General features: G+C 63.0%; 94 protein-coding genes and 3 tRNA genes (1 of these 97 only partly in view). 49 read left to right on the top strand and 48 right to left on the bottom strand.

Annotated elements, in window-relative coordinates:
• From F3H96_RS30570 to F3H96_RS30565, 3 genes are all read left to right on the top strand, one after another.
• Positions 1-354, top strand: a 354-nt coding sequence (locus F3H96_RS30570) for a hypothetical protein (protein ID WP_188131411.1), incomplete at its 5' end; no start/stop codon positions are given.
• A gap of 292 nt (positions 355-646) precedes the next feature.
• A complete protein-coding gene (locus F3H96_RS15605; protein ID WP_149802613.1) occupies positions 647-838 on the top strand; it encodes a hypothetical protein in 192 nt (63 codons plus the stop codon).
• A 201-nt stretch (positions 839-1,039) separates the two neighbouring features.
• Positions 1,040-1,198, top strand: a complete 159-nt coding sequence (locus F3H96_RS30565; RefSeq protein ID WP_188131410.1) for a hypothetical protein — start codon at positions 1,040-1,042, stop codon at positions 1,196-1,198.
• A gap of 347 nt (positions 1,199-1,545) precedes the next feature.
• Here F3H96_RS30565 and F3H96_RS30560 read toward each other — a convergent pair whose 3' ends face one another.
• Positions 1,546-1,704 carry a hypothetical protein gene (locus tag F3H96_RS30560; protein WP_188131409.1) on the bottom strand — a complete coding sequence of 53 codons (159 nt, stop codon included), beginning with the start codon at positions 1,702-1,704 and terminating at the stop codon, positions 1,546-1,548.
• Positions 1,705-2,149: 445 nt separating this feature from the next.
• Complete coding sequence (locus tag F3H96_RS15595) at positions 2,150-2,380, bottom strand: hypothetical protein (protein ID WP_348530063.1); 231 nt, start codon at positions 2,378-2,380, stop codon at positions 2,150-2,152.
• 201 nt (positions 2,381-2,581) lie between these two features.
• Here F3H96_RS15595 and F3H96_RS15590 point away from each other — a divergent pair, with 201 nt between their 5' ends.
• Positions 2,582-2,863 (top strand): hypothetical protein, encoded by a 282-nt coding sequence (locus F3H96_RS15590; protein ID WP_149802612.1) that lies wholly within the window; start codon positions 2,582-2,584, stop codon positions 2,861-2,863.
• Between the two features lie 201 nt (positions 2,864-3,064).
• Here F3H96_RS15590 and F3H96_RS15585 read toward each other — a convergent pair whose 3' ends face one another.
• The 3 genes from F3H96_RS15585 to F3H96_RS30555 form a co-directional block, all read right to left on the bottom strand.
• Complete coding sequence (locus tag F3H96_RS15585; protein WP_149802611.1) at positions 3,065-3,427, bottom strand: hypothetical protein; 363 nt, start codon at positions 3,425-3,427, stop codon at positions 3,065-3,067.
• Between the two features lie 905 nt (positions 3,428-4,332).
• A tRNA-Leu gene (locus tag F3H96_RS15575) sits at positions 4,333-4,418 on the bottom strand.
• A gap of 238 nt (positions 4,419-4,656) precedes the next feature.
• Positions 4,657-4,806, bottom strand: coding sequence for a hypothetical protein (locus tag F3H96_RS30555; RefSeq protein WP_188131408.1), 150 nt, complete (start codon positions 4,804-4,806; stop codon positions 4,657-4,659).
• A 375-nt stretch (positions 4,807-5,181) separates the two neighbouring features.
• Here F3H96_RS30555 and F3H96_RS15570 point away from each other — a divergent pair, with 375 nt between their 5' ends.
• On the top strand, positions 5,182-5,406 hold the full coding sequence (locus tag F3H96_RS15570) for a hypothetical protein (protein ID WP_188131407.1): 225 nt from the start codon (positions 5,182-5,184) through the stop codon (positions 5,404-5,406).
• A gap of 199 nt (positions 5,407-5,605) precedes the next feature.
• Here the strand turns inward: F3H96_RS15570 and F3H96_RS15565 are convergent, their stop codons facing one another.
• Together F3H96_RS15565 and F3H96_RS15560 are read right to left on the bottom strand one after the other, a co-directional pair.
• Complete coding sequence (locus tag F3H96_RS15565) at positions 5,606-6,271, bottom strand: outer membrane protein (RefSeq protein WP_149802610.1); 666 nt, start codon at positions 6,269-6,271, stop codon at positions 5,606-5,608.
• A 91-nt stretch (positions 6,272-6,362) separates the two neighbouring features.
• On the bottom strand, positions 6,363-6,575 hold the full coding sequence (locus F3H96_RS15560) for a hypothetical protein (RefSeq protein WP_149802609.1): 213 nt from the start codon (positions 6,573-6,575) through the stop codon (positions 6,363-6,365).
• Positions 6,576-6,732: 157 nt separating this feature from the next.
• On the opposite strand from F3H96_RS15560, the gene ade reads away from it, so the two are divergent.
• A complete protein-coding gene (gene ade / locus F3H96_RS15555; RefSeq protein WP_149802608.1) occupies positions 6,733-8,544 on the top strand; it encodes an adenine deaminase in 1,812 nt (603 codons plus the stop codon).
• A gap of 20 nt (positions 8,545-8,564) precedes the next feature.
• Here the strand turns inward: ade and F3H96_RS15550 are convergent, their stop codons facing one another.
• Together F3H96_RS15550 and F3H96_RS15545 are read right to left on the bottom strand one after the other, a co-directional pair.
• The gene (locus F3H96_RS15550) at positions 8,565-9,728 is read right to left on the bottom strand and encodes an alpha/beta hydrolase (RefSeq protein WP_149802607.1); all 1,164 of its coding nucleotides are present in this window, start codon (positions 9,726-9,728) and stop codon (positions 8,565-8,567) included.
• A 107-nt stretch (positions 9,729-9,835) separates the two neighbouring features.
• Positions 9,836-10,870 (bottom strand): alpha/beta hydrolase, encoded by a 1,035-nt coding sequence (locus F3H96_RS15545; RefSeq protein WP_244620024.1) that lies wholly within the window; start codon positions 10,868-10,870, stop codon positions 9,836-9,838.
• 271 nt (positions 10,871-11,141) lie between these two features.
• Between F3H96_RS15545 and ilvA the strand changes: the two genes are divergently transcribed.
• Together ilvA and F3H96_RS15535 are read left to right on the top strand one after the other, a co-directional pair.
• On the top strand, positions 11,142-12,398 hold the full coding sequence (gene ilvA, locus F3H96_RS15540) for a threonine ammonia-lyase IlvA (RefSeq protein WP_149802605.1): 1,257 nt from the start codon (positions 11,142-11,144) through the stop codon (positions 12,396-12,398).
• Positions 12,395-12,952 (top strand): DUF1697 domain-containing protein, encoded by a 558-nt coding sequence (locus F3H96_RS15535; protein ID WP_149802604.1) that lies wholly within the window; start codon positions 12,395-12,397, stop codon positions 12,950-12,952. Before ilvA ends, F3H96_RS15535 begins: the two co-directional genes overlap by 4 nt.
• A gap of 52 nt (positions 12,953-13,004) precedes the next feature.
• Here the strand turns inward: F3H96_RS15535 and F3H96_RS15530 are convergent, their stop codons facing one another.
• Complete coding sequence (locus F3H96_RS15530) at positions 13,005-13,292, bottom strand: DUF2218 domain-containing protein (RefSeq protein ID WP_149802603.1); 288 nt, start codon at positions 13,290-13,292, stop codon at positions 13,005-13,007.
• Positions 13,293-13,415: 123 nt separating this feature from the next.
• On the bottom strand, positions 13,416-13,856 hold the full coding sequence (gene gloA, locus F3H96_RS15525) for a lactoylglutathione lyase (RefSeq protein WP_149802602.1): 441 nt from the start codon (positions 13,854-13,856) through the stop codon (positions 13,416-13,418).
• Positions 13,857-14,166: 310 nt separating this feature from the next.
• On the opposite strand from gloA, the gene F3H96_RS15520 reads away from it, so the two are divergent.
• From F3H96_RS15520 to F3H96_RS15505, 4 genes are all read left to right on the top strand, one after another.
• A complete protein-coding gene (locus F3H96_RS15520) occupies positions 14,167-14,709 on the top strand; it encodes a cold-shock protein (protein WP_188131405.1) in 543 nt (180 codons plus the stop codon).
• 108 nt (positions 14,710-14,817) lie between these two features.
• Positions 14,818-15,312, top strand: a complete 495-nt coding sequence (locus tag F3H96_RS15515; RefSeq protein ID WP_149802600.1) for a DUF192 domain-containing protein — start codon at positions 14,818-14,820, stop codon at positions 15,310-15,312.
• A gap of 16 nt (positions 15,313-15,328) precedes the next feature.
• Entirely contained in the window at positions 15,329-16,096 is a 768-nt protein-coding gene (locus tag F3H96_RS15510; RefSeq protein ID WP_149802599.1) for an alpha/beta hydrolase, read from the top strand.
• A 23-nt stretch (positions 16,097-16,119) separates the two neighbouring features.
• Positions 16,120-16,620 carry a GNAT family N-acetyltransferase gene (locus F3H96_RS15505; protein WP_149802598.1) on the top strand — a complete coding sequence of 167 codons (501 nt, stop codon included), beginning with the start codon at positions 16,120-16,122 and terminating at the stop codon, positions 16,618-16,620.
• Between the two features lie 115 nt (positions 16,621-16,735).
• On the opposite strand, the gene F3H96_RS15500 is transcribed toward F3H96_RS15505, so the two are convergent.
• Positions 16,736-17,344 (bottom strand): hypothetical protein, encoded by a 609-nt coding sequence (locus F3H96_RS15500; RefSeq protein ID WP_149802597.1) that lies wholly within the window; start codon positions 17,342-17,344, stop codon positions 16,736-16,738.
• Between the two features lie 121 nt (positions 17,345-17,465).
• Here F3H96_RS15500 and cysE point away from each other — a divergent pair, with 121 nt between their 5' ends.
• On the top strand, positions 17,466-18,314 hold the full coding sequence (gene cysE, locus F3H96_RS15495) for a serine O-acetyltransferase (protein ID WP_149802596.1): 849 nt from the start codon (positions 17,466-17,468) through the stop codon (positions 18,312-18,314).
• Between the two features lie 146 nt (positions 18,315-18,460).
• The gene (locus F3H96_RS15490) at positions 18,461-18,664 is read left to right on the top strand and encodes a DUF3126 family protein (protein WP_149802595.1); all 204 of its coding nucleotides are present in this window, start codon (positions 18,461-18,463) and stop codon (positions 18,662-18,664) included.
• A 162-nt stretch (positions 18,665-18,826) separates the two neighbouring features.
• On the opposite strand, the gene F3H96_RS15485 is transcribed toward F3H96_RS15490, so the two are convergent.
• Together F3H96_RS15485 and F3H96_RS15480 are read right to left on the bottom strand one after the other, a co-directional pair.
• Complete coding sequence (locus F3H96_RS15485) at positions 18,827-19,093, bottom strand: ABC transporter substrate binding protein (protein WP_149802594.1); 267 nt, start codon at positions 19,091-19,093, stop codon at positions 18,827-18,829.
• Positions 19,094-19,155: 62 nt separating this feature from the next.
• Positions 19,156-19,743, bottom strand: a complete 588-nt coding sequence (locus F3H96_RS15480) for a hypothetical protein (protein ID WP_149802593.1) — start codon at positions 19,741-19,743, stop codon at positions 19,156-19,158.
• Positions 19,744-20,084: 341 nt separating this feature from the next.
• Here F3H96_RS15480 and F3H96_RS15475 point away from each other — a divergent pair, with 341 nt between their 5' ends.
• The 4 genes from F3H96_RS15475 to hupB all read left to right on the top strand — a co-directional run bounded on the left by F3H96_RS15475 (position 20,085) and on the right by hupB (position 25,441).
• Positions 20,085-20,714, top strand: coding sequence for an ATP-dependent Clp protease proteolytic subunit (locus tag F3H96_RS15475; RefSeq protein ID WP_149802592.1), 630 nt, complete (start codon positions 20,085-20,087; stop codon positions 20,712-20,714).
• A 296-nt stretch (positions 20,715-21,010) separates the two neighbouring features.
• On the top strand, positions 21,011-22,285 hold the full coding sequence (clpX, locus tag F3H96_RS15470) for an ATP-dependent Clp protease ATP-binding subunit ClpX (RefSeq protein ID WP_149802591.1): 1,275 nt from the start codon (positions 21,011-21,013) through the stop codon (positions 22,283-22,285).
• 275 nt (positions 22,286-22,560) lie between these two features.
• On the top strand, positions 22,561-24,972 hold the full coding sequence (gene lon, locus F3H96_RS15465) for an endopeptidase La (protein ID WP_149802590.1): 2,412 nt from the start codon (positions 22,561-22,563) through the stop codon (positions 24,970-24,972).
• 196 nt (positions 24,973-25,168) lie between these two features.
• The gene (gene hupB / locus F3H96_RS15460; protein ID WP_027166452.1) at positions 25,169-25,441 is read left to right on the top strand and encodes a DNA-binding protein HupB; all 273 of its coding nucleotides are present in this window, start codon (positions 25,169-25,171) and stop codon (positions 25,439-25,441) included.
• A 72-nt stretch (positions 25,442-25,513) separates the two neighbouring features.
• Here the strand turns inward: hupB and F3H96_RS15455 are convergent, their stop codons facing one another.
• Positions 25,514-26,536 carry an aldo/keto reductase gene (locus F3H96_RS15455; protein ID WP_149802589.1) on the bottom strand — a complete coding sequence of 341 codons (1,023 nt, stop codon included), beginning with the start codon at positions 26,534-26,536 and terminating at the stop codon, positions 25,514-25,516.
• 185 nt (positions 26,537-26,721) lie between these two features.
• Here F3H96_RS15455 and hxlB point away from each other — a divergent pair, with 185 nt between their 5' ends.
• The 3 genes from hxlB to F3H96_RS15440 all read left to right on the top strand — a co-directional run bounded on the left by hxlB (position 26,722) and on the right by F3H96_RS15440 (position 28,471).
• Entirely contained in the window at positions 26,722-27,282 is a 561-nt protein-coding gene (gene hxlB, locus F3H96_RS15450) for a 6-phospho-3-hexuloisomerase (RefSeq protein WP_149802588.1), read from the top strand.
• Positions 27,283-27,285: 3 nt separating this feature from the next.
• The gene (locus tag F3H96_RS15445) at positions 27,286-28,032 is read left to right on the top strand and encodes a creatininase family protein (RefSeq protein ID WP_149802587.1); all 747 of its coding nucleotides are present in this window, start codon (positions 27,286-27,288) and stop codon (positions 28,030-28,032) included.
• Positions 28,033-28,108: 76 nt separating this feature from the next.
• Entirely contained in the window at positions 28,109-28,471 is a 363-nt protein-coding gene (locus F3H96_RS15440; RefSeq protein ID WP_149802586.1) for a hypothetical protein, read from the top strand.
• 48 nt (positions 28,472-28,519) lie between these two features.
• Here F3H96_RS15440 and F3H96_RS15435 read toward each other — a convergent pair whose 3' ends face one another.
• From F3H96_RS15435 to F3H96_RS15425, 3 genes are all read right to left on the bottom strand, one after another.
• Positions 28,520-29,437 carry a carbohydrate ABC transporter permease gene (locus tag F3H96_RS15435; protein WP_149802585.1) on the bottom strand — a complete coding sequence of 306 codons (918 nt, stop codon included), beginning with the start codon at positions 29,435-29,437 and terminating at the stop codon, positions 28,520-28,522.
• An 8-nt stretch (positions 29,438-29,445) separates the two neighbouring features.
• Positions 29,446-30,567: a sugar ABC transporter permease gene (locus F3H96_RS15430; RefSeq protein WP_149802584.1), complete on the bottom strand. Its 1,122-nt coding sequence runs from the start codon at positions 30,565-30,567 to the stop codon at positions 29,446-29,448.
• Between the two features lie 95 nt (positions 30,568-30,662).
• Positions 30,663-32,339, bottom strand: a complete 1,677-nt coding sequence (locus tag F3H96_RS15425) for a sugar ABC transporter substrate-binding protein (protein WP_149802583.1) — start codon at positions 32,337-32,339, stop codon at positions 30,663-30,665.
• 277 nt (positions 32,340-32,616) lie between these two features.
• Here F3H96_RS15425 and ugpC point away from each other — a divergent pair, with 277 nt between their 5' ends.
• The 5 genes from ugpC to F3H96_RS15400 all read left to right on the top strand — a co-directional run bounded on the left by ugpC (position 32,617) and on the right by F3H96_RS15400 (position 36,278).
• Positions 32,617-33,672 (top strand): sn-glycerol-3-phosphate ABC transporter ATP-binding protein UgpC, encoded by a 1,056-nt coding sequence (ugpC, locus tag F3H96_RS15420; RefSeq protein WP_149802582.1) that lies wholly within the window; start codon positions 32,617-32,619, stop codon positions 33,670-33,672.
• 27 nt (positions 33,673-33,699) lie between these two features.
• Positions 33,700-34,152, top strand: coding sequence for an RbsD/FucU family protein (locus F3H96_RS15415; protein WP_149802581.1), 453 nt, complete (start codon positions 33,700-33,702; stop codon positions 34,150-34,152).
• Between the two features lie 3 nt (positions 34,153-34,155).
• The gene (gene rbsK, locus F3H96_RS15410; RefSeq protein ID WP_149802580.1) at positions 34,156-35,085 is read left to right on the top strand and encodes a ribokinase; all 930 of its coding nucleotides are present in this window, start codon (positions 34,156-34,158) and stop codon (positions 35,083-35,085) included.
• 136 nt (positions 35,086-35,221) lie between these two features.
• Positions 35,222-35,320, top strand: a complete 99-nt coding sequence (locus F3H96_RS30885) for a putative RiPP precursor (protein ID WP_210248156.1) — start codon at positions 35,222-35,224, stop codon at positions 35,318-35,320.
• Positions 35,321-35,798: 478 nt separating this feature from the next.
• Positions 35,799-36,278, top strand: a complete 480-nt coding sequence (locus F3H96_RS15400) for a cytochrome C (protein WP_149802578.1) — start codon at positions 35,799-35,801, stop codon at positions 36,276-36,278.
• 384 nt (positions 36,279-36,662) lie between these two features.
• Here F3H96_RS15400 and F3H96_RS15395 read toward each other — a convergent pair.
• Positions 36,663-36,739 (bottom strand) — tRNA-Asp (locus F3H96_RS15395).
• A 217-nt stretch (positions 36,740-36,956) separates the two neighbouring features.
• Between F3H96_RS15395 and F3H96_RS15390 the strand changes: the two genes are divergently transcribed.
• Positions 36,957-37,032, top strand: a tRNA-Val gene (locus F3H96_RS15390).
• A 140-nt stretch (positions 37,033-37,172) separates the two neighbouring features.
• Here the strand turns inward: F3H96_RS15390 and F3H96_RS15385 are convergent.
• From F3H96_RS15385 to F3H96_RS15345, 9 genes are all read right to left on the bottom strand, one after another.
• A complete protein-coding gene (locus F3H96_RS15385) occupies positions 37,173-37,685 on the bottom strand; it encodes a hypothetical protein (RefSeq protein ID WP_244620021.1) in 513 nt (170 codons plus the stop codon).
• 195 nt (positions 37,686-37,880) lie between these two features.
• Positions 37,881-38,636 (bottom strand): ABC transporter permease, encoded by a 756-nt coding sequence (locus tag F3H96_RS15380; RefSeq protein ID WP_149802576.1) that lies wholly within the window; start codon positions 38,634-38,636, stop codon positions 37,881-37,883.
• Positions 38,633-39,406 carry an ABC transporter ATP-binding protein gene (locus F3H96_RS15375; RefSeq protein ID WP_149802575.1) on the bottom strand — a complete coding sequence of 258 codons (774 nt, stop codon included), beginning with the start codon at positions 39,404-39,406 and terminating at the stop codon, positions 38,633-38,635. Before F3H96_RS15375 ends, F3H96_RS15380 begins: the two co-directional genes overlap by 4 nt.
• Positions 39,407-39,506: 100 nt before the next feature.
• Positions 39,507-40,559, bottom strand: coding sequence for an ABC transporter substrate-binding protein (locus F3H96_RS15370; RefSeq protein ID WP_188131404.1), 1,053 nt, complete (start codon positions 40,557-40,559; stop codon positions 39,507-39,509).
• Between the two features lie 66 nt (positions 40,560-40,625).
• A complete protein-coding gene (locus F3H96_RS15365) occupies positions 40,626-41,060 on the bottom strand; it encodes a VOC family protein (protein ID WP_188131403.1) in 435 nt (144 codons plus the stop codon).
• Positions 41,061-41,062: 2 nt separating this feature from the next.
• Positions 41,063-41,797 (bottom strand): FadR/GntR family transcriptional regulator, encoded by a 735-nt coding sequence (locus F3H96_RS15360; RefSeq protein WP_149802573.1) that lies wholly within the window; start codon positions 41,795-41,797, stop codon positions 41,063-41,065.
• The gene (locus tag F3H96_RS15355) at positions 41,794-43,143 is read right to left on the bottom strand and encodes an FAD-binding oxidoreductase (RefSeq protein WP_244620020.1); all 1,350 of its coding nucleotides are present in this window, start codon (positions 43,141-43,143) and stop codon (positions 41,794-41,796) included. The genes F3H96_RS15360 and F3H96_RS15355 overlap by 4 nt, the downstream gene beginning before the upstream one ends.
• Positions 43,144-43,364: 221 nt before the next feature.
• Positions 43,365-44,645, bottom strand: coding sequence for a M23 family metallopeptidase (locus F3H96_RS15350; RefSeq protein ID WP_149802571.1), 1,281 nt, complete (start codon positions 44,643-44,645; stop codon positions 43,365-43,367).
• A 138-nt stretch (positions 44,646-44,783) separates the two neighbouring features.
• A complete protein-coding gene (locus F3H96_RS15345; RefSeq protein ID WP_149802570.1) occupies positions 44,784-45,251 on the bottom strand; it encodes a peroxiredoxin in 468 nt (155 codons plus the stop codon).
• A 95-nt stretch (positions 45,252-45,346) separates the two neighbouring features.
• Here F3H96_RS15345 and F3H96_RS15340 point away from each other — a divergent pair, with 95 nt between their 5' ends.
• Entirely contained in the window at positions 45,347-48,748 is a 3,402-nt protein-coding gene (locus F3H96_RS15340) for a DUF3971 domain-containing protein (protein WP_149802569.1), read from the top strand.
• Positions 48,749-48,812: 64 nt separating this feature from the next.
• Here F3H96_RS15340 and tyrS read toward each other — a convergent pair whose 3' ends face one another.
• On the bottom strand, positions 48,813-50,066 hold the full coding sequence (tyrS, locus tag F3H96_RS15335) for a tyrosine--tRNA ligase (RefSeq protein WP_149802568.1): 1,254 nt from the start codon (positions 50,064-50,066) through the stop codon (positions 48,813-48,815).
• Positions 50,067-50,352: 286 nt separating this feature from the next.
• Between tyrS and F3H96_RS15330 the strand changes: the two genes are divergently transcribed.
• Positions 50,353-51,996 carry a glycosyltransferase family 39 protein gene (locus F3H96_RS15330; RefSeq protein ID WP_149802567.1) on the top strand — a complete coding sequence of 548 codons (1,644 nt, stop codon included), beginning with the start codon at positions 50,353-50,355 and terminating at the stop codon, positions 51,994-51,996.
• 161 nt (positions 51,997-52,157) lie between these two features.
• Positions 52,158-53,036 carry a phosphatase PAP2 family protein gene (locus F3H96_RS15325; protein ID WP_188131402.1) on the top strand — a complete coding sequence of 293 codons (879 nt, stop codon included), beginning with the start codon at positions 52,158-52,160 and terminating at the stop codon, positions 53,034-53,036.
• Between the two features lie 141 nt (positions 53,037-53,177).
• Here F3H96_RS15325 and F3H96_RS15320 read toward each other — a convergent pair whose 3' ends face one another.
• Positions 53,178-53,852, bottom strand: a complete 675-nt coding sequence (locus F3H96_RS15320) for an alpha/beta hydrolase (protein ID WP_149802566.1) — start codon at positions 53,850-53,852, stop codon at positions 53,178-53,180.
• Between the two features lie 271 nt (positions 53,853-54,123).
• Here F3H96_RS15320 and F3H96_RS15315 point away from each other — a divergent pair, with 271 nt between their 5' ends.
• The 7 genes from F3H96_RS15315 (at position 54,124) to sufA (ending at position 61,352) form a co-directional block, all read left to right on the top strand.
• Entirely contained in the window at positions 54,124-55,284 is a 1,161-nt protein-coding gene (locus tag F3H96_RS15315; protein ID WP_149802565.1) for a cysteine desulfurase family protein, read from the top strand.
• A 237-nt stretch (positions 55,285-55,521) separates the two neighbouring features.
• On the top strand, positions 55,522-57,039 hold the full coding sequence (gene sufB, locus F3H96_RS15310; RefSeq protein ID WP_149802564.1) for a Fe-S cluster assembly protein SufB: 1,518 nt from the start codon (positions 55,522-55,524) through the stop codon (positions 57,037-57,039).
• Positions 57,040-57,066: 27 nt separating this feature from the next.
• Entirely contained in the window at positions 57,067-57,822 is a 756-nt protein-coding gene (gene sufC, locus F3H96_RS15305) for a Fe-S cluster assembly ATPase SufC (protein WP_149802563.1), read from the top strand.
• A gap of 25 nt (positions 57,823-57,847) precedes the next feature.
• Positions 57,848-59,119: a Fe-S cluster assembly protein SufD gene (gene sufD, locus F3H96_RS15300; protein WP_149802562.1), complete on the top strand. Its 1,272-nt coding sequence runs from the start codon at positions 57,848-57,850 to the stop codon at positions 59,117-59,119.
• 110 nt (positions 59,120-59,229) lie between these two features.
• Positions 59,230-60,471, top strand: a complete 1,242-nt coding sequence (locus tag F3H96_RS15295; protein ID WP_149802561.1) for a cysteine desulfurase — start codon at positions 59,230-59,232, stop codon at positions 60,469-60,471.
• Positions 60,472-60,476: 5 nt separating this feature from the next.
• Entirely contained in the window at positions 60,477-60,884 is a 408-nt protein-coding gene (locus F3H96_RS15290) for an SUF system Fe-S cluster assembly protein (protein WP_149802560.1), read from the top strand.
• A gap of 87 nt (positions 60,885-60,971) precedes the next feature.
• The gene (gene sufA, locus F3H96_RS15285) at positions 60,972-61,352 is read left to right on the top strand and encodes a Fe-S cluster assembly scaffold SufA (RefSeq protein ID WP_149802559.1); all 381 of its coding nucleotides are present in this window, start codon (positions 60,972-60,974) and stop codon (positions 61,350-61,352) included.
• A 19-nt stretch (positions 61,353-61,371) separates the two neighbouring features.
• Here the strand turns inward: sufA and F3H96_RS15280 are convergent, their stop codons facing one another.
• Positions 61,372-61,830, bottom strand: coding sequence for a RidA family protein (locus F3H96_RS15280; RefSeq protein WP_149802558.1), 459 nt, complete (start codon positions 61,828-61,830; stop codon positions 61,372-61,374).
• Between the two features lie 218 nt (positions 61,831-62,048).
• Positions 62,049-62,546: a GFA family protein gene (locus F3H96_RS15275; protein ID WP_149802557.1), complete on the bottom strand. Its 498-nt coding sequence runs from the start codon at positions 62,544-62,546 to the stop codon at positions 62,049-62,051.
• Positions 62,547-62,636: 90 nt separating this feature from the next.
• On the opposite strand from F3H96_RS15275, the gene F3H96_RS15270 reads away from it, so the two are divergent.
• On the top strand, positions 62,637-62,960 hold the full coding sequence (locus F3H96_RS15270; RefSeq protein WP_149802556.1) for a TfoX/Sxy family protein: 324 nt from the start codon (positions 62,637-62,639) through the stop codon (positions 62,958-62,960).
• A gap of 3 nt (positions 62,961-62,963) precedes the next feature.
• Here the strand turns inward: F3H96_RS15270 and F3H96_RS15265 are convergent, their stop codons facing one another.
• On the bottom strand, positions 62,964-63,881 hold the full coding sequence (locus F3H96_RS15265; protein ID WP_149802555.1) for a pseudouridine-5'-phosphate glycosidase: 918 nt from the start codon (positions 63,879-63,881) through the stop codon (positions 62,964-62,966).
• A gap of 39 nt (positions 63,882-63,920) precedes the next feature.
• Positions 63,921-64,859 carry a carbohydrate kinase family protein gene (locus F3H96_RS15260; RefSeq protein WP_149802554.1) on the bottom strand — a complete coding sequence of 313 codons (939 nt, stop codon included), beginning with the start codon at positions 64,857-64,859 and terminating at the stop codon, positions 63,921-63,923.
• A gap of 384 nt (positions 64,860-65,243) precedes the next feature.
• Between F3H96_RS15260 and recA the strand changes: the two genes are divergently transcribed.
• Positions 65,244-66,341 (top strand): recombinase RecA, encoded by a 1,098-nt coding sequence (gene recA, locus F3H96_RS15255; RefSeq protein ID WP_112098561.1) that lies wholly within the window; start codon positions 65,244-65,246, stop codon positions 66,339-66,341.
• Between the two features lie 339 nt (positions 66,342-66,680).
• On the top strand, positions 66,681-69,350 hold the full coding sequence (alaS, locus tag F3H96_RS15250; RefSeq protein ID WP_149802553.1) for an alanine--tRNA ligase: 2,670 nt from the start codon (positions 66,681-66,683) through the stop codon (positions 69,348-69,350).
• A 248-nt stretch (positions 69,351-69,598) separates the two neighbouring features.
• Here alaS and F3H96_RS15240 read toward each other — a convergent pair whose 3' ends face one another.
• Positions 69,599-70,225, bottom strand: a complete 627-nt coding sequence (locus tag F3H96_RS15240; protein ID WP_149802552.1) for a glutathione S-transferase family protein — start codon at positions 70,223-70,225, stop codon at positions 69,599-69,601.
• Positions 70,226-70,311: 86 nt separating this feature from the next.
• Positions 70,312-71,523 (bottom strand): NADP-dependent isocitrate dehydrogenase, encoded by a 1,212-nt coding sequence (locus tag F3H96_RS15235; protein ID WP_149802551.1) that lies wholly within the window; start codon positions 71,521-71,523, stop codon positions 70,312-70,314.
• A 206-nt stretch (positions 71,524-71,729) separates the two neighbouring features.
• On the opposite strand from F3H96_RS15235, the gene F3H96_RS15230 reads away from it, so the two are divergent.
• The 3 genes from F3H96_RS15230 (at position 71,730) to murI (ending at position 74,194) form a co-directional block, all read left to right on the top strand.
• Complete coding sequence (locus tag F3H96_RS15230; RefSeq protein WP_149802550.1) at positions 71,730-72,578, top strand: RNA methyltransferase; 849 nt, start codon at positions 71,730-71,732, stop codon at positions 72,576-72,578.
• An 81-nt stretch (positions 72,579-72,659) separates the two neighbouring features.
• A complete protein-coding gene (locus F3H96_RS15225; RefSeq protein WP_188131400.1) occupies positions 72,660-73,259 on the top strand; it encodes a hypothetical protein in 600 nt (199 codons plus the stop codon).
• Between the two features lie 119 nt (positions 73,260-73,378).
• Positions 73,379-74,194 (top strand): glutamate racemase, encoded by an 816-nt coding sequence (murI, locus tag F3H96_RS15220; protein WP_149802548.1) that lies wholly within the window; start codon positions 73,379-73,381, stop codon positions 74,192-74,194.
• 85 nt (positions 74,195-74,279) lie between these two features.
• Here murI and F3H96_RS15215 read toward each other — a convergent pair whose 3' ends face one another.
• Positions 74,280-75,674, bottom strand: coding sequence for an RNB domain-containing ribonuclease (locus F3H96_RS15215; RefSeq protein WP_149802547.1), 1,395 nt, complete (start codon positions 75,672-75,674; stop codon positions 74,280-74,282).
• 100 nt (positions 75,675-75,774) lie between these two features.
• On the opposite strand from F3H96_RS15215, the gene F3H96_RS15210 reads away from it, so the two are divergent.
• Positions 75,775-75,957, top strand: a complete 183-nt coding sequence (locus F3H96_RS15210; RefSeq protein ID WP_149802627.1) for a DUF3008 family protein — start codon at positions 75,775-75,777, stop codon at positions 75,955-75,957.
• A gap of 68 nt (positions 75,958-76,025) precedes the next feature.
• Here the strand turns inward: F3H96_RS15210 and F3H96_RS15205 are convergent, their stop codons facing one another.
• The gene (locus F3H96_RS15205; protein WP_149802546.1) at positions 76,026-76,229 is read right to left on the bottom strand and encodes a hypothetical protein; all 204 of its coding nucleotides are present in this window, start codon (positions 76,227-76,229) and stop codon (positions 76,026-76,028) included.
• 372 nt (positions 76,230-76,601) lie between these two features.
• Here F3H96_RS15205 and rpsD point away from each other — a divergent pair, with 372 nt between their 5' ends.
• The 4 genes from rpsD to F3H96_RS15185 all read left to right on the top strand — a co-directional run bounded on the left by rpsD (position 76,602) and on the right by F3H96_RS15185 (position 79,524).
• Positions 76,602-77,219, top strand: coding sequence for a 30S ribosomal protein S4 (rpsD, locus tag F3H96_RS15200; protein ID WP_149802545.1), 618 nt, complete (start codon positions 76,602-76,604; stop codon positions 77,217-77,219).
• Between the two features lie 110 nt (positions 77,220-77,329).
• Positions 77,330-78,232, top strand: coding sequence for a tRNA 2-thiocytidine(32) synthetase TtcA (ttcA, locus tag F3H96_RS15195; protein WP_149802544.1), 903 nt, complete (start codon positions 77,330-77,332; stop codon positions 78,230-78,232).
• The gene (locus F3H96_RS15190) at positions 78,222-79,049 is read left to right on the top strand and encodes an inositol monophosphatase family protein (RefSeq protein WP_149802543.1); all 828 of its coding nucleotides are present in this window, start codon (positions 78,222-78,224) and stop codon (positions 79,047-79,049) included. The genes ttcA and F3H96_RS15190 overlap by 11 nt, the downstream gene beginning before the upstream one ends.
• A gap of 67 nt (positions 79,050-79,116) precedes the next feature.
• Positions 79,117-79,524, top strand: coding sequence for a TonB C-terminal domain-containing protein (locus F3H96_RS15185; protein ID WP_149802542.1), 408 nt, complete (start codon positions 79,117-79,119; stop codon positions 79,522-79,524).
• A 21-nt stretch (positions 79,525-79,545) separates the two neighbouring features.
• On the opposite strand, the gene F3H96_RS15180 is transcribed toward F3H96_RS15185, so the two are convergent.
• The 6 genes from F3H96_RS15180 to F3H96_RS15155 all read right to left on the bottom strand — a co-directional run bounded on the left by F3H96_RS15180 (position 79,546) and on the right by F3H96_RS15155 (position 86,101).
• A complete protein-coding gene (locus F3H96_RS15180; RefSeq protein ID WP_149802541.1) occupies positions 79,546-80,790 on the bottom strand; it encodes a multidrug effflux MFS transporter in 1,245 nt (414 codons plus the stop codon).
• A 158-nt stretch (positions 80,791-80,948) separates the two neighbouring features.
• On the bottom strand, positions 80,949-81,284 hold the full coding sequence (gene grxD / locus F3H96_RS15175) for a Grx4 family monothiol glutaredoxin (RefSeq protein WP_059185116.1): 336 nt from the start codon (positions 81,282-81,284) through the stop codon (positions 80,949-80,951).
• 170 nt (positions 81,285-81,454) lie between these two features.
• Positions 81,455-81,688 (bottom strand): BolA family transcriptional regulator, encoded by a 234-nt coding sequence (locus F3H96_RS15170; protein ID WP_040995401.1) that lies wholly within the window; start codon positions 81,686-81,688, stop codon positions 81,455-81,457.
• A gap of 101 nt (positions 81,689-81,789) precedes the next feature.
• Entirely contained in the window at positions 81,790-82,314 is a 525-nt protein-coding gene (locus F3H96_RS15165; RefSeq protein ID WP_149802540.1) for a hypothetical protein, read from the bottom strand.
• Positions 82,311-84,542, bottom strand: coding sequence for a phosphoribosylformylglycinamidine synthase subunit PurL (gene purL / locus F3H96_RS15160; RefSeq protein ID WP_149802539.1), 2,232 nt, complete (start codon positions 84,540-84,542; stop codon positions 82,311-82,313). Before purL ends, F3H96_RS15165 begins: the two co-directional genes overlap by 4 nt.
• A gap of 149 nt (positions 84,543-84,691) precedes the next feature.
• Positions 84,692-86,101, bottom strand: a complete 1,410-nt coding sequence (locus tag F3H96_RS15155; protein ID WP_149802538.1) for a PLP-dependent aminotransferase family protein — start codon at positions 86,099-86,101, stop codon at positions 84,692-84,694.
• Positions 86,102-86,192: 91 nt separating this feature from the next.
• On the opposite strand from F3H96_RS15155, the gene F3H96_RS15150 reads away from it, so the two are divergent.
• Entirely contained in the window at positions 86,193-86,441 is a 249-nt protein-coding gene (locus F3H96_RS15150) for a DUF1127 domain-containing protein (RefSeq protein WP_149802626.1), read from the top strand.
• Here the strand turns inward: F3H96_RS15150 and F3H96_RS15145 are convergent, their stop codons facing one another.
• The 4 genes from F3H96_RS15145 to purS form a co-directional block, all read right to left on the bottom strand.
• Positions 86,442-87,071, bottom strand: a complete 630-nt coding sequence (locus F3H96_RS15145) for a Pr6Pr family membrane protein (protein WP_149802537.1) — start codon at positions 87,069-87,071, stop codon at positions 86,442-86,444. It lies immediately after the preceding gene.
• A gap of 1 nt (position 87,072) precedes the next feature.
• Complete coding sequence (locus F3H96_RS15140; RefSeq protein WP_149802536.1) at positions 87,073-87,483, bottom strand: hypothetical protein; 411 nt, start codon at positions 87,481-87,483, stop codon at positions 87,073-87,075.
• A gap of 141 nt (positions 87,484-87,624) precedes the next feature.
• Positions 87,625-88,293: a phosphoribosylformylglycinamidine synthase subunit PurQ gene (gene purQ / locus F3H96_RS15135; protein ID WP_149802535.1), complete on the bottom strand. Its 669-nt coding sequence runs from the start codon at positions 88,291-88,293 to the stop codon at positions 87,625-87,627.
• 2 nt (positions 88,294-88,295) lie between these two features.
• Positions 88,296-88,503, bottom strand: partial view of a phosphoribosylformylglycinamidine synthase subunit PurS gene (gene purS / locus F3H96_RS15130; protein WP_126082493.1) — the 3' portion only. 32 nt of this gene lie beyond the right edge of the window; the window shows 208 of its 240 coding nt (coding positions 33-240); its start codon lies off the right edge, out of view — the gene reads right to left on this strand; it ends in the stop codon at positions 88,296-88,298.

Here is an 88,503-nt window from a genome sequence, read left to right as displayed (position 1 = left end):
TCCACTCCGGTGGCGGCCAAGTCCTACGGTCCGACTGATGGCAAAGAGATTTTTCCTGGCGTTCGCCTCGTCGAACGGGGGACACGAGACTCCCGTATCAAAGGGTACAACAAAATCGTCATGGAAGACGTCGTTTATCAGCCGAAGGGAACTAGCCCGCTGGGGGATGTGATGGCCGACGACATGGTCTGCACGGTCACTGAAGGCGAGCTGGAAGTTACGGCCGGCGATATGAAGTTCACGGCCAAGGAAGGCGACGTTTGGAGCTGCGGCAAGGGCAGTACGAAAGAGGCTGCTACGAACAACGGAACAGTGGTCGCAGTGATGCGCGTCATTAACCTGAAGGTCGCATAAGTCGCATGGCGGGGCTGGCGCTTGCCCAGGCCAAAAGCGACGCTAGACACCCTGTCCCTGATATACGGGAGCGGCCCGGCAAGCCAGCTCAGGCAAAGCGCCCGCCGGGCCGACCGGTGTAGCTGGGACCAGAGCAGCACCGGCTGGCTGAATTTGTATCAACACGCGCGAAGCCGAGACTTATGCAATATCGCAGCGTTCTCCTAAGCGAGGCGCGGCATGCTGGCACGGACTCCCCTCACCGAAGTCGAGATCGAGGGCGTCGGCACCTATAGGCTGCCGAACCAGTGGCATGGCAACTCAATGCATGGCGCTGGCGAGGGAACATGCCACGCATCGTGCGGAGCAAGGCAAAGGCTTGCGCCAGAGCGCGGTAGAGGCCAGCAGGAAACGCGCGCTGGTGGCTAAGGCACTGGCGATGGCAAAGGAGATCGGCGACAAGGTGCGCGTCGAGGAGATCACGCCGAAGGTGAAGAAGCCTTAGCTAGGTTAGGAGGAGGTGACCAAATGAGCCGACATGTCTTTGCCGTGCTAACCAATCCTGTCGAGGGACGCGAGGCCGAGTTCAACGCCTGGTACGATGATCGCCACGTGCATGACATATTAAAAGCTACCAGGGTTGGTTTCGGCCCAGCGCTTCCGGCTGAGCCCCGAACAAAGCACGGCGACGCCCTACCGATATCTGGTGATCTACGAGATCGAGACGAACGATCTGGCGGAGACCATTCGTGAGCTGAAGGCCAAGGATGGTACTGGCGAGATTCCGGCCACAGCGGCGCTGGCCAGTGGCGTGCTGGCGAGCTTCTTCGAACCTATCGGACCGTTGGTGGTGGCGCGCCGCTGATCGCTAGCATCCCCGACGCGCAGCGTCATTTCTTCCGCAGCCTAACCCCGGCGCCACCGCGGGCGGCGAGATCTGACCGGGATCGGGGCGAGGGCGCTTTTGGCGGTCTTCAACCTGTGGTTGCTCGTCTGGCATAATCGCATGGCCCGGGTATTTCTACCGGTTGCATGGGCGCCTGCCGAATTTGTCGGCTCCCGTTTACTACACGGAGAAGGTGCACTGGCGTAAGATTTTCGACGACGATCCGCGTTTCGCATTCTTCTCGACAAGCTGAAATCGAAGGCTTTCGTGGCCGGGCGGATGCCGTGGCTGGCCTTTCCGCCCGTGCTCTGGCTAGCGCTTGTGGCTTAACCAGCGATCACCATCCCCAGGCCGACGCCAAGGCCGATGGCGATGCCCAGGAAGAGCTTGCCGGCCATGTCGATGGCCCGAAGCGCGGACAGGTGCCAAAGGTCTGTGCGTGGCTCTCTGAGGGCAGCAGCGATGTCGTCGAAGATCGCCTCCATTCCCAGATTCTAGATCGAAACCGCGAATCTGTGAATCCCCCATCCTCTGGTGCGAAGACACCAGTTCTTAGCAACTGCTGAAAGAAGGACCGCCGGGCGAGGAACCCCAATCCTCAAGCCCGGCGAAGTTACTTCCTGATCCCCATCAGGAGTCCGGTGGAGGAGTACCGGCAATCTCTTAGATGCAAGGCGGATGCCAGCATTTTAGTCCCGAGGTGGGACAGCGAGTGCTCTATGTGTGCCGCCGCCGACCGTTCAGCTATCCATTTCCAGCAGCTATTTCCAGCAGCTCATGCGCCGGCTGCTCATGCCACATGACTTGCCGCAGGTCGCGCCGGTCAACCGTCTGGCCGCACACCGGGCACCTGTGGAAATGGTCGCTCGTCGTCGGGCTGTTTCCCACGCAGACGGCCGATGATCGGCGGTCCTAGATCAGAAAGCTTGGTCATGTCGCCTTGTCCACCAGCGGTCTCTTCCGCGTCGGCGGCGCATAGGCGGTCATCAACCGTAACGTGTCCATGTTCACGGTAACGGGGACTCCGAGGTTCACTGTCACCAGCTCGCCGTCGACATGAGTGACGTTGCCAATAAGCTCCACCGGCTGGCCTTTCTTCACCTTGGAAGTCCGGTCGATGATCGAATGCGGGAAGCCGTAAGACGGGATCGAGACGCTCACGCGGTCCTCGGTAACGCCGCACGGTCGCGGTGATGGCGACCTCAACGCCTGTCTTGATACTGCCCTTCGCCATTTCCATGACTCTGGGGCGGTTCGGTTGGTAGTCAAGCCGTAGCTAATATATGCGCAAGGCGCTGGAACCGAGTTCGGTGGGTCCTCGTTTTTTCGGAAGGAGGACCTAACCACGGAGGAATCGTCAAAATGAACATCAAGATGCTTACAATGGGCGCAATTGCGTTTGCGATGATGACAGGCTCAGCACTCACCGGTGGCAACACATCCGCACTCGACGATCCGGCAAAGATGTCGCCGTTTTTCACCGATGCCGGCATGAAAACGATGAAGTCCGAGGCTGACTTCAAGGCGGCCTGGACGGCCATGAAACCCGATGAACAGAAGGCTGTATTGAAGGACTGCGGCGACGCCACACTCAACAAGTCGCACGCAGACTTCTGCGCAATGGCGAAGAAGATGGGCGGCTGAACCTAGGCCGAAGGCGGACTCGATGCCCGCCTCGACCTGCGGCCGGCGCCGATTCGGTGGAATGTCTGCCTTGATATGCGCCGGCCAAAGCGATGCGAATCTTAACCGGGCTGGCCGGTGCAACTTCGGAGGGGGTCCTTACACCACACCGGCCAATGCGCGCTTCCTGTGGTCCGCGTCCTTCTGGCTTAAATCCGCACTCTATTCGTTTCGGCTGGCCTGCCCCCGGTCTGACTCTGGCAGGATATTGTCGCCCACTAGACGGTCAGCGGGCGATAGTTCTGGCGGAGTGAAATGGCCGGTAGCGCCGATCTCACCCAGCCAATCCTCATAGCCAGTGTTCATTTTTGCAGTGAGTTGATCCGGCTGATCGATCCCGGATTCAAACAGACTCATGAGCCGCCGGCCGAAATGTTCCTTTGCAGCATGGCCGTCGGGGATTCCTGCCTCGCTACAATAGTCATTGAGAACCTTTGTGAGCATTGCAAGTTGCTGTGGATCCGCAGAGCCATCGTAAAACATCGCTTTTTCCTCGTGGGGCGAAAGCGTGATCGACTCTTCCAAGCGCCAACGCCCGTTCAGTTGGTCAGCGACATCCCTTCTGTACGCTTTAGTAGCGGATTAGCGAGTCAAATCGGGCGTGGAGAGCGGGAGTTGGAATATATCTTTCAACCGACGGAACGTTTGTACCTGCCCCGGTGTTATCACCATGATCCCCGCATAGGGATCATAAAGGGCCTTGTCCCCTCTTGGCCCGTTTGAGTCCGCTGTCTCTCGGAAGTGTCCAGCTGCGAAACCTTTGCGCTTTTGGAGCCGTCGACAGCGGACCCGACGCATTTTCAGTGATCGCCAGCATCGCGTTGCGTCATTTCTTCCTGAGCCTCACCCCGGCGCCGCCGCCATTCTCGGGAATGAACTCGACGCCGGCCGCTTCGAGGGCTGACTGTCTGGGGCACCGTGCCAGGTAGACCCCCGGCGAGAGCCCGTCGCCCGCTGCCGGCTTGATGGGCTCTCATTTACCTCAGAAAAAACCCGTCGACCTGGCTTGCCGACCGAGTACCGATGAGGAATATAATCCTCCCGGTGCGGCGACCCACTTGTGTCGCTCTGAACGGCGGAAAAGTTTTCCGCTGCACTGGCCCGCTGCCTCAAGGTGGCGGGCTTTGTCCTGTGGCAGAAAAGTCACGCAACTGGAATAGCGAGCGGATTCAACCGATGCGCGCTTATTCTCCAGCTAAACGAGGCGTACCGTCTTTGCCGTCGAGGGGCAAAACGGGGGCCACTGGAGCGCTCGCTGCGGCAAACGTAGCGGGCGCTTCCCATTAGCGCGATGGCGATCCCCACGCTTCAACATCGGCTTCCTCCCGGGGCTTTCTCGTGTCTCGGCTACCCCTACGGCTACCCACGTCAACTTTTACTAGGGTAGCCACAACGCAAGGTAAGAGGCAAATTATCTAGCGATTTCAATGTGGTGCGGACGACGGGAATCGAACCCGTACGATCAGAGATCGAGGGATTTTAAGTCCCTTGCGTCTACCAATTCCGCCACGTCCGCGCGCCGCGATTACAAGCATTTAGGTCGAAATAGGTCCAGCCGTGTCAGCGGGTTTGGCACCAAATTCGCACAGAAAGGCTGGTTTTGCTCTTCCGCCTGTCGTGATCGCAGCTTCAATCGCCGCCGCTATCGTTTGAAGAGATAGGCGTGCCTGTGTGACCACGAGTGTGGCATGGCTCAGACGGCGGCCAATTGCAACATCAGTCCGGCGCGACGATCCGTGCAGCCCTGTGCCTGGTTAATTCCAAGTGACCCTGACCAGGCCCTGGAAGTTCTCGACCTGGTCAACTGTCTTCATCAGCGCAATTCTATATGCGCCCTTGTTGGCCAAACCGTCCCAGACAAAGAATACGGCCACTGCGGCAACGATCAGAAGGATCGGTCGCATTGGAACCTCCCTCAAAGTCCCCATACCGCGAGGCTATTATGATCCTGTCGAGCCTGTAATACAAGCTATCGCTAATATATTGTTCGACGCAGCCCAACTGGGCGACATCCCAGGCTGCCAGGGACCTCTTCATCGGCGCACCCGTCTCGAAGGTCCCACGTCCTTGGCGCAAGGACGTACGGGAAGCGTCTGTCGTGTATCCGTCGGTCAGATCCGACCGTGGGTACGGACTTAATATTAGCAATATTTAAAATGCCAGTTTCTCCAAACCGATCTCGTTAGCGCTTTTCTGCAAGCATCGGACCGGCTTTGATGGTGGAATCCATGCGAGGGCCAGGCTGGATCAGGGGGTTGCGGGAGGCGGAGACGCGGCAGTTGCGCCGCGATATCGATCGGCTCGAACTCGATCTGATCAAGGCCGCCAATTCGAAGGCCAAATGGGACCTGCACGAGATTGCGCACACGCTGCGCTGGCAAAAAGCACGGCTTCAGCGGCTGGAGGAGTGCCTCGCGGCGATGCCGGAGGGAAAGACGGCTTTGACCGATCCTGACCGAGAGGGTGGCGGGCGTATCCGCCATGTCCGGCCCAGGCAGGGATAGGGCGGGTTGGAAAGGGGCGCGAAATTACGGCTCCTCACGGTAACGCTAGGGTTCGTCGCGTGGCGGATCGATCCGCCGAGGCCGGCGTCTATCAGGCCCCTACCCATTCCCCGCCCCCTGCGGGCGCCGGCCGCCTGATTTCCAAGTGATGATAGTGCGGCACGAGAGTGGCGCCGCGGCAATCACAACGGGCCAACCCTCAGAATTTATAGCTGAAATTCACGCCGAGCGTCTGCAGTTTCACGTCCTGGTCGCGGTCGGTGAAGGTGTCTGGAGCATCGAAATGCTCCTTGCCGAAATCGTAATAGCGATACTGCGCGCCGACGACGACATTGTTGGTCACCGCGTAATCGACGCCGGCGCCGAGCGTCCAGCCGGTACTGGTGCGGGTTCGGGCAAAGGCCGCGCCCGCCGCCTGCGAGGTCTCGATGCCGGCGAAAGCGACGCCGCCGATGCCATAGAGCAGCAAACGATCCATGGCGTAGCCGGCCCTGGCATTGACGGATCCGAACCACTTGATGTCGGTGCCGAAAGTGTTCGCCGGGCCGGCGTCGGCGGTACCGTCGATCGAGGCATAGTTGAGATCGGCCTCAGCGCCGAGCACAGCCTGGTCGAACTGCCAAAGGCCGGCCACGTGGCCGCCGACGAAACCGCCATCGACGTCGGGCTTGACCGAAAACGGACCGCCGTCGTTGCCGGTGATGTCGGACCGGCCCCAACCGTAGCCGGCCTGCATGCCGGCATAATAGCCGGTCCAGTCGAATCCAGGCGCGGTCATTGGCAGGGCGCTGCCCATGTCCGCTGCCCAGGCAGACCCGGACAGCAGGGCGAGAAAGCCGGCACTGGCAAGCGCCAAACGACGCATCGGGCACTCCGAAATCGCGGTTCCGAAAGTCTCCTTGGCGCAACCTAGCCTTATTCGAAATAAAACGAAATTGTATTCCTGCAACAGTGGTTTACGTTGATGGATTGCGGACATGATCTTCCAGATCGCGCTGTTTCTCCTCCGGCGAGGCCAGCCGGCCGAAAGCGTCGTCTGCAAGGAACGAGCCGGCGATGAAGATGGCGATTGGCGAGGCCCATGCCCAGAACGAATGCAAAGTGAAGAAGGCCAGGCCGGCGCAACATGCCGACAGCGCGAAAATTGCGAACCGGATCGTTTGCGCCATCTCTTCCGCGCCCCGAACGGCGGCCTGAACCTCAAGTCTAGTGCATGTCGCCCAAAAGCGTGGAGTCGAGAATCGGTCCTGCCTTAAAAACAATCCAGTCTTGCCAACTGGTCAAAACCGCGCCCGCTTGGCACAGTCGGGCAAACAGGAGTTCTTCATGGCGAGCCACACCAGTCCGACGAAACCCAGGCCCTGGACGCAAGTGGCGACCCATCTGGTCGACGTGGCGATGGGACGAAAGCCAGCCGATCTGGTTATCCGCAACGGGCGCTGGGTGAATGTCCATTCGGGCGAGATCATCCCGGGCACCGACATCGCGATCGCCGCCGGCCGCTTTGCCTATTGCGGGCCGAATGCCGGCCACGCCATCGGCCGGGGAACGAAGGTTGTCGATGCCGGCGGGCGCTATCTGGTGCCCGGCCTCTGCGACGCGCACATGCATGTCGAGAGCGGCATGGTGACGGTGACGGAGTTCTGCCGCGCGGTGATCCCGCACGGCACGACCTCGATGTTCATCGATCCGCACGAGATCGCCAATGTGCTCGGCCTGCCGGGCGTGCGCCTGATGCATGACGAAGCGGTCGCGATGCCGATCAACGTGCATGTGCAGATGCCGTCCTGCGTGCCGTCGGCGCCGGGGCTTGAGCATGCCGGCGCCGAGTTGACGGTGGCCGACGTGACCGAGGCGATGACCTGGGAAAACATCATCGGGCTTGGCGAGGTGATGAATTTTCCGGGCGTCGCCGCCAACAATCCGGTGATGTCGGGCGAAATCGCCGAGACGGTCAAGGCCGGCAAGACGGTCGGCGGGCATTATGCGTCGCCCGATCTCGGCCTGCCGTTCCACGGCTACGTCGCGGGCGGTGCGGAGGACGACCATGAAGGCACGCGCGCCGAGGACGCGATCGCGCGCGTGCGCCAGGGCATGAAGGCGATGCTGAGGCTGGGTTCCGCCTGGTACGACGTCGCGGCGCAGATCAAGGCGGTGACCGAGGGCGGTATCGACCCGCGCAATTTCATTCTGTGCACCGACGACAGCCATTCCGGCACGCTTGTGCATGAAGGCCACATGGACCGAGTGGTGCGGCATGCCATCAGCCAGGGCCTGAAGCCGGTGACGGCGATCCAGATGGCGACGCTGAACACGGCCCAGCATTTCAGGCTGGAGCGCGAGATTGGCTCGATCGCGCCGGGACGGCTGGCTGATCTGCTGATCGTTTCCGATCTCGCCCAGATGGCCATAGACGAGGTCTATGGCCGCGGCGTGAGGCTGGCGAAGTCCGGCAAGCTCGAGATTGACATCGCACCCTATGACTATCCGCAATCCGCGAAGAACACCGTCAAACTCGGCAAGAAGCTCGCGGCCAGGGACTTCGACATTGCGGCGCCGCAGGGCGCCAACGAGGTGCGGGCGCGGGTGATCGGCGTGATCGAGAACCAGGCGCCGACGCGGGCGCTGGAGGCCGATCTGCAGGTCGAGGACGGGCTGGTCGCCATGGATCGCCGCAACGACATCTGCCAGATCGCCCTGGTGGAGCGGCATCGCGGCACGGGCGGCGTCACCAACGCTTTCGTCTCCGGCTTCGGCTATATGAAAGACTGCGCGATGGCCTCGAGCGTGGCGCATGACGCGCACCACATCATCGTCGTCGGCACCAACAAGCAAGACATGGCCTTGGCCGTCAACCGGCTGGGCGAGGTGGGCGGCGGCGTCGTGCTCTATTCCAAGGGCAAGGAACTGGCGCTGGTCGAGATGCCGATCGCCGGCCTGATGTCCGACGAACGCGCCGAGATCGTGGCAGCGAAAGCCGAGCAACTGACGGAGGCGATGCGCAAGGTCGGCTGCTCGCTCAACAACGCCTATATGCAGCATTCGCTGCTGGCGTTGGTGGTCATTCCGGAGCTCAGAATCTCAGACGTCGGCCTGGTCGACGTGACGACATTCCGGAAGGTCGATCTTTTCATCTGAACCAGGGCGGCGGGTGCCGGCTACCCACCCGTGGCGACCGTCAGCACCTTGAACGGCGTCGTGATGATGACCTCGGCGACCGAACCCACCGCCTTGCCGAGGCCCTGGCCGATGTTGTTCAACTGCGCCGGGTCGGGCTCATCGGATGCCAGGCCGGCAGGGGTGCGCAGGCGGTTGCCGAGCAACTGCACCAGGATCGGATTGTCCGCGAACTTGGCATGGTTCAGGCTGTCGCCGCCCTTGGCCTGGCTGAGGTCGACCACGGCGACTCCGTAGCTCGCAAGGTCGGCCGCGTTGCCGTAGTCGCCGACGCGTGGCTTGTCGCCTGAGATCAGCGACGAAAGCTTGAGGGCCCGATCATCGGCGGAAAGCAGGACGGCAAATGGCTTGTCGGGCTTGCCGTAGCGGATCATCTGCTTCTTGAAGATATCGACGTCGATGTCTGGCGAAGCCAGGATGACATAGCCGATCTTGCCCCCGAGATCGCGGTCGCCGGTGATGGCGAGCTGGCGCAACGCCTCCATCGTCAGCCAGGTTCCCATCGAATGGGCGACGATGTCGATGCTCTTGACCCGGGTCTTGGCGAGCATGCGCAGGGTCGCTTCGAGGTCGTCGCGCGCGGCGGTCGAGCTGTCCTTGTCGTAGATATAACCGGTCGTCTTGCCACGCGACGCCCACGAGAACAGCACCGGCGTGCCCGGATATTTGGTGTCGTGCGCGATCTGCGTCAGCCGGTAGACGCCGTCATCGAAGCCGTTGTTGAAGCCGTGCACGAAGACCAGGGCGCGGTCGCCGCGCATGGAAATGTCGGCGCCGACCGCCTTGGCGAATTGCGAAGCGTCCTTGTAATGAACGACATCGGTCGCGGTGAACTGCTTGGCCGGGTTGCTGTCGGCGGAACCCTTGGCGCGCTCGATGGCGCCGACCTGATGCACCTTGGGAACGGTGACGTCGACACGGGCGTAGCTGGTGGTCAGCGAACGATCGCCGTCGAACACCTGTCGCGGGTCCTTGGTCGCTGGCTGGCGGGTGGTGGCGACGAAGATTTCGTGCGTGGCGGCAATGTCGGAGGCAGGCACGGTAACCGCCTTACGGTTGAGAAGGTCATGCGCGTTCTGGCCGGCGCAGCCGCTGATGGCGAGCGCAAACGCAAGGCCAAGCACGATCTCGACACGTACGATCACCCGCGATCCCCCAAAGGGCGGCAAGCCTCTCTTGCTCTTCCGATAAAGCCAGAGAGCTGCCGGGTCCAGTTCAAAGTCGATACGAGGCGCAAACAGCGCGGATGCGGTTACTGCGTGGCCAACTGGCCGATGCGGTCGGTCACGTCGCGATCGCTGGCAAAGCCATCGTCCTCGCGCAGACGCTGGCCGATCATCTTCACCAATTCAGGGTTGTCGGCGAACTTGGTGTGGTTGAAGCTGTCGCTGCCCTTGATCTTGGAAAGGTCGACCACCGTCACGCCGTAGGTGGCAAGGTCGGCGGCATCCCGGTAATCACCGACGCGCGGCCGCGAGCCGGCGATCAGGCCCGAGAGCCGCAGCGCCCGGTCGTCGTCCGACAAGAGCAGGATGAAGGGCTTGTCGGGCTTGCCGTAGCGGCGCATCTGGCTCTTGAAGACGTCGACATCGATGTCGGGCGAGGCGAGCACCACATCGCCGAGCTTGCCGCTCAGATCGCGGTCGCCGGTGATGGCGAGCTGGCGCAGCGTCTCCATCGTCACCCACGTTCCCATCGAGTGGGCGACGATATCGATGCGCCGCGCGCCGGTCTGCGCCAGCATGCGCAGGGTCACTTCCAGCTGATCGCGGGCGGCGGCGGCACTTTCCTTGTCATAGACATAGTCGGTGGTCTTGGCGCCGGAAGCCCAGGAGAACAGCACCGGTGTGCCGGGATAGCCTGAATCGTGCACGATCTGGGTCAGCCGGTAGACGGCATCGTCGAAGCCGGTGTTGTAGCCATGAACGAAGACCATGACGCGGCCGCCGCGGGCATCGATGTCGGCATTGAGGGCGTTGGCGAATTTCGGCTGCGTGTCGTAGCCGACCACTTCGGAGGCCATGAAATACTTCGTCGGGTCGTCCGACTTGCCGCGCGAACGGCGCTCGATCTGGCCGGTCTGATGAACCGGCGGCACCGTGACGTTGACGCGGGCGTAGTTGAGCGTCGCCGAGCGCTCGCCGTCAAAGACCTTGTTCGGGTCGTCGGAGCGCTTGCGCGTGGTGGCGATGAAGATCGAGTGATTGCCGGCGATCTCGGTCGCCTGCGTCGGCACGACGACGCTGCCCAAAATTTCCTGGGTCTGGTGGCCCGCGCAGCCCGCCATCAGCAGGGAAAGGGCTATGATCAGAATCGTCTTCAAATACACGTCGACACTTCCACTCCGGCCACGATTGGCCATCCACCTCCGCGAACCCTCCCGGACAGGCGAAGTGCGGCTAAAGTAAGTCGTGTCCAGCGGAAACCGGTTCGGCTCAGGACCCGTGGCCATCCTACTGTTGCGCAAAAGCCAAAACGGCGTCAGGAAGGCTGATCATCGAGGGAGCCGCGTCGGCATGGGCGCGGCCTCGATGCGCAAACGAAATGAGGGACTTGCAGTGACCAGCTTCTCCGCCCGGGTTGCCACAGCCGCTGAGGCGATCCGCGGGATTTTTCCGGAAACGCCGCTGCAGGAGAACGACTATCTGTCGAAAAAGACCGGCGCCCGGGTGCTGCTGAAGCGCGAAGACCTGACGCCGGTGCGCTCCTACAAGATCAGGGGCGCGTTCAATTTCTTTCGCAAGGCGCTCGCCGCGGGCAACAATGCCGAGCTGTTCGTCTGCGCGTCGGCCGGCAATCATGCGCAGGGCTTTGCCTTCGTCTGCCGCCATTTCGGCAAAAAGGGCGTCGTCTTCATGCCGGTGACGACGCCGCAGCAGAAGATCGACAAGACACGGCTGTTCGGCGGCGATTTCGTCGAGATCAGGCTGGTCGGCGACTTCTTTGACGATTGCTATCGCGCCGCCTTCGAATTCACCGAGAGTGCCGGCGCGCACATGGTGCCGCCCTTCGATCACAAGGACATCATCGAGGGCCAAGCGACGGTTGCCTATGAAATCGCCGCCCAGATGCCCGGCGGGCGCATGCCCGACATCGTCATGCTGCCGGTCGGGGGCGGAGGCCTCGCAGCCGGCGTGACCCACTATTTCGCCGAACAGCATCGCGACGCGCGTTTCGTATTCTGCGAGCCGGCGGGCGCGCCGAGCCTCAGCGAGAGCCTAGCCAGCGGCAAACGGGTCAGGCTCGCCAAGGTCGACAATTTCGTCGACGGCGCCGCGGTGGCCGAGATCGGCCGCGAGCCGTTGCGCCATCTCAAGGATTTCACCGCCGATGCCGTCCGGCTGGTGCCGGAGAACCGCCTTTGCGCCACCATGATCGAGATGCTCAATGTCGAGGGCGTCGTGCTGGAGCCGGCCGGCGCGCTGGCGATCGACGCGCTCAAGGATTTTTCGCGCAAGGAGATCAGAGGCAAGACCGTGGTGGCGGTGGTTTCCGGCGGCAATTTCGACTTCGAGCGGCTGCCGGACGTGAAGGAGAGGGCGCTGCGCTTCGAGGGGCTGAAGAAGTATTTCATCATCCGCTTCCCGCAGCGCCCGGGCGCGCTGCGCGATTTCCTCGAAATGCTCGGTCCCGACGACGACATCGCCCGCTTCGAATACCTCAAGAAATCGGCGCGCAACTTCGGTTCGGTGCTGATCGGCATCGAAACCAAGGACCGGCGCAACTTCGACCTGTTGAAAGCCAATTTCGACGCCGAGGGCGTGCAGTATCAGGACATCACCGACAACGAAACGCTGGCGGGGTTCATCATATGAGCGCAAAAAACAAGGTCTTCGTCGCGCTGTTTTCCGGCATCAATGTCGGCGGCAACCGCACCGTCAAGATGGCGGAGCTCAAAGCGTTCTTCGAGAGCCTCGGCTTCACCGATGTCGCAACCTATGTGCAGAGCGGCAATGTCGTTTTCCGGGCCAAGCAAGAGGATACGGCGGCGCTGACCAAGGAGATCGAGGCAGCCTTCGAGAAAAAGTGGGGCTTCAACTCGCGCATCATCGTGCGCGACGCCGGATGGTTCGAGCGGCTGGTTAGGGACAATCCCTATCCGGAAGTCGCCGGCGAACCGACCAAGCTGCACGCCTATGCTCTGGAGCGCGAGCCGACCGCCGAGGAGACCAAGCGGCTCGCGGACAAATGCACCGGCCCCGAGAGCTTCGAGATCAAGGGCGACGTGCTGTACCTTCACGCGCCGGACGGGCTCGGCAAGTCGGTGTTCGCCAATCTCATTCCGCGGACGCTGAAGGTGCCGGGCACGGCGCGCAACTGGCGCAGCGTGCTGGCGCTGCTCGAAATGGCCGGCAAAGCCAGTGCCTGATGGCTAAATATTTGTTTTTACGCAATTTCGGACGGAAAACCGCTGCGCGGGCTCAGTTGGCCTTTTGCCAGTCGAAGCTCAATTCCTCGCGGAAGGCGAAGCGTTTGATATGGTCGGCGACCACTGTCTCCAGCCGCTCCAGCGAAGCTTCATCGTCGGCGGCCAAAGCGATGTGCAGGGCCTTGTCGTCGGCCTCCATGACGGTGCGGCCGATCGACAGCTGGATGGCGCCATGCCGCGGGTCGAATTCGACCGGGAACTTGTGCGACCAGTGTTTGCAAAGCTGTTGCAGGTAGCGGCTGGCATGTTCGGTGGCGACATCGGCGCGGCTGGTCAGCATCAAATTCTCCTGGCGGATGACGAACGCCAGCCCGGATGAGGCTGGCGCCGATCGCAGATAGATAGGCGACGCCTGGCGAAACGCCAGCGGCCACCGCCAAATCGGGTGGGATCGCCGGTTCCCTTACCAGGCACCAGTGTTGGGCATCGAGGCCCACGGTTCGGCCTTTGGCTTGGCGGGACCTTTCTGCAGAAGCTCGATCGAGATCCCGTCCGGCGAGCGGATAAAGGCCATGTTGCCGTCGCGCGGCGGACGATTGATGGTCACGCCATTGTCCATCAGCTTCCGGCAGGTGGCGTAGATGTCGTCGACCTCATAGGCGAGGTGGCCGAAATTGCGGCCGCCCTTATAGTCTTCCGGGTCCCAATTGTAGGTCAGCTCGACCAGCGGCGCCTTTTCTTTGATGGCGCTCTGCTCGTCTTCCGGCGCGGCGAGGAAGATCAGCGTGTAGCGGCCCTGCTCGTTTTCGTAGCGGCGCACTTCCTTCAGGCCGAGCTTTTTGCAGTAGAAATCGAGCGACTGGTCGATATCGGCGACGCGGACCATTGTGTGCAGATAGCGCATGGCGGTTCCTCAAAGTGTTGGGGATGCGGCGCACCATAAGAGCCGCCCGGCGAAAGGGCAATCATCCGACAATAGAGGCGGCGCGCTCGATTCGAGGGCTGCCTTTTTGGCCACCGGAAGCGCCGGCAAACGACATTTCAGCCTTTCCGGTGCTCAACGGTGAAAAAAGGCACGTCAGCCCTTGCACACCCCGGAAGCCGCAGTGTTAATCTCTTGCCAAGAATCAGTTGTGGTCTGGTTAGAAAAAGGGGGCATTCTTATGGGGGAAAAAGCCTCTTTCGCGAGGCGGGACGAAAGCCTTGACGACGTCATGAAGCGGGACAATGGCGGCGACTCCGCCGAGCTTGTCGAAATCGCCGGCGCCATCAAATGGTTCGACGTGGCCAAGGGCTATGGTTTCATTCTTCCGGACGATGGCGTCTCGGGTGATATCCTCCTTCATGTGACTTGCCTCCGAAAGGACGGTTTCCAGACCGCGCTCGAAGGCGCGCGGGTCGTCTGCCTGGTCAAGCAGGGCGAGCGCGGGCTGCAGGCTTTCCGGGTGCTTTCCATGGACGCCTCGACGGCCGTCCATCCGGCGGAGCAGGAACAGCGCACCCACGTCACCGTGACCCCGGAGAGCGGCCTCGAACGCGCGCTGGTCAAGTGGTTCAACCGCACCAAGGGTTTTGGCTTCCTGACGAGGGGCGAGGGGACCGAAGATATCTTCGTCCATATGGAGACCCTGCGGCGCTACGGCATAACCGAGCTCAGGCCCGGCCAGGTCGTGCTCGTCCGCTTCGGGCGCGGCGACAAAGGCCTTATGGCGGCCGAAATCCATCCCGATGTGGGCACTTTGTCGGTCTCACACTAAGGGCCTCTCGAAACGAGATCTCCCCTTGCCGTGACGCCGCGATCTTGTCCGAAATCCGGTTCCACTTGCCCGGATCATGGTTTAGGACAGGCTCGGACGAGGTACCCTATGGCTCATCGCAATTGGCTGACTGCGGGCGCGCTCTGCGCCGCGATCGTTTTCGCTGCTTATCTCAGCGCCTTGAATCCGGGTTCGGCGGACGCGATGCTGCTGCCGATCGACCGGACGCCGCTGGTGGTGGCAACCGGCTCGGGCGAGCGTTCGTTCTCCATCGAAATCGCCGACACCTCCGCCGAGCGCGAGGCCGGATTGATGTTTCGCCAGACCATGGCCGACGATCACGGTATGTTGTTCGTCTTCGAAAGGTCGGACGAAGTCGATTTCTGGATGAAGAACACGCCCATGGCGCTCGACCTCATCTTTGTCGGCGAGGACGGCAGGATCAAAGCCATCAAGCGCGGCGAGCCCGAATCCGAGGCGATTATCTCACCCGGGCAACCGGTGCGCTTTGTGCTCGAATTGAAGGCAGGCACCGCCGCCAGGGACGGCATCAAGGAGGGCGACCTTTTGCGCCATCCAGCCATCGCCGCCGGTTCCAACTGAAGAGCAATTTCCGCCGATGCAATTCTTCTCGTATGACGGTTTCGAGCTTGCCTATCTCGATCGCCAGCCGGGTTCGGGGCAGGGCGACCCGGTGCTGATGATCCATGGCTTTGCCTCCAGCCACTATGTCAACTGGGTCTCGCCGGGCTGGTTCAAGACGCTGAACGATGCCGGCTACCGGGCGATCGCCTTCGACAATCGCGGCCATGGCTCGTCGTCGAAGAGTTATGACGAGGCGGATTACACGCCGGCCAAAATGGCGTCCGATGCGGCCGCGCTGCTCGGTCATCTCGGCATAGAGCGCGCCCATGTCATGGGCTATTCGATGGGCGCGCGCGTCTCGGCCTTCCTGGCGCTTTCCGATCCGGAGAAGGTCGCGACGCTGGTGTTCGGCGGCCTCGGCATCGGCATGGTCGACGGCGTCGGCGACTGGGATCCGATCGCGGCCGCGCTGCTGGTGGAGGACCCGTCTCAAACCACGCACCCGCGCGGCCGCTCGTTCCGCGCCTTCGCCGACCAGACGCGCAGCGACCGACGCGCGCTCGCGGCCTGCATCGCAAAGTCGCGCGAGCTGCTCAGCGAGGACGACATGGCGCGCATTGCCCAGCCGACGCTGATCGCCGTCGGCACCAAAGACGATATCGGCGGCTCGCCGGACGAGCTTGCCGCCCTGATGCCCAATGCCCGGGCGTTTCACATCGAGGGCCGTGACCATATGCTGGCCGTCGGCGACAAGAGCTTCAAGCAGCGCGTGCTCGAGTTCTACGCAGAAAATCCGCTCTGAGCGCGGCGCCGCCCGGGCTGACAATGGTCGATCTTCTCGTCACCTATATGGAGATGCTGGCGCCGCCGCGGGGCGCGCCGCCCGCGCCTCCTTTGCCGGACGCCATCGTGGCGCGAGAAAGACTTGATCCCTCCAGCTATATCGATCTCTACCGCGCGGTCGGTGAGCCGGTGCAATGGGATCAGCGTCTGCGCATGCCTGGGCCGGAACTCGAAACGCTGCTTGCCCGCGCCTCGACGCACATCCAGGTGCTGCGCGTCGGCAACGAGGCCGCAGGCTTCTGCGAATTCAACGATGTCGGCCAGTCGGCCGTCGAGCTCGTTCATTTCGGGCTGGTTCCGGCTTTTCAAGGCAAGCGACTGGGGCCGTTTCTGCTCGACCGCGCGTTGCGCGCCGCGTGGTCGCATCGGCCGAAAAGGCTTTGGCTTCATACCGATACTCATGACCACCCGGCCGCGCAGTCGGTTTATGGACGCGCGGGGTTCAGGGCCTATGCGCGAAGGATGGAGACTTTTCCGGACTAGAGCGTTTCACCGTTTCACGGAAACGGCAAACCGCCCTATCTCTTTGTTTTGACGCTTTGTTTTGACGCAATTCCGGGCGGAAAACCGCTCACACTTTTCCTGGAATTGCTCTTGACTAGGGTTTCAGCCCCTCCAGCATGGCCAGCGAGCGCTCGAGGTTCCGCCTCGCCTTAGGCTCGAAACGCCGCCGGAACTCGGCGGTTTGAAAAATATGCGGACGGGCGAGGAAACTCTTGAGGACCGCCGTTCGGCCGGCGCGCCACATCGGCTCCTCAACCCAGCTATATTCCAGCCGGACCGCTTTCTCATAGGCATCGAAGGTCGCAGGTTCGGCGCCGAGGATTGCCAAATCCATGTCGAGCAAAAGGGCGGCATCACCGGCGGCATCCTCATCTTCGAACGGCGGCAATTGATGGGTGGCCGTGGCGTTGATCATGGCCAGGATCCGGGCAAGGCGCGTCGGGCTGGCACGGCCAGAGAGTTTCCTCTCGGCCAAGGCGGCGCTCTTTGCCTCATTGTCCTTGGCGCGGCTGTCATAAATGGCGTCGTGGAACCAGATCGCCGCTTCGACGGCCTCTGGGTCATGAAAGAGATGCCGGTGTTCGGCCGCCAACGCCAGCATCGCTTCGATGTGAGCCAAGCTGTGATAGTGGCGATCCCCGAGCTGATAGAGCGCGGAAAGCTCGTTTTTGAGCGCGTCGTCGATCAAGGGTTCGTTTTCCATCGTCGCTTGAATTCGCGTGAACCAGATCCATTTGACAAAGCACTAAGGAAAATTGAGTTCAACCGTGCTATGATCTGTCCTATATGTGCCGCCGGAGAATGAGCAAGGCCGGAGAGCGTCGATGAACAGCGTAACGATTGCCCGCCCCAGCATGGTGCAGCCGGTCGATCCGATCTGGCGCTCGATCCGCGATGAAGCGATGGAAGCGGTCAACCGCGATCCGCTGCTCGCGGCTTTCCTCTATTCGACCATCCTCAACCAGGAGAGCTTGGAGGAGGCGGTCATCCATCGGCTGGCCGAGCGCCTCGACCATCAGGACATCGGTTCCGACCTCATCCGCCAGACGTTCAAGGCCATGCTTGCCGACGATCCGGAGTGGAGCACCACCGTCCGCGTCGACATCCAGGCCTATTACGACCGCGACCCGGCCTGCGACCGCTTCATCATGCCGGTGCTGTATTTCAAGGGTTTTCACGCCATCCAGACGCATCGGCTGGCGCACTGGCTGTGGAACCAGGGCCGCCGGGACTTCGCACTCTACCTGCAAAGCAGATCGTCATCGGTGTTCCAGACCGATATCAACCCTGCCGCGCGCATCGGCAGGGGCATCTTCATCGATCACGCCACAGGCCTGGTCGTCGGCGAGACGGCGGTCATCGAGGATGACGTTTCGATCCTGCACGGCGTGACGCTGGGCGGGACCGGCAAGGCCATTGGCGACCGCCATCCGAAGATACGCCGCGGTGTGCTGATTGGCGCCGGCGCCAAGATCCTCGGCAATATCGAGGTCGGCCATTGCTCGAAGATCGCGGCCGGATCGGTGGTGCTCTCGCCCGTCCCGCACAACAAAACGGTCGCCGGCGTGCCGGCGCGGGTCGTGGGAGAAACGGGCTGCGACCAGCCCTCGCGGCAGATGGACCAGCTGCTGCCGTCGCAGAGCATGGATCACGTGGTCAGCTTCGACATCTGACTCGGCCGCCATCGACCGCGGCCGGATTGCGGCCGTTCGTTTCAGGTGCCGGTTGTCCTGTGTTATGCCGCCGGCTTGCCTTTACATCGCCATCGTCGGCGTGTCAGAAGCGCGTTCCAACGAACAGCCGCATTCGGAGAAGACTTTTGAAACCCGACGAGATCAGAAAGCTGGACGCCTATTTCAAGCGCGTCTTCCAGAATCCCAGGCTTGAGGTAAAGGCGCGCCCGCGCAAGGAAGACTCGGCCGAGGTCTATGTCGGCGACGAATTCCTCGGCATCGTCTTCAAGGACGAGGACGACGGCGACTACAATTTCTCGATGGCGATCCTCGACGTCGATCTGGCCTGAGCTGCTCCCAGCGAAACGCTGCCCGGTCCGGCGACGGTACCGGATGTACGTCAGCCGCCAATTGGTCGAGCCTCCTGCTACTAGCCCGGCGGCGGTGACGTTCTTAAGTCAAGGAAGGGTGCGGGCGGAGGTGGCTTAAGCCATATCGCCCCATCCCGGCGGTTATCCGACGACTTGGCTGGCCAACCTCAGGAGACGATCGGGGAACGCGACCGCCATTTTGCGCGCAGCACTCAAATTCACGATCAACTCGGACCGGCGCACATATTCGACTGGAAGCGCGCCGGCGTTGGCTCCCTTGAGTATGCTGTCGACCTGGCTGGCCATTCGACGCGCGGCAAAGGCAAGGCTCGTGCCGTAGGCCATCAGCGGACCGTATCTTGCATGATCCCTGCCGAAGATTGCCGGCAGCCGCGCGTCGTTCGCCATCTCGACGATCTTGGCCCCGTATGTCGCTTGCGGTCGCGGATGCAAAACAATCCCGGTCGATCCTAGTACGGACAGTGCCGCTGGATGTGGACGCGCCGCCAGCTGGTCGAATCTTCCCGCACCACAACCCGGCGCGCCACTGTCGCGTATGAGGGCGGAATTTCCCGGATGCGTATTTGTTCCGGCCGCACCAGCACCTCGTGGGCGACGCCTTCGAATTCCGCCGGCAGAACAACGCGCCGGACGCGTTCGGGCTCGACGACCACCGTTTCGGCGACGCGCGCGTAGCGGGCCTTGCGCCATACCTTGGACAGCACCTTGCGGCCATGGATTAGGCGCCACTCCCAGGCATAGCCGCCGTCGTCGACCTTGACCGTGTGATAGACCGTGCGTGTCACCGCAGGGACGGTCTCATAGGTGACGCGGCGCGGCGCAATCTGATCCACGCTTTGGTAGGTGCCGTAAATCGGCGCATCGTAATCGACCACCTGTCCGCCAGGGCTCACCATCACGTCCTCATAGACGGTGTGGTAGAGCGCTGGCCTGTGGATCGGCTCGTAGCATTCGAGCGCACGGCCGCCGGCGGCGGTTTGAGAAACGGTGGCAAGCATCGCGACTGCCGCCAGCGATGCCGAGCTTTTGCGGATCATGACATTCCCCCGTTGAAAAAGGACGCCTTCACAACGCAGAACTGTAGCGGAAGGTCCGGGGGCGGACAGCGATTTCGAGCCTTTTCGTTAAGTGGTGCGGTTAAGGAATTGCTACCTTACGGATGGCGCCGACGGGCCAAACGGGACCCGGCCAGTCCCGTAAGGCCAAATCGCGCGTGCTTCGGCGGCACGGCGCTTGATTCGACTTAACCAGATGGCTAGGAGGGGCGACCTTGCGCTAGGGTGAGCCGGCATCCTATTTAGGTCGTAACCGATCCAGAACGATTCCGCGCGATTGCTGATACATCGAGGCTGGAATCCATCTCCAACAAGGGTAGTCCATGAAGAACCCCGTTGAAACCTACATGAACCTCGTTCCGATGGTGGTCGAGCAGACCAATCGCGGCGAGCGGGCCTATGACATTTTCTCGCGCCTGTTGAAGGAACGCATCATCTTCATCACGGGTCCGGTCGAGGACGGGATGGCGACGCTGGTTTGTGCACAGCTTTTGTTCCTCGAGGCGGAAAACCCCAAGAAGGAAATCAACCTCTATATCAATTCGCCGGGCGGCGTCGTCACCTCGGGCATGGCGATCTACGACACCATGCAGTTCATCAAGCCGGCCGTGTCGACGCTCTGCATCGGCCAGGCGGCCTCGATGGGCTCGCTGCTTCTGACCGCCGGCCACAAGGACATGCGTTTTGCCACGCCGAACGCGCGTATCATGGTTCATCAGCCGTCCGGCGGCTTCCAGGGCCAGGCTTCGGACATCGAACGTCATGCGCAGGACATCATCAAGCTGAAGCGCCGCTTGAACGAGGTCTATGTCAAGCACACCGGCAAGAGCTATGACGAGATCGAGAGGACGCTCGACCGTGACCATTTCATGACCGCGGACGAGGCCAGGGATTTCGGTCTGATCGACAAGGTCATCTCGAGCCGAGAGACCGCCGAGGCAGCCGTAGCCTGAACCCGACGACAGCGGCCAAATGGCAGCATAACGCGCTTTTGGCGCGTCTTGCAGCATTTCGGCCACATTTGGCTGTTCCCTCAGGCCTTGGGATTGCCTACGTTAAGGCTATGTTGATTTTCGACGGCTTAGCTTTGCATGGGGTTGCAGCGAATCATTGCCGCGTTTTCTGATTTGTGTTTCGTACGGAATGCGCTGTGTGGGCCGGGACACTGGCGGTGGCGGATTCCCGCGATAGATTGGTGAGACGTCACTCAAGCCAGACCACCGGCGGGCGTTGGTGAAAGGACAGAAAAATGAGCAAGGTCAGCAACGGCGGCGGTGATTCAAAGAACACGCTTTACTGCTCGTTTTGCGGCAAGAGCCAGCACGAAGTCCGCAAGCTGATCGCCGGTCCGACGGTCTTCATCTGCGACGAATGCGTCGAACTCTGCATGGACATCATCCGCGAGGAAAACAAGACCTCGATGGTGAAGTCGCGCGAGGGCGTGCCGACCCCGCAGGAGATCCTGAAAGTTCTCGACGACTATGTCATCGGCCAGCCTTACGCCAAGCGCGTGCTGTCGGTGGCCGTGCACAACCACTACAAGCGCCTCGCGCATGCCGGCAAGAGCAACGATGTCGAACTGGCGAAGTCGAACATCCTTTTGATCGGCCCGACCGGCTGCGGCAAGACGCTGCTGGCGCAGACGCTGGCCCGCATCATCGACGTGCCGTTCACCATGGCCGATGCCACGACCCTGACCGAAGCCGGCTATGTCGGCGAGGACGTCGAGAACATCATCCTGAAGCTGTTGCAGTCGGCCGACTACAATGTCGAACGCGCCCAGCGCGGCATCGTCTATATCGACGAAATCGACAAGATATCGCGCAAGTCCGACAATCCCTCGATAACCCGCGACGTATCGGGCGAGGGCGTGCAGCAGGCGCTGCTCAAGATCATGGAAGGCACGGTCGCCTCGGTGCCGCCGCAGGGCGGTCGCAAGCATCCGCAGCAGGAGTTCCTGCAGGTCGACACCGCCAACATCCTGTTCATCTGCGGTGGCGCCTTCGCGGGTCTCGACAAGATCATCTCCGATCGTGGCCGCAAGACATCGATCGGTTTCGGCGCGACCGTGGCGTCGCCCGAGGATCGCCGCACGGGCGACCTGTTCCGCCAGGTCGAGCCAGAGGATCTCTTGAAATTCGGCCTGATTCCGGAGTTTGTCGGTCGTCTGCCGGTTCTGGCGACGCTCGAGGATCTCGACGAGCCGGCGCTGATCCAGATCCTGACCGAGCCGAAAAACGCGTTGGTCAAGCAGTACCAGCGGCTGTTCGAGATGGAAAATGTCGACCTGACGTTCCACGAGAATGCGCTGTCGGCAATCGCCAAGCGCGCCATCGAGCGCAAGACCGGCGCGCGCGGCCTGCGCTCCATCATGGAAGCGATCCTGCTCGACACCATGTTCGAGCTTCCGGCGCTGGAAGGCGTGCGCGAAGTGGTGATCTCGGAAGAAGTAGTGTCCGGCAACGCCCGGCCGCTCTACATCTACTCCGAGCAGAAGGAGAAGAAGGGCTCGGTCAGCGCCTGAAATGGCATCTGGACCCTACGATTTTCATGGAACGGCGCCTGCGTGGCGCCGTTTTGCTTTGTGGGCGAGCCGCCCGGTGATGGAATGGATGTCCTGGCCGTGTTAACCCTTGATCTTTGCCCCGGCTGCATCCACCTAACAGCAGAAGGCCGATGCGCCGAATTCTGTGCTGTAAAACTCCCGTCACAAACGGTGGTAGGCGGAACGACACTCGGTCGTTAATATGAGATTCGCGGTTGGCTAAAATACGCGGCCGCGATATGAAAGGTTGGACAATGGCCAAGATATCCAAGGCTTCCGGCGACGGCGTTTTCGCAGTCCTCCCACTGCGCGACATTGTCGTGTTTCCGCATATGATCGTTCCGCTCTTTGTCGGGCGTGAAAAGTCGATCAAGGCGCTGGAAGAGGTGATGGGTCAGGAAAAGCAGATCCTGCTTGCCACCCAGATGAATGCAGCCGACGACGATCCTGAGCCCGATGCGATCTTCGACATCGGTACGCTCGCCAATGTGCTGCAGCTTTTGAAGCTTCCCGACGGCACCGTGAAGGTGCTGGTCGAGGGCGCCTCGCGCGCCAAGATCGTCTCATTCACCGATCGCGCCGATTTCCACGAGGCCCGCGCCGCGGCGCTTGCCGAGCCGGAAGAGGAAGAGGTCGAGATCGAGGCGCTTGCCCGCTCGGTCGTCACCGACTTCGAGAATTACGTCAAGCTAAACAAGAAGATCTCGCCCGAAGTGGTGGGTGCCGCCAGCCAGATCGACGACTATTCCAAGCTCGCCGACACGGTTGCCTCGCATCTCGCCATCAAGATTCCCGAGAAGCAGGAGATGCTCGCCACGCTTTCCGTCAAGGAGCGTCTCGAAAAGGCGATGGGCTTCATGGAAGCCGAGATCTCCGTGCTCCAGGTGGAGAAGCGCATCCGTTCGCGCGTCAAGCGCCAGATGGAGAAGACGCAGCGCGAGTACTACCTCAACGAGCAGATGAAGGCGATCCAGAAGGAGCTCGGCGAGGGCGAGGACGGTCGCGACGAGGCCGCCGAGATCGAGGCGCGCATCAAGAAGACCAAGCTCTCCAAGGAGGCCCGCGAGAAGGCGGAAGCCGAATTGAAGAAGCTGCGCTCGATGTCGCCGATGTCGGCTGAATCGACGGTCGTGCGCAACTATCTCGACTGGCTGCTGTCGATCCCGTGGGGCAAGAACTCCAAGGTCAAGCAGGACCTGGGCTTTGCGCAGGACGTGCTCGATGCCGACCATTTCGGCCTCGACAAGGTCAAGGAGCGCATCGTCGAGTATCTCGCCGTGCAGAGCCGGCAGAAGAAGCTCAAGGGGCCGATCCTGTGCCTCGTCGGCCCGCCCGGCGTCGGCAAGACCTCGCTCGGCAAGTCGATCGCCAAGGCGACCGGCCGCGAGTTCATCCGTATGGCGCTCGGCGGCGTGCGTGACGAGGCCGAGATCCGCGGCCACAGGCGGACCTATATCGGTTCGATGCCCGGCAAGGTCATCCAGTCGATGAAGAAGGCCAAGAAGTCCAACCCGCTCTTCCTGCTCGACGAGATCGACAAGATGGGCCAGGATTTCCGCGGCGATCCGTCATCGGCCCTGCTGGAAGTGCTCGATCCGGAGCAGAACTCGACGTTCATGGACCATTACCTCGAGGTCGAATACGACCTGTCGAGCGTGATGTTCGTGACGACGGCGAACACGCTGAACATCCCTGCGCCGCTGATGGACCGCATGGAGATCATCCGTATCGCCGGCTACACCGAGGACGAGAAGATCGAGATCGCCAAGCGTCACCTGATGCCAAAGGTGATCCGCGACCACGCCCTGCAGCCGAACGAATTCTCGGTCGGCGAGGATGCGATCCGCGGCATCATCCAGACCTACACGAGGGAAGCCGGCGTGCGCAGCCTCGAGCGCGAGTTGATGAAGCTTGGCCGCAAGGCGGTGACCGAGATCCTGCGCACGAAGAAGAAGACGGTGAAGATCACGGCGGACAACCTCGCCGATTATCTGGGTGTGCCGCGCTTCCGCTTCGGCCAGGTCGAGGCCGACGATCAGGTCGGCGTGGTCACGGGTCTTGCCTGGACGGAGGTCGGCGGCGAGCTGTTGACGGTCGAAGGCGTCATGATGCCCGGCAAGGGCCGCATGACTGTGACCGGCAATCTGCGCGACGTGATGAAGGAATCGATCTCGGCGGCGGCTTCCTATGTCCGCTCGCGGGCCATCGATTTCGGCATCGAGCCGCCGCTGTTCGACAAGCGCGACATCCACGTGCACTTGCCGGAAGGCGCGACCCCGAAGGATGGCCCGTCCGCTGGCGCGGCCATGGCCACGGCCATCGTGTCGGTGCTGACGGGTATTCCGGTCCGGGCCGATGTGGCGATGACCGGCGAGATAACGCTTCGCGGCCGCATCTTGCCGATCGGCGGTCTGAAGGAGAAGCTGCTCGCGGCACTGCGCGGCGGCATCAAGAAGGTCCTGATCCCGGAAGAGAACGTCAAGGATCTGGCGGAGATTCCGGACAATGTGAAGAACGGCATGGAGATCGTCCCGGTCTCGCGAGTCGGGGAGGTGCTTGCCCATGCGCTGGTCAGGATGCCGGAGCCGATCGAGTGGGTCGAGCCGGTCAATGCGCCGGCTCCAGTCGACAGCGGCGATGATGCCGGAAAGTCGCTTGCTCATTAGCGCATGCTAATATTGCGACGCACAAAGAGAGAGCCGGGCCTCAAGCCCGGCTTTTTCATGAAAAAAAGCGACGAAAAAGTGGAAAAAAGCCCGGAATTCCGCGGTTTTCGGCTTGGGTTCCGGAACGCTTCTTTCTAAAGTCCGTCTCCTGCCGGATGAGTCGTAAGTTCCGGTTTTCTCATGGAAGGGAATTTTGATGAACAAGAACGAACTGGTGTCCGCCGTCGCCGACTCCGCAAGCATTTCGAAGGCTGATGCGCAGTCCGCCGTCGATGCGGTGTTCTCCGTGATCACTGGCGAACTGAAGAAGGGCGGCGATGTCCGGCTTGTCGGCTTCGGAAATTTCACCGTGTCAAAACGCGCTGCTTCGACCGGCCGCAACCCGCAGACCGGCGCGGAAGTGAAGATTCCGGCGCGCACCGTGCCGAAGTTCTCGGCCGGCAAGGGCCTCAAGGACGCGGTCAACTAAGACCTTTTGCTTTACGATCAGAAAAGCCGGGCTTTGCCCGGCTTTTCTTTTTTGCGGCTGATCGGCGGCGGCTCAGGCCGTCGGCGCGTCGGCGCGCATCAGGCCTTCCTGCTTTAAATCCGCCCACAGCGCCGCCGGTATTTTGGTGTCGAGCAGCGCCCGGTTGCTTTCGACTTCGGCCGGCCGCTGGCCGCCCGGGATCACCGACATCACCGAAGGATGCTGCAGCGGGAACTGCAGCGCCGCCTCGATCAGGCGCACGCCATGCCGCTTGCAGACCGCCTCGATGCGCGCCACACGATCCAGGATCTCCTTCGGCGCCTCGCTGTAATTGTAGAAGGCGCCGGGCTTCGGCCCGGTTGCAAGCACGCCGGAATTATAGGGGCCGCCGAGGACGATGCCGATGCCGCGCTTCTGGCAAAGCGGCAGGAAGCTGGCAAGCGCTTCCTGCTCGAGCAGCGTATAGCGGCCGGCGAGCAGGAACAGGTCGAAGTCGCCGCGCTCGGCGAGCGTCTGGGCAACCTGCCACTCGTTGATGCCGCCGCCGAAGGCCTTGATCACGCCCTGGTCGCGCAATGCGAGCAGGGCGTAATAGCCGGACGACATGAACTCCTCGATGCGCCGGTCCGACGCTTCCTTGCTGCCATGGGTGAAAATGTCGACGTCGTGGACGAAGAGGATGTCGATGCGGTCGACGCCAAGGCGCTCCAGCGAGGCCTCGAAGGAGCGCATGACGCCGTCATAGCTGTAGTCGTAGACTTCCCGGCGCGACGGCGTCTCGAAGAACTTGCCGATGCCGGTGCGCTGGTCCGGCGGGGCGACGCGCATGATGCGGCCGACCTTGCTGGACAACACATAGTCGTCGCGCTTCCTGGCGCGCAGGAAAGGGTTGAGGCGGGTTTCCGACAGGCCGAGGCCGTAGAGCGGTGCCGTATCGTAGTAGCGGCAGCCGGCCGTCCATGCCGCCTCCAAGGTGGCGTTGGCGTCCTCGTCGGAGATGGCGTGGTAGAGATTGCCGAGCGGCGCTGTGCCGAAGCCGAGCTCGGTGAAGGTGATGCCGCCATTGCCGATGCGGTCGAAATGCCGTGTCTTCATGTCTGACGATGTCCCGGAGTGTTTTGTCTGACATGACACTATCACGCTCGTGGCCCAGCAAAAGTGTCGAGGCTCGTTGGACGGCGATTTTCGCGGTGATAGCATGAACAAAAACAAGCCTTTCACAGCGCCGCGTCGCAGATCCGTGGAGCCCAGCCAGATCGCGGCAGACAGGGTGAGCCCTCATGACCAAAGCCGGGATGTTCGCGACCGCGCTGGACGAGCTTGGCGTTGTCCTGGCGCGCATCGACGAGAGCCGGATCGACGCCGCCTGCAGGATGCTGGCCGGCGCCGGCAAGATCGCCGCCTATGGCTGCGGCCGCGAGGCGTTGCAGGTGAAGGGCTTCGCCATGCGACTCTACCATTTAGGCATGCCGGTGTCGGTGGTGGGCGACATGACAACGCCGCCGCTCGGGCCGGGAGACGTTTTCCTGGTGAGTTCCGGACCGGGCGAGACCACCACGGTGCTGGCCTTGATGCGGGTAGCCCGCGAAGCTGGCGCGAAGGTGCTGCTGGTGACGGCCGAGCCAAGCAGCACCGCCGCAAGATTCGCCGACTTCGCGCTGCTCATTCCGGCGCAGACCATGGCCAGCGACCAGGGCGCTGCCAGAACCTCGGTGCTGCCGATGGGCTCGCTTTTCGAGGGCGCGCTGTTTCTGTTGTTCGAAATCATGGTGCTGAAGCTTAAACGCCTGACCAATGCCACCGCGGAAGCGATGCGCGCCAGGCACACCAATATGGAGTAGGTAATGCGCTACGAGCTGATGCTGCCGCACCAGATCCGCAAGGCGATCGAACAGAACTGGCCGGTCGTGCTGCCGCTTGGCGTGCTCGAATATCACGGCGAGCACATGGCGGTCGGTATGGACACGCTGGCGGTGGTCAAGACGGTGGAATTGATCGAGAAGGAGACGGACATCGTCATCCTGCCGGCCTTCTACTATGGCGCAGCGAGCTACGCGGTGGCGGCGCCGGAAGGCAGCGGCTCGGTGCAGGTCGGTGGTCCGGCGCTTTCGCCTTTCGCGGAGGAATTGTTCTACGGCCTTTTGCGCGTCGGCTTCCGCAACATCCACGCCATCATCCATCACCAGACCGAGAATTTTGCGGCCGGCATGCCGACCGATCTCGCTTTTAAGACCGCCGGCCGGCAGGCGATCTTCCGCTTCCTGGAAAAGGAGCGCGGTGAGGGTTGGTGGGGTTCCAACAGCATGGCCGATTACTATGCTGGGCATGCCCAGGGCGAGAATGTCTTCAACTGGGTGCAGGTGCATCCACTGATGCCGGCCACGATGAACGGAAAGTACCCGTTCGATCATGCCGGCATCGGCGAGACGTCGCTCATGCTGGCGCTATGTCCCGAAGCGGTGGACGCAGCGCATTTCGCGGACAATGCCGGCTGGTACACGAAAAGCGCGTCCGAGGCGTCGGCCGAGCTGGGGCAGAAGGGCGTCGCGATGATCCTCGAGCACCTGCGGGCTACGCTGAAGGCGGGATAGAGCGTCATCCTTGTATTAGAGAAGCCTAAAATGATATGATCGCACCGAGAATGCCGTTGGCCATCGGAGCGGCTCGGTGCAGGTGGTCGGAATACACATTGCAAGTATTGCAGGCGTCGTCGTCACGGCTGCGATGCTTGATGATGTGCCCGCGTTCGCGCACAGCGCCGACGGCAATTGGACGTACCCGCCGGCCTGCTGCCGGGGGGATATGACTGCAGGCGAATGCGGAAGCATTCCCAGTGCGACCGTCACACCTTATGCCGATGGCTATGTAATCATCCTGCGGCCGGGCGATCATCGGAAGGTCACCCGTCAGAACCGCTATTTCGTTCCCTACGACAGCGTCATGCCATCCGGCGATGAGAAGTTCCACATCTGTCTGCATCCGACCGAGGAGCACGAGAATTGCTTCTTCGCCCCGGCCGAGGCGATGTAGACGACGGCACCGACTTGCTGATTGGATAGCTAGCAGATCAGCCTTTGGCTATTTCACCGAGCCCGCCGTCATGCCCATGATCAGGTAGCGTTCGAGGGCGATGCCGATGATCGCCAGCGGTGCGATCGCGGCCGTGGCAAGGGCTGCCATCGACCACCAGTTGATGCCTTGCGAGCCGGTCTGGCTCGCCACCATGACGGGGATCGTCTTCGCGTCCGTCGACGTCAGCAGGGCGGCGAAGAAATACTCGTTCCAGCACAGCACCATCGCCAGGATGAAAGCGGCGACCATGCCCGGCAGAGCGATCGGCATGACGATGCGGAAAAATGCGCCCCAGATCGAGAGCCCGTCGACGAGCGCTGCTTCCTCCAATTCGACCGGGATCGAGTTGAACTGGTCGCGCATGATCCAGATGACGATCGGCAGCACCATCAGCGTATAGAGGAGCACGAGGCCGATCCGCGTATCGAGCAGCGCGACTTCGCGGTAGAGCACCAGGAAGGGGAGCGCCAGCACGACCGGGGGCAGGATCAGCTGCGACAGGAAAAAGAAGGAAATGTCCTCGTTCTTGAACCAGGCGAAGTGATAGCGATAGCGGGTGAGCCCGTAGGCGGCGAGGCTGCCGATAATGATGGCGAGGCCCGACGCGCCGACCGAGGTGATGACAGAGTTCATGAAGCGCTTGAGGAACTCGTCGCGGACGGTCGACGTCTGGAAGATCGAATCCGGTGACAGCCCCAGCGAGCGCCAACCCTTCCAGTCCGGCGTAAAGTCGACGAAGGGGATGAGATGGCCTTGCGTGACGTCGACCGCCGATTTGAACGAGGTGGTGATGGTCCAGTAGATCGGGAACAGGCAGACGAAGGCCCAGAACACCAGCGCGCCATAGATGAAGACGCGGCTGGCGACGAAGGCTGCCGGCGAGCGGATTTCCGAGACGGTGTAGTCGGTGGTCTGGACGCTCATGGTTTCGCTCAGTTGACGTTGCGCACGAAGCGGCTGGCGATCTTCAGCAGCCAGGTGATGAACACGACGATCATGATCAGATACACCATGGCGAGCATGGTGCCGTAGCCGACATTCGAGCGGTCGCGATATTCGCGGTAGATGAAGCTCGAAACGGAATCGGTCGCGCCGCCGGGGCCGCCGGATGTCACTGTGATGATGATGTCGGCGAGCTTCAGCTTGAAGATGATGCGCAGGATCACCGCCGTCACCGACACCGGCAGCATCAGCGGGAAGGTGACCTGCCAGAAGGTTTGCCACGCGGTCGCACCGTCGACGCGCGCTGCCTCGATCACCTCGCGTGACATGGCCTGCAGTCCGGCGAGCAGCATGATCATCATGAAAGGAATGAAGGTCCAGGCGTCGAGCACCATGATCGAGATGCGCGCGATGATGGGGTCGGAGAAGAAGGCGGGATTGTCCCAGCCGAGGGCGCGCGCCAGCGTCGCGGCGGGGCCGAATCGGTATTCCATCAGCGACTTGCCGATCATCCAGGACACTGCGACCGGCGATAGCATCAACGGAAGGAGGAAGACGACGCGGAAAAACTTGCGTGCACGGATCTGTGCGTTGAGAAGCAGCGCCAGGCCGAAGGCGATGACATATTCGACCAGCACCGCAAGCACATAGAGCACCATGTTGAACAGCGCGTTGCGGTAGTAAGGATCGGCCAGCATCTGCCAGAAATTGTCGAGGCCGTTGAACTTGCGGCCCGAAAACGAGCTGAGGTTCCAGTCGGTCAGCGCGATGTAGAAACCGAACAGCGTCGGGAAGATCACCATGGCGATGGTGAAGAGCAGCGCCGGCAGCAGGAACAGCGCCCGCTGGCCGTCCTCGCCGCGCGTCAGTACCTGCCAGGCGCCGAGCGCCACACCCCATAGGACATAGCCGTAGATCACCGGTCGCCAGGTATAGAAGCCGATCGTGTCGACCTCGGTCTTGTAGAGGATCTGCACGATGATCAACGCCAGGAGAGCGATGGTCGCCGCAATCAACAAGGTCCAGCCGAGGCGCTTGCGACTAGCCGGTATCAGATCCGCCGATGTCGAATTTGCCGGCCACGCATTCGCGGTCGATATCTGGTCAGCCACTACTCTTGCCTCTTTGCAGAAATGACCGGCCGGAGCCGGTCAAGATACGGCCCGGCGACGAGGTGTCGCCGGGCCGCGACGTCTCCCGAGACAGCCTACATGCCGAGCGAGGCTTTGTAGAGCTTGATCTGGTTTTCGCGGCCGATCTGGTCGGTCAGCTTTTCCCAGGCGGCGGCGATGGCGTCGGCGCCTTCCTGCGCCTTCATCTTGCCGGCGAAGGTGTTGGCCAGGATATCCTCGGCGGCGCTGTAATACTGGAAGATGCCGGGGATGCGGGGCTCGATCGCTGCATTCGGGTGGTTGTAGCTGTCGGCTTCGGACTTGAGATACGAGCTAATGAACGCTTCGTCGTAGCCAGCCGCCACCCACTCCGGAATGTCGAAATGGCTATTGCGGTACGGCTGGAAGCCGGACGGGTAGGCGGCGCACCAGAGCGACAGGTCCTTGCCGCCGAGATGGGCCGCCGCCGACCAGGCTGCCTTCTTCTTCTTCTCGTCGCTATCGACGCGGGCCATGACGTAGACGCCCCAGCCGAGATAGGCGCAGTTCGGCGCATAGTTCGGGCCGCTGGCGAGCTTGTCCCACTTGCCGGTCTTGGAATTGTAGACGTCGTCGGAACCCGGCAGGATCGAGAAGCCGGTGACGTCCCCGACGACCGAAGAGTCATTGGTCTTCGCATTCGAACCAGCATCTCCCCACCAAGCCAGCATCGAACCAGTGCCGCCCAGGAATTGGGAGAAACAAGTCTGGTTCGGATCGGCGTTGATTTGATCTTGCGGTTCGAAAGGCAGCGCGTCGATCACGTCCTGGATCGCCCGCACCCAGGCCGGGTTGTTGACGCGCGGTTTCATCGTATCAGGATCGAACAGCCAGGCCTTGTCGTCGGGGTGCTTGGCATAGGCGCTGGCGCGGCTGCCGAGGAAGTAGAAGCCGAAGCCGCCCCAGGGCTTGGGGGCGTCGAGATAGCCGTAGACGTCCTGGCCCTTCACCTGCTTGCCCTTTAGGAACTTGGTCGCCGCCTGCACCTGCTGCCAGGTCTTCGGCACGCCCCACTCCGTCAGGCCAGCCTTGTCGCCGCTGTCGGCTTTCCAGGCATCTGCCAGCCCGGAGTCGGAGAACACGTCGGTGCGGTAGTTGAAGTTGTGCGTGTCGCCGTCAACGGTCACGCGATATTGCTTGCCGTTCCAGGTGCCGACCGGCGGCTTCAGATAGGCGACTAGGTCGTCCATATCGATCTGCTTCCTGACCCAATCCGGCATCTCGGAAGTCAGGCCCTTGCCGCAGACGTCGCCTTCGAACGGCGCGCCCATCTCGACGATATCGAAGTCGATTGTGTTCGTGGCGATCGCCTGCTGCAGGCGCGGGTTGTAGTCGGCCTGGGCAAGGTCGATCCAGCTGATCTTGGCGCCGGTGTAAGCCTCCCAGGGCTTCAGGAAGCCGCGGAACAGCACGTTGTGCAGGTTCTGGTTGTTGAGGCCCATGAAGGTGAGCTCGACCCCGGCGAACTCGCCTTGCTTGACATTGGCCTTGGTCGCCTCGAGGCAGAGCTCGCCGACCTTCTGGAAGTCGGCATCCGTCGGCTGACCCTTGCCGACGCCGGGTATCTGCAAGATCTTGGCGCGCAATTCGCTGGCGGCGGATGCTGGCCGGGTCAGCGCGCCGAGGCCAGTGCCTGAGGCCGCGGCGAGTGCGGCCATGCTGGCAGCACCCTTCAAGAGATCGCGGCGGTTCGCGCCGGCGCGCATCAGTTTTTCGTAAAGATCGACTCTCATTTAAGGTTCCTCCCAGAACTTCAGTCGTGAATTGAATTGCCAATCTCGGACGTCGAAACGTCTGCGGTTCTCCTATACCATAGGGGGGCGTTGGACCCCACCCTGCGTCGCCTGGAGATCCGATTTGCAGCACAAGGACCAGCTGTCGGATTGGCACTCGCCACTATTCGCGTAATCGATTACCTTGTCAACAAGATAGGCTTTTTATCTATAAGATACCGACTTGCCGTTGCCCTTGGCAATGGCTAGCTTCACCGCAAAACATAAAGGGGAGACGATGGCTCAAGTCGCAATCAGCAGTGTGGCCAAGGCGTTCGGAACCGTCAAGGTCCTGCATGAGGTCAGCGTCGATATCGCCGACGGACAATTCGTCGTGCTGGTCGGCCCGTCGGGATGCGGCAAGTCCACCCTGTTGAGGATGGTGGCGGGGCTGGAGACTGTTTCGGGCGGCACGATTTCGATCGGCGACCGCGTCGTCAACAATCTGCCGCCGGCCAAACGCGACATCGCCATGGTGTTCCAGAACTATGCGCTCTATCCGCACAAGACGGTGGAGCAGAACATGGCTTTCGCACTGAAGCTGCGCGGCACCGATCCGGCCATCGTCGCCGAGCGGGTCAAGCGCGCCGCCGACATTCTCGACCTCGCCCCTTACCTCAAGCGCTATCCGCGCCAGCTTTCCGGCGGCCAGCGTCAGCGCGTCGCCATGGGCCGCGCCATCGTGCGCAATCCGCAAGTGTTCCTGTTCGACGAGCCGCTTTCCAACCTCGACGCCAAGCTGCGCGTGCAGATGCGCACCGAAATCAAGGAACTACACCAGCGGCTGAAGACGACCACCATCTACGTCACGCACGACCAGATCGAGGCCATGACCATGGCCGACAAGATCGTTGTGATGCGCGACGGCCGCATCGAGCAGGTCGGCGCGCCGCTTGAACTGTTCGACCGGCCGGCGAACCTTTTTGTCGCCGGCTTCATCGGCTCGCCTTCGATGAACCTGCTCAAGGGCACGGTGAAAAAAGGCGGGAAGCCGGTGGTCGAGATCGCCGGCACGGCATTTCCGATGCCGTCGGGCGCCGCCGAGGATGGCCAGGCGGTTGTCTACGGCGTGCGGCCTGAACATCTGGAGATCCATCCGGACGGTGTCGAGGCCAAGATTTCCGTGGTCGAGCCGACAGGCTCCGAGACCCTGGTCTTCGTGCGCTTCGGAGAGGGCGAGATGGTAGCGCTGTTTCGCGAGCGCCACGATTTCAAGCCGGGTGACACGCTCAAGCTCAAGCCGCGTCTCGACCAGGTCCATCTCTTCGACGCCGGAACCGGCAAGCGTCTCTGACCGCACACAATCCTTCAAGAGGAAATCATGCTCAAAGGGATCAATCCGCTGCTCAATGCCGACGTGCTCCAGGCGCTGCGGGCGATGGGCCATGGCGACGACCTGATCATCGCCGACACCAATTTCCCGTCCGATTCCGTGGCCCGGCAGACGGTGCTCGGCAAGCTCCTGCGAATCGACGCATCGGCGGCAGACGTGGTGAAGGCGGTGCTGTCGCTCTACCCGCTGGATACTTTCGTCAACGATGCGGCCGCGCGCATGGAGATCGTCGGCAAGCCGAACGACATCCCGCCCGTGCAGAAGGAGGTTCAGAAGGCGATCGACGCGGCCGAGGGCAAGCCCTGGCCGATGATCTCGATCGAGCGCTACGCCTTCTACGAACGCTCCAGGAAAGCCTATTGCGTGATCCAGACCGGCGAGCGCCGCTTCTATGGCTGCTTTGCCTTCCGCAAGGGCGTCGTGCCGCCGGATGCGGAGTAAGCCATGGCCACCGGCAAGCCTGTCGTCATCCTGGGTGTCTTTGTCGCCGACACGGCCTATCGTGCCGACCGTCAGCCGCGCCTGGGCGAGACGATCCTCGGCAATTCCTTCAAGCTCGGCCCCGGCGGTAAGGGCTCGAACCAGGCGGTGGCGGCAGGCAAGCTCGGCGCCGACATCACGTTCCTGACCCGTCTCGGCGTCGATGCCTTCGCCGACATGGCCAAGCAGACCTGGGAGGATGCCGGCGTGAAGAGCGCCGTCATCGACACGCCCGACAGCTATACGGGCGCCGCCTATATCTTCGTCGAGGAAGGTACCGGCAACAACGCCATCATCGTCAGCCCGGGCGCGGCTATGCTGATCTCGCCCGCCGACATCGAGGCGCATGCCGGGCTGATCCGCTCGGCCGGCGTTTTCGTCACGCAGCTCGAGCAACCGATCGAGGCTGCGCTGAAAGCATTGCAAATCGGGCGCGGGGCGGGGGTGACGACCATCTTGAACCCGGCGCCGGCCGCCAGCCTGCCGGACGGCATCTACACGCTGTGCGACTATGTCACGCCCAATGAGACCGAAGCCGAAGGCCTGACCGGCATCAAGGTGTCGTCGATCGATGACGCCCGCCGCGCCGCCGATGACCTGCTGGCGAAAGGTGTCGGCGCTGTCATCGTGACGCTCGGCGAGAAGGGCGCGCTGCTGCATACCAAGAGCCGTTCCGAGCATGTCGGCGCGGTCAATGCCGGGCCTGTGGTCGAGACCACCGGCGCTGGCGACGCCTTCAACGGCGGCCTCGCCGCGGCCTTGGCAAGAGGCGTCGAGCCGCTGGAGGCGGTGCGCTTTGCCTGCGCGGTCGCCGGCATTTCAGTGACACGCCCGGGCACCGCGCCGTCGATGCCGACCCTGAAAGAGGTCGAGGCGCTGCTGATGAAGACCTGACATCTGGTGAACCGACCGACGCGTCTCCTCCTCGTCGGCCGGCTGCGGACCGCTTTTTAGCGGTCTCTTGATCTGGAACGCAACCGAAGCGGGCGCGTTCATGGTCCTGCCGGCAACGCGCAATCGGAACGGTAAGATGAAAAAACCTTACGAGAAGCCGACGCTCGTGAAGCGCGGGAAGCTCACCAGGAAGACCGCCCAGATCGTCGCTTCCGGCGTCATACTGGGCGAGTGATAAACCGGGCCAGTGATTTCCAAATCGGCCGCGCTTGAAGGGTAATGAGCGACGGGACAGCGCTACAGGATCCTGCCGGTCAGGTCCAGCATCGTCGTTGCGCCTTGCTCGCTGCCGGGCATGTGCACGACCCGCAGCACGCGAAGGTCCTGGTTCGATCCTTCGACCGGCATCGACACGCTTTCCCCAACCCGCGGCGATTCCTGGAAGGCGAGCTCGTCGACATCGCTGGCGTCATCGATCGAGCGCGCGCTGGGCGGCTCTGAGCTGCTCCCGGCTGGGCAGTCTGCGCTTGCGCTAATATCAGATAAGCCTAATGTACCTCAGGAATCTGGCCGTTAAGAGGATGCGGCGGCGCATTAGGATTGAGCGCCATGTCGGTTTGCCCATTCCAATGGCAACGCATGTAGTGTGACCGACGCACCCTACTGTCCGCGTAAGCTGACACCCCTGTGAACCAAGCAAGGAGGCAGCGAATATGCGAACAGTCGATCTTTGTGCGGCCGTTGCTCTGTGCATCGTGCCATCCAGCCTACTGGCGGCAGACGAGGTTTCCGTCGAACGCGGCTTATATATTTCGATCATAGGCGGCTGCCATTTCTGCCACACGGAAGGATACCGTGAAGCCGACGGGAAAATCGATCCGGACAAAGCCTTGAAGGGCTCTTCCGTGGGCTGGCAGGGTCCGTGGGGCACGACCTACGCCGTAAATCTCAGGGATTCAGCAATGGGCTTTGATGAGGACGCTTGGGTCGACCACCTCAAGAACAAGGTCTTTTTGCCGCCGATGCCCTGGTACCAAGTCCAAGCCATGACCGAAAGCGACATGCGTTCGGTGTATCTCTACATCAAATCGCTCGGACCACCCGGCGAGTCGGCACCGTATTACCGGGAGCCCGGCAAGGAGCCGAGGACACCTTACGTCACACTGGCGCCACCGCAGATGCCGAAGAAGTAGTGTCGCTACGATCTGGCGGCGCCGAACCATGTGACCATGGCTCGGAAGGAAGTGATCGTCGCTTACGCAACGTGAAGCCACAACTTGTGGCTCGTCGTCGGGATAAAAGGCCCGCTGCTTCGGTGGCGGGCTTTTCTTGTGGCAGAAAAGTCACGCAGCTTGAATATGCAGAGCTTCAACCGCCGCGAGCTTATTGTCCACCTAAGCGAGGCGTACCGTCATCGACGGGCAGGGGAATGCCCTGACTGGGGCACGTGATCTTCCCGAACTAGCGCCCGCTGCCGATGGTGGCGGGCTTTTTTGTTGCCGGTGCTTACATGGACAAAAAGATTTCTGGCCACCATTGGCTGCGAAGCGAAAAACCGAAGCTTTTCAGGTAGTTGATGGCGCGAGTGACGGGGCTCGAACCCGCGACCTCCGGCGTGACAGGCCGGCACTCTAACCGACTGAGCTACACCCGCGCACTGACGAGCACGTGTCAGGCGTGTTCGTCGTTGGGCGGTGGATAAGGGGTTCGCCTGCGGGTGTCAAGCGCGGCATTCAAGCATAACAGCAATCAGGAGAAGGTTTTTTGACAGCGGCGCCGATGCTGGGGAAAACCGCCGCGAGGCCAACATGGCGGTTGTTCATTTGGCCTTGCGAATGCGGCCCTAACTGCTTAAAGGTCCGCGCTCAAGCGGGCGATTAGCTCAGTTGGTAGAGCGCTTCGTTTACACCGAAGATGTCGGCGGTTCGAGTCCGTCATCGCCCACCATCATTGCGGATATCTGCCGCAAATCCAAAATAAGCTTGGCGATCCGCCAAATGACCTTGGCGATTTGGTTGCGCCTCGGGGCGGCAAATCATGGGCGCGACGAAGGGGCGATCAAACGATCGCCCCACTTCTATCGCCGGTTACTGCCTGACATAGCAGCGCTTGTGGGCGCCGGGAGCCGGGTCGTCGCCAAAGGCGTCGTTGCCGCAACGGACGCCGTTCCTGAAAACATCCTGCGTGTACTGGCCACGCGCGCCGTATCTGACCAGCGCGCGGCCGCGGAAATCGCAGTACTCACCCTCCCTGGCACAGGCGACCCATTCGCCGCGACCCGGCCGCGAGCCGTAATCGTCGTCCCCATAGTCGTTGTCATTGCCATAATCGCCGCGACCGCGCGCCACGAAATAGCATGCTTTTTCACGGCCGGGGGCGGGGTCGCCAAAAACGCGATTTGAGCAAGGCACGGCCTGACTGTAGAAAAACCGCGAGGTCGTTCGGCCCCGGGCGCCGTAGACCACTTCCGCGGGATAGGGCAAGCGGCACATACCGCCTTCATGCGCGCATCGCCGCAGTTGCTGCGCCGAGGCTGCGGTGGGGAAAAGGGCGGTGGCGGTCGCGGCCAGGCCAACGAGGCAAATGACTGCCAACGCCATTCGCATCAAGAAAACTGGTGCTTTTGACACGGTTCGTCTCCCGTTTTGATTTCACCCGGCACCCTACAGCTCAGCTGTTGAATGCCCGATGAACGCGTTGGCCTCCGGTCACATGTCCGATTATCGCTCGCAATATGGGATTGTCGAGAGACCAGAGAGGCGATGCCAACCCATGTTGCCGGGAGCGGCCGGATTTCAGTATTTTATCATGCGCCTCTCGATGAGGACCACGATGCAGAACAGCGCGATCGACAGCGACGACGACAGCACGATCGCGGCGTAGAGGCGGTCCGACTGGTAGTTGAAGGTCGCCTGGATGATCAGCGCGCCGAGGCCCTTGTCCGAGCCGATCCACTCGCCGACGATGGCGCCGATGACGGCCGTCGCGGAGGCGATACGGAGCGAGGAGAACAGCATCGGCAGCGCGCGCGGCAGGCGCAGGGCCCAGAAAATCTCCGAGCGTGTCGCCGACAGCACGCGGAACAGCTCGTGCTCATTGTCGCCAGCCGAATCGAGGCCGCGGATCATGTTCACCAGCGTCGGGAAGAAGCAGATCACCGCGGCGATGACGATCTTCGGCGTCATGCCCAGGCCGAAGATCAGGATGATGATCGGCGATAGCGCCAGGATCGGAATGGTGTTGAAGAACAGCACGATCGGGAAGTAGGCGGCCTGCAGGGTGCGGCTGTGCACGAAGAGCACGGCGAGCAGCACCGCGGCCAGATTGCCGATGACGAAACCGGCCAGCGCCTCGATCAGCGTCGGCCTCAGATTGTCGATGAGCAGCGCCAAATTCTTCTGGAAGACGCCGAAGATTGCCGTCGGCGTGGGTACGATATAGGCCGGCACGCCGAGCAGCGGCAGAAGGTATTGCCAGGCAAGCAGGATCGAAGCCGCACCCAGGACGGGAAGCGCGATGCTCATTTGCGGGGAGAGCGGCGTTTGTCTCACGATGCCCGCTCCAACGCCGTCCGCAAATCGGCCATGGCGGCGACAATCGCCGCGTCCTCGCGCCTGCAGCGATTGCCGTCCTGCTTGAAGGGGCGCATGTCGAGGTCCCTGACCACGCGCCCCGGATTGGCGGCCAGCACGATGACACGCTCGCCGACATAGGCCGCTTCGGCAATCGAATGGGTTACGAACAGGATCGTCGTGCCGGTGCGTCGCCACAGCGCAAGCAATTCGTCGTTTAGGCGGTCGCGCGTGATCTCGTCGAGGGCGCCGAAAGGTTCATCCATCAGCAGCAGTCTGGGTTCGCCGAGCAGAGCGCGGGCGATGGCGACACGCTGGCGCTGGCCGCCGGAGAGCTGATGCGGCAGGCGCTCGCCGAAAGCGCCGAGACCCATCAGTTCGAGCAGCTCGGCGCTGCGGTCATCGATCTTGCGGGTCAGGCTGCCCTGGCCGACGCCAAGCGGCAGGCGCACATTCTCGCGTACCGTGCGCCAGGGCAGGAGCGTCGAGTCCTGGAAGACGAAACCGACATCGCGGCGCGAGCGGACCGCGTGCGGCGTCTCGCCAAGCACACTGATCGTGCCGCCGAGCGGATCGAGCAAGTCGGCCACGACCCTGAGCAAGGTCGACTTGCCGCAACCCGAGGGCCCCAGGATCGACAGGAAGGAACCGGCCGCGACGGTCAAGTCGAGGCCGGCGAGCACTTTGACGGCTGTCTGCCGGCCGCCATAGCCGACATCGAGCTTGAGGGCTTCAATCGCGTTCGGCATCGGATCAGCATAACGTTTGGTTGAATCGTGATGCTGATCCAAGTCTTTGTTGGAGCATGATCTTTTCCAAAAACCGGTTACCACTTTTTGGGATCATGCTCTAGGCCGCGGGCGCGTCGAGCTTGGGACGGTCGGTGGCCGAGAGCTCCAGAATCTTGGTGGTATAGACATCCTTGGCGGCCGGTCGTCCGTTCGGATACTGGCCGACTTTGTCGAGCAGCACCAACTGGTCCTCGATCGAGGCGGGGTCGAACGTGCCCCACCCATCCTTGGCGGTCGTGCCGTCGAAGGAGAGTTTCAGCACGAGGTTGACGGTCTTTTGCTCCCAGCCGAGATCCATTTCCGGATAGGCGGCGACCATCTTCTTGACCGCCTCCTGCGGGTTCGCATGCACCCAGCCCCAACCCTTGCCGACGGCGCCGATGAACTTGGCCAGCGTCTGCGGGTCCTTTTCGATCGCCGCGTCCGTGGCGAAATAGACGTCGGCGTAGGAGCTCAGCCCGAGGTCGCGCACCAGCAGGTCGATGCGGTCGTCGCCGACGACGCTGAGCGCCTGGGTATTGGTGATCCAGCCGCCAATGGCGTCGACGTCGCCGCGCACCAGCGGGCCCTTGTCGAAGCCGACGTTGACGATGGTCACCTCCGACGGATCGATACCGTTCTTGGCCAGGATCTCGTCGATGACGAAACGCGCCGTCGGCTGGATGCCGATCTTCTTGCCCTTGAGATCCGCAACGCTGCGGATCGGCTTGGCAGGCTTCGAGGTCAGCGCATAGGGACCGGTGCGGAAGCCGCAGGCGATGATCTTGACCGGCACGCCGCTGGCGCGCGCCGAATAAAGCTGTGGCGTCTCCGAGAACTGCCCGAGCTGCGCGGCGCCCGAAATGACCGGCGGCACGGTCGAGGCATTCGGGCCGCCGGGGCTGAACTCGACCTCCAGCCCGGCATCCTTGAAATAGCCGTTGGCGATGGCCGCGATATCGCCGACCTGGCCATTGGACATCAGCCAGTCATACTGGATGACGACCTTGCCGGCAGCTTTCGCGCCCGGCGTCAGCACGAGCTGCATGCCGGCCGACGCGGCGGCGACGGCTGCCATGCCGCCTTTCACGAACGTGCGGCGGTTCAATTCGAAGTCCCTGTTCCCACTCATTTTTCGCTCCTGTTGCAGACTTTGTCGTCTCTTCTTCAGGCGCCGCTCCGTTCGGCACGGCGTCGTCTACGGCTGTTCGTCGTGGTAGTCGCCAGGGCCGCCGTCGAGCCAGGCGTAAAGCTCCCAAAGTGTGTCGTCCGGGTCGGTGAAATAAGCGCAGCGCGCATTCCAGACATAGTTTTCGGGCGGACCTTGGAAGGGCACGCCCCTGGCACTTAATTCGTCATGCTGTTGGTCGATGTCGGCCGGCGTGTCGAGCTTCACGGCGACGCAGACCTTGTGCGCGTGGCGCGGCGATCGCAGCTTCGAGACGCCGGTATGGCGGTTGATGTGGTCGAGTTCCCAGGCGGCAAGCGTCACGCCCTCACCATGGAAATCGGCAAAACCTTCGGCACGGCGGCGCAGGCGGAAGCCGAGCTTGTCGACATAGAATTCGACCGTGCGCTCGATGTTTTCCACCAGCAGGCAGACGTCGGTGATGCGGGTGATGTTTGCCGGCATGGCTATTTCGCCCCGCCGGTTTTCGAAAGCGGCAGCTTGACGCCGACGCGGTTGGCGGCGCCGACGATGTGCGCGCGCATCGCTGCTTCCGCCGCTTCCGGATCGCCCGCCACCAGCGCGTCATAGATGCGCACGTGCTCGCCGACATTGATTTCAACGAGGTCGTGCAGCGGGTTGGTCATGCGCGCGTAGTGGATCGACTGGCGGATCTGCTCGCAGACGAAGGAAATGAATGTGTGGATGTAGCTGTTTCCGGTGGCGCGAGCGATCTCCCGGTGGAAGAGCAGGTCGGCGTCGATGCTGCCTTCCTCCCAGCGCTCCTCGCCGCCCATCCGATCGAGCGCCGCCTTGATCGAATCGAGATGTTCTTTCCCGCGCCGCGCCGCGGCCAGCGCAGCCGATTCCGCCTCCAGGATGCAGCGAAGCTCGAACAGCCGCGCCATATTGTACGTGTCCTTGAGCGCCTCGCGGTCGATGCGGATCGTGGCCCGCTGTTCGGGCGCCAGCACGAACGCGCCAATGCCTTGCCGCGCCTCGATCATGCCGTCGGCTCTCAGTTGGGCGATCGCCTCGCGCACCACATTGCGGCTGACGCCGAATTTCTCCGACAGCTCCTGCTCGGTCGGCAGGCGTGCGCCGGGGTTCAAACCGCCGGATTCGATCTCGCGACTGAGGAAGGCCGCAACCCGGTGCGGCAGCGTCTCGACAGTGCCGATGGCGGCCAGTCTTTGCTTCATGGAACAGTCTCCGTCGAGGGCAGCAGGCAACCGGGGTTCATCAGCCCCTTTGGGTCGAACGCGTTCTTCAGCGCCGTGACCATGCGGCGATGCGTCGGCGATAAGCCGGACCAGAATTCCCCCGAACGGCTGCGGCCTATGCCATGCTCAGCGCTGATCGAGCCGCCGAGGCCGACCGCGATCGCGTAAAGGCCCGCGGTGATCTCCGACCCGCGCGCACGGGCTTCGGCCACAGCCAGCTGTAACGGCGGCAGCACGTTGAAATGGATATTGCCGTCGCCGGCATGGCCATACGCCAGCGGAATCCAGCCAGGATGCTCGAGCGCTACGAAGCGTCGTGCTTGCTCGATCAGGGCAGGGATATCCGAAATGCGCACTGAAAGATCGGTTCGTACGTGATAGCCGCGCTTGGCCTGGCCCTCGACCAGTCCCTCCCGGATCGCCCAGAAAGCATGGGTCTGCGCGGCGCTGGTTGCGAGAACGGCGTCGGTCACGAGGCCTTCTTCGAGTGCACCGCCGAGGAAACCCGCCAGCACGCGGTTGAGATCGACGGTCGGTCCGGAGGACAATTCGATCAGCACCTGGACGGGCGCCAAGACCGGCGCTCTCACTCCAGGGTCGATCAGCCGGGCAAGCTCGATGCACTCTGAACCGATGATCTCGAAGGCGGAGATCAGGTCCGAACAGTTGCGGCGCGCCCGGTTTAACAGCGCGACGGCGGCCCCGAACGAGGCCAAACCGAGATAGGCCGTCTCTGTTCGCGCCGGTTTCGGAAACAGCTTGACCTCGACGCCCGTGATGATGCCGAGCGTGCCTTCCGAGCCGACGAAAAGCTGCTTCAGGTCATAGCCGCTGTTGTTCTTGCGCAGGCCGGAGAAGCCGCTCCACAGTTCGCCATCCGCAAGTACTACCTCCAGCCCGAGGACCAGGTCGCGCGCCATGCCATAGCGCAGCACGTTGATGCCACCGGCGTTGCTCGCCGCATTGCCGCCGATCTGACAGCTGCCTTGCGCGCCGAGCGCCAGCGGAAAGAGGCAATCCTGCGCCTCGCATGCGTCCTTGATCGTCTGCAGCACGCAGCCGGCATCGGCGCGCAACGTGAAATTCTCCGTATCGATTTGCCGGATGGAGCTCAGCCGCTCCAGGCTGACAACAACCAGGCCGCTGCCTTTGCTGTCGATGGCGCCCGATACCAGCCCGGTGTTGCCGCCCTGCGGAATGACGCCGAGCCCGAGTTCGCCGCACAGGCGCATAAGCACCTGTACCTCGGAGACCGAAGCGGGCCGCAGCACTGCGAGCGCGCCGCCGCGATAGTCGCCGGCCCAATCGCCCAGGTATTTTGCCATTGCGATAGGCTCGGCGATAAGGCCGTTTGGCCCGACAGCGCGCTTAAAAGCCCTGAATATATCGGTCGACAGGCTGCGAGCGGTCATCAGCGGTGCAATCGGTGTCAGGCGATAGGGTGATGCATATCATCCTACAACTTAATTGAAGTCAATCGATGAGCAGCTGACTGATCCTTGAATCGCGTCGCCTGGGCGAAAAACGTCGGAGGGAAGCGCGGAGCCTAAAGGTATTGCGAGACCTTCTTGCCGACGGCCAGGAAGCGCAACGGGTCGACCGCCTCGCCATCGTGGCGCACCTCGTAGTGAAGGTGCGGACCCGTCGAGCGGCCGCTGCTGCCGGTCTTGCCGATGACGGCGCCGGCGGCAAGCTTCTGACCGACGCTCACATCGATTTCGCTCAGATGCCCGTAGCGTGTCGCAAAGCCGTTGCCGTGATCGACCTCGACCATGCGGCCGTAGCCGCCGGCCCAGCCGGCCCTGGTGACGACGCCGGCGGCCGTGACTTTGGCCGGCATGCCGATCGGCGCCCTGAAATCCATGCCCGTGTGCAGCGCGGCGCTGCCAAGGATCGGGTCGGTACGCACGCCGAACGGGCTGGTCACCGGATGGCCGGGGGCGGGGTTGGCGAGCGGCAGCTTGCGCGCCTCTTTCTTGACCTCGTCGAGCGCGTCGAGCGCTTCGTCCAACTCCTTGACCTTGCCGTCGAAGGTCATTGAGGGATCAAGCGGAACCAGCGGGCCACCGACGTCGCTCTTGTCGATCTCGCTGTCGACCGGCAGGCCCGCTGCTTCCAGCGCCTGTGCGATGGCATCGGCATTCCTGTAGGCGTTGTCGGCAAGTGTGGCGATGCGCGAAAGCTGCTGGTTCTCGATGGCCTTCAGCGAGGCATTGATCGAGACGAACAGCTTGTCGGCGCGATCGGCCGCCGTTTCGCCGTCGAGGGGATCGGACCTCGTCGACCAGAGCGAGAAGGGTCTCGTGTCGCCGGCGCTCAGGCTGGCGACGGAATAGGTCGGCGCTTGCGAAAAGCTGCCGGTGACATTCGCATGCTCGTCGGGCTTGGGAGCCGCAGCGCCCCTCGCTGGCGCATCGCCAACCTCGTTCTCGGCACGCTCGAGAATTGGGCCAAGCCGCCCGTGGCGCTCGCTGAGCTGGGTTTGCCTCGCCAGCAGCTCACTTACCTTGGTCTCCATCAATTGCTGGTCGAGAAGCTGGCGGCTGGTTATGCGGTCGACCTGGGCACGAAGGGCCGAGATGCGGTCCTCATAGGCCTGCTGCATGCGCGCCTGTCTTGCCGTCGTGGCGCCGATCAGGTCGTCGCGCAGCACAAGGTAGGAGGTGGCAAGCAAGTATCCTATGGCGATCGCTGCCAGAGCCGAACCGATGAAGGCGGCAAGCCACGGCCGGACGGTGAAATGCCTAATTTCATTGCCCCGGGCGATGATGACCGTGTGCGGTTCCTTACGCCTGCCGAAGACAGCTGACTGACCGGTCATTTTCACGGGACCAAGCTTTCGTTACGAGACCAACGACAAGCCTGATTACACATTATTAGGGTTAACAAAGTTTTGCCGGACGCAATGCTGGCGCAATCGTGCCCGTATGCCGCGCGGCAGGTTGTGGCGGAAGGCTCCGATGTCTCACAGCGCGCGCAGGGCCTCCAGCACCTCTTCGGCATGGCCCTTGACGCGAACCTGGCGCCATATGCGGGCGATGCGCCCGTCCTTTCCGATCAGGAAGGTGGCGCGCTCGACACCCATATATTTGCGCCCGTACATCATCTTCTCGACCCATAAATGATAGGCCTCGATCACCTTGCGCTCCTCGTCGGCGACGAGATCGACGGTGAGATCGTACTTTGCCTTGAATTTGTCGTGTTTCTTTACGTTGTCGGGCGACAGACCGACCACCACAGCGCCGGCCTTCTCGAATTCCGGCTTCAACTGCGAGAAGCCGATCGCCTCGCTGGTGCAACTTGTGGTGTCGTCCTGCGGATAGAAATAGAGTACGACGGGCCTGCCCCGGAACGCGGGGAGGCTGAAGGAACCGCCGCCGTCGCGCGGAAGATCGAATTGCGGCGCAAGGTCGCCCACCTCGAGATCAGCCATATCGATGCCCTTGTTTGCGGTTACGCGCGAGAAAGCATCGATATAACGTGAGGCGGGGATTCGTCCACGACGGGTTCGTCACAACGGAAGATTGCTTGGATCAGGAAGAGCCGCAGCACGAGAAGATCAAGTTCAGGCGTGACGAGATCACCGACCTGACGACGCTTCCTTCCGCGTGCAGCGTGCCGCCGCTCGGCCGGGCAGCCGTGCGCCGCCGCTTTCGCTTTCTCGGGCGCGCCTTCGCCAGCCTTTGCGCGCTCGTGCTTTTGGCGGCGGCGGGCGTTTATATGCTCGGCACCTCGGGCATCGGCACGGAACGGCTTCGCGCCGAAGCCGAGGCCGCCATCGAGAAACTGGCCGGCGTCGATGTCAACGTCGCTGTCGGCGCTGCACGGTTGACGCTCGATGGATCGAGCTTCATCGCCTTACAGGTGAACGACGTCAGCCTGAAGACGGCCGACGGCAAGCCGATGGCCGATATCGGACGCGTGCGCTTCGGCATGCGGCTGCTGCCGCTGCTTTCGGGGGATGTCCGGCTGACCAGCGCCAGATTTTCCGACGCCCATATCGTGGTGGCCGCCATGCCCTCGGGCGGCGGCGACTGGACGGCGCCGCTGCGCGACGAGAATGGCCTTGTCGACCCGGAGAAAGTGTCGGCGGCGGTGTTCGCCAGCGTCAACGACGCGCTCGATGCCGTGCGTGAGGATTCGATGCGCCAGATCGATCTGCGCAACGTCGAGTTCGAACTGCCGGACGCCGGACTGGTCAAGCGCGTGACCGTCGCCTCGGCAACCGTCGCGCAGACCGGCATAGGTCGCATGCAGCTCTCCTACAATGCCGATGTCGACGGCCGGCATGCAACTTTGACCGCCTCCGCGACCCGCGACGCGACGGCCAGGCGGATCGCATCGCTGGACGTCAATCTCGGGATAGCGGGCGCTTCCGGCGAGGGTGGTTCGAACGCGGCTGTTCCGGCCGCCGAGGGCGGCAAACTGGGTTCGATCGCGTTGAAGCTTTCGGGCTCGGAAGCGTCAGGCGACAGCCCGTCGCGCCTGGCGGCTTCGCTGTCGCTGACCGGTTCAACGCTCGACCTGGACGAACGCGGCCTGCTGCCTGTCGATGTCGATGCCGTTGCCACGCTGGTGGCCGGCTCGAACAAGATCTCGGTCGACCGGCTGCTGGTCAGGAACGGTCGCTCCAGCTTCGACTTTGCCGGATCGATCGGGCCAAAGCCGGCAAGCGCGGGGGAGGAGCCCGCCTACCGCTATGACCTGACCAGCGACGGCTCGACGCTGGCGCCTTCGGAATCGCCGGAACCGGCGCTCCAGTTCCTGGCCCGCATCGCCGGGGTCTACCAGCCGAAGAGCCGCAAGTTCATCGCCGAGCAGATCGGCGTGCGGTCAGGCGGATCGGGCGAGGTGCTGGGCGCGGCCACGATCGCCTTCATCGACAATGGCCCTCCGGGCGTCTCGCTGTCGCTCAACGTTCACGACATGCCGGTCTCCCATGTCAAGCAATTGTGGCCATGGTTCTCAGCCCGCAACGCGCGGCTTTGGGTGCTGGCCAATCTGTTTGGCGGCACCGTGACCGACGCTAACCTGCAGTTCCAGGTCTTGCCGGGACGGCTGGGCAATGGCGTGCCGCTTACCGGCGACGAGGTGTTCGGCCGTTTCCAGATCGAAGGGTCGCGCTTCGATACCGCCGGACGCATTCCGCCGATCCGCGACGCCGTCGGCGTCGTCGGCTTCCATGGCAACGATGTCGACATCAGCCTGTCCTCGGGCAGCGTCTACATGCCGAGCGGCCGCACGGTGGCGGCGAGCGGCGGCACGTTGACGGTGAAGAACGCGAACCGTTCGCCGGTCGTCGGCGCGCTTGATATCGATGTCGCGGGCGAAGCGCCGGCGATAGCGGAGCTCGCCTCCTACGAGCCGATCAACGCCATGCGCCATGTCGGGCTGGCGCCGGAAGACCTGTCCGGTACCGTCACCGGCCACGTGAAGGCGGACATTCCGCTGACGCGCGGCATCGATACCTCGACGCTCGATTGGCTGGTGTCGCTCGATTACCAGGATCTGTCGCTGGGCAAGCCGTTCGAGGATCAGACGGTGACCGAGGCCAATGGCTCGATCACGGTCGGGCCAAAGCAGGCGGTGATTTCAGCCGATGCCAAGCTCAACGGCATTCCTGCCGAGCTCGATCTGGTCGAGCCGCTCGCCGACGACGGGCCGGCGCGCAGCCGCAAGGTCGTCCTCGTCCTCGACGACAAGACGCGCGACGCCAGCATGCCCGGCCTGTCGGATCTGCTTTCGGGAACCATCAAGGTGGCAATCGACAAGAGCGGCGAGGGCGCCCAGCAGGTCTCCGCGGACCTCAGCAACGCCAGGCTCGACATTCCCTGGGCGGGCTGGAGCAAGGGCGCTGGCATCCCCGCCAAGGTCACTTTCGGCATGACGAAATCCGGCGGCACCACCACGCTGTCGGATTTCGATCTCTACGGAAAGAGCTTTTCGATCGACGGCAGCGTGACGCTGGTCAATGGGGCGTTGTCCGCGGCCCGCTTCAGCAAAGTTGCGTTGAACAGGGGCGACGACGTCGCCGTTTCCGTGAAGCGCTCCGGCAAGAGCTACGCGGTCGACGTCAGCGGTGCGTCGCTCGACGCCCGCTCGCTGATCAAGCAGTTCACCTCCGATGTCGACACTGCCACGAAAGGCACCGGCAGCGACGCCATTTCGGTGAGCGCCGACGTGGCATCGTTGACCGGTTTCCATGACGAGGTGCTGTCCAACCTCAAGCTCGAGTACAGCGCCGCCGGATCGCGCGTGAACGGGCTCAACGTCACCGCCGCGGCAAGCTCGGGCGCCGCCATTGCGATCACCAACACGACCAGCGAAGGCGGCCGCTCGCTCAGGGTGAAGTCCGCCGATGCCGGCGCCATCCTGCGGTTCCTCAACGTTTATGAGCATATGGAAGGCGGTGCGATCACGCTGTCGCTCGCTGGTGCCGCCGACGGGCCGATGAAGGGGCAGGTGGATGCCAGCAATTTCTACGTGGTCAACGAGCCTAAGCTCGCCTCGATCGTGTCGACGACGCCGGCCGGCGACACGCGCAGCCTGAATGAGGCCGTCAAAGGCAACATCGATACGTCCAGGGTGAAGTTCGAGCGCGGCTTCGCCGAGATCGACAAAGGGTCCGGCTATCTGAAACTGGCGAACGGCCTGCTGCGCGGCCCGCGCATCGGCACCACCTTCCAGGGCACGCTCTACGATCCGAACAACAATATGGACATGACCGGCACCTTCATGCCGGTCTACGGGCTGAACCGCATCTTCGGCGAACTGCCGCTGTTCGGGCCGCTGCTCGGCAACGGGCGCGACCGCGGCCTTATCGGCGTCACCTATCGGCTGCGCGGCAACGCCAACAAGCCGACGCTCAACATCAATCCGCTGTCCGTCGTGGCGCCCGGGATATTCCGGTCTATCTTCGAGTACAGGTAGCCACGATTCGGAAAAGCGGCTTCCGGTCTTCGGGAAAGATCACGGTCAAGAAAGCCGCGGCCGATCAGTTCGGCCGCACCAGCACGTGTTTCTTCTTGCCGAGGGAGAGCTTCACCACTCCTTCCGGACCGAGGTCCTGAGGCGTGACGACGCGCCTGTCGTCGGTCAGGGGCTGGTCGTTGATGCGCACGGCGCCGCCCTGGATATGCCGGCGCGCTTCGCCGTTCGAGCCGGCCAGCCCGGCGCTCACGAACAGCGCCAGGATGCCGATGCCTGCCTCCAGGTCGGACGTGGCCACCTCGACGCTCGGCAGCGTGTCGGCGAGCGCGCCTTCCTCGAAGGTCTTGCGCGCGGTCTCGCTTGCCGTCTCGGCAGCCGCACGACCGTGCAACATGGCGGTGATCTCGGTGGCGAGGATTTTCTTGGCCTCGTTGATTTCCGAGCCGCCGAGCTTCGCGAGCCGCGCGACTTCGTCCAACGGCAGGGTCGTGTAGAGCTTCAGGAAACGGCCGACATCGGCGTCCTCGGTGTTGCGCCAATACTGCCAGAACTCGTAAGGCGAGAGCATGTCGCCATCGAGCCAGACCGCGCCCGAGGCCGACTTGCCCATCTTGGCGCCGGACGAGGTAGTGAGCAGCGGCGTGGTCATGGCGAAGAGCTGCACGCCCTCCATGCGGTGGCCGAGATCGATGCCGTTGACGATGTTGCCCCACTGGTCCGAGCCGCCCATCTGCAGCCGGCAGCCGATGCGCTTGTAAAGCTCGACGAAGTCGTAGGCCTGCAGGATCATGTAGTTGAATTCGAGGAACGACAGCGACTGCTCGCGATCCAACCTCAGCTTGACGGAATCGAAGGCCAGCATGCGGTTGACGGAGAAATGCCGGCCGACATCGCGCAGGAAATTGACGTAGTTGATCTCCATCAGCCAGTCGGCGTTGTTGACCATGACCGCGTCGCCCGGGCCGCTGCCAAACTTCAGGTAGGGCGCGAAATTGCGGCGGATGCCGACGAGATTGTCCTCGATGTCCTGCGGCGTCAAAAGCTTGCGCGCCTCGTCCTTGAAGGACGGATCGCCGATCATGGAGGTGCCGCCGCCCATCAGCGCGATCGGCCGGTGGCCGGTCTGCTGCAGCCAATGCAGCATCATGATCTGGATCAGCGAGCCGGCATGCAGGCTCTTGGCGGTGGCGTCGAAGCCGATATAGGCGCTGACCGTTTCCGTCGCGAAAAGCTGGTCGAGGGCGGATTCATCCGAAATCTGGTGGATGAAGCCGCGCTCGCTCATGATACGCAGGAAATCGGATTTGTAGGCGGGCATTTTTTCTTCCTGGAGGTCGCCGGGCACTTGGCCATGCTGGATATGAAGGCGCGCGTTTAGCATCCGCGGGCGATCAGCAAAAGTGGTTTCCGGTTTTGCGTCCGATCGCCGCCGAACAAAAGACCAGCGATGGGCACAAGTAGTTTCCGGTTCGGCGTCCGGTCGGGAGACGCCCACGCGTCCTTGCTTCGCCCTTTTTGCTGGCGTAATGAGGCGCCGCGCAAAGACAGGCGCCATGCGCCGCGACGGGGCCATCCCGCAGTTTCAGATCGGACGAGCTCCCGCGATGAACAGGAACTACCTCTTCCTCTTTCTGTTCAGCATCGTCATGACCGTTAGCGGGCTGGCCAGCTTGCCGCCGGTCGACCGCGACGAATCCCGCTTCGTCCAGTCGACCAAGCAGATGGTCGAGACAGGCGACTATGTCGACATCCGCCTGCAGGACGTCACGCGCTACAAAAAGCCGATCGGTATCTACTGGCTGCAATCGGCGGCTGTGGCGTTGAGCGGCGAGGGGGCCGAGGCGCCGATCTGGATCTACCGCCTGGTCTCCATGCTTGGCATCGCCCTCGCGGTGGTGGGCATCGGCTGGACCGGAACAAAACTATTCGGCGCCGATGCCGGTCTTGCCGCCGGCCTGATGATGGCGGCGATCTTCGCCACCGCCTTCGAAGGGCGCGACGCCAAGACCGACGCAATGCTTCTCGCCTGCTGCGTGGCGGCGCAAGGCGCGCTGGCGCAGGTCTATATGGCGGCAAAGCGCAACGAACCGGTTCCCGGACATCTGCCCTGGATTTTCTGGATAGCGCAGGGCCTGGGCATCCTCATCAAGGGACCCGTTTCACCGCTGCTGTCGCTGCTTACGGCCGCCGCGCTTCTTGCCTTCGACCGCGACTGGCGCTGGCTGCTCAAGATGAAGCTGGCGCGCGGCGTGGCGATCGTGCTCGTCATCGTGTTGCCATGGCTCATCCTCATCACCTGGAAGAGCGGCGGCGCCTTCTTCCAGGAGGCGGTCGGCAAGGACATGCTGAATAAGGTGGCGCAAGGCGAGGAATCGCACGGCCTGCCGCCCGGCTTCTACATGTTGACCTTTTCGCTGTTCATGTGGCCCTTCGGGCTGATAGCGGTCGGCGCCGGGCTGCAGGCGATCAACCGTTTCCGGGACGATCCGCGCCTGCGCTTCTGCCTAGCCTGGTACATCCCGTTCTGGCTGGTGTTCGAGGCGATCCCGACCAAGCTGCCGCATTATGTCATGCCGGCCTATCCGGGCATGGCGCTGCTGATCGGCTGGCTGCTGACCTTGCCGGCGGAGCAGGCCAATGCGCCGCTCAGGCGATGGCAGACATGGCTGTGGTGGGCGACTGCCTTCGGCCTTGGCGTGGTGGCGATCGGCCTTGCCGTAGTGTGCATCGGTGCGCCGCTTTATCTGGCAAAGACCTTCTCCTGGTGGAGCATCCCGGCGGCGATCGCCGCTCTAGTCACCGGCTATCTCGCCTTCCCGCGGCAATTGCAGGTGCCGCTTGGGCGCATTGCAGCGATAGCTGCCGGCGCCGGCATCACCTTCAGCCTGCTGTTCGGGGTCATTGCGCCGTCGCTGAAGCCGATCTGGCTGAGCCCCGCGGTCAAGGCCGCGGTTGACGCCAACCGTCCTTGCAATTCCACGGTGCTAGCCTCGGCGAGGTTCCAGGAGCCGAGCCTCGTCTTCCTGGTCGGCACCGGGACCGTGCTCACCGACGTCGAGGGCGTGGCGCGGCATCTGCTGGCCGATCCGTCCTGCGCGCTCGGCCTGGCGCCGATCAAGGACGAGCCGAAGCTTGCCGACGCGCTGGCCGCCCAGGGCAAGTCGGCGCAGCGACTGACCGAGATCGACGGCATCAACTATTCGTCAGGAGACAAGTTGTCGCTCGGCCTTTACCGGGTGGCTCCGTGAACAATAGCGTCGGGCATTGAATGGCCCTATAAGCTCGCGCATAGAGCCGGATGATTTCAGGTCGAACTGACCTGAAATCTGAATCCGGTGCTAAAATCAAAGAGATGGAGCACGATGGCGTCCGAAAACCGCTCCACATTTTTCGGCATCATGCTCTAGCCATGTCCGCCGCGCCGCTTGCCCTTTACCGCCGCTCGCTCGGCAATTTCCGCGACACGATGACGATCGTGAATCGACGCTTTGCCGTGCGCCCGCCGCGCTATCCGAAAGTTTTATGGAGCGTGTGGCTGCTGGCTTGGGCACTGCTGACAGTAGCGATCTTCCTGCGCCTCGACGCCGGCGCCGGCGCGATGCGTGGCGAATGGTCACCTGGCTTCGTGCGCTTCACCGATTTCTTCACGCAGTTCGGCCTGGGCGGCTGGTACCTCATCCCGGCGGCGCTCTGCCTCGTCGCCGCCAACCTGACGGATTGGCGCGGCCTGTCCAGGCAGGGGCGGATGCTCGTCTACAACTGGACGTGTTTCGCGTTCCTGGTGCTCTGCGCCGTCGGCCTCTCCGGCCTGGCGGTCAACCTGCTGAAATACGGCATCGGCCGGGCCCGGCCGCTCTATTTCGACAGTTTCGGCGTTCTGTCGCTGCATCCTTTCGCCATGGACGCGCGCTTCGCCGGCTTTCCCTCCGGCCATGCCACGACGATGGGCGCGATCTTCGGCATCCTGCTGCTGCTTTTTCCGCGTCGCTGGTATGTCGCACTGGCCGTCACGGCCTGCATCGCCTCGACGCGGGTCTTCGTCGGCGCGCACTATCCAAGCGACACGGTTGCAGGTTTCGGCCTTGGGCTGGCGTTTGCAATAGTCTCGGGACTGGTGTTCGCCCGGCTCGGTTTCATCTTCGGCCAGACGAGGTCGAAGCTGCCGGTGCGCAAGCGGACATTCCGTCTAGCACCGTCCCACGCGCCGAGAGGCACGGTTTCGATCGCCGGCCAGGCCGACCCGGTCGAGGGCGGGCAGATCGGCGCCGACCGTACGCAGACCCATTGATGCTGCCCGGATCAGGCAGTTTTCCGTGCCGGGCAAGGGAATCGGTTGGGCTCGGCGCCTTCGCCGCAGCCTTTCCGTCCAAAAATTGTGTTAAAACAAAGAGATAGAGCGTTTCGCCGTTTGCGTGAAACGGCAAATGCTCTAACGCAGCCGCTTCGGTCGCGGATCGGCAAGCTCGCCGGCAAGACGACGATCGAGATAATCGGCGCATTCCTGGATGAGCAGCTCGGAATGGTTGGCGAAGAAGTGGTTGGCGCCGGGGATTGTCTTCTGGGTGATGGTTATACCCTTTTGCGTGTGCAGCTTGTCGACCAGGCCCTGCACATCCTTGGGCGGCGCAACCTTGTCGGCATCGCCATGGATGATCAAGCCGGATGACGGACAGGGCGCGAGGAACGAAAAGTCGTAGGTGTTGGGCTGCGGCGCGATCGAGATGAACCCCTCGATCTCCGGCCGGCGCATCAAAAGCTGCATGCCGATCCACGCGCCGAACGAGTAGCCGGCGACCCAGCAGCTCTTCGAATCCGGATGCAGCGACTGTACCCAGTCGAGCGCGGCGGCCGCGTCCGAGAGTTCGCCGGTGCCGTGGTCGAACTCGCCCTGGCTGCGGCCGATGCCGCGGAAATTGAAGCGCAGCGTGGTGAAGTCGCGCTTCTGGAACATGTAGAAGAGGTCGTAGACGATCTTGTTGTTCATCGTGCCGCCGAATTGCGGATGCGGGTGCAGCACGATAGCGATCGGGGCGCTCTTTTCTTTCGAGGGCTGGTAACGACCCTCCAGGCGACCGGCCGGACCGGCAAAAATGACCTCAGGCATAAAATACTCCACGTGGCATACAAAGGCGCAAGCCCGAAACTCTTCCTCTGGCCCCGGAGTCTCAGCGGCCCGAAGGCTTCTGTGGCCTTGACGCCGGGCGAGTGTCTTCCTAGAAGCTAGTTTAGAATTGTTCAAAACTGGGAAGCCGAAACCCGATGGTTCCGTCGCCCGCGCCGCAAGCCGGGTAAATAGGACGGCTTGCCTTGCAATTTCAAGGAAATAACGCGCTATCCTCGCGGGATAGTTGGCGGAAGGACGAACTGAGCGAAAAATGGCCGCAACCCGCGCCTATCTCGACTACAACGCCAGCGCGCCGCTCATTGCAGAGGCGCGAGCGGCAATGGTCGCGGCGCTCGACGCGGCCAATCCGTCCTCGGTCCATAGCGAAGGCCGAGCGGCGCGGCGTCTGGTCGAGGATGCGAGGCGCGACGTGGCGCGACTGGTCAATGCCAAGCCGGAACATGTCTTCTTCACCTCCGGCGCCACCGAAGCAGCCTCGACGCTGCTTGGGGCTGACTGGCAGATCGGGCGCGGCGCCATCCGCATGAGCCACCTCTATGTCTCGGCGGCCGACCACCCCTGCCTCCTGAATGGCGGGCGATTTGCGGCGGCGCAGGTGACGAAGATCGGCGTCGATGGAAACGGCATTGCCGACCTGGACGCGCTGGCCGCCGCGCTTGCCGCGCATGACAAGGCTGCCGGCCTGCCGCTGGTTGCAATCCACGCCGCCAACAACGAGACCGGCATTGTCCAGCCGGTCAAGCGCATCGCCGAAATCGCCAAGGCCGCCGGCGGCGTGCTGATCGTCGATGCCGTGCAGGCGGCAGGACGGATTCCGCTCGATATGTCAGTTCCTTACGCCGATTATCTGATCCTGTCCTCGCACAAGATCGGCGGACCGAAGGGCGTCGGGGCGATCGTTGCGGCGTCCGACCTGATGATGCCGTGGCCGCTGATCAATGGCGGCGGCCAGGAGAAGGGGCACCGCGCGGGGACTGAAAACGTCGCCGGGATCGCCGGTTTCGGCGCCGCCGCGCGTGCCGCGGCGAGCGGTCTCGCCGAGATGGACGCCATCGCTCGCCGACGCGACCAGGTCGAGGCGATCGTACGCGACCTCGCGCCCGAGGCGGAAATCTTTGGAGCGGCGGCGCCAAGGCTTGCCAACACGACGTTCTTTGCTATTCCGGGCATCAAGGCCGAGACGGCGCAAATCGCTTTCGATCTGGCCGGTGTGGCGCTGTCGGCGGGCTCGGCCTGCTCGTCGGGAAAAGTCGGGCCAAGCCATGTGCTGAAGGCGATGGGCTTTGGCGACAGCCTGGGCGCCTTGCGCGTCTCGATCGGCCGTGCGACCGGCGCCGAAGATATCGAGGCGTTCCGGGCAGCGCTGGCTGGTATTGTCGCCCGCCGGGCGGGCAAGGAAGAAGCTGCCTGACGGCGGCGGAGCATTGGAGCGAGAACGCCTTACGGCTCTCGGATTTCCGTTGCTCGAAGACGAATTCAGGCCTTGCGGCCTGGTAGAGCCGTGCGTTTTGTCGTGGCCGGGTGAATTTCCGGCGGACATGCACTATATGGAACTTACTCCGCCGCGAGTCCCCCTGGGGCGCGATTTCGGCGGTGCCATAGTTTGAAAACTGCCGGGCCTTGACCCCGGCGTGGATGGAGAACGCTTATGCCTGCTGTGCAGGAGACGATCGATCGGGTTCGAAAGATCGACGTCGACCAGTATAAATATGGATTCCAGACAGAGATCGAGATGGACAAGGCCCCCAAGGGCCTGAGCGAAGACATCATTCGCTTCATCTCGGCCAAGAAGGATGAGCCCGACTGGATGCTGGAATGGCGTCTGGGGGCGTATCGCCGCTGGCTGACGCTGGAAGAGCCGACCTGGGCGCGCGTCCACTATCCGAAGATCGACTTCCAGGACATCCACTACTACGCCGCGCCGAAGAGCACGCCGGGGCCGAAGTCGCTGAGCGACGTCGATCCTGAACTGCTCAAGGTCTACGAGAAGCTCGGCATTCCGCTCAAGGAACAGGAGATCCTGGCCGGCGTGCAGAAGACCGATGCCTCGGAACTCGAGGAGGCCAGCGACAATGTCTACAAGTCGGGCCGCGTCGCCGTCGACGCGGTGTTCGATTCCGTGTCCGTCGTCACCACCTTCAAGAAGGAACTGGCGCAGGCCGGCGTCATCTTCTGCTCGATCTCGGAAGCCATCCGCGAGCATCCGGAGCTGGTGAAGAAGTACCTCGGCTCCGTGGTGCCGACCACCGACAATTTCTACGCCACGCTGAATTCGGCCGTGTTCACCGACGGCTCGTTCGTCTTCGTGCCCAAGGGCGTGCGCTGCCCGATGGAGCTTTCGACCTATTTCCGCATCAACGAGAAGAACACCGGCCAGTTCGAGCGCACGCTGATCATCGCCGAGGAGGGAGCCTATGTCTCCTATCTCGAGGGCTGCACGGCGCCGCAGCGCGACGAGAACCAATTGCATGCGGCGGTGGTCGAGCTGATCGCGCTCGACGATGCCGAGATCAAATATTCGACGGTGCAGAACTGGTATCCCGGCGACGCCCAGGGCAAGGGCGGCATCTACAACTTCGTCACCAAGCGCGGCGACTGCCGCGGCGACCGCTCGAAGATCTCGTGGACGCAGGTCGAGACCGGCTCGGCGATCACCTGGAAGTATCCGAGCTGCATCCTGCGTGGCGACGATTCCAGCGGCGAGTTCTATTCGATAGCGGTATCGAACGGCTATCAGCAGGTCGACTCGGGCACCAAGATGATCCATCTCGGCAAGAACACGTCGAGCCGCATCATCTCCAAGGGCATCGCCGCGGGCTTCTCGCAGAACACCTATCGCGGCCAGGTCTCGGCGCACCGCAAGGCGGCCAACGCACGCAACTTCACCAATTGCGATTCTCTGCTGATCGGCGACCAGTGCGGCGCGCACACCGTGCCCTACATGGAAGCCAAGAACTCGACGGCGCAGTTCGAGCACGAGGCGACGACGTCGAAGATCTCCGAGGACCAGAAGTTCTACGTCATGCAGCGCGGCATCCCCGAGGAAGAGGCGATCGCGCTGATCGTCAACGGCTTCGTCAAGGACGTCATCCAGCAGCTGCCGATGGAGTTTGCCGTCGAGGCGCAGAAGCTGATCGGCATCAGCCTCGAAGGCTCGGTGGGCTGACCGCAAAGATATATTCAGGAAGAAATTATGCTTGAGATCAAGAACCTGCACGCCCGCATCGTCGATGACGGCACCGAAATCATCCGCGGCCTGGACCTGACGGTGAAAGCCGGCGAGGTCGCCGCGATCATGGGCCCGAACGGCTCGGGCAAGTCGACGCTGTCCTATATCCTTGCCGGCCGCGAGGACTACGAGGTCACCGAGGGCGACATCCTCTATAACGGCCAGTCGATCCTCGAAATGGATCCGGCCGAGCGGGCGACCGCCGGCATCTTCCTCGCCTTCCAGTATCCGATGGAGATACCGGGCGTGGCGACCATGGAATTCCTGAAAGTGGCGATGAACGAGCAGCGCAAGGCGCGCGGCGAGGAGCCGCTCAAGGTTCCGGAATTCCTGAAGCGCGTGAAGGAGGCTGCGGCCTCGCTCAGCATGGACATCAACATGCTGAAGCGGCCGCTCAATGTCGGCTTCTCCGGCGGTGAGAAGAAGCGCGCCGAGATCCTGCAAATGAAGCTTCTGGAACCGAAGCTCTGCGTGCTTGACGAGACCGATTCCGGCCTCGACATCGACGCGCTGAAGATCGTCTCGGAAGGCGTCAATGCGCTGCGTTCGCCCGACCGCGCCATCGTCGTCATCACCCACTACCAGCGCCTGCTCGAGCACATCGTGCCCGACAGCGTGCACGTGCTCTACAAGGGCCAGGTCATCAAGTCGGGCGACAAGTCGCTGGCGTTCGATCTCGAGGCCAATGGCTATGCCGGCGTGATCGGCGAAGCCGCGTGAGATGGGAGCGGTCGAGGCAAGAGCCATGAACATGCACGCACAGCCGCAGCGCACACTGGCCGAGACGGCGCTGATCGATGCCTTCGGCGAGCGGCTGTCGCTGCTGCCCGGCGACGGCGCGGTGATGGTCAAGCGCGACGACGCGATTGAGGCGATCAAGCACGGCCTGCCGACCCGGCGGATTGAATCCTGGCATTATACGGATCTGCGCCGGCTGCTGACCAAGGTGCCGGCTTTCGAGGCCGGCGCCGTCGTGAAGGCGCTGGCGCCGGTTCTTGAAGGTTCGGCCGTGCTGCCGGTGCTGAACGGCGTCTCCAATGCCAAGGTGCCGGAGATCGAAGGCGTCACCGTGCAGCGCCTGTCGGAAAAGCTCATCGACGGCAGCGTCGCGCCGGGGCTTGACCCCTATGGCGACGACGACGCGATCGGCGCGCTCAACACCGCCTTCGTCGCCGACGGCTATTTCGTCGATATCGCCGACGGCGCCGAGCTGGAAAAGCCGATCGAATTGCAGAACCTGCAGGCCGGCGGCCAGTCGCATGTCAGGCTGTTGACGCGTGTCGGGGCCGGCGCCAAGGCGGTTATCGTCGAGCGCCAGGCGGGCGAGAACGACGAGGCGCTCGTCTCTTCTGTCAGCCAGCTTGTGGTCGGCGACGGCGCCGAAGTGACCTGGCTGATCGTGCAGGAGCAGCCGGACACCGCCACGCATCTGGCGCAGTTCAAGGCGCATGTCGGCAAGGATGCGAAGCTGACGCTGTTCGTGATGAATGCCGGCGGCGGGCTGGTGCGCCAGGAGGTGGTCGTCAGGACGACGGGCCAGGGCGCCGATTTCAAATTGCGCGGCATCAATCTCCTGGCCGGCGACACGCATACCGACACCACCATGGTGCTCGACCACGCCGTGCCGCACACGACCTCGACCGAAGTGATGCGCAACGTGGTGACAGGCAAGGCGCGGGGTGTGTTCCAGGGCCGCATCAACGTTCATCAATATGCGCAAAAAACCAACGCCAAGATGGCCTGCAACACGCTGCTTTTGTCGGACGACGGCGAGTTCTCGACCAAGCCGGAGCTGGAGATCTTCGCCGACGACGTCGTTTGCGGTCATGGCGCGACGGTCACCGAGATCGATCACAACCATCTGTTCTACCTGATGGCGCGCGGCATCGACGAGAAGACCGCACGCGGCCTTTTGGTGAAGGCCTTCGTCGCGGAAGTGATCGAGGAACTGGACGACGAGGCGCTGGTCGAGGCGCTGGAAGCGCGCCTCGACGAGTGGTTTTTGACGCACGGGTGAAGTGGTCGAGGCATGGCCTCGGCCACACCCCTCGTCCGGCCGCTTCGCGGTGGATTGGCGCGAAGCGCCAAGACGCGCGGTGCGCGACAGAATGAGGCTTTGAGCTTGTGATGGACCAGAAGATCGAAACCGCCCCCTACGACGTCGAGGCGATCCGCCGCGACTTCCCGATCCTGTCGCGCCAGGTCTACGGCAAGCCGCTGGTCTATCTCGACAATGGCGCCTCGGCGCAGAAGCCGCAGGTGGTGCTCGACACCATCCAGCACGCCTATGCCCAGGAATACGCCAACGTCCATCGCGGGCTGCATTTCCTGTCGAACGCGGCGACCGACGCCTATGAGAGCGCGCGGAAGTCGGTGCAGCGGTTTCTCAATGCGCCCAGCACCGACAACATCGTCTTCACCTCCAACACCACTTCGGCGATCAACACTGTCGCCTACGGCTGGGGTATGCCGCGGATCGGCGAGGGCGACGAGATCGTGCTCTCGATCATGGAGCACCACTCCAACATCGTGCCGTGGCATTTTATCCGTGAGCGGCAGGGCGCGAAGTTGGTCTGGGTGCCCGTCGACGATCTCGGTGCCTTCCACATCGAGGAATTCGAGAAGCGCCTGACCGACCGCACCAAGCTCGTCGCCATCACCCAGATGTCCAACGCGCTGGGCACGGTGACGCCGATCAAGGAGATCGTGCGAATCGCGCATTCGCGAGGCATTCCGGTGCTGGTCGACGGCAGCCAGAGCGCGGTGCATATGCCGATCGACGTGCAGGACCTCGACTGCGATTTCTTCGTCTTCACCGGCCACAAGGTCTACGGGCCGTCGGGCATCGGCGTGCTCTACGGCAAGAAGCACATGCTGGAAGAGATGCGGCCCTTCATGGGCGGCGGCGAGATGATCGAGGAGGTGACGGAGGACATCGTCACCTATAACGAGCCACCGCACCGCTTCGAGGCCGGCACGCCGCCGATCGTCCAGGCGATCGGGCTGGGTGCCGCGCTCGACTACATGGAAAAGGTCGGCCGCGAACGCATCGCAGCACACGAGGCGGACCTCAAGACCTACGCGCATGAGCGGCTGCGCGCCATCAACTCGCTGCGCATATTCGGCGACGCGCCCGGCAAGGGCGCCATCATCTCGTTCGAATTGCAGGGTATCCATGCGCATGACGTATCGATGGTGATCGACAGGCAGGGCGTCGCGGTCCGCGCGGGCACGCATTGCGCCCAGCCGCTGTTGAAACGCTTCGGCGTAACCTCCACATGCAGGGCGTCGTTCGGCATGTATAATACCAGGGCCGAAGTCGATGCTTTGGCCGAGGCGCTGGAAAAGGCGCGAAAGTTCTTCGGGTGATGATGATGGACGATGTGAGCGCGACCGCAGACACTGTTCCAGAAACGGCAGGCCCGGAAGCGGCAGGCAACGGCATCGTGTCGGCCTCGGCGATCCCAGCCGACGAGCTGGCGCGGCTGACCGACGACATCGTCTCGGCGCTGAAGACGGTCTATGACCCCGAAATCCCGGCCGATATCTACGAGCTCGGCCTCGTATACAAGATCGACATCGAGGACGACCGCTCGGTCAAGATCGACATGACGCTGACCGCGCCGGGCTGCCCGGTGGCCGGCGAGATGCCAGGCTGGGTCGAGAACGCCGTCGGCGCCGTCGAGGGCGTGTCCGGTGTCGAGGTCAGCATGGTGTTCGATCCGCCATGGACGCCCGACCGCATGTCGGAAGAGGCGCAGGTCGCGGTCGGGTGGTATTGAGCTTGACTTGCACGCTAGGTGAAACTTCACCATCTTAGAGAAGACTCATTCCGCGGGCCTTGAACCCGCGCGAACGTGGAGAATGACATGGGACGCTTCGCCGTCATCACGATGACCGACAAGGCCGCCGACCGGGTGCGCGAGATCGTCGCCACCCGCGAGAACGCGCATGGCATCCGCCTCGGCATCAAGAAGGGCGGCTGCGCCGGCATGGAATATACGGTCGACCTTGTCACCGAGCCGAACCCCAAGGACGACCATATCGAGCGCGACGGCGCGCATGTCTATGTCGCGCCGGAGGCGGCGCTTTTCCTGTTCGGCACCGAGATGGATTTCGAGCAGACGACGCTGCGCACCGGATTCACCTTCAAGAACCCGAACCAGAGTTCGGCCTGCGGTTGCGGCGAATCCGTCGAACTGAAGCCGGCCGACCTCAAGGCGCTTGCCGAAGCGCGTGCTTCGGCCTGACGGTTTCTCTGACGTTTGCTCAGTCCGGCAGCGCGGCGATCACAACAAGCTCGACGACCAGGTCAGGTTGCGCCAGCGCGGCGACGCCGATCACTTCCGATGGCGGTGGATTGTTGTAGCTGCAATGCTTCGGGCAATGCTCGGCAAAGAATTCATCCAGCACATCCAGGCGGAAGTTCGGTGAACTGAGGACGCCACCGGTCGGAAACGGCCCCTTGACGTAAAACGTCACCTTGACCAGGTGGTCGAGCGAACTGCCAAGTTCCTCCAGGTCCGCTTTGATGTTGGCGAGGATTGCGCGCCACTGCGCGGCCGGGTCGCCGATGGCGCCGCCCTGGTGCATCGACGGGTCGTAATCGTCGATCGTGGCGGTATTGCCGCACAGAAAAACATATCCCTTCGCGTCCGTGACGACCGTGCCCTTGCCCCATGGCATCAAACGATCGCCTTTGAATTTCTTGTGCGTCGTAAGGTTCATTTTGGCCTCCTGTCAGCGGCGCGGTTCACCGTTTCAAGGAAACGGCGAACCGCTCTGCCTCCCTGTTTCGATGCAATTCCCGACGGAAAACCGCTGCGCAATTTTCCGGGTATGGCCCTAGATCAGGATGACGTTTCGTTGAATCGTCATCCTGATCTGGCTCTTTGTTGGAGCATGATCTGTTCCGAAAACCGGTTCCCACTTTTCGGGATCATGCTCTAATCCACCCACATGCCGGTGCGCCTGTGCCAATCGGCGATCGATTCTTCCGGATAGACGTCGAACACCTTGTCGTTCCTGCCGATCACCGGCTCGACCCAGTTCGCCTTGTATTTCAGCATCAGATGCACCTTTTCCGGCGGCTTCGGCAGGTCGCTGTCGATGGCCGATGCGAAGGGGTGCACGAGGTCCGGCCAGGTCGGATCGTAGAGCCAGAGCGCAGCTCCGCACTTTCGGCAGAAATTGCGCTCGCCGGTCGAGACCTCGCAATGCGGATGCTCGTCGTCCTCGATCTCGGCGCGGTAGACGCCGAGGCTGCGCCTGCCCCTTATGTTCATCGTTTCGTAGTCGGCGCCGAGATTGATGGCGAAACCGCCGCCGCCCTGCTGCTTGCGGCAGATCGAGCAGTAGCAGAGCATGAACGGCACCGGCGTGTGGCTTTCAACCTCGAAGCGGACGGCGCCGCAGCGGCAGGAGCCTGTGAGCAGGACGGGCATGGCAGGAAACTCCGTTTTCGGATCTCAACCTGTCAGCATGCTTTTGGTTGCGGCGATGACAAGGCCCATGCCGGGTGAGATGATTGCGGCATGGACAACGAGCGCCTTGAAGAACTGTTCGACAGCCTTGGGCCGATCAGCATCCGCAAACTGTTCGGCGGCAAGGGCATCTATTGCGATGGCGTGATCGTCGCGGTTGTCGTGCGCGGCGAATTGATGCTCAAGGCCGATGAGGAGAGCGTTCCTGATTTCCAGGCCGCCGGCTGCACGCAGTGGACCTATACCGGATCCCGGCATGGCAAGAAGGTGGCGATGCCCTATTGGAGCATCCCCGACGACGCCTTCGACGATCCCGACGAGATGGCGGTCTGGGCGCGGCGCGCCTATGAGGCGGGGCGAAGGGCGGGGAAGTAAGCCCTACAGCGCCTTGGCGATCTCCGCCGCCAGCCGCGCATTGTTCTCGACCAGCGCGATGTTGGTCTTCAAGCTGCGGCCGCCGGTCAACTCCAGGATTTTCGACAGCAGGAACGGCGTCACCGCCTTGCCGGTGACATTCTGCGCCTCGGCTGCTTTCTGCGCGGCCTGGATGTAGCCGTCCATCTCCGCGGCCGGAATCTCGTCATTCGGCGGCACCGGGTTGGCGACCAGAATGCCGCCGGTTAGGCCGAGCGCCTGGCGGGTGCGATAGAAATGCGCGATGTCCTGCGGCGCATGCAGCGTCAGCGGCGCGCGGAAAGGCGACTGCCTCGACCAGAAGGCCGGCATGGTTTCGCAAGCGTGGCCGATCACCGGCACGCCGCGCGTCTCCAGCACCTCCAGCGTCTTTTCAATGTCGAGGATCGCCTTGGCGCCGGCCGAGACGACAATGACCGGCGTGCGCGCCAGCTCGTCGAGGTCGGCCGAGATGTCGAAGCTCTTCTCCGCGCCCTTGTGGACGCCGCCGATGCCGCCGGTGGCGAAAACTTTTATGCCGGCAATATGCGCGGCAATCATGGTGGCCGCAACGGTGGTGCCGCCGGTGCGCTTTCGAGCGACGGCAAAGCCGATATCGGCGCGCGACAGCTTCATGGCGTCACCGGTCATGGCCAGCGATTCGCGCTCCCCGTCGGAGAGTCCGATCTTGATACGGCCGTCGACCACGGCGATCGTCGCCGGAACCGCGCCGCCGTCGATGATGATCTGCTCGACCTTGGCCGCCATCGCGCCATTGTCAGGGTAGGGCATGCCGTGGGTGATGATGGTGCTTTCCAGCGCCACCACGGGCCGGCCGGCGGCAAGCGCCTCAGCCACAGGCGGATGGATGTCGACGAAGGGGCGGGCGGTTTGCGGCGTCATGACTGTCTCCGACAAGGAGGAACTAGATGATGGGTGGCCCTATGCCACCTCCCGTGCCTCCGGCACAAGGGCGAGCGCCTGCCTGAAGTTGCCCGCCGTGAAGGACGGGACAGCCTCCGGGCTCTCGATGGCGAGCATTGCCGCAGCAACGCCCTCGCGCAGCGCGGCACGCAGCGGCAGGCCGCGCAGCAAGGCGGCGACCGTTGCGCCGGTCAGGGCGTCGCCGGCGCCGGTCACGTCGGCGACGCGGCGAGGAGCGGGCGGGTCGATTTCGAAGATGCCGGTGTCGTCGAAGCCCAGCACCGGGGCGCTGCCGGCCGTCACGACGCCGCCCCCCAGGCCGGCTTGCCTGAGGCGGCCGACAAGGGGTTCTCCGGACAGTTCGGCGCCGACCAGCGCGGCGGCTTCGCGGCGGTTCATGAACAGCAGCGACAGATCGTCGAGCAGCGGCGCCAGGCGAACGACCTTGGCCGGCGAGACTGCGATGGCGAAGAGCGGCCGGCCGCCGGCCAGCGCCACTATGCGTTCCAGCGCCGCCGTCGGCAGGTTGGCGTCGCACAGGACGGCGTCGGCGGCGGCGATCGCCTCGCGCACCTTGGCGCGGCGGAGCTGTTTCGGGAAGGCAAGATCGTAGAGCGCCATGTCGGCCAAACCGAGGATCAACTCGCCGTCGGCGTCGATCAGCGCCGTGTAGCTCGGCGTCGCGCGGTCGAGGAACACGACCGAGAGGTCCGTTATTCCGGCTCTGTCGATCGCCAGGGCGACCGTGTCCGCCGCCGCGTCGCCGCCGCGCACCGAGATCAGCGAGGCCGACACGCCGCGCCTGACCACGCTGCGCAACGCGTTGAAAACGACGCCGCCGACATCCTCGCGCATCATGCCGGGGTTGGACGCGGCAGGTACGTAAGTGCCCGAGACCTGGCCGCGCCGGTCGATATGGGCGCCGCCGAGCGCGAGGATGGATGGGGATGTCGGCATGAGGGATCAGTGACTTTCGTTGATCGTGCGGCTGTGCACACTACAGCATGTCATGCCAAAAAGGTTCGCGTGACATGCAGCCGCTTCTTTGATCTTATGTGTACGCCTGTCCCGAAACCGCTGCGCACTTTCGGGGACATGCTTCAGGTTCCCGCGCATAGCCCCCAATCCCAGTCGCGATTCGGGGCGGCGGGACAAGCGAAGTTTCTTTGGACCAGCGGTTCCGTTTTGCACCAGCTCTGGTGAGACAAAGAAGGAACAAACCGAGATATTGATTGTCTTTCAGATATTTATTGCCCCTTGCCAAATGAGAACAAAAAAGGTACAAAACAACAGGGATCACGGATTGTCCGGCCTTCATTGACGACCAAGGGGTGATGTATCATGGCTCAGAATACTTTGCGGCTTGTAGAGGATAAGGCAGTGGACAAATCAAAGGCTCTGGATGCGGCGCTGTCGCAAATCGAGCGCGCCTTCGGCAAGGGCTCGATCATGCGGCTCGGAGCCAACGAGCAGGTGGTCGAGATCGAAACCGTACCGACCGGCTCGCTCGGCCTCGACATCGCGCTCGGCGTCGGCGGCCTGCCGCGCGGCCGCATCATCGAAATCTACGGGCCGGAAAGCTCGGGCAAGACGACACTGGCGCTGCACACGGTGGCGGAAGCCCAGAAGAAAGGCGGCATCTGCGCCTTCGTCGATGCCGAGCACGCGCTGGATCCGGTCTATGCCCGCAAACTCGGCGTCGACCTCGAAAACCTGCTGATCTCGCAGCCCGACACCGGCGAGCAGGCACTGGAAATCTGCGACACGCTGGTGCGTTCCGGGGCGATCGACGTTCTGGTGGTCGATTCGGTCGCGGCACTGACGCCGCGCGCCGAAATCGAAGGCGAGATGGGCGATTCGCTGCCCGGCCTGCAGGCCCGCCTGATGAGCCAGGCGCTGCGCAAGCTGACCGCCTCGATCTCGCGCTCCAACACCATGGTCATCTTCATCAACCAGATCCGCATGAAGATCGGCGTCATGTTCGGCTCGCCCGAGACGACCACCGGCGGCAACGCGCTAAAATTCTACGCTTCGGTGCGCCTCGACATCCGCCGCATCGGCTCGGTCAAGGACCGCGACGAGGTGGTCGGCAACCAGACCCGCGTCAAGGTGGTGAAGAACAAGCTGGCCCCGCCCTTCAAGGTGGTCGAGTTCGACATCATGTATGGCGAGGGCGTGTCGAAGACCGGCGAACTGATCGATCTCGGCGTCAAGGCCGGCGTCATCGAGAAGTCCGGCGCCTGGTTCTCCTATAACTCGCAGCGCCTCGGCCAGGGCCGCGAGAATGCAAAACTGTTCTTGCGCGACAATCCCGATACCGCGCGCGAGGTCGAACTGGCGCTGCGCCAGAATGCCGGGCTGATCGCCGAGAAATTCCTCGAGAATGGTGGCTCCGAAGGCGGCGACGACGGTTTTGAGGACGAGGCCGGCGCTGTGTAAGGCCGGTTGGTTCCAGGAAGCTGCGGCGCGATCTCCGGTTCGCGATCGCGCCGCAGCAATTGGTCGGCTCAACCGGAGTTCGGCCACAATCCTGGTTTATCGGTATATGCTTATGTAAGCGAGTTCTTGAGTGCTGCGTACCCGAGCCGCCGGCCTTTGTGCCGGCGGTTTGCGTTTCCGGGTGTCGTGGATGCACCCGACGGACCCGCCGATTGGCCTAACTCCGTGTTTCTGGACAGGGTCAAGAGCTATCGCTAAAAGGCCAATCTATCTTCTGAAACACCAAAGCCCATTTGCCGCCGGCCGAGCCGGCGGTTCTTGCGAAAAAGGCAGTATGCAATGAGCGGCGTGAACGACATCCGGTCGACATTCCTCGACTACTTCCGCAAGGAGGGCCACGAGATCGTCGCCTCCAGTCCGCTGGTGCCGCGCAACGATCCGACGCTGATGTTCACCAACGCCGGCATGGTGCAGTTCAAGAACGTCTTCACCGGCCTTGAGAAGCGTCCCTATTCGCGCGCCGCGACCGCCCAGAAGAGCGTGCGCGCCGGCGGCAAGCACAACGACCTCGACAATGTCGGCTACACCGCGCGCCATCTGACCTTCTTCGAGATGCTCGGCAATTTCTCGTTCGGCGACTATTTCAAGGAGCGCGCGATCGAGCTTGCGTGGAATCTGATCACCAAGGGTTTTGGCCTGAACAAGGACAAGCTGCTCGTCACCGTCTATCACACAGACGACGAGGCGGCGGGCTATTGGAAGAAGATCGCCGGCTTCTCGGACGATCGCATCATTCGCATCCCGACCTCGGACAATTTCTGGGCGATGGGCGATACCGGCCCATGCGGCCCGTGCTCGGAAATTTTCATCGACCGCGGCGAGCATATCTGGGGCGGTCCGCCCGGCAGCCCGGAAGAGGATGGCGACCGGTTCCTGGAATTCTGGAACCTGGTGTTCATGCAATACGAGCAGGTGACGAAGGAGGAGCGCATCGACCTGCCGCGTCCCTCGATCGACACAGGCATGGGCCTGGAGCGCATGGCCTCCATCCTGCAGGGTGTTGAGAGCGTCTTCGAGACCGACCTTTTCAACCATCTGGTCGATGCCGCGTCCTCCGCGCTCGGCCAAGGTCCGAACGCGGAGAATGTCGCGTCCTACCGCGTCATCGCAGACCATCTGCGCTCGTGCTCTTTCCTGGTGGCCGACGGCGTGCTGCCCTCCAACGAAGGCCGCGGCTACGTGCTGCGCCGCATCATGCGCCGCGCCATGCGCCATGCGCAGCTGCTGGGCGCCAAGGAGCCGCTGATGTGGCAGCTGGTGCCGGCGCTGGTGCGCGAGATGGGCCAGGCCTATCCCGAGCTCGCGCGCGGCGAGGCGCTGATCACCGAAACGCTCAAGCTCGAGGAAACACGCTTCCGCAAGACGCTCGTGCGTGGGCTCGGCCTGCTTTCGGACGCCACCGAGACGCTGCATGCCGGCGACATGCTCGACGGCGAGACCGCCTTCAAACTCTACGACACTTATGGCTTCCCGCTCGACCTGACGCAGGATGCGCTGCGCCAGCGCAACATCTCGGTCGATATCGCCGGCTTCACCGACGCGATGGAACGGCAGAAGGCCGAAGCGCGCGCGCATTGGGCGGGCTCGGGCGAGGCCGCGACCGAGACGGTGTGGTTCTCGGTGCGCGAAAAGACGGGCGCGACCGAGTTCCTGGGCTATGAGACCGAGCAGGCGGAAGGCATCGTCCAGGCCCTGGTCAAGGACGGCAAGATCATCGACAGCGCGGGCCAGGGCGATGCCGTGGCCGTCGTCGTCAACCAGACGCCGTTCTACGGCGAATCCGGCGGCCAGATGGGCGACACCGGCGTGATCTCCGGCGACGGCTTCTCGATCGAGGTTTCCGACACGCAGAAGAAAGCCGACGGGTTGTTCGTGCATCTCGGCAAAGTGGCGAGCGGCGCGGTGAAGACGGGCGCCGCCGTCGAGCTGAAGGTCGACCATGCCCGTCGCTCGAAGCTGCGCGCCAACCATTCCGCCACGCATCTGATCCACGAGGCGCTGCGCGAGGTGCTGGGCACCCATGTCGCGCAGAAGGGCTCGCTGGTGGCGCCCGACCGCTTGCGCTTCGACATCTCGCACAACAAGCCGATTTCGGCGGATGAGCTTGAGGAGGTCGAGCGCATGGCGAACGAGATCGTCGTGCAGAACAGCCCGGTGACGACGCGCCTAATGTCGGTGGACGATGCCATCGCCGAAGGCGCAATGGCATTGTTCGGCGAAAAATACGGCGACGAGGTGCGCGTCGTGTCGATGGGCACCGGCTTGCATGGCGCCAGGGCCAATCGGCCTTATTCGGTCGAGCTTTGCGGCGGCACGCATGTGAGATCGACCGGCGATATCGGGCTGGTGCGCATCCTGTCGGATAGCGCGGTGGCGGCCGGCGTGCGCCGCATCGAGGCGTTGACTGGAGAGGCGGCGCGCAAGCATCTCGACGAACAGGACAGGCGCCTGAAGGCAGCGGCGGCAACCCTGAAAATTGCGCCGGCCGATGTGCCGTCGCGCGTCGAGGCGCTGCTCGAGGAGCGCAAGAAGCTCGAGAAGGAACTCACCGAGGCGCGCAAGAAGCTGGCGCTGGGTGGCGGCTCGGCCGTTGCCGACGCTCCGGCCACGAACGAGACCGTTGCAGGCGTCGGTTTCCTTGGCAAGGCGGTCTCCGGCGTGGCGCCGAAGGACCTGAAGCCGCTGGCGGACGCCGGCAAGAAGACGCTCGGCTCCGGCGTGGTCGTCTTTGTCGGCGCCGGCGAGGACAACAAGGCGAGCGTGGTCGTCGGTGTCACCGATGACCTGACCGCCCGCTTCAGTGCCGTCGATCTCGTGCGCGTCGCTTCGGCCGCGCTCGGCGGGCAGGGCGGCGGCGGCCGGCCGGACATGGCGCAGGCCGGCGGCCCCGACGCCTCCAAGGCCAATGACGCGATCGCGGCTGTGAGGGCGGCGCTGGAGGCGGCGTGACGGCGCGGCGACAGGCTTAGCTCAAGCTGGCTCCTAACTCTCCGAGGTGGCCCTGCCCCTCATCTGGCTACCGCCATCTTCTCCCCGTTGAACGGGGAGAAGGGGGCCGTCATCGCGGCTTTCGCCATCACCAGCATTGCAACGAAAGGCGCTGGCGTTGCGGGCTGGCCCCTTTCGCCCCGTTTACGGGGAGAAATGCCCGGCAGGGCAATGAGGGGCGGCGCCGACGCCGAGCCAGTTCACTCGAACTAGGCGACCTTTTTAGTCCTGGCAAAGCTCTGCCGTCCAGCCACCCGCGAATACCAATCCTGCATATCCGCAAACCGCGCCAGCAAATCCCGCCCTTCCTCAACCTTGACGAAATAGGCGATGACCGGTGCGGCGTGCAGGTCGGCCAAGGTCAGCTGGTCGCCGAGCAGCCAAGGCCCATCTGCCTTCAGCGAGGTCAGCACTTTCAGCACGGTCTCCGCCTGGCTCAGGCCGCCGGCGATCAGGGTCTCATCCGGCTCGGTCTTTTCCAGCCGCTCGACGGCAACGTCCCAGACCATCGCGCGATAGCCATACGCGTCGAGCATGCCGATGATCTGGCCCATCCTGGCGCGGCCGCGCGCGTCGACGGGTTGCAGCGACGGGCCATCGAAGGCCTCGTCGATGTAACGCGTGATGGCATTGGTCTCGAACAGCCGGAAGCCGTCATGCTCGAAAGCCGGGATGCGGCCGAAGGGGTGATGCTCGAGATACCAGGCCGGAATGCCCTCGGCCGCGAAGATGTCGAGCGGCACCAACTCATAGCCGACGCCCTTCTCCTCCAGCGCCATCCGCGCGATGCGGACATAGACGCTGTAGTCGGCGCCATAGAGGATCGGCTTGGTCATCAGACCCGACCCTTCGGTATGGCTGCGGGCGTTCGTTGCTTGAAAAGCCCATTCGGGGGCTTGTCATGCGCTTCGCGCACCGCTCCTCACCCCATCGCTTTCTGCAAATTCTCGTCGATCTTGTCGAGGAAGCCGGTGGTCGACAGCCAGGGCTGGTCGGGACCGATCAGCAGCGACAGGTCCTTGGTCATGAAGCCGCTTTCGACGGTCTGGATGCAGACCTTCTCGAGCGTCTCGGCGAAGCGCTTCAGCTCGGCATTGTCGTCGAGCTTGGCGCGGTGGGCGAGGCCGCGCGTCCAGGCGAAGATCGAGGCGATCGAATTGGTCGAGGTTTCCTCGCCCTTCTGATGCTGGCGGTAGTGGCGGGTCACGGTGCCGTGCGCGGCTTCCGCTTCCACCGTCTTGCCGTCCGGCGTCATCAGCACCGAGGTCATCAGGCCGAGCGAGCCGAAGCCTTGCGCCACGGTGTCCGACTGCACGTCGCCGTCATAGTTCTTGCAGGCCCAGACATAGCCGCCCGACCATTTCAGGCTGGAAGCCACCATGTCGTCGATCAGGCGGTGTTCGTACCAGAGCTTCCTTGCCTTGAACTCGGCCTCGAACTCCTTCTCGTAGACTTCCTGGAAGATGTCCTTGAAGCGGCCGTCATAGGCCTTGAGGATGGTGTTCTTGGTCGACAGATAGACCGGGAAATTGCGCAACAGGCCATAGTTCAGCGAGGCGCGGGCGAATTCGCGGATCGACTCGTCGAGATTGTACATGGCCATGGCCACGCCGGCGCCTGGCGCGTCATAGACGTCATGCTCGATCACCTGGCCGTCCTCGCCGACGAACTTGATCGTCAGCGTGCCCTTGCCAGGGAAGCGGAAGTCGGTGGCGCGATACTGGTCGCCGAAGGCATGGCGGCCGACGACGATCGGCTTGGTCCAGCCCGGCACCAGGCGCGGCACGTTCTTCATGATGATCGGCTCGCGGAAGATGGTGCCGCCGAGGATGTTGCGGATGGTGCCGTTGGGCGACTTCCACATCTTCTTGAGCTTGAACTCCTCGACGCGCGCCTCGTCGGGCGTGATCGTCGCGCATTTCACGCCGACGCCGTATTTCTTGATGGCGTTGGCCGAATCGATGGTCACCTGGTCGTTGGTGGCGTCGCGGTTCTCGATGCCGAGGTCGTAATATTCAAGCTTCAGGTCGAGATAGGGGTGGACCAGCTTGTCCTTGATGAACTGCCAGATGATGCGGGTCATCTCGTCGCCGTCGAGCTCGACGACCGGGTTCGCCACCTTGATCTTCGCCATGGAAAGAATGCCTCGTTGCTGGGGGATATGAACGGCCTTGCCCGCATGGTTTCGGCCGGGGATGCGGAGCGTATATCAAAGGCTTTTTCAGCGCGCAAACCGCGATCCGCGCTGGGGCAAACGGGTGCCTGTTTCGAATGCTTCATTTTCCGGGCCAGATGTGGCAGGGGACGCCGAAACGCCGCAAACCCCGGTTACCCATAGCCATGCCAGCCATCGAAGATACAACCAAAACCGCTTCAGCCGGACCGGCGATCATCCTGGTCGAACCGCAGCTCGGCGAGAACATCGGCATGGTCGCGCGGGCGATGGCGAATTTCGGCCTGTCCGAGCTCAGGCTGGTGAACCCGCGCGACGGCTGGCCGAGCGAGAAGGCGCGCGCGGCCGCCAGCCGTGCCGACCACGTCATCGACGCCACCAGGGTCTTCGACGATCTAGCCTCGGCGGTCGCCGATCTGAACTTCGTCTTCGCCACGACCGCGCGTGAGCGCGACGGCTTCAAGCCGGTGCGCGGGCCGGTGGAGGCGGGCAGGGCGCTGCGAGCCCGTGAGCAGGCCGGGCAGCGCACCGGTATCCTGTTCGGACGCGAGCGCTTCGGCCTCTACAATGACGAGGTCGGGCTGGCCGACGAGATCGTCACCTTCCCGGTCGATCCCGGCTTTTCCTCGCTCAACATCGCGCAGGCGGTGCTGCTGATGTCCTATGAATGGATGAAGTCCGGGCTCGCCGACGAGACCCAGACCAACTTCTCCGGTCCGGAGCTGGCGCCGGCGACCAAGGAGCAATTGCACAGCCTTTTCGCTTATCTGGAGAACGCACTGGAAGCGCGCGGCTACTTTCGCCCCGAAGAAAAGAAACCGAAAATGGTCGACAATCTGCGCGCCGTGCTGACGCGCGCGGGCTTCGCCGAGGCCGAGCTCAAAGTGCTGCGCGGTATCATCTCCTCGCTCGACCGGTTCTCTCCGGCAATGCCGCGCGGCGACGGCTCGCCCGGCGACGATCCCAGACGATTGCCGGCCGCCGCGCGCAGTCGCGCTAAAGACGAAGAAAGTTAAAATCGGTAAGCTCTGAGCCTTTGAAGTAACCGAATTTTATTCGGTTGTGCCTCATCCTTGCTGTAATAGTGGGGGTAGCACATGTTTACGTCCAATATTGGTCGTCTGCGCTTTTTCCTTTATTCTCTCGGCCTGACCACGGCCGAGGTCGTGGCAATCGTCATCTGCATTGCCGCGACGATCGGCTTTGAAGGGTTGCTGGATTCGACACCGGGCGCCTCCCGGCAAGGCATGGCCGGCGCCGTTCTGATTGTCTCGCTCATCTTTGTGGCCCTTCGCGCAAACATCGCCTGGCGCCGCAGCCGCGACGCCAACGGCAAGGGGTGGATCCTGTGGTCCTACATCGCTTTTTGCGGCATCTACGGGTTCCTGCAGGCCGGCACGCTGCTGGTCATCAAATTCGGCGATCCGGACAGCGTACCCAGCGGCCTCAACCTGCTCGGCCTCGCCATCTTCGGCCTTTGGTGCACGATCCTGTGGGCGAAGCCTGTCGCGGGCAGCAACATCGATGAACTGACGGATTTTTTTGACTTCGACGAGCCGCTGCCGACACCGGACCGCGCCGGGCGCGCCGCCGCCCCGGCCACCCCGCGTGCCGCCGCTCCCGCCGAACGTGTTCCTCCCGCGCCGCAGCCTTTCGGCAGGCCTCGTCCAGCCGGATTCGGCAAGCGCGGAATATGAGAAGGCCGTGGCGACTGCGCAAAAGCTGCTCGCATTCGCCTCTTCAAGACCACGATCATTCGCGATAGAAGCGCCGTCGGTCCAACAACGGGCCTGACGCTTTTCATGACCGGATGACAATGAGCGATCGATCAAGCCGACGCCCGATCCTGATGTTCGATTCCGGCGTCGGCGGGCTGACTGTGCTGCGCGAGGCGCGCGTGCTCATGCCCGATCGTCGCTTCATCTATGTCGCCGACGACGCGGCTTTTCCTTACGGCGCCTGGGAAGAACCGGCCCTCAAGGAACACATCCTTGCGCTGTTCGGCAAACTGCTCGAACGCCTTCAACCGGCGATTTCGGTCATCGCCTGCAACACTGCCTCCACGCTGGTGATCGATGCGCTGCGCGACAAATTCCCCGGCCACCTCTTTGTCGGCACCGTGCCGGCGATCAAGCCGGCCGCGGAACGCACGCGGTCAGGCCTGGTGTCGGTGCTGGCGACGCCGGGCACGGTGAAGCGCCAATACACGCGCGACCTGATCAGCAAATGGGCGCAGAAATGTCATGTGCGGCTGGTCGGCAGCGACCGGCTGGCGGGGCTGGCCGAGATCTACATGCGCCAAGGTTTCGTCGATGAGGAAGCCGTGCGTGCCGAAATCGCCCCCTGCTTCATCGAGCGCGACGGCAACTGCACCGACATCGTCGTGCTCGCTTGCACGCATTACCCGTTTCTCGCCAACCGCATGCGCAAGACCGCGCCCTGGCCGGTCGACTGGATCGATCCGGCCGAGGCGATCGCCCGGCGCGCCATGTCGCTGCTCGAACCTATCGGCGAGACATCCGGCGACAGCGAGCCCGATCTTGCCGTCTTCACCTCGGGCAAGGTGGATTTTGCCACGAAGCGGCTGATCCAGGGGTTTGGACTGAGCGCGCAACAAAGCGGGTCGCGCTGAAACGGATTCAGGCGACGCGTTTTATGTCTTTGTTTTGATGCATGTCGTTGTCCCAGAACCGCTGCACACTTCCGAGCGATATGCATTAGGCCGCGGGCGCGGCAGGTTCGAAGACGATGCTGCGCTGATCCGAATCGGTCGAGATCAGCTTTAGCTCGAGATTGTCGCCCTGCCTCAGTCCAGAGGCTTTTACGGTGGCGACGACGGGCATGTCGGCCAGTTGCACGCGCACGCCGTGATCGACGAAGTCGGTGACGACAGCCTTGAAAGTGTCACCCTCTCGCCCCTTCAGCATGATCGCCTCGGCGAGGTCGATGGCCGCGTGACTGGTCTGCGATGCGCGGGCATCGGCGCGTCCCATCACCCTCGGCAATCTGGCGAACGCATCGGTGACAGCCTGCGGCACCGGCTGGCCGTTGGCGATTGCCAGCGCGCAGCGCACGACGTAGCGGTCGGCCAGCCGCCTGAGCGGCGCGGTGGCGTGGGCATAGGTCGCGGCCATAGCCTCATGCCAAGGAACAACGCCTTCCTGATAGGGCTGGTAGGACGCGCCGTTGCCTGCGCGGCGGATCTCCAGCATCAGCGCCGCCTGGTGCGGATCGGCCGGATCAAGCGTGCGCTGATACTCGCGCAAGCCGGTGGCGGCCGGCCAGGACAGTCCGAGCGCCTGTGCCGCGCTGCGCAGTCTTTGCACCTTGGAAGCATCCGGCCCCGACATCACCCGAAACAACCCGGTCCGGTGCGCCAGCATGGCGTCGGCAATCGCCATGTTGGCAGCCAGCGAAAGCGCGGCATTGTCTTGCTCGGATTGCAGCAGCGGCTTGAACGAAAGCTGGAACGTGCCGTCGGCGAGCCTTTCCACCTCCTGCTCGGGCGGGTCGACGCGCGAAGCGCCGCGGCGCTCTTCGTTCATCGCCATGCGCCGCGCCATTTCCGCGAAGCCGGCCGGAACGTCGGACGCCCGCACGCTGTCATAAGCGAGCTTGGCGCGGCTTTGAATGATTGCCCGCTCCGCACCGTCCAGCTTTACCGCACCGTCCTCAGCGACCCGAACCGTGAAGACAATCGCCGGACGCGGTCCATCGGGCAACAGGCTCGCCGCAGCCTCGGCAATCACCGGCGGGTAGAGCCCGGCCTTGCCATCCGGCAAGTAAAGCGTCTCGCCCCGGTTCCAGGCTTCGAGATCGACCATGTCGCCGTCCTCGACGAACCAGGCTACGTCGGCGATGGCATAATGCAGCAGAAGATCGCCGCCGCTCGCCTCGATCGAGAACGCCTGGTCAAGATCGGTCGAGGCCGCCGGATCGAGCGTGACGAAGGGCATAGCGATGCGATCGGCATGCCGGTCGGGCACACGCTTGGCCGCCGCCGCGGCCGCGGTCGCGACGTCAACCGGAAATCCATCCGGCACGTGGAATTCGGTCCGGATTTTCGCGAGGCCGGCGGAGAGCGCTTGTGAGGGATCGGTCAGCGATTTCATGCCGCCGTCCTACACTGGCGTTTTAGACATCGGAAGGCCGATACCGCTGGAACCGGCGCAGAAGCGCGACGTTTCTTCCGACAGCAAAGGAGAAACTGCCATGCCCGCTACATCGCAAGCTCAACAGAAGGCCGCTGGCGCCGCGCTTGCGGCAAAACGCGGCGAGATCAAGAAAAGCGAACTCAAGGGTGCTTCGCGGGAAATGTATGACTCGATGAGCGAGAAGCAGCTTGAGGAATTCGCCGAGACCAAGCGCAAGAGCCTGCCGGCGAAGAAGTCATAAATCGCGATCGGGCGAAAAAACCCGCGGAATCGTCCGCGGGCCTCGTCTGGATGAGCGCAAGCTGCCGGCTATCGACGCCACCAGCAATGCTTCGTCTTGTAGCGCACGACGTAGCGATGGCCGTAGCGCCAGACCACTCTTTTCTTCACCACGACGCGGCACACCTGCTTGTGGCCATGCCAATGCCTGGCCATGGCCGGTTCAGGTGTCATGACTGCCATAGACCCGGCCAACACCGCGGCTCCAATCAGGGTAATGAAGAACTTCTTCATCGAATTTCGGACTCCTTTGATCCAGTCCCTTCATCAAATGCAGGGCGGTTGCGTCCGAAGACGCCGCATCCGCCCTGATGCCGCCGGCGTACAACTTGTCGCTACATCCAGCGCCCGCATGCAACGCAGGAACGGTATAGGGTTGGCCCTGGCACCGCCAGCCGCAAGCTTGACAGCGGTTAAATCTGTGTTTAACAGGCCCAGCAACACCGGGTGGCGACGCCCGGTGGTTTCATTTGACGTGTCCCGTGGGTTTTCCGTCGCTTTGCGTGGAAAACCCTGTCAGGTCTCGAAAACGGAGGCCAGAGGAGGGCGCGTTTCCTTCGCCCGGAGCCATGGGGTTCCGGGTATATTGTTTTGAAAGGGAATGCGATGAGCAAGCGCGAATCCGCGAAATACAAGATCGACCGCCGTCTTGGCGAAAACATCTGGGGCCGCCCGAAGTCCCCGGTCAACAAGCGTGAATACGGCCCCGGCCAGCACGGCCAGCGCCGCAAGGGCAAGCTTTCCGACTTCGGCCTGCAGCTGCGCGCGAAGCAGAAGCTGAAGGGTCACTATGGCGACGTTTCGGAAAAGCAGTTCCGCAAGGTCTATGAAGAGGCCAACCGCCGCAAGGGCGACACCTCCGAGAACCTGATCGGCCTGCTCGAGTCGCGTCTGGACGCGGTCGTCTACCGCGCCAAGTTCGTGCCGACCATTTTCGCCGCCCGTCAGTTCGTCAACCACGGCCACGTCAACGTCAACGGCAAGCGCGTCAACATCGGTTCGTACCGCTGCAAGCCGGGCGACGTCGTCGAGGTGCGCGAGAAGTCGAAGCAGCTCGTCATCGTGCTGGATTCGGTCGGTCTGGCCGAGCGCGACGTGCCGGACTACATCGAAGCCGACCACAACAAGATGACCGCGACCTTCGCTCGCGTTCCGGGCCTGTCGGACGTTCCGTTCGCCGTGCAAATGGAACCGAACCTGGTCGTCGAATTCTACTCGCGCTGATAACAAGCGCGTCAGCGAGACTATTGAAGGCCGCCCATCGAGGCGGCCTTTTCTTTGCCCGCCATGTCGGCTAATCCGGGCGGCGACCGGACCCGTGGGGCACAAGCACCATGAACATGCTGCCAGATACCAGACTGCTCGACGCCAAATCCCTCGAGGCGACCGGCGATGCCGAAGGCGGCTTCCACCCGCTGTTTGCCGACGTGCCGTCCTCGGTCGAGTTCAACAAACTGCGCAAGCGGCTCTTGCGGCTGACACGCCAGGCGATCGAAGATTTCGCCATGGTGAAGCCAGGCGAGCGCTGGCTGGTGGCTCTTTCCGGCGGCAAGGATTCCTACGGCCTGCTGGCGCTGCTGCTCGACCTCAAATGGCGAGGGCTGCTGCCGGTCGATCTGCTCGCCTGCAATCTCGACCAGGGCCAGCCTAATTTCCCGAAGCATATCCTGCCGGATTATCTCAACGCCAACGGCATCGCGCACCGTATCGAATACCAGGACACCTATTCGGTCGTGACCGACAAGTTGCCCGAGGGCAGCACCTATTGCTCGCTCTGCTCGCGGCTGCGGCGCGGCCACCTTTACCGCATCGCGCGGGAGGAGGGGTGCTCCGCGCTGGTGCTTGGTCATCACCGCGAGGACATCCTCGAGACCTTCTTCATGAACCTGTTCCATGGCGGGCGTCTCGCAGCCATGCCGCCCAAGCTGCTCAACGACGAAGGCGACGTCATGGTGCTGCGGCCGCTCGCCTACTGCGCCGAGGCCGACCTCGAAAGATTCGCCAATGCGATGAAATTCCCGATCATTCCGTGCGATCTTTGCGGCAGCCAGGAGGGATTGCAGCGCAACGCCATGAAGGCGATGCTCGAGGACATCGAGAGGCGCATGCCGGGGCGCAAGGATACGATGATCCGCGCCATGACCAATGTGCGGCCCTCGCATCTCCTGGACAGGAAGCTGTTCGACTTTGCCGGGCTCGACGCGAACCCGGGACAAGGCATTTCCGATGAGATTTGACGATCAGGCGATCGATTGGCTGGCCGAGCTTCTCGCCGAAGCGGCCAGGGCCGAAATCATGCCGCGCTTCCGCCGGCTGGGCGAGGGCGATGTCCGCCAGAAGACCTCCGCCGCCGATCTGGTGACCGAAGCGGATGTCAATGCCGAGAGGCTGATCACGGCCCGATTGCGCGAGCGCTATCCCGATGCCATGGTGGTCGGCGAGGAAGCCTGCTCCGACAACCCGGCGCTGCTTGCGGGGCTTGGCGATGCCGCGCTTGCCTTCGTCATCGATCCGGTCGACGGCACTTTCAACTTCGCCTCCGGCGTGCCGCTTTTCGGCGTCATGGCTGGCGTCGTGGTCAACGGCGAGACGGTTGCCGGCATCATCCATGACCCGGTCGGCAAGGATTGGCTGATTGGCGCCAAGGGCGCGGGCAGCCACATCCGCCACGCGCATGGCGCGCTGGAGAAGGTTGGCGTCGCCCGACCGGTGCCCATGTCGCAGATGACCGGCTCTGTTTCCTGGCAATTCGTCAAGGAGCCCGAACGCTCGCGGCTGGCTCGCAACCAGACCAAGACGCTGTCGCAATTCGCCTATCGCTGCGCCGCGCATGAATACCGGCTGCTGGCCAGCGGCCACGCTCATTTCGTCCTCTACAACAAGCTGATGCCCTGGGATCATCTGGCCGGCGCGCTGATCCACCAGGAAGCGGGCGGGCATGCCGCGCGTGTCGACGGCAGCGCCTACCTGCCTTCGCATGTCGATGGCGGCCTGCTGGTGGCGCCGGACAAGCAAAGCTGGGACGAGTTGCGTCGCGAACTCTGGGCGGATTAGGATCGCTCCGGCCAGCCATGCGCCTGGCTATCGACCTGAAAACCATCCGCAACCGCCGGAGATGGCAATGAGCTTCCGGTTCGCGATGGCCGCTCCCGCTCTAGCGGTCATCATGAACGCAAGCTGCGAGCAGGCCCTGGCGCAGGAACGCGCCTGCGGCAGTCGCGAGCCCGTCAATTCGATAGCGGAGATGTCGGCTGCCATTTACGCCTGCTGGCAGCCACCGCGCGGAACCGCCGGGATGTCCCTGACATTGCGTTTCTCGCTTCGCCGGAACGGAACGTTTATCGGCAAGCCGCGCGCCACGTTCTCCAAGCTGGGACCCGACGACAATCTGAACAAAGCTTTCGTCGCTTCCGTGCTTGTGGCGCTTGAAAAGGCTCTGCCGATCCCTTTCACCGAAAGCATGGGCGGGGCGATCGCGGGGCGCATGCTTTCCCCGCGCTTCACGGCAGCGCGAGAACGCAAATCCTGACCTTTGCTGCGTTGAACCCGCTTATACGGGCGGATTGTGCGGCTGAAACAGCCGCCCGTTCTCGGCGACCAGGATCATCAGCAAAGCAGCGACCGAGACACTGCAGAAGCCCGCCGCCAGCGGGGTGACCGTGCCATTATAGGCCTGGCCGATCAGGGTGCCGATGAGGGCGCCGAGGAAGGTTTGCATGAAGCCCAGGATGGACGCTGCCGTGCCGGCGAGCTCGCCGAGCGGTTCCATGGCCAAGGCATTGAAGTTGGCGCCGAGACCGCCAAACGGCAGCATCGCGCCGGCGAAGAAGGTGATGAACAGCCAGAGCGGCATCTGTGTCTCCAGCGAAACGACCAGCCAGGCGAGGCTGATGCAGAGGAACACAAGCAGAGCGCCTTGCGACAGGCGGCGCATGCCGATCCGCCCGACCAGCCGCGAATTGAGATAGTTGGAGAAGGCAAGCACGCCGGCGACGCCGGCAAAGATCAGCGGGAACAACTCGCCGACATGGAAGATGTCTATATAAATCTGCTGCGCCGAGCTGATGAAACCGAACATTGCGGCGAAGATGAAGGTGCTGGCAAAGGCGTAGCAAAGGGTGAGGCGGTTGGTGAGCACGATGCGGAAACCGCCGACGACCGAGTTGACCGTCAGCGGCCGGCGATATTCCGGATGCAGCGTCTCGGGTAGGCGCAGTAGCGCCCACGCCGAAACCACCAGCGCGCCGACGGCCATGGTCACGAAGATCCAGTGCCAGCTTGCAAACAGCATGACGAACTGGCCGATACCGGGCGCGACGACCGGGACCGCCATGAAAACCATGAAGATCAGCGACATCACCTCGGCCATGCGCCGTCCATCGAACGTATCGCGTACGATCGAGACGGCGATGACGCGGGTGGCCGCAGCGCCGAAGCCTTGGATAAGGCGGCATGTGAGAAGGATGGCAAAACTCGGCGCGATGGCTGCGGCGGCCGCGGCGGCGACATAAACGATCAGGCCAAAGACCAGCGGCGAACGCCGGCCATAGCGGTCCGAGATCGGGCCGAAGAACAGCTGCCCGCCGCCGAAGCCGAGCATATAGGCGGCGATGACATATTGGCGATGGTTCTCGTTCTCGACGCCGAGCGAGGCGCCGATCTGTTGCAGCGCCGGCAGCATGATGTCGATGGCCAAAGAGTTGAGCGCCATCAGCGCTGCGCAGAGCGCAATGAATTCCCAGCGCGGAATGGGCAAGCTGCTTGCCCGTTGCGACGCTTCTACCTGCTTGTCCACGGCAAAGTCCGATCTTTCAAACGAACAAGCGCCGGCCGACCGGCGCGCTGGTTCGTCTCATCCCCGAGATTCGGGGTCATAATTTGCCGAGGTGGGGGCAGCCCCGAGCGATGCTTGCCGGCCGGAGGATTTGCCTCCGCGCCGGCGAGCAAAATGAATTAGGCGGCGCCTTTGACGCTTACGCCCTTTTCGACCAGGAAGTCCTGCAACTCGCCGGCCTGGAACATTTCGCGCACGATGTCGCAACCGCCGACGAATTCACCCTTCACATAGAGCTGCGGAATGGTCGGCCAGTTGGAATAATCCTTGATGCCCTGGCGCAGTTCGGCCGAGTCGAGCACGTTCACGCCTTTGTAGTCGGCCCCGATGTAATCGAGGATCTGCACCACCTGGCCGGAGAAGCCGCATTGCGGGAAGCCGGGCGTGCCCTTCATGAAGAGCACGACGTCGTTGCTCTTCACTTCATTGTCGATGTAGTCGTTGATGCCGGTCATGGACGATCCTTTCACGCCTGTGGGAGTCAGGCTCGAAGCATGTCCATCAAATAAACCCATAGGTTGGCTGAAACAAGATCTTAGCCGCGACGCCAGGCCGATGGCGCAAGGGAACACACCATTTTGGGCTAAGGCGTCCGTGCGCAGACGAAAGCGGGCGAGAGGCGAACTCAGTCGGGAACGCTGGTCTGCAGCGCCAGTGCGTGCAGCACGCCGCCCATCTTGCCCTTCAGCGCGTCATAGACCATCTGGTGCTGCTGCACACGGCTTTTGCCCCGAAAACTTTCCGCCACCACTTCGGCCGCGTAATGGTCGCCGTCGCCGGCAAGGTCGCGGATCGTCACCTTGGCGTCCGGAATGCCTTCCTTGATCAGTTTTTCGATGTCGTGGGCATCCATTGCCATGGCAAAATCCTGTTTCAAGCGGGCATGCATATAGTGTGACTCGGATGAACCTAAAGCCTTTCCAGTCCGGATTGAAGCCGGTTCCGTCGGCTGATGAAGGCCTAGGGGTTATCCCCGGTCGGATGAACCACGCCGTCTTCGGTGATGTCATCGCGCGTCGAATAGGCGCGGCCGAGACTGAAGACCAGCACGTAGAGCGGGATGTTGATCAACAGGCTGGCGATGGGAAGATAGCTCGTCATCTGCCATGCGGTTGAGAAGAAGGCCTGACCGTAGCCGTCGCAGGTCAAGGACGAGCCATAGTCCCAAACCGCCCCGATCGACGCGGAGACGGCGAAGAGCTTGATGCAAGTCGCGATATGCCGTGCCCGAGCGGGCTCCGGAGAAAGGCGGTTCCACAACACCAGGCAGGCGATCGGAACCGCGTAGATCAGGTTCTGCAAGATGAGCATCGGCAGCGTGCCGTTGGCCGCCGCAAGGAACTCCGCGCGGCTTTCCAGCCGCAGACAGACCTCGCTCGAGGTCGTCGACAGCAGGAACAAGACGAACGGTCCGAGAAACCAGAAGAAGAACAGCGACGGCCAGAAGACGACTGCAACCAGCGCCCTGGCGGTCAGCCTCGTCAACTGGCCTGGTCCATGAAGCGCGGGAACCAGCCCTCATGCGCGGCGGTCAACTCGCTGACCGGGAGTGCCCGTGCCTCGCCGAGTTTCAATTCACGCCCGCCGGTGGTGCCGATCCAGGGCGCAAAGATGCCGAGCTTGCCCTGCTCTTCGCGGATCCGGTCCCATTCGCTGCTTTGCGGGTCGATCGACAGCGTCAGCAGATAGCGGCCCTGGTCTTCGCCGAACCAGACCGGAATCGGGTCAGTGCCGGTGAGCCCCGGGATGGTGGCGCCGATGCCGGAGGCCATCGCCATTTCGGCGAGCGCCAGGGCAAGGCCGCCATCGGAGACATCGTGGGCGGCGGTCACGATGCCGGAAGCGATCAGCGAGCGCACATGGTCGCCGACGCGCTTTTCATGCGCGAGGTCGACGGGCGGCGGCGGACCGTCGGTACGGCCATGGATGTCGCGCAGATAGACGGACTGGCCGAGATGGCTTCCCCAACTCGGCGGCGCGCCGACCAGCACGATCATCTGGCCCTCGGCGGCAAAGCCGATGCGCGCCATCTTCGACCAGTCGGCGATGAGCCCGACGCCGCCGATGGTCGGCGTCGGCAGGATGCCCTGGCCATTGGTCTCGTTGTAGAGCGAGACATTGCCTGAGACGATCGGGAAGCCGAGCGCGCGGCAGGCATCGCCGATGCCCTTAACGGCGCCGACGAACTGGCCCATGATTTCGGGCCGCTCCGGATTGCCGAAATTGAGGTTGTCGGTGGCGGCAAGCGGCAGGGCGCCGGTGGCGGTTAGATTGCGCCAGCATTCAGCCACCGCCTGCTTGCCCCCTTCGTAAGGATCGGCCTCGCAATAGCGCGGCGTGACGTCGGAGGAGAAGGCCAGCGCCTTGGTCGGATGGCCTTCGACGCGCACGACGCCGGCGTCGCCGCCGGGAAGCTGCAGCGAATTGCCCTGGATCAGTGTGTCGTACTGCTCCCACACCCAGCGGCGCGAGGAGAGGTCCGGTCCGCCGAGCATCTTGAGCAGCGCGTCGGCAACGTCGGCCTTCGGCACATCGCTTGCGGCAAGCGGTGCAGACTTTTTCGCCTCGATCCAGGGGCGATCATATTCCGGCGCCTGGTCGCCGAGATCCTTGATCGGCAGGTTGGCAACCTCGTCGCCCTGATGGATCACGCGGAAGCGCAGATCGTCGGTGGTCTTGCCGACGATGGCGAAGTCGAGCCCCCATTTGCGGAAGATCGCCTCGGCTTCCTCTTCCTTTTCGGGGCGCAGCACCATCAGCATGCGCTCCTGGCTTTCCGACAGCATCATCTCGTAGGCGCTCATGCGCTCCTCGCGCACCGGCACCTTGTCGAGGTCGAGCTCGATGCCGAGGTCGCCCTTGGCGCCCATCTCGACGGCCGAGCAGGTGAGGCCGGCGGCACCCATGTCCTGAATGGCGATGACGGCGCCCGACGCCATCAGCTCGAGGCAGGCTTCAAGCAGGCATTTTTCGGTGAAGGGGTCGCCGACCTGCACGGTCGGCCGCTTCTCCTCGATCTTGTCGTCGAATTCGGCAGAGGCCATGGTAGCCCCGCCGACGCCGTCGCGCCCGGTCTTGGCGCCCAGATAGACGACCGGCAGGCCGACGCCCTTGGCCTGCGACAGGAAGATGGCGTTGGTCTTGGCGAGGCCCGCCGCGAAGGCGTTGACCAGGATGTTGCCGTTATAGCGGGCGTCGAAGTTGACCTCGCCGCCGACAGTCGGGACGCCGAAGGAATTGCCGTAGCCGCCGACGCCGGAAACCACGCCGGCCACGAGATGCCGGGTCTTGGGATGGTCAGGCGCGCCGAAGCGCAGCGCGTTCATCGCCGCAACCGGCCGCGCGCCCATGGTGAAGACGTCGCGAAGGATGCCGCCGACGCCGGTCGCCGCGCCCTGATAGGGCTCGATGTAGGAGGGGTGGTTGTGGCTCTCCATCTTGAAGACGACGCAGTCGCCGTCGCCGATGTCTACCACGCCGGCATTTTCGCCCGGACCCTGGATCACCTGCGGGCCGTTCGTCGGCAGCGTGCGCAGCCATTTCTTGGAAGACTTGTACGAGCAGTGCTCGTTCCACATCGCCGAGAAAATGCCGAGCTCGGTGAAGCTCGGCTCGCGCCCGACCAGATCGAGGATGCGCTGATATTCGTCGGGCTTGAGCCCATGCGCGGCAATCAGTTCCGGGGTGATCGGCACGGAATTGGAAATGGTCATGAGCAGCGAGTTTTGTCCGTGGGAGAGGGGAGTTTTCGAGTCCCCCTCTTATCGCAAGCTTTCGCCTGTTACACCCCATCAGTCGATGAAAAACGCCCGAAAACCCACAGGATGGCGCATGCTGGACCTGTCGCCTGGGCAGGGGCCCATCAAGAAAAACTGTCGTAGCCGGCGCGGCCTTCGTCGAGCAGGCGCCGGATGACCGCGACGCCGCCAGCGACGTCCTTGCTTTGCCGCGGCTGCGATATGCCGAAGCGCACGCCATGAAAAACCTGCTCGGAGCGGCCGGCCTTGAACTCGTCCTCGTCGTCGATGAGCACGCCTTGCGCCAGGCAGGCGTTCTTGAAGGTGCCGGACAACCACGGGTCCGGCAAGGTCAGCCAGACGAAGGGGATATTGTCCCTTGCCTCAAAGTCGAAGCCTGCCAGCACTTCGCGCACGATGGCGAGACGTGTCTCAATCTCCGCAATGCAGCGCTTGCGGATATCGCTGGCCTGGCCCGACATCACCAGCCTTGTGCCGATCTCCGCCAGCAGGAAGGGCAAGCCGCCCGTCATCATCTTGTGCGCGACGCGGATGCGATGGCGATAGGCCGGCGGGCAGGAGAGCCAGCCGCCGCGCACGCCGGCCGCTACCGACTTCGACAGGCCGCCGGCGACGATCGTGCGTTCCGGCGCATATTCGGCCAGCAGCGGTGTCGGGTCGTCGGTGAGTTCGCCATAAAGATCGTCCTCGATCAGCATGACATTGTGCTCGCGTGCAATTCGCGCGATCGCTTGCCGCCGCTCCGCTGAAAGCGTCACCAGCGTCGGGTTCTTCGCGGTCGGCATCAGGAACATCACTTTTGGGTGCTTCTGCGCACAGACGCGCTCGAAATCGTCCGGGTCGATACCGTCGTCGTCAGTCGAAACCAGCGCCGTGCGGCGTCCGATCAGCCCGGCGCTGCGCGCGATCTGCGAATAGGTAAGGTGCTCGAAGACCACGTAGTCGCCAGGCATGGTCATTGCGGCGATCGCCGCCATCACCGCCGCATGGGTGCCCAGCGTCGGCACGATGGAACCGGGCGAGGGGCGGAAGGAGTTCCGTGCCAGCCAGCGGCTGCCGGCTTCGTACCAGCGTTCGGGAAAATCCCTGGTGTAGCTCGAAATCTCGTGCGGATGCTCCTGCGCCGTCCGCGCCAGCAAATCGGCGATGACCGCGCCCTGGCCGACATCGGGCGCGGCGGTGCTGTCGAAACGCAGCTTGCCGCTCGGCGCGTCGACGAGGCGGGTGCCCTGCATATCGGGCAGCGGGAATTCGGGCTTCGCTTCAGACTGCTGGGCAAGCACATAGGTGCCGCGCCCGACCTCGCCGCTCACCAGGCCGCGTTCGCGCAGCAACTGATAGGCCCTCCCCACCGTGCCGACTGTGGTGCCGATGTCATAAGCGAGATCGCGCTGCGGCGGCAGTTTTGCACCTGCATCGATGACGCCCTTGTCGATATCTGACTCAATGCTGTCAGCAAGGCGCTGATACAGAGGGCCGGAGCCAGAGGAGAGATCGGGGAGCCAATTTGTCATGGTGACAATTTTCTATATTGCACCGCGCGATGAGTCAATCCACATGAAGCCGGCGATTGATACTGTGCAATCGATACAAGGCAGAGCGAAGATGGATACAATCGACACAATTCGTTACGTTGGCACTGAGCTGCAAGGGCGCGCAGAGCAGTCGGTTCGCCGTGGTTTCGTGGACCGCCTCGTGTTCGTGCTCGGTTCCCTCGCCAGGCTGATCGACCGAATGCTGGAGCGCCGTCGCGGCCGCCTTGCCCTGCTGGAGATGACCGACGAGCAGCTCAAGGATATCGGCATCTCTCGCTGCGACGCCCACCGCGAAGGCATCAGGCCCGTCTGGGAATAATCATTTCCGCAGCCGGGCGATGCCATGATCGGTGAGCACGGCGAGCACGCATAACGCAAGAAAAACCCCGGTGATGGCCAGCGCCGAAACAGCGACGCCGGCCGCGCCGTTCTTGGCCACGTCGAGGAACGGGTAGGGCACTTCACCCGCAAACGGCGCCCGTATCAGCGCGTAGGCGAGATAGGCCAGCGGATAGACCATCCACCAGGAGATGTCGCGCCAGCGCGAGGTGCCATCGGCACCGGCGGTGAGCCACCACAGCACGAACAGCACCGGCGTCACATAGTGGAGCAGGACGTCGCACAGCAGGAACAGCCCTTGCGGCTGCCAGAGGCGCGCCAGCACCGCCGCATAGACGATGAAGACCAGCGTTATGGCGGCTGCGACGCCCGTGCGCATGCGCGCTGCGGCGAAGGCTGGGAACCAGACGTAGCCGCCCGGCGATATCAAGGAAGCGTGCACCATCACCGCTGCGATGTTGGTCAAGATGGTGAAGAAGCTGAAATAGAAGACGATCGAGCCGAGCAGGCCGCGGCCCGCGGCCATCGACGCCGGAAGAGTGATCGCGAATTGCAGGACGAGCGCGACCAGCCCGACAACCAGCCCTGCGACCTGCAGGAACCGGCCCACGTCACGCGGCGGCCGCGCAGGACGGATTGCCGGCCTGCCAGCGGGCGATATCGGAGCCGATGCGCGCGCCAAGCGGCTCATTCATCAGCGGTCCGAACACGTCGACGCGGCTGGAATTGCCTTGCGCCTGCACGACCAGCAGCGGCTTGCCGCCATAATGCTTGGCGGGCACCAGCAGGAAGCGCGGCGTGCCGCTGTAGGAATTCAGCTCATTGGCCATCTGGTAGGCCTTGAAGGCGGGATCCTTGCTGGCGATCCAGCATTTGTGCGCGGCGATCGCAACCTGCTCCATGGCGAGCAGCGAGGCGCTCTTGCCTGACGGCAAGGCCGTCGTCTTCGGGCTCGACTGGCAGGAAGCCACGGCAAGCCCGGCGGCAGCCAGGAGAGCAAGGCGAGCAATCGTCAGTCTCATGGTCCGTGCGCCCCCGCGTTCTGGAAAATTCCTAGAGCTTTCACCGTTTCAAGGAAAACCGCGGAGAGCTCTATCTATTTGTTTTGACGCAATTCCTGACGGAAAATCGTGTCACGCTTTTCCTGGAATTGCTCCCGAGGATCAAGCGGCGATGCCGAGCGCGCTTTCGAACAATGCCCGGCCGTCGTTGCCGCCGTGTGCCGCCTCGATGAGGTTCTCCGGATGTGGCATCAGCCCCAGCACGTTGCCCTTGTCATTGATGATGCCGGCGATGTCGTTGATCGAGCCGTTGGGATTGGTGCCGTCCGCATAGCGGAACACCACCTGGCCTTCGCCTTCGAGCCGGGCGAGCGTCTCGGGATCGGCGAAGTAATTGCCGTCGTGATGGGCCACCGGCGAGCGGATGACCTGCCCTGGCTGGTAGCGGCGCGTGAACATGGTGTTGGCGTTGGCGATCTCGAGCTTCACCTGCCGGCACACGAACTTCAGCGAAGAATTGCGCATCAAGGCGCCGGGCAGCAGTCCCGCTTCGACGAGGATCTGAAAACCGTTGCAGACGCCGATGACCATGACGCCCTTGGCGGCCTGTTCAGCGACAGCCCGCATCACCGGCATGCGCGCCGCGATCGCGCCGCAGCGCAGATAGTCGCCGAAGGAGAAGCCGCCGGGAATGGCGATCAGGTCGACATCGGGAATTTCGGTGTCCGTCTGCCAGACGGTCGCCGGCGGCTGGCCGGAAATCTTGGTCAGCGCCGCGATCATGTCGCGGTCGCGATTGAGGCCGGGCAGAAGGACGACGGCTGATTTCATTGTCAGGCAATCTCCACCGCGTAATTCTCAATCACTGTGTTCGCCAGAAGCTTGTCGCACATGGCTTTGAGATCGGCTTCGGCCCTGGCCTTGTCGGTTCCGGTCAGCTCGATGTCGAACACCTTGCCCTGACGCACCTGGCCGACGCCGTCGAAGCCCAGCCCGGAGAGCGCATGCTCGATCGCCTTGCCCTGCGGGTCGAGAACGCCG

Source organism: Mesorhizobium sp. NFR06, assembly GCF_900115245.1.
In the GTDB taxonomy this organism is placed as follows: Bacteria; Pseudomonadota; Alphaproteobacteria; order Rhizobiales; family Rhizobiaceae; genus Mesorhizobium.
The sequence above is the reverse complement of the archived record's forward strand: the minus strand, read 5'-3'. Positions and strand labels throughout refer to the sequence as shown.

Coding starts and splice junctions, on each gene's coding strand:
- purQ (WP_149802535.1), bottom strand. CDS start 88,293: ATGAAATCAGCCGTCGTCCTTCTGCCCGGCCTCAATCGCGACCGCGAC.
- F3H96_RS15260 (WP_149802554.1), bottom strand. CDS start 64,859: ATGCCGACATCCCCATCCATCCTCGCGCTCGGCGGCGCCCATATCGAC.
- F3H96_RS15520 (WP_188131405.1), top strand. CDS start 14,167: ATGAAGCGGGACAATGGCGGCGACTCCGCCGAGCTTGTCGAAATCGCC.
- F3H96_RS15320 (WP_149802566.1), bottom strand. CDS start 53,852: ATGCCTGAGGTCATTTTTGCCGGTCCGGCCGGTCGCCTGGAGGGTCGT.
- rbsK (WP_149802580.1), top strand. CDS start 34,156: ATGGCCACCGGCAAGCCTGTCGTCATCCTGGGTGTCTTTGTCGCCGAC.
- F3H96_RS30555 (WP_188131408.1), bottom strand. CDS start 4,806: ATGCGACCGATCCTTCTGATCGTTGCCGCAGTGGCCGTATTCTTTGTC.
- F3H96_RS15235 (WP_149802551.1), bottom strand. CDS start 71,523: ATGGCGAAGATCAAGGTGGCGAACCCGGTCGTCGAGCTCGACGGCGAC.
- F3H96_RS15565 (WP_149802610.1), bottom strand. CDS start 6,271: ATGCGTCGTTTGGCGCTTGCCAGTGCCGGCTTTCTCGCCCTGCTGTCC.
- purL (WP_149802539.1), bottom strand. CDS start 84,542: ATGACCATTTCCAATTCCGTGCCGATCACCCCGGAACTGATTGCCGCG.
- F3H96_RS15345 (WP_149802570.1), bottom strand. CDS start 45,251: ATGGCTGATCTCGAGGTGGGCGACCTTGCGCCGCAATTCGATCTTCCG.
- F3H96_RS15445 (WP_149802587.1), top strand. CDS start 27,286: ATGCGCTACGAGCTGATGCTGCCGCACCAGATCCGCAAGGCGATCGAA.
- F3H96_RS15185 (WP_149802542.1), top strand. CDS start 79,117: ATGAGCTTCCGGTTCGCGATGGCCGCTCCCGCTCTAGCGGTCATCATG.
- F3H96_RS15605 (WP_149802613.1), top strand. CDS start 647: ATGGCAACTCAATGCATGGCGCTGGCGAGGGAACATGCCACGCATCGT.
- tyrS (WP_149802568.1), bottom strand. CDS start 50,066: ATGCCCGCCTACAAATCCGATTTCCTGCGTATCATGAGCGAGCGCGGC.
- F3H96_RS15360 (WP_149802573.1), bottom strand. CDS start 41,797: ATGAAGCAAAGACTGGCCGCCATCGGCACTGTCGAGACGCTGCCGCAC.
- F3H96_RS15505 (WP_149802598.1), top strand. CDS start 16,120: ATGGTCGATCTTCTCGTCACCTATATGGAGATGCTGGCGCCGCCGCGG.
- hupB (WP_027166452.1), top strand. CDS start 25,169: ATGAACAAGAACGAACTGGTGTCCGCCGTCGCCGACTCCGCAAGCATT.
- F3H96_RS15415 (WP_149802581.1), top strand. CDS start 33,700: ATGCTCAAAGGGATCAATCCGCTGCTCAATGCCGACGTGCTCCAGGCG.
- F3H96_RS15205 (WP_149802546.1), bottom strand. CDS start 76,229: ATGAAGAAGTTCTTCATTACCCTGATTGGAGCCGCGGTGTTGGCCGGG.
- F3H96_RS15435 (WP_149802585.1), bottom strand. CDS start 29,437: ATGAGCGTCCAGACCACCGACTACACCGTCTCGGAAATCCGCTCGCCG.
- F3H96_RS15425 (WP_149802583.1), bottom strand. CDS start 32,339: ATGAGAGTCGATCTTTACGAAAAACTGATGCGCGCCGGCGCGAACCGC.
- F3H96_RS30560 (WP_188131409.1), bottom strand. CDS start 1,704: ATGGAGGCGATCTTCGACGACATCGCTGCTGCCCTCAGAGAGCCACGC.
- recA (WP_112098561.1), top strand. CDS start 65,244: ATGGCTCAGAATACTTTGCGGCTTGTAGAGGATAAGGCAGTGGACAAA.
- F3H96_RS15230 (WP_149802550.1), top strand. CDS start 71,730: ATGCCAGCCATCGAAGATACAACCAAAACCGCTTCAGCCGGACCGGCG.
- F3H96_RS15500 (WP_149802597.1), bottom strand. CDS start 17,344: ATGGAAAACGAACCCTTGATCGACGACGCGCTCAAAAACGAGCTTTCC.
- F3H96_RS15325 (WP_188131402.1), top strand. CDS start 52,158: ATGTCCGCCGCGCCGCTTGCCCTTTACCGCCGCTCGCTCGGCAATTTC.
- F3H96_RS15530 (WP_149802603.1), bottom strand. CDS start 13,292: ATGCTGACCAGCCGCGCCGATGTCGCCACCGAACATGCCAGCCGCTAC.
- F3H96_RS15485 (WP_149802594.1), bottom strand. CDS start 19,093: ATGGCGAACGACGCGCGGCTGCCGGCAATCTTCGGCAGGGATCATGCA.
- F3H96_RS15190 (WP_149802543.1), top strand. CDS start 78,222: ATGAGATTTGACGATCAGGCGATCGATTGGCTGGCCGAGCTTCTCGCC.
- hxlB (WP_149802588.1), top strand. CDS start 26,722: ATGACCAAAGCCGGGATGTTCGCGACCGCGCTGGACGAGCTTGGCGTT.
- murI (WP_149802548.1), top strand. CDS start 73,379: ATGAGCGATCGATCAAGCCGACGCCCGATCCTGATGTTCGATTCCGGC.
- F3H96_RS15150 (WP_149802626.1), top strand. CDS start 86,193: ATGGATACAATCGACACAATTCGTTACGTTGGCACTGAGCTGCAAGGG.
- F3H96_RS15375 (WP_149802575.1), bottom strand. CDS start 39,406: ATGCCGAACGCGATTGAAGCCCTCAAGCTCGATGTCGGCTATGGCGGC.
- F3H96_RS15315 (WP_149802565.1), top strand. CDS start 54,124: ATGGCCGCAACCCGCGCCTATCTCGACTACAACGCCAGCGCGCCGCTC.
- F3H96_RS15370 (WP_188131404.1), bottom strand. CDS start 40,559: ATGAGTGGGAACAGGGACTTCGAATTGAACCGCCGCACGTTCGTGAAA.
- F3H96_RS15560 (WP_149802609.1), bottom strand. CDS start 6,575: ATGGCGCAAACGATCCGGTTCGCAATTTTCGCGCTGTCGGCATGTTGC.
- F3H96_RS15155 (WP_149802538.1), bottom strand. CDS start 86,101: ATGACAAATTGGCTCCCCGATCTCTCCTCTGGCTCCGGCCCTCTGTAT.
- gloA (WP_149802602.1), bottom strand. CDS start 13,856: ATGCGCTATCTGCACACAATGGTCCGCGTCGCCGATATCGACCAGTCG.
- grxD (WP_059185116.1), bottom strand. CDS start 81,284: ATGACCGGCATCAACGACTACATCGACAATGAAGTGAAGAGCAACGAC.
- F3H96_RS15385 (WP_244620021.1), bottom strand. CDS start 37,685: ATGGCGTTGGCAGTCATTTGCCTCGTTGGCCTGGCCGCGACCGCCACC.
- F3H96_RS15475 (WP_149802592.1), top strand. CDS start 20,085: ATGAAGAACCCCGTTGAAACCTACATGAACCTCGTTCCGATGGTGGTC.
- ttcA (WP_149802544.1), top strand. CDS start 77,330: ATGAACATGCTGCCAGATACCAGACTGCTCGACGCCAAATCCCTCGAG.
- sufB (WP_149802564.1), top strand. CDS start 55,522: ATGCCTGCTGTGCAGGAGACGATCGATCGGGTTCGAAAGATCGACGTC.
- F3H96_RS15480 (WP_149802593.1), bottom strand. CDS start 19,743: ATGATCCGCAAAAGCTCGGCATCGCTGGCGGCAGTCGCGATGCTTGCC.
- rpsD (WP_149802545.1), top strand. CDS start 76,602: ATGAGCAAGCGCGAATCCGCGAAATACAAGATCGACCGCCGTCTTGGC.
- lon (WP_149802590.1), top strand. CDS start 22,561: ATGGCCAAGATATCCAAGGCTTCCGGCGACGGCGTTTTCGCAGTCCTC.
- F3H96_RS15330 (WP_149802567.1), top strand. CDS start 50,353: ATGAACAGGAACTACCTCTTCCTCTTTCTGTTCAGCATCGTCATGACC.
- sufC (WP_149802563.1), top strand. CDS start 57,067: ATGCTTGAGATCAAGAACCTGCACGCCCGCATCGTCGATGACGGCACC.
- ade (WP_149802608.1), top strand. CDS start 6,733: ATGGCGAGCCACACCAGTCCGACGAAACCCAGGCCCTGGACGCAAGTG.
- F3H96_RS15455 (WP_149802589.1), bottom strand. CDS start 26,536: ATGAAGACACGGCATTTCGACCGCATCGGCAATGGCGGCATCACCTTC.
- cysE (WP_149802596.1), top strand. CDS start 17,466: ATGAACAGCGTAACGATTGCCCGCCCCAGCATGGTGCAGCCGGTCGAT.
- F3H96_RS15535 (WP_149802604.1), top strand. CDS start 12,395: ATGAGCGCAAAAAACAAGGTCTTCGTCGCGCTGTTTTCCGGCATCAAT.
- F3H96_RS15275 (WP_149802557.1), bottom strand. CDS start 62,546: ATGCCCGTCCTGCTCACAGGCTCCTGCCGCTGCGGCGCCGTCCGCTTC.
- clpX (WP_149802591.1), top strand. CDS start 21,011: ATGAGCAAGGTCAGCAACGGCGGCGGTGATTCAAAGAACACGCTTTAC.
- sufD (WP_149802562.1), top strand. CDS start 57,848: ATGAACATGCACGCACAGCCGCAGCGCACACTGGCCGAGACGGCGCTG.
- F3H96_RS15170 (WP_040995401.1), bottom strand. CDS start 81,688: ATGGCAATGGATGCCCACGACATCGAAAAACTGATCAAGGAAGGCATT.
- F3H96_RS30885 (WP_210248156.1), top strand. CDS start 35,222: ATGAAAAAACCTTACGAGAAGCCGACGCTCGTGAAGCGCGGGAAGCTC.
- F3H96_RS15400 (WP_149802578.1), top strand. CDS start 35,799: ATGCGAACAGTCGATCTTTGTGCGGCCGTTGCTCTGTGCATCGTGCCA.
- F3H96_RS15270 (WP_149802556.1), top strand. CDS start 62,637: ATGGACAACGAGCGCCTTGAAGAACTGTTCGACAGCCTTGGGCCGATC.
- F3H96_RS15295 (WP_149802561.1), top strand. CDS start 59,230: ATGGACCAGAAGATCGAAACCGCCCCCTACGACGTCGAGGCGATCCGC.
- ugpC (WP_149802582.1), top strand. CDS start 32,617: ATGGCTCAAGTCGCAATCAGCAGTGTGGCCAAGGCGTTCGGAACCGTC.
- F3H96_RS15290 (WP_149802560.1), top strand. CDS start 60,477: ATGGACGATGTGAGCGCGACCGCAGACACTGTTCCAGAAACGGCAGGC.
- F3H96_RS15140 (WP_149802536.1), bottom strand. CDS start 87,483: ATGAGACTGACGATTGCTCGCCTTGCTCTCCTGGCTGCCGCCGGGCTT.
- F3H96_RS15265 (WP_149802555.1), bottom strand. CDS start 63,881: ATGACGCCGCAAACCGCCCGCCCCTTCGTCGACATCCATCCGCCTGTG.
- F3H96_RS15590 (WP_149802612.1), top strand. CDS start 2,582: ATGAACATCAAGATGCTTACAATGGGCGCAATTGCGTTTGCGATGATG.
- F3H96_RS15365 (WP_188131403.1), bottom strand. CDS start 41,060: ATGCCGGCAAACATCACCCGCATCACCGACGTCTGCCTGCTGGTGGAA.
- F3H96_RS15280 (WP_149802558.1), bottom strand. CDS start 61,830: ATGAACCTTACGACGCACAAGAAATTCAAAGGCGATCGTTTGATGCCA.
- F3H96_RS15225 (WP_188131400.1), top strand. CDS start 72,660: ATGTTTACGTCCAATATTGGTCGTCTGCGCTTTTTCCTTTATTCTCTC.
- F3H96_RS15515 (WP_149802600.1), top strand. CDS start 14,818: ATGGCTCATCGCAATTGGCTGACTGCGGGCGCGCTCTGCGCCGCGATC.
- alaS (WP_149802553.1), top strand. CDS start 66,681: ATGAGCGGCGTGAACGACATCCGGTCGACATTCCTCGACTACTTCCGC.
- F3H96_RS15510 (WP_149802599.1), top strand. CDS start 15,329: ATGCAATTCTTCTCGTATGACGGTTTCGAGCTTGCCTATCTCGATCGC.
- F3H96_RS15545 (WP_244620024.1), bottom strand. CDS start 10,870: ATGGCGGGCTGCGCGGGCCACCAGACCCAGGAAATTTTGGGCAGCGTC.
- sufA (WP_149802559.1), top strand. CDS start 60,972: ATGGGACGCTTCGCCGTCATCACGATGACCGACAAGGCCGCCGACCGG.
- F3H96_RS15215 (WP_149802547.1), bottom strand. CDS start 75,674: ATGAAATCGCTGACCGATCCCTCACAAGCGCTCTCCGCCGGCCTCGCG.
- F3H96_RS15240 (WP_149802552.1), bottom strand. CDS start 70,225: ATGACCAAGCCGATCCTCTATGGCGCCGACTACAGCGTCTATGTCCGC.
- F3H96_RS15355 (WP_244620020.1), bottom strand. CDS start 43,143: ATGGCAAAATACCTGGGCGATTGGGCCGGCGACTATCGCGGCGGCGCG.
- F3H96_RS15210 (WP_149802627.1), top strand. CDS start 75,775: ATGCCCGCTACATCGCAAGCTCAACAGAAGGCCGCTGGCGCCGCGCTT.